The organism is Candidatus Paceibacterota bacterium (genome assembly GCA_028718635.1).
GTDB lineage: Bacteria > Patescibacteriota > Minisyncoccia > Phycocordibacterales > UBA9973 > UBA9973.
Genome location: JAQULK010000001.1, coordinates 1 through 115,343, shown reverse-complemented (window position 1 = coordinate 115,343; position 115,343 = coordinate 1). Strand labels below are relative to the sequence as shown.

Below are 115,343 nucleotides of genomic sequence, written 5' to 3'. Positions count from 1 at the left end.
AAGAATTGGTCTTTAGAAATAAGGCTCGCAGCGCTTTTTCATGATATTGGGAAACCGCGAGCTAGAAGACTTGCAGGGAAACAAGACGGGGAAATAAATTCTGCTTTCTCGGGGTCGCTGTCTGTGCGTGCTCGCACAGCGCTGCCTCTCGGCTCGTCAGCCTGCGAGACACCCCGCGAAAGCAAATTTATTTCCCCGTCTTCGTCTTTAAAAGCTAAAAAGAAATTTACTTTTTACGGGCATGAAGTTGTCGGGGCGCGAATGGCAAAAAAAATAATGGAGAGATTAAAATTTCCTAAAAAAGAAATTGAATTGGTGTCCAAGCTTGTGCGCAATCATATGTTTTTTTCCGATACGGAATTGATCACACTTTCGGCAGTGCGAAGAATTATTACAAAAGTCGGCAAAGAAAATATTTGGCTTTTAATGGATGTCCGTGAGTGCGACAGGGTGGGAATGAAAAAGAAAGAAGCCCCGTATCGGCTTCGAAAATATTTTGCCATGATCGAGGAGGCTTTGAGGGATCCGATTTCTGTCGGACAGCTAAAAATCAACGGAGAATTTATGATAAAAGAACTCGGAATAACTTCCGGACCGCGGATGGGGTGGATTTTGCATGCGTTGCTCGAAGAAGTGCTGGATGCCCCGGAGAAAAATACCGTGGAACATTTGTCTGAATTGGTAAAATCTTTAAATATGCTTGGGGATGCGGAACTCAAAACTCTCGGTCTGCGCGGAAAAGAAAAAAAAGAAGAATTAGAAGAAGAAGAGGTAAAAAAACTACACACGAAACATGGAGTGAAGTAAAAAACAAAACTTGTGAGTTTAGGAGATTAAAATTATAATAAAATATATATGAAATTAGAGGGCATTCCAGTAAGAGAAATATACAAAAATCCAGAAAAGAAATTTGCTTTAATGGAAGCCGTAATGAATGGGTCTCTGGAATCTGTCGACAAGGAATTTGTGCCTACAGCCATTGATTTTCCAGGAATTCCTCCCAGTCTGACAAGAGAAGGCATGCTCGAATGGATTAGAAAAGAAACAGGGATTGATCCAAAAATTATTTTAGACAATGGAAAATCCCCAGAATCTCGCGATAAATATTTTCTTTTAAATTACGCCTTTCAGCAAACTAAGAATTTTTTAAGAGACACATTAAAATATTCTGAAAAAGAATTATTTTTAGGAGTAGATTCTATAAAATCCAAAGAAGATATTTTTAAAATTTTAGAAAAAACAAAGTTGACCGGTGACAAAGAAGGTTTGAGTCAATCAATAAAATATTGCCGTATTGTTAAGACTACGATAGCGACCTATGAGGCGTTAAGAAATGACAGTCAGTTGTTAAAAAAAATCACTGAAGATTTTGAGGGGGCTCTCGTTTCTTCCCCTTCGGAGGGAGAGACCACAATAAACACCCCGCTTGTTTTTTCCGGTAAATATCACAATGAAACGGGTCAAGGGTTCCGCGCAATTAATGACAGTAATCTAGAAGGTTCTATCAACTCACGAGCAAAGGATTTTGAAAAAATAATTCTTAAGTTTCTCACAAGGCCAGATTCAGACGCGAAAGCTGCATTGAAAGATGGCATAGCTTCAAGAATAACCATAGAAAAAGACCAAGCAGTAAAATTATTGCCTGAATTATATGAGTGGCTCACTAAAACAATGAAGGCGACTGATATAAAAATTGAAAACAAGTCTTTTTTTTCAACATCACAAATGAAAAAATTATTTGGGAAAATAAAAATATCAAATGCTCCCAAAGATGAAAAATTTGAAGCAATATTTATAACAGGCAAATTACATTCTTCTTCTCACGGCGGGCAGTTTGAAATGCAACTCGTAGACCCAAGCAATAAAAATGAAGAAGGAGGAATGGATCATAACATATATGATGTAAAGAAATTTGTTAATGCTCGCACTCGCTTAGATGGAGGATGCCCTGAAGATATATTTGAAAAGTTTGTTTTTGATGCACATATAAAATCGGGGATAAGTATAAAGGAAATTAAGCATGAATTAATAGAAGAGACTGATTCCCCCATAATTAGAAAAAGAAAAAAAAATGGAAAATATGTCTATATAACTAAAAAGGTTTACAAACGCTGGGCAAAATTCAGATGGATAAATGAATCTCTTAAAAAAGAATTAGATATTGTTGTATATTAGCAAGTGCCTAGCAGTGAGATTGTTGCCCTCGACGGTATGTCGAGGGCCTTTTTTATTTAATAAATTTCTTGTTGATAGCACCCCGAAGGAAAGCAAAGCTTCCTACGGGGCAGGAGTTTCACTAGTATATTTCTTGTTGATAACATTGTTCGCAATAAACTGTCTCTGGTTTGTTGGGAGAATAGGATGTTTCAAATTCTACTGCGCATTTTTCTGTGCCATGAGTGTGGTTTTTGAGTTCGCACATGCAAGAACGGCGCCAAAGCTCCCGCGGATTGCGCTTTTTCATACGGTCTTTGTGCCGGCATTCGAAATCTTTGTGGGGCAGAGGAATATTCATTCTTTTATAAAAATCCAATTCAGATTTGGTAATCCTAAAATTCTTTTTGCAATCTTGGCATACCAAAATTTCTTTTAAAATTTCATCTGAAACTTCAGAAATAGTTTCCGGCATATTTTCTTCTTTGATTGTTTCTTTATCATAAGTGCCAGTAGTCTGATCTTGCCAATTAAAGCCTCCTGCTTCGGCTTCTTGTTTTGTTATTGGGAAATATTCTTGAGCCAAGGTTTCGTTGTATCCAAAAACACTCATTTGAGGCGAAATAAAATCTCCATAAATGCCTTCCTTTTTCATGTTTTCAATAATCTTTTCTTTTAATTTTTCATATTCTTCTCTTTCGTATTGTTTATTTAAAATACAATATTTTTTCTTTTTTAATCCGGTACAACCAAAGCAACTTTCACAATTGTTTAAACTTTCAGAATATTCTATATTACTGGAATACAATATATAAAAAGAATGTTTAACATTGTAAGTTTGAAGAACTCCCATCATATCTAAGTTGAGTTCTGGTTTATAGTAAGTGTTATTCATGTCCCAACAATCAACAGTGCCTTCTGCATCTGCTATATATTTACAGTTTTTAGTATTTTCAGCATCAAAACCGTATTTAGTGTCATGGGAATTATATAAATAATCTCCAGTAGCGTTTTTACATTTCACTTGATGCGAGTATTTTACAATGGCTTTTTTCTTAAATTTTTCATATTCTTGTTTTGCTTTTTCTAAATTTGAATACGAAGAAAAAATCTCTTTTTTCTGTTTTTCATATTCTTCTTTTGAAACTGGTTGATTGAAAATATGATAATTTTTATGCCTTAAATTCGTAGAAAAAATGCAATTTTGGCAGTCGCGCAAATTGAAACAAAAAAGCAAATCTGTACTTGTTTCACAACTATCTGAGAATAGGCAATGGTAACATTTTCTACAATCTATGCATTCATAACAGAGTTCTGAATCTTGGGTAAAATCACAATCTACCACTAAACGGCTTCTGTATATTAGTCTCCCGTACATTGAATCTTCATTTTTTTGCGCTGCAAATGTTAAATAGCAATTTTTACTATCCTCTATATTATTTCCATATTCGCTATTTATACTATTTATATTTAGAAGAGATATACGCGGAACTTTATTTCGAAGTTCAAGGAATTGGTCAAAAAAAGGTCGGCTAGGATCATAATCTTGTCCATAATCTATTCCATCCCATTCATCACCCCACCAAATATGTTGATCATAAACAGGGAAGGGAGTGTTTTCTGGGTATAAAGAAATAATGGGTTTGCCACTTTTACTACAAGTTCTTTTGTAAAGGGTTCTCTCATTACGAAAACAAAGCCTGCGCATTATTCGGCAAGTCGGACAGTGACTTGGAGCAGGGGACTTCATCTTTTCGTAAAAATTCAAATCGTCCTGTTGTATCTCAAAATCTTTTTTACAAGTTTTACAAACTTTTTGCATTTAACTATAGATTTTTGATAAATTTATCTATAAAGACAGTACTTGTTTGAGAAAAGTTGAAAATCACAGCGAGGGTAAAGAGAACGAGAGATAGATAATTGTTGAAAAAAGAAAGAACAATTGCCAATAAACCGAAAACCACAGGCACAAAGGTTCGGACAGTACCACGGCGTATTTCTTGTCTGCTGACATCGATATTTTTTATATGATCGGAGTTAAACACATAACTGCGAATGGCAAAAAGACAAAAACCCATAATGACGGTATGAATGCCAAAAATAACTATTGAAAATTGATTGTTGCTATACTCTCCGAGCAGAGAAGTGGAAAAAGGAATAAGCGCGAGGAATAAGAAAAAAATCGCATTAAGATTCGTCAGATTGACGTCAATATTTTTCGCATAAACTGAAACAAAGAAATGATGTGCCCGCCAATAAGAAAAAAGCAGAGAAAAACTTAAAAGATAACTAAGGAAAATCGGGAGCATGTGTTTTATCGCGAAGGCAAGTTCTTTGGCATTCGTAGGATCCACCAAAACCGGCGGCCTAATTTGAAAAACCAAGATTGTCATCACGATGGCAAAAATGCCGTCTGCAAGAGTTTCTAATCTAGCTGCTTTCATCCCGTTAGAAGTAGGAAATCTTTAGATTTCCGTTAGTTAATTTATTAATAACGACTATAAAAAATACAAACTTATTATATCACTCTTTGTGACTTTGTTTAACTAGGAGACTTCTAACGGGATTCATTCCTTAATTTCTAGCCAAATCGGGCAGTGATCTGAACCCATGTAATTAGTTAGCATTCCAATAGACTTTATTTTAGATACCATCTTTTCATCAACGAAAAAATAATCTATGCGCCAGCCGACGTTGCGGTCTCGGGCGCGACTTTTGATGTCCCAATACGTGTAAGCACCTATTTTTTCTGGATAAAATTTTCTAAAGATATCGATAAATTTATTCTTTATTACTTTATCTATCCATGCGCGCTCTATGGGCAGGAAACCCGTATTTTCTTCATTTGCTTTCGGGCGAGCGAGGTCTATCTCGGTGTGAGCAGTGTTTATGTCCCCGCAGAAAATTACATTTTCTCCGTCTCTTCGCAGTTTCAAAATAAATTTTAAAAAAGCATCATAAAATTCTAATTTATATTTTAATCTGTGCGGTCCTTGGCCTCCGTTTGGGAAATATACATTTATCAAAGTAAAATCTTTATACTTAACGCCGATCAATCTGCCTTCTTCGTCGAATTTTTCTATTCCCATACCATAGAAGATCTCCAGCGGTTCAACCGCTGAATAGATAGCCACACCGCTATATCCTTTTTTAATTTTTGGATGTGAAAAGTAAGAATAATAATTTTTTACGTTGCGCACTTCTTCTGGAAGCTGGTCCGGTTCGGCTTTTGTCTCTTGCAAGCACAAAATATCAGGCTTATATTTCTCAAAAAGGGGAGCAAGAAATCCCTGTTTTGCCGTCGCCCTCAAACCATTTGTATTCCAGCTGATTATTTTCATTTATTTTCCTGTTTTAAAACCGATTGATTTCCTTTTTAAGTCTGCTTTTGGCTCCATGAGTTTATTGATTACATCTATGATAGCAGAAATTTTTTCACCATCTTTTTTCTGATTTCTTTTTATCTTTTCAATTTCAATCAAAACATCTTTGTGAGATTGCAACATTTCTCGCAATTTTATAAAAGCTCTAATGATCGCGATATTTACTTCAATCGCTTTTTTGCTTTTTAGCACAGAAGATAGCATCGTAACACCATGTTCTGTAAAAGCGTAGGGCAGAGCGCCACCTAAAACTTTTCTCGAAGGTATCACATTTTGTGATACCAAGAAATCAACTTCTTTATTTGTAAGCTGAAACATAAAATCTTTAGGAAATCTTTCTTTGTTTCTTCTTACCTGTTGGCGTAAAGCTATCGGTTTCACTTGATACAAAAAAGCCAAATCTTTATCAAGCATTACTTTTGCATTTCTTATAAGATAAATTTTATTTTCAATAATCTCAATCGGAACAATTGCTAAATTTTTATTTTTCATATTTTTATTTTAGCATAATTTTTAAAAATTAATTTTTTTAAAAAAACTTAGCAGGGATAGCCTTTGCTTAAACCTAAGCCAGAAGTAATTATAAAAGTTTTTTTAATGCGCAATTTGTGATACTATCTTTTTATGGAGCCAGAAACAAAAAATTGCCAAAACTGCAAAAAGGATTTCACGATAGAGCCGGATGATTTCAAGTTTTATGAAAAAATTAATGTCCCTCCGCCGACTTTTTGCCCAGAGTGCAGAACGATAAGAAGAATGTTGTTTAGAAATGAAAGAGCATTATATAAAAAAGAGAACAGTGCTTCAAAGTCAAAAGAAAAAATAATAAGTATGTATTCTTCGGAATCCCCTTATATTATTTATGATAAAGAATATTGGATAAATGAAGCTAACTGGGATTCGAGAGACTATGGAGTAGATTATGATTTTAATAAATCTTTTTTTGAACAATTCCATGCTCTTGATAAAAAAGTTCCCAAATATGCTTTATATAATATTAATCCAGTAAGAAGTAATTATTGTAATATATGCGTAGATATGAAAGACTGCTACTTGGTTTTTGGCAGTTGGTACTCAGAAAATTGCCAGTACGGAGATACTGTATTGGAAAGTAAAAACTGCATTGATAATTCATGGATAAATAAATGTGAACTATCTTCTCAGTTAATAAATTCTGATAATTGTTATCAAACCTTTTTCGCTCAAGATTGTGCAAACTGTATAGATTGTTGGTTTGTGTATGATTGTAAAAATTGCCAGAATTGCCTTTTTTCTTCAAATCTTCGCAATCAACAATTTTGTATTGTAAATAAGGTAGTTTCAAAAGAAGAATTTAATAAAACAAAAGAATCATTATTAAATTCCCTTAAATCACCTGACGGATTAAATGAATTATTTGATAAATATAAAAAAGTAAAAAGCGCAGCTATTCATAAATTTATGATTGGTAAAAATTATGTTAATGCTACCGGTAATTTTATTAACAACTCAAAAAATGTTAAAAAGTCACATTTTACTTCAGAAGTTGATAATGTTAGATACAGCATTAGGTCTGTGAAAGGGCAGAAAGATACTAGTGATGTATATGGTGTTAGTGGAGGAGAATTAGCTTATGAATCTCTAAATGTTGATTTTAGTTCTAATATTTTAAGTGCTTTACATGGATTAAATTTAATTAACGTTTCATATTCTATTGATTGTGATAATTGCAATAATCTTTTTGGCTGCATTGGCTTACACAACAAATCCTACTGCATCCTAAACCACCAATACACCAAAGAACAATACGAAGCCTTGGTCCCCAAAATCATCAAGCACATGAATGATATGCCCTACATAGATAGTAAAGGCAGAATTTACCAATACGGAGAGTTCTTTCCGGTAGAATTAAGTCCTTTCTGTTACAACGAAACCATTGCTCAAGAATACTTTCCTTTAACTAAAGAAGAAGCTATTAAACAAGGTTACAAGTGGAAAGATGCAGAAGAAAGAAACTATACAATAGACATTAAAACAAAAGACATTCCTGATAATATCAAAGAGGTAGATGAATCTATTCTAGGAAAAGTCATTGAATGCGAACATCAAGGCAAATGCAACGAACAATGCACCGAAGCCTTCAAAATCATTGCTCCAGAACTCCAATTCTACCAAAGAATGAATCTACCCTTACCTCATCTCTGTCCTAACTGCAGACATTACCAGAGACTGAAACAAAGAAATCCCTTAAAGCTCTGGCATAGAGCTTGCATGTGTGAGAAGACTACCCATACCCATATAGGTAAATGCCCCACAGAGTTTGAGACTTCTTATGCGCCGGAGAGGAAGGAGATTGTGTATTGTGAGAGGTGTTATCAGGGGGAGGTGTATTAGTGTTGCAATTATAACAGTTTTGTGTTAATATTGTGAAATATGTTAAATACAAAGAAAAAGCAAACAGTTATAAAGAAAAATCAAATTCATGACAAGGATACAGGCTCTTCAGAAGTGCAAGTGGCTATTTTATCTACTCAGATTTCCGAACTGGCAAAACATTTAAAGAAACACAAAAAGGACAATCATTCTCGTCGAGGGTTGATCAAGATGGTAGCCGACAGGCGCACTCATTTAAAATATTTGGAACGCAAAAGCAAACCTCGCTACACAGCTTTGATGAAGAAAATGGATCTAGCGTAGAAGTTTGGAAAATAAGTTTTCTCCGGTACGGAATTTTTGAAGCTTAAAAATTCCTGAAGTTCTCGCGCCGTCGCGCTCGAAACCCCTGCGAAAACTATTTTCCAAACTTCTAACGCCTGCGACAAGTTTCAAAAATTTGCTATACTATATACACCTGTCCCGTACTAAATTTTTATTATATAAAAGTTTAGAAAAATATAACGTCGTACGAGATAAGTCCTTTTTATAATATTATTAATTTTAAAATTTTAGTACTGGGATGACAGTTATAAAACACAAAGAACAGAGAGTAGGAGTTTTTATTGATACCCAAAATTTATATCACAGCGCTCGAAACTTATATCAAGCGCGAGTTAATTTTGGCGCGGTTTTAAAAGACGCAGTGGCGGGGCGAAAGCTTGTGCGGGCAGTGGCTTATGTCATCACCACAGAAGCTGGAGACGAAAAGAATTTTTTTGAAGCATTATCCAAACTCGGTATTGAAACCAAGACCAAAGATTTGCAAATATTTGCCGGCGGCGCAAAGAAAGCGGATTGGGATGTGGGGCTCGCTGTCGATGCAATTAAAATGTCTCCGCGTCTTGATTCTGTTGTGATAGTCTCTGGCGATGGAGATTTTATTCCGCTTGTAGAATATTTGCAAACTATCGGCGTGCAAGTGGAGGTAGTTTCTTTTGGTAAATCAACTTCCAGCAAACTTCGCGAAGTCGTGGATGATTTTGTGGACTTGTCTGAAAACCCTAGAAAATATCTGATGAACGCTAAATAATCCCAGTAGTAGAGCAAAGCTCACTACGGGACAGGTTTTTGCTTTTTTACTTAAAAGTGTTAGGATAAACAAATATTTATTAGTTAATCGGGTTCGCGTTTAGACACAAAGTAGTGTTTCCACTTATCAATTTAAGTTGTGAAACAACACTGTAGTCTGGATACGAACTTAAAATTTAAGATGCAAAAAAAAGAATATAGCGTAGAGATAGGAGGAAGGACATTAACTGCTATTTTTAGTGATTTAGCAGAACAAGCGCATGGTTCGGTAATATTAAAATACGGAGAGACTATCGTCCTAGCCACTGCTTGTATGTCTCATGATAAACAGCAAGGCTTGGGATTTTTTAATTTGACTGTGGACTATGTAGAGAAATTTTATTCAGCCGGCAAAATTTTAGGTTCTCGTTTTGTTCGCCGAGAAGGGAAGCCTTCTGAAGAAGCGATATTGGCCTGCCGAGTGATAGATCGCACCCTGCGGCCTCTCTTTGATCAATCAATGCGTCATGCAGTGCAAATCATTGTGACTGTGCTTTCAGTAGATGATAATGATCCGACAATTTTGGCGGTAAACGCAGCTTCGCTTGCTCTGGCTGTTTCCAATATTCCTTGGAATGGTCCTATCGGTTGTGTGCGTATTGGCAAGTACGATAGCGATAAAGAAAATAACCAGTTGAAAATTAATCCACCCCAGAGTTGGCGTATTGACGAGGACACTCAATACAAATTTGACCTGACCGTTTGCGGTAAAGATGGAAATATAAATATGATTGAAGCCTCTGCTCGACAGAGTAAAGAAGAAGAATTGGAAGAAGCGCTCAAGGTGGCGAGTGCAGAAATAGCAAAACTGGAAGATTTCCAAAAAAATATTGTTAAAGAAATCGGCAAGGAAAAAAGAATAATAGAAAAAGAAAAAATTTCTCCCGAGTCTGTAGCATTATTTAATGAAAATATTTTGCCCAAGATGGAAAGCGCTCTTTTTGCCGGAGCTGGAAAAGAAAAAATAGATGCCCTGCATACTGTTTGGAATAATCTTATACGAGAAAAATTTGGAGATAGAACTGATTTTTCCCTGGAAGATAATCTGTTCGACGATACCGAAAATGAAATTTTGCACAAAAAAGCCATAGAAGAAAACAAACGAGCAGACGGCCGGGCGATGGACGAACTTCGGGACTTGTATGCGCAAGCGGGAGGTCTCTCCAGCATCATTCACGGTTCGGGAATTTTTTATCGCGGAGGAACCCACGTGCTTTCTGTTTTGACTTTAGGCGGACCGGAAGATAGAAATTTAGTTGACGGCCTGCAATTGAAAGTGGAGAAAAGATTTATGCATCATTATAACTTTCCTCCGTATTCTTCGGGAGAAGTAGGGAGAACAGGTTTTACTAATCGCCGAGAAATCGGCCACGGAGCGCTCGCTGAAAAAGCGCTCGCGATGGTATTGCCCCCAGTTTCAGAATTTCCCTACACAATGAGAATTGTTTCTGAATCAATGGCTTCAAATGGTTCTACTTCTCAAGCTTCGATCTGCGCTTCGATTCTCGCATTGATGGATGGCGGAGTGCCGATCTTGGCTCCTGTCGCCGGTATTGCGATGGGATTGATGTATGAATCAGATGCAAAATATAAAATTTTGACTGACATCCAAGGTCCCGAAGATCATCATGGAGATATGGATTTTAAAATTGCGGGATCGAGAGAAGGAGTGACAGCTATTCAGCTCGATGTAAAAGTGGAAGGAGTGCCGATAAAAATATTGGGCGAAGCAATGAGGCAGTCTAAAAAAGCGCGAGTGGCTATCATTGATAGAATTGAAAAAGAAATTCCAAAACCGCGCGCAAATATTTCTCCAAATGCGCCAAAAATTTTGATTATCAAAATTAATCCTGAAAAAATAGGAATGGTTATTGGCGGGGGAGGAAAAACGATCAAAGAAATTAAAGAAAAATCCGGCGCGGAAATAACTATTGAAGATGATGGAACAGTGTATTTGACTGGGAAAAATGGTTCGGCAGAAAAGGCTAAAGAGATTGTCGAAGAAATGACGCATGAATTTAAAGTTGGTGAAATATTGAAAGGCGAAGTTGTAAAGATTGCTGATTTCGGAGCTTTTGTAGCCTTGAATCCTTTTACTGACGGAATGGTGCACATTTCTGAAATGGCTCCATTTCGCGTAGAGCGAGTATCAGATATAATAAAGGAAGGTATGATTGTGCCGGTAAAAATAATAAAAATTGACAACGAGAGAGGCAAGATCAGTTTGTCTATTAAAGAAGCGGATAAAGATTTTTTCAAAAAATCTTAAGAATGGAAAAAAATAAAAAAATAGAAAATAAAATCGTAGAGACTTATGCCGAAGACATGGCGGAGGTGCTTAAGAATGACAGAGAAGGCTTGGTAAAAAAAATGATTCATGGAGAGGAAGAGCACGAAAAGGAGAAAGAAAATTTTTCTCCAGAATCAAAGGAAAATAAGCTTTTTATGCTTGCCAGTTTTTTTCTTATAGTCTTTGCCTTAATAATTTTATTTTTTTTTCTCTTTAGGAAAGAAGACAACACGGTGGTGGTCGAAAAGCAGTTTACCCCGATCGTTTTTAGCGATCAAAGTGTTCCTTTAGAAATTTTTGGATTGAAAAAAGAAGAAATAATACAGGCTGTCCAAAATGAAATTAATACTACAAAGGTAAAAATTGGAGGCATCGAAGGGATTTATCTGACAGAAAATAAACAAATTATCGGACTCAGGAGATTCATTTCCTTGACTGAGAGTAATTTTACCCCAAGCACTAATACACTTTTAGTTGATGATAATTTTTTAATGGGAGTTGTGAATGAACCTGGGAGCGAGACGAGCGAGAGCGGTTCCGCTCCTGCTCCGACGAATAAGGATTTCTTTATCTTGATTAAAATGCGTTCCATTGCTGATATTTTTGATGCCATGCGCGCCTGGGAAGGAAAAATGTTTTCCGATCTGCACGGATTTTTTGGAGTAAATCTTTCAGCTGATACAAACGATCTTTTAACGAAAGATTTTCAAGATGGCATTGTTGACAATAAAAATGCGCGAATTCTTTTCGGCAAAGACGGCCAACCGGCTTTGATGTATGTTTTTGCAGATGACAATTCTGTTGTCATTACCGACTCGCAAAGTGCCGCGCACGAAATCATACTGCGCCTCACATCTAGTCAAAAAAAGCAGTAGTATTTTTAATAAAGTAAAATTATTTTGTTTTTTCAATCCCGTTAGAGGCAGAGGGTCGCTGCGAGCCCTCGCGGCCTCTAACGGGACAAATCTTTTCCCACGGGAGATTTTTTTTACCGAAATGGCCATAGGTAGCGGTTTGCTCATAAATAGGATTTTGAAGACCAAGTTTTTTTATTATGGCAAGCGGTTTGAAATCAAAATGCTCTCGGACTACTTTTGACAAATCTTCACCTTTTTCATTTATGGCTTCTATCATCAAGGGTTCTGCCATTCCGATAGCGTAGGCGACAGACACTAAGGCTTCTTTGCCGTATCCGTTTGCTACGAGATTTTTGGCGACAAAACGCGCCATATAAGCGCCAGAGCGGTCTACTTTGGTGGCATCTTTCCCAGAGAAACATCCGCCTCCGTGCGGAACGAGCCCGCCATAAGTATCTATCATTATTTTTCTTCCAGTTAGACCGGTGTCCGCTTCGAAACCGCCAGCAGTAAATTTACCCGTTGGATTTACTAAAATTTTTATCCCATTAGAGGCAGAGACACACTGCGAGCCCTCGTGGCCTCTAACGGGACAGGCCCTTTTTCTTTCTTCTTTGGAGAGTAAGGGTAATATCACTTTTTTTGTAATTTCCTTTTTTATTTCTTCCAGTTTAATATTTGGAGAATGTTGGGTGCTAACTAGTACAGTATTTAATTTCCCATTGGTATAAGTGACTTGCGTTTTTCCATCGGGCCTGAGCCATTTTATTTTTCCACTTTTTCTCATTTCTTCTAATTGTTTTGCAAGTTTGTGCGCCAACACTATTCCTTTTGGTAGAAACTCAGGCGTTTCATCAGTGGCATATCCATACATGATGCCTTGGTCTCCAGCACCGCCTGTGTCTACTCCTAAAGCAATGTCTGGAGACTGAGTGACTATATTGGCAGAGATTTCAAGCTTGTCTGTGTAGCCAATCTTTTTATAAACATCTCGCGCTATTTGCACATAATTTACTTTTCCTTTTGGCTCGCCCGTAGGACTATGCCCGAGGGATGTTACTTCTCCACCAATAACAAGGCGACCATGTCCGCCAAAGGTTTCTATAGCCACTCGGCTTTTCGGGTCTAACTTTAAATAAGCGTCTAAAATAGCATCTGATATTTGATCACAGATTTTATCCGGGTGGCCGGAGGTCACGCTCTCGACTGTATAATTTTTGCAGTGTTTGTAAAACATCATCTGAGTATAACACTTGCTATGAAATATTAAAATGTTATCATTTGCCTATGATAGACAAGAAAAAAATTAAAGAGAAATTGGAAAAAGAGAGAGACGTTCTGCTTGAGCAAATGAAAGATTTGGGCAAGTTGAATAAAGAAACGGGGGAGTGGGAAGCGACTCCGGAGGAATTGGAATTTCCGGAATCTGATGAGAATGACAAAGCGGATCGGTTTGAGAATTATGAAGCTAGAAGTTCCATGATTAGAACTCTGGAACCCAGATTAAATAGTATTTTAAAATCATTAAAGGGAGTAAATAGAGAGTCTTTTGGTAAGTGCAAAATTTGCGGAAAATATATCGAAATGGCAAGGCTGGAAGTGAACCCCGCCGCTCAAACTTGCAAAAAACATTTAGAAAACTAATATGTCTTTTGCAAAAGTTTACTCGGCACAAGTTAATTTGCTCAAGGGTTCTATCGTGACTATCGAAGTTGACCTTTCAAAAGGGCTTCATTCTTTTAGCCTGGTGGGACTTCCAGACAAAGCCGTAGATGAGTCGAAAGACAGAGTAAGCGGAGCCATAAAAAATTCTGGTTTTAAATCTCCTAAAGCAAAAAATCAAAAAATAATAGTTTCACTTTCGCCTGCCGATTTAAAAAAGGAAGGCCCTTTTTTTGATTTAGGAATTGCTCTTTCATATATGCTCGCCGCCCACGATGTTAAATTCAATCCGGAGAAAAAGATTTTCCTAGGAGAGCTGGGACTCGACGGCGCTTTGCGAAAAATTCGCGGGGCATTGCCTCTCGCGCAAGAGGCCAAAAGGCTTGGTTTTGAAGAAATATATTTACCAAAAGAAAATGCAGTGGAGGCAGCGTTAGTGGAAGGTATAAAAATTTTTGGAGCGAATAGTTTACAAGAAGTGGTGGAACATCTAGATGAAAGAAAAAAAACTATTGAAGAAAAAATAAAAAGAATTACACTTCAATCTCAGACCAGAATAAATTATAAAAAAGAAATATCGCGGATTGATTTTTCTGATATCCGAGGACAAGAAGGCGCCAAGCGAGGTTTGGAGATCGCAGCAGCTGGCGGACACAATATCGCTATGTATGGTCCGCCTGGCACAGGCAAGACGATGCTCGCCAGAGCTTTTTCTCAAATTTTGCCGGACTTGGATCTCGATGAAGTTTTGGAAATTACCGGCATCCATTCGGTAGCTGGGAATACAAATGGGGAGCTCGTATGTTTTCCTCCGTTTCGTTCTCCGCATCACACATCATCTTATGTCTCTATCATTGGCGGGGGAACTTACCCCAAGCCTGGAGAGGTGACCCTCGCCCATAGGGGAGTTTTGTTTTTGGATGAATTTCCAGAATTTGAAAAAAGAGTTATCGAATCTTTGCGTCAACCGCTCGAAGATAACATCGTGTCAATTTCCCGCGCCAAAGGAAATGCTTGTTTCCCCTCAAATTTTATTTTAGTCGCGGCGATGAATCCTTGTCCTTGCGGAAATGCGACTTCGAAACAAAAAGCGTGCATTTGCAAACCGTCTGATTTAGACAGATATAAAAGAAAATTGTCCGGGCCGATTGTAGACCGCATCGATCTTTGGGTTTCAGTCGGGAATGTTGATTATAAAAAATTGGGAGGAGATGGGAGTGGAGAGAAGAGTGAAAAGATAAAAGAAAGAATAATCAGAGCGCGAGAAATTCAAAAAAATAGATTTGAAAAATTCCAGAAAGATATAAAGAAAAAAATAACGACGAATAGCGAAATGAATGTGAAAGATTTAGGCATAATGGTGACTTTGGGTGGCAGGGTGCGGGATCTGCTCGACGACAGCGCCGAACGCTTGAGCTTGTCCGCTCGCGCCTATCATCGAGTGATAAAAATCGCTCGCACCATAGCCGATCTCGAAAATTCTCCCGAGGTTGAAGAGCATCATATTTTGGAAGCAATACAATATAGGCCGAAAGTGAATTCATAAAAATATCTAGCAAAAAATTTCTGCGCCTTCGCCCTCGGAGTCATAAGGGCAGGGAACCCACGACGCTTTAAATTTTTTCTAGATATTTTTATTTTATGAGTTATCCACAGGTGGTTTGTTGACAAGTGAACGCTCGTTCACTTATACTATTTACATGGCCAAGTCGGGGCAAATTTAGTAGAAAATAAAAAATAAATTTTATGTCACAAACACAATATTTAAAAATGTTAGAGAGGGAAATACAAAAGATCAACAAAAAAATTGATTTGAAAATTCTCCAAGGGCAAGATTATAAAAAGGAAGCGAGAAATCATAAATTACTTTTGAAAAAAGTTCGCTATAATTCCCGAGTAAGTTTGACGAACAAATTGGTTACTCTATTTTTTAGAACCAACATCTATGCGTAATTCGTATCAGGAAAAGATTGAATCTTTTTATAAAGATAATAAAAGGATGCCTTCGTATTCAGAAATGATGAAGTTATTCGGTTTTAAATCGAAGAACGCAGTGTTTCGCGTAGTGGAAAAGTTGATTAACACAGGAGTAGTCGCGAAAGATCATTTAGGCAGATTGATCCCTTCTGAAACTTTCACAGAGGATATCTCTAGTGTACCGATGCTTGGCTTTGTCACTGCTGGATTTCCGGCGACGGTAGAGGAAGAGTTGGCTGATAAAGTAAACTTGGATGACTTTTTAATAAAAAATAAACCACTAACGTACATGCTCGAAGTGGATGGGGACTCGATGATCGATGCGCACATAGAGCCGGGGGATATGGTGCTCGTGGAGAAAGCAAATACGGCTCGTGATGGACAAATAATAATTGCTGAAGTGGATGGAGAGTTTACTATGAAATATTTTCGCAAAGCTGGCGCCAAAGTCTGGCTCAAACCAGCCAATAAAAATTACAAACCGATTTATCCGAAACATTCACTAAACATTAATGCGGTAGTGAAAGCGGTAATAAGGAAGTATTAAAAAAGGATTTTTATGAAATTTTTTGTTACAATAAATACATGTCATTAGTATCTATACCAGAAGCATCAAAATGGGCATCCGATTTTCTTGAAAAAGAAATTAAACCAACAAATATTTCTTATCTTGTTCAATATGGAAAAGTAAAAAAATATGGAGAGAATGGATCAACTATGCTTGATTTGAACGATTTGAAAAAATATTATGACTCATATAATGGCAAACGTGAAGAAAGTTGGAAAAAAAATCTAGGTAATGATTTAAATTGGACACTTTCTTTTGATAATTTGCGTGAGAAAGATACGACAAAGCATGTTCATCGATTACACCCCTATAAAGGTAAATACATTCCTCAACTAGTTGAATATTTTTTAGATTCTCATATTGATGATTTTAAAAAAGAAATATATTTCAAGCCTAATGATATTATTCTTGATCCATTTTTGGGTTCTGGGACAACAATTATTCAATCATTAGAGATGGGTATTCATTCCATCGGGATAGATGTTTCAGAGTTTAATTGTATGATTTCAAGTTGTAAAGCAACCAATTATGACTATGAATATTTATCAAAGGTTATAAAGAAATTAATTTCTTCTCTTGATTCTTTTGAGCATGATAATAAAGTTCAGAACTTTGAAAAAGAACTTCTGGTTGAACTTGCTAAATTTAATCTAATAAATTTCCCTGGATATGATTTTAAATATAAAGTTAATCAAGGAAACTTTAATGAAAGTAAATTTGCTATTGAAAAAGAAAAAGAATTTTTACCTATTTATCAAAAATTACTTAAAAAGTATTCAATAAAAATAAAACAAGATAAAAAATCTTCTTTTCTTGATATGTGGTTTGTAGAAAATGTACGTCGTGAGATTGATCATGTTTTTGAAACAATAAAAAAAGAGAAAGATATTAAAACTAGAAAAATTCTTGCACTTATTTTAAGTAGAACAATTAGGTCATGCCGTGCAACTACTCATAGTGATTTAGCAACTCTTAAAGAACCACAACTTACAACTTATTATTGCTATAAGCATAAAAAAATTTGTAAACCTATTTTTTCAATAGCAAGTATGCTTAATCGTTATGCCCTTGATACCTTAAATAGAATTAAGGAATTCAATAAATTACGTAAACCAGTTCACTATTCTGTATTAGCTAACGACTCAAGAACAGTAAATATTTTTGAAAAAGTAGAAAAAAATAATCCAGAATTTTCAAAAATTCTAAAAAAGCAAAAAATAGCAGGAATATTTTGCTCACCACCTTACGTTGGTCAAATTGATTACCACGAACAACATGCTTACGCATATGATTTACTTGGATTTAAACGTAAAGATAATTTAGAAATAGGTCCGCTTTTTAAGGGGCAAGGGATAGAAGCCCGCAAATCTTACGTAGAAGGAATTTCAGCTGTGTTAAATAATTGTAAAAAATATCTTAAAGATAATTTTGATATTTTTCTTGTAGCAAATGATAAATATAATCTTTATCCAGAAATTGCCAAAAAATCAGGTATGAAGATAGTAAATCAATTTAAGAGACCAGTATTAAACCGTACGGAACGTGATCGAAATCCGTATTCAGAAATTATTTTTCATTTTAAATCAATTTAAATTTATGGCTTTATCTAAAGAACAAAAACAAGAAATACAACATTTATTAGAAAAAAAGATAGATAATAAATTAAAGAAATACGCTAGAGAAAGTACATCTATGCCATTTTTATCCCGCCTAATTCAAGATAGTGAAAAAGTTGCTGCTTATTCCTTCGTACATTCAATAGCCACGACTCTAGGTATGTCTATATATGAAGATGTTTCAGTGATTATTGCAAAAAATACAGCCAAGGAATGCTTTAGAAATTATGGTATGGGAGGAGTACTTTCAAAAGATCAAAAATCTATTATTTCAACTATTATTACAGAGCTTAGGAATAAAGAGAGAAAGGCTAATATTAAGCAAGAAATAAGGGAAGTGTTAAAAGCTTCTTCTAATAATGGTAAATACCAAAAAGAGGGGAATATAGTTGATTTTTATATGTTAAGAAGTGGACAAGAGTTTTATTTTGAAATAAAGACAGTGAAGCCTAATATTGATGTTTTTACGAAGTCAAAGACAAAATTGTTGGAATGGATAGCCAGAAAAAGAAAACCGGTAAAAGTATTTTTAGCTTTTCCTTATAATCCGTATGCTCCAGAACCCTATACACGTTTTACAGTTCAAAATATGATGGATTATCAAAATGATTTTCTTATAGGAGAAGAATATTGGGATTTTCTTGGTGGAAAAAACACATATAAAGATTTACTCGCTGTTTTTGATCTTGTAGGAAAAAATTATAGAGAAAAAATTATTAAAAAAATTAAAGAGGTTGCTGAAGTCAAAGTTAAGGAAACTAAAAATTTATAATATTAGTAATTATATGAAAAACAATAACAAAAAAGATGATTGGGAGGATTGTGATGATTGTGCTGTTTGCAGGGCGATGAAAAATGGAGAAGCTAACGACATGGAAGGTTTAATGAAGGCTTTTGCTGAGGCTGAAAAAGACGGCGTGGGTAAAGTAGGTTTTGGAGATAGAGATGAAAATGATGATTCAGTTCCGTCTCCGTATACAAAATAGTTATTACTAAAACAAAAAACACCCATTGGGTGTTTTTTGTTTCCAGTTCTCTCGAGAGAACCCGCCGGAGGCGGGCAGGAATTTAGGCAATAGTATCTTTCAAACCTTTTGCGGGTCGGAATTTTGGAACTTTCTTTGCAGCCACTTTTACTTGCTCTCCAGTTTTTGGATTGCGAGCCATGCGGGCTGCGCGTGACTTTACGGAAAAGATTCCAAAGCCAGCAATTGAAACTTCACCTCCCTTTTTTAAGGTTCCGATGATAGCATCAAATATTGAATCAACTATTTCCTCAGCTTGTACTTTTGTACCGCCAAGCTTTCCATGTACTAATTCAGCTAATGCTTGTTTATTCATATATTTTTTAAGATGATATTTGTAATATTTCGACCTTGCCCGCCTTTGGAGGGCCATTTAACCTATATTTTTAATACCCCTACATTATATATCAAGGGTTTTTTTAGGCAAGTATTTATGTTGTTTCACAAAATTCTTAAAATATAAACTTTTTTCGGTACGGATTTTTTTCTGGTGAAAAAAATCCTGAAGTTCTCGCGCCGTCGCGCTCGAAACCCCTTCAAAAGTTATATTTCTAAGAATTTTTAGCGAGCGTACTCAATAATTCGTGTTTCGCGAATCATTGTGACTTTGATTTCTCCCGGATATTTGAGTTCTTGTTCTATTTTTATAGCAATATCTCGTGCCATAAGTTTTGCTTCAGCATCAGAAATCTTTTCCGGTGTTACAAAGATGCGGATTTCTCGTCCAGCTTGCAAAGCATATGATTTTTCAACCGCTGGAAAAGCATTTACTAATGCTTCTAGTTCTTGAAGTCTCTTTAGATAATTTTCCACTGAATCACGGCGCGCGCCGGGACGTCCGCCAGAGATAGAGTCTGCTGTTTGCACAATGATGGATTCAATAGTTTCATAAGGATAATCTTCGTGATGACTTTTCATCGCAGTAATAATGCGTTCATCTGCTCCGAATTTTTGCAAAATACGCATACCTATTTCGACATGCGTTCCTTGTACTTCGTGATCCAAGGCTTTACCGATGTCGTGCACCAAGGCTCCGGCTTTGGCGATGGCTACATCTGCTCCCAATTCTTCTGCGAGCATTCCAGCGATATGTGCCATTTCGATAGAGTGCTGAAGAACGTTTTGTCCGTAACTTGTACGGAAATATAGTCGGCCAATAATTGCGATGATGCGTGGATCAAAATTAAATATACCGCATTCATAAACCGCCTGTTCTCCTTTTTCTTTTATGATTTTATTTATTTCTTCTTTTGCCTTTTCTACCAATTCTTCGATTTTAGCCGGTTGAATGCGTCCATCTAGTATCAGATTTTCTAAAGCAAGTCGGGCGACTTGTCTTCTGATTGGATCAAATGAAGAAATGACTATTGAGCCAGGCGTATCGTCTACAATAAGCTCAACTCCGGAGGCTCTTTCAAATGCCCGTATATTCCTACCCTCTTTTCCGATTATTTTACCCTTGATTTCGTTGTTTGGAATGGTAACTACGGTTGTCATCAATTCAGAGGCAGTACTAGAAGACAGGCGCTGGATAGAAGTTGCCAAGATGTCTTTGGCTCTTCGGTCCAACTTTTCCTCATTACTATTCTCTAGTTTTTGGATTCTAACTAAAATATCTTCTTCATATTTTTTTTCAACATCTTTTAAAAGTTCATCTTTAGCCTCAATTTCGGTTAATTTTGCCACTCTTTCCAGTTCTACTATTTTTTCTGCTTCTATTTTCAATACTTTTTCTTGAATTTTTTTTATTTCTTCCACCTTCACTTTGATATTTTCCACTTCTTTATTTACCTCGACTTGTCGCGCATCCAAAAACTCGTCTTTTTTGATGAGTCTTTTTTCTGTCTCTTTAAATTCAATTTCTTTCTTTTTTTCTTCTTCTTTCAGATATGCCAGTTGTTCCTCAGACTTCTTTTTTGCTTCTTCGGTGATTTTCTGCGCTTCTTCTTTTGCGCCGACCATCATCTGTTTTATATCTATTTCAATAGACCTTCTTTTTCCTAAGGCGATGATTAGACGAAGATAGTATCCCACGCCCACACCCAACAGGAGTATCAGGGCTCCTATTAGAATTATTATTGTTGTACTCATAAGCTTTGAGCGAGCTTACAAGAAAAAACCATTATATTTTTGGTTTTAGTTTCTTGCTGGAAAACTGGAAAAAACCTTAATAAGAATCTGCCTTGCCCCGCTTGAGCGTGGGAATTTTTTCTTTAAAAACTTCATAATATATGGATATTCTTGTGAACCAACTATAAATTAAACAAAATAAATTTTTAAAATTCAACACATTAAGTATAACAGACTGTCCATATTTTGTCCATCACGTTAGAGATCGCGAGGGATCGCAGCGACCCTCTATCTCTAACGTGATCCATTTGTGTTAGAATGTTAGGATGCAATCTGGAATCCAGTCTTGGAAAAATCTTGTGATATATGCTTTTAATGCTTTTTCGATTCCGCTTCTTTTTAACACACTCTTTTCTCCATGGAAAATGGATAAAGATGCGGGCGACCATGCAGGAATACTTGAGAAATTTGTTTTTTATATTTTTTCTAGAATTTTAGGTTTTGTAGCTCGGGTAATTTTAATAATTATCGGATTAATTTTTACTTTTGTTGTAATTTTAACCTTTCCTATTTTTTTTCTTTTACCAATAAAAATTAGCAAAGAATATTTGCAAAATTTAGACAGTTTTGGTTCCTCGCTTTCTTATGGAGAGACTTATACTCTCAGCAAGCACAGCCGAGATGTAGCGGTGTCTCCTTCTCAAGGTATTTATGGCAGAGAAAAAACACTTCGAATGGTTGAACGCGGACTTTCTAAAAGCAATAGCCACAATGTTCTGTTGGTGGGAGATCCCGGGGTAGGCAAGTCTACCTTGATTTCATATTTAGGGCATTTAGGAAAATCAGGACTTTCTTTTCCTGGTATTCTTCATCACCGAGTAGTGGAATTGCAAGCGGAAGGAATTAGTTTGCAAGATTTTGATAAATGTTTAGAAGAAGCGGCGAGAGCGGGCAATGTCATAATCGTTATTGAGAATATTCACGCCTATGAAAATTTATTTGAACGGTTGATGCCTTATTTGCAATCTTCATCTTTGGGAATCATCACGACGACAGATTTCTCAAATTATGATCAGGTATTAAAAAAATATCCGGAATTTCTTTCGAGATTTGAAAAAGTGGATGTTTTAGAACCAAACAAAGAGGAGACCGTCGCCATCCTCATGAGTCACGCGAGGCAATTAAAGATCTCTATAGAACAAGACGCATTATTCGAGATAGTTCGTTTGGCAGAACGATTGATCGGCAATCAGGCTGAGCCGACTAAATCCCTTTCTATTCTGGAGGAGCTTCAAGCACTTCCTAAAAAGATAGCTATTTCCGACGTAAGACAAATAGTGTCTGACAAAACAAATATTCCGATAGGAGACATGAGTGGGAACGAGATTGAGATATTGTCGAACTTGCAAACACAAATGCGAGCGAAGATAGTGGGGCAGGATGAGGCGGTGAAAGATGTGACCGAGGCCTTAAAGCGCTTGCGCACGGGTATCGCGGACCATTCCAAGCCTGCTGGAAGTTTTTTGTTTTTAGGTCCGACTGGCGTAGGAAAAACTTATACAGCCAAGATTTTAGCCGAAAGTTATTTTGGAAGAAAGAATGCCATGATTCGTTTTGATATGAGTGAATTTTCTCTAGCTGATTCTGTGACGCCTTTTACCGAAAGGCTTGCGAGCGCTATAGAAGAAGCTCCGCTTTCCTTGGTATTTTTTGACGAGTTGGAGAAATCAAATGTCTTGATTCGCAATCTGCTTTTGCAAGTTTTGGATGAAGGACGCTTAACTCGCAGTTCCGGAAGAGAGGCTTCTTTCAAGGAAGCGATAATAATCGCGACTTCTAATGCTGGGAGTGTTGACATCATCGCTAATCCACAAATTGAAAAAAAGACGTTAATAAATAGCTTAATTCAAAAAGGGATATTTGCCCCTGAGTTTTTAAATCGATTTAATGACGTAGTGCTTTTCAAACCATTGGATCAGAGCCAAGTTAGAAAAATAACAACCTTGCTCTTGAATGAATTTTCTGAGAGGCTTTTTGCAGATAAAAAAATACGATTAGAAATCACTGATGCTTTAATAGAGAAAATATCAAGCGCTGGTTTTGATCCAGAATTTGGCGCCCGCCCGATCAAGCGCGCCATGGAGGAGATAGTGGAAAACAAAGTTGCCGAATATATTATGGCTGGAAACATTGGAGGAATGCTCAAAATAATTTAAGATTTTTTCTCTGAACTTTTCTCTGGATTTTTCTCTTGAATTTTTGATTTTGTGATTATCTCGTCAATGATGCCGTATTTTTTGGCTTCATCGGCATCCATAAAGAAATCGCGTTCCACGTCTTTTTCTATTTGAGCGAGAGACTTTCCGGTATTTTTTGCCAAAAGTTTATTTAGATTGTCTCTTGTCTTCAAAATGTGTTTGGCGGTGATAGCTATGTCTGTCGCTTGGCCTTCCACTCCGCCCATCGGCTGATGAATCATGACTTCGGCATTCGGTAAAATAAAACGCTTGCCTTTTTTCCCCGCTGATAGAACTATGGCTGCGCCCGAAGCGGCGAGTCCGACACAAAAAGTGGAAATATCCGGACGTACATGATTCATCGTGTCCACGATAGCCATGGTGGAAGTGACTGATCCACCTGGAGAGTTTATGTAAAGGAAAATATCTTTTTTGGCGTCTTCGGATTCGAGAAATAGGAGCTGAGCAATCACAATATTTGCCACATTGTCATCAATTGGCCCTGCCAAAAAAACAATTCTTTCGCGTAAAAGACGAGAATATATATCATAAGCCCTTTCTCCAAATTGTGATTTTTCTATAACGGTAGGGATTAACATCCTTTGATAATACACTTGTTTTATATTAGAATCAAGATATGCTTCTTACCCCATTCTACGACCCTGAAAAATCTTACGAAGAAAACTATGAAAAAGGACCCTTTGGAGCCTTTGCTGATGGAAAAATTGTTGAAAATAAAGGCGAGCCCAAATATGACTTTCTGGGTTTTAAAGTAAATTCACCTTTTGGAATTCCTGCCGGACCGCTTTTAAATGGAAAGTTTGCGCAAGCGGCTTTAGATAAAGGTTTTGACATTGTCACTTATAAAACGGTCCGCAGTGAGAAATATCCCTGTCATTCTTGGCCGAATGTTGTGTCTATAAAAATAGATGGGGATTTAACTTTAGAAAAAGCACAAGATAAATTAGTGGCAGATAAAAATTATAATGAGCCTCTCTCTATTACAAACTCTTTTGGTGTACCTTCATATGATCCAGAATGTTGGCAAAAAGATTTGAAAAATTTATTAAATAATATAAAACCTGGCCAGATTGTTGTGGGCAGTTTTCAAGGAACAAAAAAGGCAGGGCAGAATGCTGAAGAATATATAAATGATTATCGGATCACAGCTAAACTTCTTAAAGATGTCGGGGTGAAAGTGATGGAGGTAAATTTAAGTTGTCCAAATGAAGGCTCGAACAATTTGCTTTGTTACGATACAGAGCGAAGCGTAAAAGTAGTCGAGGCTATAAAAGAAGTTATCGCAGAAATTCCTTTAATTATTAAAATTGCTTATTTTGAAGACGAAGAAGCTTTAAGAAATTTAGTGCAGGAGGTTGGGGGCATGGTGGATGGTATTTCTGCCATAAACACCATTCCAGCAGAAATTGTGAATGAAAAAGGGGAGCAAGCGCTTCCTGGAGAAGGAAGGCTAAGAAGCGGAGTTTGTGGTCACGCCATTAAATGGGCTGGGTTGGATATGGTTAAAAGGTTAAAAAAGTTGCGAGAAAAGATGAGATATAAATTTACTATTATCGGCGTCGGCGGGGTGACCACTCCGGATGATTTTTTTGAATATCAAAAAGCGGGCGCGGATATCGTGATGTCGGCGACGGGCGCAATGTGGAACCCATATCTTGCGCAAGAGATAAAAGAAAGGCTTGCCCGCCCGTAGCTTTTTTAGCGAAGGAGGGTTAGAATAAAAAATATGCAAGATACAATTGATATTTTAAAAAGCGTCGGAGCCGTAATTACAGATAGTCATCTTGTCGGTACTTCTGGCAGACATATGGAAATATATGTGAATAAAGATAATTTACTACCTCACCCGAAGGAAACATTTGAGATAACAAAAAGACTAGCCGAAATGTGCAAAGATTTGGATGTGGAGGTAGTGGCTGCTCCCGTGGCAGGCGGAGTAATTTTAGGCCATTTGGTTGCTTATCATTTATCTAATTTAAAAGGGAAAGAAATTTTGAGCGCATATGCAGAAAAAACTGACGAAGGACCAATGGTATTTAAGAGAGGTTATGATAATTTAATTAAAAATAAAAAAGTTTTAATTATTGATGATACTGTCGCTACTGGTTTTTCTGTAAATAAAATGTTGGAAGTTGTTCGAAACTTTGGAGGAAATATTGTTGCGATGGGAGTTATCGCAAACAGAATTCCAGAAAAAATAAATAGTAAAACCTTAGGCATTCCTTTTTTATGGCTGTGCGAAATCCCAGCAAAAACTTATGACGAGAAAGATTGCCCATTTTGCAAGGCCGGAGTTCCAATAAATACAAAAGTCGGGCATGGTAAGAAATTTTTAGAATCCAAAAAATAATATTATCAAAATTGACGACCGTGTAAAAGTGATAACAAGCAATATAATGATTATCGATAAATACAATAAAAGAGCTAAAAAGATAGATTCACTTTTGTGTGTCGGGTTGGACACGGATTTTGCAAAAATTCCAAAAAGATTTTTGAAAAATAAATTCCCGCAATTTGAATTTAATAAATGGATTATAGAAGAAACGCACGAATATGCGGCTGCTTATAAGCCCAATAGCGCCTTTTATGAAGCTCGGGGAGATAAAGGAATAAGAGAATTAAAAATGACAATGGATTATTTGATTAAAAATCATCCGGACATTTTTACGATATTAGATGCCAAAAGAGGGGATATTGGGAATACAAATAATGGATATGTGCAATCTATTTTCGATTGGCTTGGCTTTGATGCTTTTACTGTGTACCCATATTTAGGATATGAAGCCGTAAAACCAATTTTGGATAGAAAAGATAAAGGAGTGATTTTACTTTGTCGCACTTCAAATCCTGGAGCAAGAGATTTTCAAGACCTAGAAGTTAAAGATAAAATGGTCAACCTGGCAGGTCGGCCACTTTGGCAGGTTGTGGCAGAGAAAGTATCAAATGAATGGAATAAAAACAAAAATTGCATGCTTGTCGTTGGTGCAACTTATCCTAAAGAAATGAAAAAGATTCGCGAAATTGCTGGCGATATGACATTCTTGGTACCTGGTATTGGAGCTCAAGGCGGAGACTTAAAAGCTACCTTGAAAGCTGGATTAAATAGCAAAGGCTTGGGGCTTATCATAAATTCTTCTCGAGGCATTATGTTTTCTAAAAATCCAAAAATTGAAGCGCAAAAACTCCGAGATGAGATCAGGAAATACAAAGTTTTCTAAAAAGTTTTCCACTTTTGGCTAGGCTTGCATATGTTCTCAGAAATGCTACTATCTCCTCTAATGTATCAACTAGAAAGCAAATCAAATATTTTTCCGAACGACGTCCATAATATTTCTGTTTCTATTATAAAAGCCCCAGTAGGGGTTATTTTTTTGTCCAAAATTTATGCTTAGCGTCGAAGGAATTATCGCAAATATTGGAGAAAAAAAACGTATCGAAATAGACACTCAAACTGGATTAATTTCAAACATCACAGAACCTTCGGGAATAGCCGACGTTGTTTTAAAAGATGAAATTATTTTCCCTGGTTTCATAGATCTGCATGTGCATGCACGGGAAGATGCGAGCCATAAACAAGATTATAAAGAAGATTTTGTTACTGCGGGAGAGGCCGCCATAAATGGCGGAGTAGTAGCGATAGGAGAGATGCCAAATAATCCAGTGCCACCAGTAGATGACGATAGTTTTGAAAAGAAGAATAATTTAGCGAAAAAATCTTCCATCACTGTGGTGCTTTATGCCGGTATTGGTCCTAATACAAAACCTCTTTCCCTCGGCCATAGCCATACAGGCGAGGCTAAAAAAGTTCCTTACAAAGCTTTTATGGGTCCGTCAGTGGGAGATTTGTTTTTTACTTCAAATGAAGAATTGGAAAAAGCATTGGAAAAATACGAAAATCAATGTGTGAGTTTTCATTGCGAAGACCCAAAAATTCTAGAAGAAAATGCAAATAAAAATACCCACGAAGCAAAACGTCCGCCTGAAGCTGAGATTTCTGCCGTAGATTTTGCTTTAAAACTCATTGAGAAATATAATCTTGTAGGAAAAATTTGCCACTGTTCTACAGTTCTCGGAATAAATAAAATTATAGATGCAAAAAAACGTGGAATAAATGTGACAGTAGAAGTCACTCCGCATCATTTGTATTTTTCCGCCGACGCTAAAGCTTTGGCGGACAGGGACGAAACAAATATGTTGCAGGTTAATCCACCGATTCGCCAAAGCAAAGAAAATCGCCTAGGGCTCATAGCATTTTTGAAAAACGGCGACATAGATTATTTGGCGACTGATCATGCCCCTCATACTATAGAGGAAAAAGGAAAAGGAATTTCTGGGCTAACGCACTTGGATACTTATGGCCCGTTTACTGCTTGGTTGATGCAAGAACATAATTTCACAGCAAAAGAGATTGAAAGAGTTTGCAGTTATAATCCTGCGAATTTTATAAATAATTTTATTTCAGATAAATACGGAAAAATAGAAAAGGGGTATGTGGGGTCGCTGACAATTCTCAATTTAAATAAACAAATTACCATTACTAAAGATAAATTGAAAACAAAATGCGGGTGGTCGCCTTTTGAAGGAATTACTTTTCCAGGCAGTGTGGCGATGACAATAATAAAAGGTAAAATTTATGCCAAATAAAAACAGTAAAACTGCAAAATTAATATTTAAAGACGGCTCCGAATTTATTGGTGAAAGTTTTGGAGGAGACGAATCCATTTCTGGAGAGGTTGTTTTTGCTACAGGTATGGTGGGGTATCCAGAAGCGCTGACCGACCCCTCGTTTAAGGGGCAAATTTTGGTTTTGACATATCCAATTATCGGAAATTATGGTGTTCCTAAAAAAGGATTTTGGGAATCGGAAAAAATTCAAGTTTCTGGTTTGGTTGTCTGTAATTATATAGATACTCCATCGCATCACGCAATGCGAATGACATTAGGAGAATGGTTTAAAAAAGAAGGAGTTCCGTTAATTGAAATTAAAGACACGAGAAAGTTGACGCAAAAATTACGAGATGAAGGGGTTTCCTTGGGAAAGATAGTTCTAGCAGGAAAAGATATTTCTTTTAATGATACCAATTTAAATAATTTAGTTTCTGAAGTTAGTACAAAAGAAATTTTATCGTTTGGCACCGGAGAAAAAACTATTGTACTGATAGATTGCGGACAAAAACAAAATATTATTAGAAGACTGATAGCGCGCAAATTTAAAGTGGTGGTTGTTCCTTGGGATACTGATATTACGAAACTGAAATTTCCCTTGGATGCGGTAATTATTTCTAACGGTCCTGGAGACCCTAAAAAAGTAAAAACTACTATAAACAATGTCAAAAAAATTATTGCTCAAAAAATCCCTACATTTGGTATTTGTTTAGGAAATCAGATTTTGACGCTGGCTTTGGGCGGAACTACCTACAAGATGAAATTCGGCCATCGTAGTCAAAATCAACCTGTGGTGGAACAGGGAACAAATAAGTGTTATTTAACGACCCAAAATCATGGTTTTGCAGTTAAAAAAATTCCCAAAGGATTCAAGGAATGGTTTTATAATGCTAATGACAACACCAATGAAGGGATTATTCACGAGAGTTTGCCTTTTATGTCTGTGCAATTTCATCCAGAGAGTTCTCCCGGACCGCTTGATACTGATTGGATATTTGATTTCTTTTTAGAAAAAGCTGGAGTCATAAAATCAAAAATAAAAAATCATAAAAAATAGCAAAGTAAAATTAATGAAAAACAAAAAAGTAAAATTAATGAAAAAAGTATTGGTGCTCGGAAGCGGCGCGCTAAAAATAGGCGAAGCGGGTGAATTTGATTATTCTGGTAGTCAGGCAATTAAGGCTCTGAAAGAAGAAAAAATCAAGGTTATTTTAGTCAATCCGAATATTGCCACCTTCCAAACTTCTAAAACTTTAGCAGATGAAGTTTATTTTTTGCCGGTTGATGATTATTTCGTGGAGAAAGTGATTGAAAAAGAACGGCCTGATGGAATTATGCTTTCCTTCGGCGGACAGACAGCACTCAACTGCGGATTAGCTTTGGAGAAAAAGGGTGTTTTTGAAAAATACAAAGTAAGAGTTTTAGGTACGCCGACTTCATCTATTGAGCTGACAGAAGACAGAGAAAAATTCGCGAAACATTTGAGAAATATGAATATTCCTGTTCCGCCTTCTGGTACTGCCGTAAATCTCAAGGAGGCAAAAAACATTGCGGGAAGAATTGGTTTTCCAGTAATGGTGCGAGCAGCTTTTGCTTTAGGCGGGCAGAAATCCGGCATTGCTAATGATGGAGAAGAGCTAGAAGAAATTGTAAAAGGGGCGCTGGCAGTGTCTTCGCAGGTTTTAATAGAGAAATATCTGCATCATTTTAAAGAAATTGAATACGAAGTCGTGCGCGACAACCTCGGCAATACTATCACAGTCTGCAATATGGAGAATTTTGATCCGCTTGGAATTCATACTGGAGACTCTGTCGTAGTTGCTCCTAGCCAGACCTTGAACAACGACGAATATCACGGGTTGCGAGAAGCCAGCATAAAAATTGTTCAAAGTTTGGGAATAATCGGCGAGTGCAATGTGCAGTACGCTCTCAACCCAAATCCTAAAAACGGCACATTAGACTATTTTGTCATAGAGGTAAATGCTCGGCTTTCTAGATCCAGCGCGCTCGCGAGCAAGGCCACTGGGTATCCTCTGGCATATGTGGCAGCTAAATTATCTCTTGGCAAGAATTTGCTTGAAATAGAAAATAAAATTACAAAAGTCACTCAAAGTTTTTTTGAGCCGGCGCTTGATTATGTGGTGGTAAAAATGCCGCGCTGGGATTTGGAAAAATTTATCGGGGCGCACGAACAGATAGGCAGTGCTATGAAGTCTGTAGGGGAAGTGATGGCTATCGGCCGCAGTTTTGAAGAAGCGTTGCAAAAAGCGGTACGCATGAATTCCGGCTGTGTGGAAAGCGTCACTGACAATGGTTTTAAAAATGGAAAAGAAGTGGAAAAATTTTTAAACACTTCGACGCCAAGGCGGATGTTTGCTATAGCAGCCGGCATAAAAAAGGGAATTAGTTTAGAAAAAATTCACAAAATAACCGGAATTGATTTGTGGTTTTTGCACCGAATAAAAAATATAGTGGAAACTGAGAAAAATTTTCTAAAAAATAAAAAACTCGATAAAGAAAGCGTGTTGCTTTTAAAGCAAAATGGTTTTTCAGATAAAAAAATCGGTGATTTATGCGGGAAAGATGAATTGCATATCCGAAATTTGCGAAAAAGCATGAAAATTATCCCAGCAATATTTTCCATTGATACCTTGGCAGGGGAAGTGCCTGCAAAAACAAATTATCTATATCTTACGTATCACGGAAACCATTATGATGTATCTCCTTTTAATAAAAACGCGGTAGTGGTGCTAGGCAGCGGACCCTATCACATCGGATCTTCTGTGGAGTTTGATTGGTCTTGTGTGAATGCTTCTTTGGCTTTGAAAAAATATCATAAAAAATCTATTATTGTAAATTGCAATCCAGAAACTGTTTCTACGGATTATGATATGTCGGATAGATTGTATTTTGAAGACTTATCTTTTGAGACGGTCGCGGATATTTTTGAATTTGAAAATGCTTTCGGAATAATAATCTCAGTCGGGGGACAAAGACCAAATAATTTGGCCCAGAGCTTGGAGGAAGCCGATTTTCGTATTTTAGGTACGAGCGCGGAAAACATCGATCGGGCGGAGGATCGCAATAAATTCTCGGAACTGCTCGACAGTCTCGATATTTTACAGCCCAAATGGACCAGCTTTACCAGCATGAAAGAAGCTCTCAAGTTCACCGATGAAGAAAGTTTTCCAGTGCTTGTTCGCCCATCCTATGTGCTCTCTGGGGCGGCGATGAGGGTGTGTTATAACGAAAAACAATTATTGGATTTTGTTACGAAAGCAACAGTGTTGTCTCCAAAACATCCGGTCACTATTTCTAAATATGTGGAAAATGCCAGAGAATTAGAATTTGACGGAGTGGCCCAAAAAGGAGAGCTCATGATTTATGGCATATCCGAACATGTAGAAAATGCCGGAGTGCATTCCGGGGATGCCACCATTGTTTTTCCCACTCAGCGCGTATATGCTTCGACTGAGTTTCAAATTCGCGAGATTTCAAAAAAGATTGCGCGCTCTCTCTCTGTGACTGGGCCATTCAATATTCAATTTTTAGTGAAGAACAACAGACCGTTTGTGATAGAGATAAATTTGCGCGCTAGCCGGACTTTTCCACTTTTGTCTAAAGCGATGGATGCTAATTTCCCAGAAATAGCGGTGGACAGTTTTTTCAATAAAGCCAAAATACATGATTTCGTATATCCAAAAAGCGTGGTTGTAAAATCCGCGCAGTTCTCTTTTGCGAGACTGCTCGGCGCGGATCCAGTGTTACGGGTAGAGATGTCTTCTACTGGAGAAGCTGCTTGTTTCGGCAGGGATTACGACGAAGCGCTTTTAAAATCGATTTTAAGTACGAATAAATTTGATTTTAAAAATAAAAATGTCTTTCTTTCCTTGGGTGGAGATTTGAACAAGGTTAAATTTTTTGAGACAGCGAGGATATTGATCTCCTTAGGCTACAAAATTTTTGCGACAGATACTACCGCCAAATTTCTTAAAAACCAAAATATTGAATGCACTGTGGCTCGCAAGGCATATCAGAGGTCGCCGAACATTATCGACATAATTGAAGACAAACAGGTTTCTTTTGTGGTAAATTTAAGCAAGACTGAGGAAATCGAAGTGATGAAAGAAAAAGAAATAAAACGTATGCTCGCCGATGGTTTTCAGGTGCGTCGTGCCACGGTCGACAATCAAATTCCTTTGTTTATCGATCTACACCTAGCGCGCGCATTTATCAAGGCCTTGGCGCGATACTCGATTGATGATTTGGAAATAAAATCTTATAAAGAATATTTAAATAATTAAAAATCCTATGATTAATATAATCTCATCCAATCAGTTAAAAAAAGAAGAAGTTGAGAAAATTTTAGCTCGCGCAGAAAAGATGGAAGAGGATTTGCGCAAGGGAACTGTAGAACAAATATTAAAAGACAAAATTGTAGCTTGTATTTTTTTTGAGCCATCGACTAGAACTCGGTTGTCTTTTGAAACGGCAGCACTTAGGTTAGGAGCAAAAGTTATTTCCTCGGAAAATGCAATGGAAAATTCTTCTGCGTATAAAGGGGAAAAAATTGAAGATACAACCAAGGTACTTTGTTCTTATGCGGATGTTATTGTTATTCGTCATCCTATTGCGGGGACATTGGAAAAAGCAGCTCTTGTTACCACTAAGCCAATTATTAATGCTGGGGATGGCGCGATACTGCATCCAACACAAGGATTGCTTGATGTGTATACTATTAAAAAGGAACATAAAAGAATTGATAATCTTACTATTGGGTTTGGAGGAGATTTATTAAATAGCAGGACGGTGAAATCTTTGGTACCGTTTTTGCGACAATATAACGGAAATAAGTTCTATTTTATTTCACCCAAAGAATTGGAATTGCCGAGAGAATATATTAAAGAATTAAAAGATGCTGGTGTGGTTTTTGAAGAACTGCGAAGTTTAGAAGAAGCTTTGCCAAAATTAGATATACTTTATATGACACGAGTGCAAAAAGAGCGCTTTGCCAATGTCGCCGATTATGAAAAAGTAAAAGATCTATTTATTCTAAGAAAAGACCATCTCAAAAAAATGAAAAATGATGCGATCATTATGCATGCCTTGCCAAAAGTAAATGAAATAGAGTCGGAAGTTGATGCCGACTCTCGCGCAGTTTATTTTCGCCAAGCCCAAAATGGCCTGTATGTCCGCATGGCGCTTCTTTGTTATGCTTTAGGATTGTAGATTTACTGTAACTTTATAAACTTTCTTAATTTTGACAAACTTTATAAAGTTTGATATCATATCCTGCATGGATATAGTAAAAAAATTACAAGTTATTAAACAAGCCACTGGATTAACCCAGACTAAATTAGCTGAACGGATCGGCGTTTCTTTTGTGGCCTTTAATAGCTGGTGGACGGGCAAATCAATTCCTCGACCTAAAATACAGATTTTGATTGATGAGTTATTTTTAGAAGTGACAGGGGAAAAAATAATTCCGATAGATCAGCTGGTGGCTAAAAAACAAATCCTAAATAAAAAGTCTCAAGAACATAAAAACATTATTGCCACCATACTAAACAATCCGGATATTAGAGATACATTTCTATTAAAACTTACATACAATAGCAATAAAATAGAAGGGAGCACCTTAACCGAACCAGATACTGCGTCTATCCTTTTTGATAATGTTTCTTTGCCAAATAAAAGTTTGACTGAACAATTGGAGGCCAAGAACCATCAAACAGCTCTTATTTATCTTTTTGAATATATTTCAAAGGGCGGGAAGTTGGATGAAAAATTAATATTGAGGCTGCACAGTATTTTAATGAATGGCATTCTTTCTGATGCGGGGACATATCGCAACCACGCAGTGAGAATTTTGGGGGTTAATTTGCCGGTTGCCAATTACATGAAAATACCCGATTTAATTCCAAGTATTATTAAAGAAATGAATAAAAAAACTAAAGACATAGTTGCCTTAATCACGGAAGTGCATAGCCGTTTTGAGCAGATTCACCCTTTCTCTGATGGAAATGGGCGTATCGGACGGATTTTAATATCTGCCATGCTCCTGAAGTCTAATCTTGCGCCTGCTATTATCAAGCAAGAAAACAAGAGATTGTATTATACTTATCTTTATAAAGCTCAAACCAAAGAAGATCAAAGCCAGCTGGAGGATTTTCTTTGTGATGCGATTATGGATGGATTTAAAATTTTGGGAAGAAAGGACTGAAATTCTTTGGTGTGAATATAATAAGCGTATAACTTTTTTTTACAATTTCTTGTAGTCTGAAGACAGATTATCGGATTAATTATCCACCAATCCATTTTGAAACAATCTTTTAAGTCTATCGTCATCTCCTAATTCCTGAATCAATTTTTCTATCTTCTCTTTAATTTTTTGTTGTTCCAAATATGAACATTCTGATAATTGTTTTTCCAATTTTTTTATTTCCATTTCAATTTCTTTACGGTCTTTCTTCTCAGGTTTTATACTTAGATCTTCTGGCGATGATTTTTTAAAATTATTACTAGATTCCATAAATTTATAAAATTAATTATTTTACAATATCTTTTGTTGCATAGTTTTTACTGGTTTTCTAGAAACTGAAATATTTTTTCGTTGGTGAGGACGTTTTCGGCGTGCATGCGAGCGCGCTCGGGGTCGGCGTCTTTATAGTGTTCCAAAATAGCTGCGACTTCGTTGGCGACTTGCTCGGGGTCGGCGACTATTTTTTCAACTTTAGCTATCTCATTTAAGATAAGAGCAAGCTTGGCTTTCTTCTCGGCATCCGTTCTGAATTCTTTTCTCAAATCCTCTTTGGTTTTATTTAAATGTTTCAAATAGTCTTCAAATTTCAATCCCATTTGAGTAATGTCGGATTCCATGCGGTATAGAATTTTATCTAGTTCAACTTCAACCAAAATCTCAGGCAAATCCATAACGCTATCCTCGACTATTTTTTCTATAATTTTCAATCTGGTCTTTTCTTTTTGTTGGTTTTCTTTTTCTAGTTTTATATTTTCTTTTAGTTTTGTTTTGAAATCCTCCACATCTTTGAAAGGACCAAGACCTTTTACAAATTCATCATCAAATGCAGGGAGTTCGGGTTCCACCTCATCCCCCGCCTTCTCCGACCCCTCCTCAGTCCTCCCCGAAGGGGAGGAAGAAATTCCCCCCTCCCCTTCGGGGAGGGGTTGGGGAGGGGTTGCCATATGCACCTTGGGTGCGCGAGATTTACGGATGTCCATAATGGTGGCTTCTAAATCTTCATCAGAGACGACGATATTTTTTTCAGCATCAGTAATTTCAGAAGTTATTTTCTTAGAGATATTTTTATAGTCAGGAAGTTTCATCTCCGGCAAGATGGCGGTTTTTATTTTAAATCCTAAAGGATTCTTGCGCGCTAATTTTATAATTGAAATTTCTGGGCGACTTATGGCATCTATTTTTTCACTCTCAATTATTTTAGGATAATGTTCGCTCAAAGCCATCTCTGCCATTTCTTCCAAGATGCTGATTTCTGGAATTTTGGAAAGTAAAATATTTTCCGGCACTTTGCCCTTGCGGAATCCGTCCGTCTCAAAATTCTCGCCGATTTTCTTGAGCGCTTTCTCGTAATAAGATTCAAAAATCTCAGCGTCTATTTCACCTTCGATTTCTACTTCGCTTTTTGGTAATTTGTTTACAGTAATTTTCATCCCGTTAGAGGCAGGTCGCGTTCGCATTGAACTTACATACTGCCTAAATTAAATTAATAATAATTTTCTAATTCTTCTTCCCATATGCGACCGCGGCCTCTAACGGGATTACATCAATAAAATAACTAAAAGCAAGGCAACTATGTTTAGGATTTTTATCATAGGGTTGATGGCAGGGCCGGCTGTGTCTTTGTAAGGATCTCCGACAGTATCACCAGTAACTGCAGCTTTATGAGCCTCACTTCCTTTGCCTCCGTGATTGCCTTGTTCTATGTGTTTTTTAGCATTGTCCCATGCGCCTCCGCCTGAGGTCATCGAAATGGCAACGAAAAGTCCTGTAACGATGGAGCCGACAAGAAGACCGCCTAAAACAACAAACCCTTTTTCTTTTCCAAAAAGAACAATCACTAAAATTGGAGCAAGGACTGGTATAAGGGCGGGCAAGATCATTTGCTTGATAGCGGCACCCGTAATGATTGAAACAGCTTTTGCGTAATCCGGTTTTGCAGTGCCTTCCATAATTCCTTTTATTTCTCTGAATTGTCTTCGGATTTCTTCTACCACTTTTCCGGCAGTTTTTCCCACTGCTTCCATGCAAAGCGCTCCGAAATAGTAGGGAAGAAGTCCTCCTAAAAAGAGTCCCATAATTACAAATGGATTACTTAGATCAAAATTGATACTTTTTCCAGCTTTTATAATTTCTTCTGTATAAGAGGCAAAAAGAACCAGTGCGGCAAGTCCAGCAGAACCGATAGCATAACCTTTTGTAACAGCCTTGGTAGTGTTTCCAACTGCATCTAAAGGATCAGTGATGTTTCGAACTGATTCTGGAAGTTCTGCCATTTCTGCAATACCTCCCGCGTTGTCGGTGATAGGACCATAGGCATCTATCGCCACAATTATCCCTGTCATTGAAAGCATAGACATCGCAGCTACGGCGATTCCATAAAGTCCGCCAAAACTATAACTAATCAATATTCCTAAAACGATTGTGATCAAAGGCAAGGCAGTAGCTTTCATGGAAATAGCCAAACCTTGAATAACATTTGTGCCATGACCGGAAGCCGATGCTTCCGCGATAGATTTTACGGGATAGTATTTTGTAGAAGTGAAATATTCTGTAATGACGACAAGCGCTCCAGTAACAAAGAGACCAACCAAAGAGCAAATGAATAAATCTATTACTGCATATTTTCCATTTCCTGCCATAAGAATATTGGTAACAGGATAAAATAAAACAGCTGCGATGACACCAGAGGCGATGAGGCCTTTGTATAAGGCGCCCATTATATTTTCTTGACCCTCCTTGCTTTTGCCTAAGCGCACAAACCAAGTACCGATAATAGATGCGAATATTGCCATACCGCCTATTACGAGAGGGTAGATGACTGCATTTTCAAAACCGACAAAAAGAAGCGAGCCGAGCAACATCGTAGCGACTGAGGTGACAGCATAAGTTTCAAATAAATCAGCTGCCATGCCAGCGCAATCCCCGACATTGTCCCCGACATTGTCTGCGATAACTCCGGGGTTTCTTGGATCGTCTTCTGGAATGCCTGCTTCAAGCTTGCCTACAAGGTCAGCGCCGACATCGGCTGCTTTTGTAAAAATTCCTCCGCCCAATCTTGCAAAGATTGAAATAAGGGAAGCGCCGAAACCAAGCCCTACAAGCGCAGGGACATCTTTTGTAATTGCATAAAAAGCTGTTACGCCCAAGAGAGCCAAGCCGACTACTAAAAGTCCGGTAACTGTACCGCCCTTAAAGGCCAGGGAAAGCGCTTCATTTATGCCACTCTTAGCAGCTTCGGTCGTGCGGACATTTGCTCTGACAGATACGTTCATACCTATATAGCCTGCAAGACCAGAAAAAATAGCTCCGACTAAAAATCCAAAAGCCATAGTCCATCCGAGTTTTGGCACCAAACCGATGATAAAGAAAAGGATCACCGCAATAATGCTGATAGTTTTATATTGTTTATTTAAATATGCGCTAGCCCCTTCTTGAATTGCTTTCGCAATTTCCTGCATGCGAGTATTTCCAGGACTCTTTTTTAATATTGATTTAGCCAAAAACAAACCGTAAACAATAGCGACAAACGAACTAATGATCGCAAACGATAAAAATTGATTCATCCCGTTAGAGATAGGGAATGCTTTGCATTCCCGTACCATAAATTAACTTATTAATGTCGACTAAATTTATTATAACAAAACATTTTTAATTTTTATATTAACCAACTGATCTCTAACGGGATTCATCCCAATAAAATGACTTCTAACGGGATTCATCTTCCTTAACGTCTTCTTCATTTTTAACAACTTCTTTTTCTGTTTGCGCAGACAAATCATCGCCTTTTATGTCTATCCTCCAGCCGGTCAGTTTGGCGGCGAGGCGCACATTTTGTCCGCCTTTGCCGATGGCGAGCGACAGCTGATCGTTGGCCACTTCCACGATGGCCTTGTGTTCTTTCTCGTCTATAACAATCGAAATAACTTTGGCTGGAGAAAGAGAATTAGAAATGAATTGAGAAGGATCAGAGGACCAAGGAATGATGTCGATTTTTTCTCCGGAAAGTTCGGTGGTGATAGTGTTTACTCTGGTTCCTTTTTGGCCGACGCAAGAGCCGACTGGATCGATGTGCTCGTCGTTTGAATAAACCGCAATTTTTGAACGAGCGCCTGCTTCACGCGCAATAGATTTAATCTCTACTATGCCGTTTTCTATCTCTGGCGCTTCTATGGCAAAAAGTTTTTCTACAAATTTGGGATGAGTTCGAGAAAGGCGCAAGTTGATGCCTCGATGAGTGTCTTCCACGCTATAAAGATAAGCTCGGATTCTTTGTCCGCGAGTCCAATATTCTCCTGGGATTTGTTCTTCGGTAGGCAATATTCCGGTAGCTCTGTTGAAATCGACATAGACGTTTCCTCTTTCTACTTTTTGCACTATGCCGGAAATAACCTCGCCCTCTTTGGTGCCATATTCATCTATAATAGAAGTGCGTTCTGCCTCGCGGATCTTCTGGATGATGACTTGCTTGGCGGTCTGTGCGGCGATGCGTCCATAATTGTCTTTTTGTTCTAGTGGAAAAATTATTTCGTCATTTAGCTCGGCTCCCTTTGTAATTTTTTTTGCGTCTTCGAGAAGAATGTGATGTTCGGAATTAAAATGCACGCGCTCGTCTGCACCCCCTCCTTGCTCCTCCCCCTTATTAAGGGGGAGGTTGGGTAGGGGTCTTTCGTCATCCATAATGGCGATACTTTCGTCTACCACGATTTTTACTTGGAAAAAATCTGTTTTACCAGTTTCCATATCGAACTTTGCTCGGATGATTTGTCCTTTCTTGCCATAATCTTTTTTATAAGCAGCGGCCATCGCTTGCTCTATAGCTTCCAGTATTTTTTCTTTTGGGATTTTCCTCTCTTCCTCCAATTGTTCCAACGCTGACCTGAATGTTTTTATGTCTAACATAAATTTTTTTGCACCAGACAGCACCTTAGGCGCTGTCTGGCTATTAAGTTTTTAAAAATAAAAGCCCTGTTGCGACAGGACTTACACACTAGAATAATATCATAGATGGTATTTTTTTGCAACCTAAAAATTATTTTATTACCGACATATAATTTTTCAGCATGAAGATAGAGTCGGATTTCAAATGATTTCTAATCCACGCTTTTTCTTTTTCACTATCAACAAGTTCCCCCAATCCCTGCAAAATTTGATTGCCCTTTACTTTTTCTATAAATGCTATGCAAGCAGCCAAGTATTCCTTGGTGGTTTTGCCGGTTCTTTCTTTGATAACTTCAGCATTAATATCCCAACTATTTTTGGCAAAAAAGTGAATATCATAAATGTCTCTCATTGCGGTTTCGCTTCTCAAGGTCAAAGCCGAGAGTTTGCTCGCAAACAAATAATCTTTTTTGGCGACAAACATGGAGATGCCAAGATATTCCTTCATCTCATAGTGGTCTTGAATGTTTTCTATCAATTTTCTAACATTAATTTCAACCTTGATATTATGGTCGTCATCACCGTAGGAGAGCAGAGCAAAGACAGTAAATCTCTTGATGTATTGATCTTTGACTTCTCCGTATCTTTTTAAGATAGCAACAATTTTTTCAAATACTATTTTTTGATTTTCGTCATTCACCACCAACAAATCAAAATCCAAGTCCACCGAGAACCTTGGCAGATTATAGAAAAAATAGGCGCAAGTGCCACCCTTGAATCCCAAGAGCGGACTGATCGTAATATCGGTATAGATGTCCTTCAAAATCCGACTCATTATTAATTGATGTTTTTGCCTATTCAACATTTTTTTCTTGATAATTTTTGCGATATTTATTCAATCGTTTTATTAATTCTTTGTTGTTGTAAATTTTTACTAATTCATTGCATTTACCCCAGTCGATCGATTTCAAATTATCAAAGTAATAATTCGGAAATAAATAAATCATATCCAAGAATGCCCTTTCTGCGGTGGCCACGCTGTAGTTATCTTTATTGACAACACCAGTGGAATTAAACAGGATAGCATCTTTCAATTTTCTGAAGGTAAAAGTATTTTTATCTATAGTCATTGTTTTAGGCCATTTAGAAGCTACAAATATTGTATCGTAGTGTTGGAAAATGACACCGGCCTCTCTCAAAACTGTTTCGAAGCTGATATAAGACGGAGTGTAAATACTGGTTGCCAATTCTTTTGGATTGTAATCTTTTTTTTTAGCAAAAACTCCCCGAGTCAATCTGATTAGAGCTTTTTGTTTTACATAGTAGGCAGTTTTGGCGTATAAACTTTCTTCGTTATTTTCCTGCCAAATCAAAGCCAAATCCTTGTTAGATAGGATTGTTTTTGGTGATTGATATAATTTTGCTATTAAACTGTCCATATTGATAATGTTTGACCGAACTGATAATTACTCACAGTTTCATTGTATTTTATTATAAAAAGTTAGTCAACACTCCTTTTTATTTCAAATTAAAGTAATAATGGGCTCCCTTCATGCTGAAGGGAGCCCATTTGAGATCGACCTTAGAGTGGATTGCCACCCAGGTCCCAGACACAAACAGTGTCTGGTTGATTTGCCAGATGGGAGACATAGAATCTCCCGCTGGCAGTGTCTGTTGTTAATAAAGGGCGGTGGTCACCACCACCTCCGCTGATATTAGTTACAATTGGGGTAATTTTGCCAGTAGCTGGGTCTATTTTGATAATAGAATACCCATCTGCCGTCTGGACTATACTGTATAATCCAAAGGGATCATATGACAAGTCGCTTGGCCCGTTGCCATAAGCTAGGCCAGCGTCTATCGTGTTGATACCACCACTAGTGATGTCAACCACAAACAACGCGTTCCTAGTAGGGGGGTCTCCTACAGCTCTTGCCATAAAATTTCCCCTGTCGGTGATAAAAAGTTCTTTTTCATCACCGCTAAGTGTTATACCGCTTAGCTCACCAACATTGATCAAACTCACAATGTTGGTTTTTGCAGACAGGTCTTTCGCATGCCTGTCTACCACGACATCCCATTCACCGGTGTATCTTGATATGTAAACACCGGTTGCCCCGACGGCGATGTTTCCGTCAAAGGGACCGTTTACAAAACCTGACGTTTGGTTGACGTCTGAATTTGCTCTGGCCATCCAGGGCATCGTCGAACCACTGTTATAATCAACCCACATTAAATACAGACTTGATGCGGATGGATCAGCAATGATTGTAAACGGTTCGCCGTTGCTGGCGATTTTTGTTTCCAGTTCAGTTTTTGGTTGACCAGTACTTTGGTCAACGACCTCAACGAATACCCCTGTTCCCTTTTTACAGATAACGTAAGCATTCGTTCCTAGGAGTGCAATGTTACTACGATTGCACCCCATTGACGTTTCCCAAAATGTTTCTCCATTTTTGTCAGACTTTACCAAAGAATCTAGGCCTGACGTTGTGGTGATGATAGTGAACAGGTTGCCTGTCTCGTCAACAGCAGTTCTCTTAGTCTCTCCATCCATTTTGAAAAGTGGCGATGGTGGCGAAGGTGGCGTGCATGACTGTGTTAATACCGGCGCCGTTGACGGCGCACCTGTACAACCAGCTGGCAAGTAGCCAATCGTCGTACGGTTTTGGTGTCCGCTTGGGTCACAAGCAGACCATTCGGTGTACGTGTAATCTGTGCACATCTGAACAGGCGGTGACAGTGGTGGAGGCGGTGGAGGCGGTAATACCTTTACCACCTGAATCTGTGTCGTAGAAGCGACACAGACTTTCCCTACGCATACCAAGAGGTAATATGTACCCTCTTTTGTTTTCTTTGGGATCTTGCGAACAATACCCCCCGACCATGTACTTTCGTCCATGGTCACTTTCTTGCTCCCAATAGATATCTTTTTCTTGCCACTCGTCAAATAAAATTTGACGGTGGCTTTTACTATCTTTGTCTTTGTTCCACTACCCACGATCGTAACAACGATCGTGAAATTACTTCCCGTTTTGGCAATCGACGGTACGTCGATTGCCTGCACTGAAACGGCGGGAACATTTCCCGCATAAACTGTTGTCGTAAAAATAAACGACAACAGTACTACGAGAATAGAAATTGCTTTTTTCATCTTTCTACCTACCTTTCTTTCTTTGCACCGACGCGCTAACTGGCCGTCCGCGTGCATTTTTTCACTTTTATTTTAAACCCAACCCAAAAGGTCAGGTTGACTTTTTTAGTTGTCAGAGAACTGACATTGTTTTCTTTAGGTACCATACCACATTTCTACAGAAATAGCAAGCTGAGTCGCATAGTTATCCACACCTTTCATTTTATCCCCACACCTATCCAAATAGGTTGTGGGGATTTATTTAAGACTTTCGGAAATTCTTCTTTTAAGTTGCCCAAGTGCTTTTCCATCTTTCTTTAGATTATATTCTCTAGTTCGGGCATCACTTTCACTAGCACAAGCTTCATAATATCGAAGCTCAAAAGGACGTCTAGCTTTTGTTGAACGATTAAGTCCGTTATTGTGTTCCGAAAGTCTTCGCTTCAGATCATTGGTTGATCCAACATATAGTTTTCCATCTTTTAAACTCTTAAGAATATAAACATAATACATAATAATTATTATATGACCTCCACACCTTTTGAGCAAAAGTATAGTGAAAGGGTTATCCCCCACACCTTTCTTGGTATTATTCTGCTTTTTCATTAGAAGTACCACTACGATTACAATTTATATTAAAATAAATATTATTATTAACTATTTTTATTAGCAGAAAAAAAGCGATACCAAGAAAGGTGTGGGGGTTATCCACACCCCCTATTTCACATCATCTTTCTTTTGCTTTATAATTGAATCCATGATTAAAAGTCATTTAATTAGATATCAAAAAATAGCGATTGCTATTTTAATTATTATTCTTTTTGGTCTTCTTATTTTTTACTTTATTTCTCGGCCGAAATCTCCCCCGTCTCTTACAGATGAACAGCGGCTAGAAATATTACAAAAACCATCAAATATTCCTCCAGCAAATCCAAACATGACTGATGAAGAGCGACTCAAAATTCTGAGTCAACCATCCGAAGCATCTCCCATTACAAAAATAAAAAATATTAAATTCAATGAAAACTAAAATAATACAAAATATAAAATCCATCGTCTTAGCACTAATATTGGTGATTGGGGGTAGTTATGTTTTTGCTTCTAGTACGTGGGTTGGTCCTACAGCTACTGCTCCTAATAATAACACTGATACACCAATCAACGTTGGAAATATCGGTCAAATCAAACAAGGTAATTTATGGATAAAGGGTCTTACTACTTCCGGGGGTGCTGCTGCTTATGGTCTTATAGTTGAAAATGGCAACGTCGGCATCGGAACAACAAGTCCAACACAGAAATTAGATATATTAGGAGTTACTTATTGGGGAGATGTGAGTGGTAAAGGATTTTTAGGATATAACGGAAATAATGCTGTTGTGGGCGCTGGAGGTGCCGTTGGTGGATCATTAGTATTAAAAGCAAATGGAAAAGAAACTGTATATATCAGTAACGGCAACGTCGGTATTGGCACACCTAACCCTACTCAAAAACTTGATCTTGGCACTACTGGTAATATTACTGCCAATGACTATTGGATAAACAGCGTTGGCAAATGGGCGAGTCAGCTAAATGGTGGTGCATTGTCTTTTGGCGGAATTTATACAATGACAGGACCAAGTAGTAGTGCTGCTTGCGCACTGACGAATCCCGCTACAGGTGCTTGTTCTTGTCCGAATGGATATACATCACAAAGAATTGTTGTGACTCAATGTTCAGTTAATGGCGATTGTACTGGTGGAGATGGATCCAAGGCAACTGCTTATTATTGTTATAAATCATAGAACTAGTAAGAACAGTTCTTACTAGGGGATTACTTAAAATAGTTTCATACTTGCTATTTTAGGTATGTATATTGTATACTATATCTATGAATTATGTTAGAACAATATATGATACTTTGATAAAAAACTTAGGCAAAAAGCCTATAATAATACTCTACGGAGCAAGGCAGGTTGGGAAAACCACTCTTATCAAGGTAATATTGAAGAATTTTACAAAAACACTTTACTTGCAGGGAGATGATCCAAAAGATGCTCTCCTCTTGGAACATAGGTCATCAGACGAGCTTTCTCAGTTAGTGTCAGGGTATGATCTTGTGGTCATTGATGAAGCCCAGAGAATAAAAGACATCGGTATATCACTCAAATTGATTGCCGACAATGTTGAAGGCGCAAAAGTGATAGCCTCTGGTTCTTCCTCTTTCGAGTTAGCCAACAAACTGAATGAACCTCTGACCGGCAGGAATAGAAAATTTTATCTTTATCCTTTATCAATAAAAGAATTGGTTTCAGCGCACGGGAAAATAAAAATACAAAAAGAACTTGAGACGTATATGACATTCGGCATGTACCCAAAGATAGTTTCCGTCGAATCAAGAGAAGAAAAGGCGCTTCTGGTAAAAGAATTGGCTGGAGATTATTTGTTCAAGGATTTATTTATGTTTGGAGATATTAGAAATTCTTTTGCTTTTGAAAAGCTAATAAAGCTTTTAGCTTTGCGCATTGGAAGCGAGATATCTTATTCAGAACTGGCCAAGGAAGCCGGCATAACTAGGAGCACGGTCTTAAACTATGTGAATTTGCTTGAACAAGCGTTTATTGTCTTTCGACTTACTCCCTTTTATACAAATAAAAATAAGGAAATAAACAAAAGCCACAAAATTTATTTTTATGATATAGGTATTAGAAACGCTATTATCAACAACAACGATCCCATAGAATTTCGATTGGACAAAGGAGCAATCTTTGAAAATTTTTTTATTGCGGAAAAGATAAAACAACGAGAATATTCAGGGAGAACAAGTGAAATTCATTTTTGGAAAAACAGAAATGGGGCGGAAGTGGATTTTATAGAAATTTCAGATGGTCAAGTTGAAGCTTTTGAATGTAAATGGAAAGAAAAAGCAAGCGCGCCAAAGGCCTGGTTGGAAACATATCCAAAATCGATTTTTATGTCTGTAAATACTGAGAATATTATAGACTATTTCTAGCAAGAACAGTTCTTGCTAGGATGTAAGGTTGTATTTCTGTGTTTCTGTGGATAACTCATTGTGTATTTTTTATAGCGTAGGGAGTATAATAATAAAATTATGAAAATTTATTTCCCAAAGTTTCCCTCGAAGTTTTTTCCGAATTTTTTTTCGGAATCTTTCTTAAAAGTTATTTTTGTTTTAGTGTTTGGAGTTTTTTGTTTTTTACCTTTTTTAGCCTCAGCAAGCACTACGGACAATATTTCCGGTTATGCTTGGTCATCAAATATCGGTTGGATTAGTTTCAACTGCACGAACACTGGTAATAATTGCGCGACTTCGAGCTATGGCGTCAATAAAGATGCGAGCGGTTATCTTACAGGTTACGCTTGGTCACCCAATATCGGATGGATAAAGTTCGGCGGACTTTCTGGTTGGCCGACTGGTAGTGGAACCACCGCTGATAACGCGAAAATTACAGGTAGTAATTTAACTGGTTGGGCAAAAGCAGTTTCTGGAGGAGATGGCAGTAGTGGTTGGGATGGTTGGATTGCTCTTTCTGGTACAGGATATGGGGTAACTTTGGATAGTACTAGTTCTACACCATCTAGCTGTCCTTCGACTGAATGTGGTTGGGGGAGTGAAGTCGTGGGTTGGATTGATTTTAGTGGTGTTGCTGTTTCAGCGGCTCCTACCCCTACCCTTGTCGTCACCCCTTCTTCTGCTACCAAGAATGTCGGAGAAACTCAGCAGTTCGTAGCTACTTACGATCCAGACGGTTCCGGTCCTCAAGCTAGTCAGACTGTGACTAGCTCAGCTACCTGGTCTTCACTCAATACTGCTATTGCCACTGTTAACTCTTCTGGTTTAGCCACTGCAGTAAGTGGTGGTTCTACTTCTATTCGAGCTACATACAGTGGTCTGACTGCCTCTGCTACCTTCACAGTAGCAAGCACAGGCATGTATGGCACCTTAACTGCTTCTAATTGTACTATTGCATCCGGAGCAAGTAGTTGCATTACAAACCTAGCTTGGACTACAACTAATCCTGAGTGGACTTCTTCTTCAGTCACAACTCCTACAAATATCATTGTGGCAACTGGATTGTCAGGTTCAGCAACTTATTCTGTAACCGGTGGCTCTCCAAAAGGCACCAGAAATTTTTATCTTTATAATAATTCAAAATTACTTGCCACTACTACAGCTACTGCAACTTGCGCAGGAGGAACCGGTTGGGATGGGGCGAAATGTGCAGTGATACTTACTCCTGTTGATGGTGGGTGGAGCGATTGGAGTACTTGTGATGCTTCTTGTAACCAATCTCGTTCTTGTACAAATCCAAGCCCAGCAAATGGCGGAGCTAATTGTTTGGGAAATTCTTCTCAATCATGTACTGGTGGATCTTGTATTTCTGGTGGCTGTAATATTCTTCCAATGAAACATTACAAATGTGACGGTGATCCTGCTGTTTGTCCTCTTGGTTCGGCTGATCATACTTGTGATTCTGGTACAAATAGAATAAGTAGTCCCACTAAGTGGACTTGGACTTGTGGATCTGATTCTTGTTCACAAAAGAAAATTCCAGGGTATATAGAAGAATAACAAATTCAACCCCTCCTGACCCCCTCCCAACCCCTCCTGCCCTCCCCTTGTCAGGGGAGGAATTCACCTCTCCCCAGCCCCTCTCCTTATTAAGGAGAGGGGGAAAGCAAGGGGTGAGGTAGTCCCCCTGACAAGGGGGATTTAGGGGGTTGTATAAATTTTTGCTATACTATATCTACATGCAAATCGACGAAGAACAGTTGAAGAAATTTATTTTAGATGAGGGACTGGTGTCTAAAGCAGATCTTGACGATGCGTTTAAAAAAGCCGAAACTAAAAAACAAAAAGTAGGCGACATTTTACTTTCTGAAGGAAAAATATCCGAAACAGATTTAAAACGAATAGAAGCTTTTGTTTTAGGAATACCATTCGTTAATTTAAATGATCAAAAAATAGATTTCTCGGTACTTTCTTTTGTTCCTGAACCGATTGCGCGCAATTATAATATTGTTGCCTATAAAAAAAGCGAGAATGGCTTGGAGGTGGCAATGCTTGATGTGGATGACCTTCCGGTTATTGATTTTATTAAAAAACGTTCGGGGTTAAAAATCTTGCCTAGACTCACTGACACGACTTCTATAAAATCTGTCTTGGTTCAATATCGGCAGAGTTTGAAATCCGAGTTTCAAGATATCATCCAAAAAGAAACTGCTAACTTGAATGCTTCAGTAGGAGAGGATAGTGAAAATTTTACAGAAAAAACCGGCGAAAAGTCTGAATTGGAATTGAAAGAAATGGCGGAGGACTTACCAGTGGTTAAGATAGTGGATTCCCTGATTTTTCACGCAATCTTGCAAAATGCTTCTGATATTCATATTGAGCCCGGAGAGAGCGAGCTTACCGTGCGTTATCGAATAGACGGCATCCTGCATGACGCGATGGTCTTGGAAAAAAACGCCGGCTCCGGGATAACTGCGCGCATCAAAGTATTGTCCAATTTAAAATTGGATGAAAAAAGATTACCTCAAGACGGCAGATTTAAAATAGAGCAAAATGGAGAAAAAATTTCTTTCCGTGTTTCCACTTTACCGACTTTCTTTGGAGAAAAGACGGTGATTAGAATTTTAAAAGAAAATGCGCACGGTTTTTCTTTGGAGGTGCTAGGTTTCCACGGCGAGGGATTGGAACGAATCCATAATTCATTGAAACAAAAAACCGGGATGGTGCTCGCCACTGGCCCGACTGGAAGCGGAAAGACTACTACTCTGTATACCATGCTTGATCTTTTAAATAGACCGGAAGTTAATATTTCTACAGTGGAAGATCCTATCGAATATCAAATGCCGAGAGTAAATCAAACACAAGTCAAACCGGAGATCGGCTTAACTTTTGCAAATGGGCTTCGTTCGCTGTTGCGTCAAGATCCGGACATTGTGATGGTGGGAGAAATTCGCGATGGAGAGACGGCAGGATTGGCCGTCAATGCTTCCCTTACTGGACACTTGGTTCTTTCTACGATTCATACCAATTCTGCCTCTGGCGCGATTCCAAGACTTATAGATATGGGAGTGGAGCCTTTTTTAATAACTGCCACCGTAAAGACAATCATTGCTCAAAGACTAGTGCGCAGGCTTACGTCGAATAAAGAAAAATATTTTTTGTCTCCTGATGAGATAAAAAATCTGGGAAAGATAGTTGATTTAGATAGGGTGCTAGATTTTTTAAAAAATGAAAATATTATAAAGGAAAAAGATACTTGGGATGAAATTCCTTTTTATAAAGCAGTAAAGAGCGCTGAATTTGAAGATGGATATTCAGATCGTATCGGAATGCATGAAGTGCTAAAAGTAACTCCTACCATCAGGGAAATGATCCTCAAGGGAGGTTCTCAGGATGACATTGAAGCGCAAGCCAAAAAAGAGGGAATGATGACCATGATCGAGGATGGAGTCTTTCAGGCGGTCTTGGGTATTACTTCTCTAGAAGAAGTGTTTCGAGTGGTTTCGGAGTAATCCCAGAGTAATCCCGTTAGAAGCCGCGATCGCAATTTAAAACTAAATAAAAATATGAAATTAAATATTAGAAATATTTGTAACAAAAAAAGTCAGACGCGTGAATTGATCGCGATCTGCTTCTAACGGGATGCTTTTTTCTTACAGCGCAAAATCAAAAACAGGGGAAATTTTGGAAAGTATTTTAGACGCCACTGATCGCTATGCTCTTGCTCGTGAATTGCGTTCGCGCGGATACATTCCGTTATCAATTACAGAAAAAAAAGAAAATTTTGTTAATAAATTCTTGGCATTATCCGGTGTTTTTACAAAAATAAAAATCGGAGAACAGATTATCTTTACTAAAAATTTAAGCGGAATGATAAAAGCGGGCCTTTCGCTTTCCAGAGCTTTATCGGTTTTAAAAAAGCAAACAAAAAATCCTAAACTTAGTAGAATTTTAACATCTTTGGTAAATGATATAGATTCCGGAGAAACTTTTTCTTCCGCTCTTGCAAAATTTCCTGATGTTTTTTCAAAACTTTTCGTTTCAATGGTTCGCGCCGGGGAAGAATCTGGGAATCTTGCCGGAGCGCTCTCTGATATTGGATTAAATCTTGAAAAATCAAGTTCCTTGACTAAAAAAATAAAAGGTGCGCTCATTTATCCTAGCGTTATTATGTCGGCGATGGTTATTATCGGTGTTTTAATGTTTGCTTTCGTGGTTCCCACTTTAGCAGGCACCTTTAAAGAACTCGGAGTGAAATTGCCTCTTTCCACTCAAATACTTGTTTTTGTTGGTAATTTTTTTTCCAATAATTTGATATTGACCTTTGTAATTATTTTTGGGGCAGCTTTTGGCATTTTTTCTCTTTTTCGAGCCAAATTTATGGCTCCATATATTGATTTTATTGTTTTAAAGATCCCAATTGTTAATAATTTAACAAGAGAATTAAACACTGCGCGTACTGCACGTACTGTTTCTTCTCTTTTGTCTTCTGGTGTTTCTATCACAAGAGCAATTGAAATCACGCAAGACGTGGTGCAAAATATTTATTATAAAAAAGTTTTAAATGAAGCAAAATTAGCGATAGAAAAGGGAGAACCTTTTTCTAAAGCCTTTGAGGCTCACCAGAATTTATATCCTGTAATGATGTCAGAAATGATTCAAGTCGGAGAAGAGACAGGAAAATTATCTGATATGCTGCTCGAGATTGCTTTGTTTTATGAAGAAGAGGTTGAAAATAAAACCAAAAATCTCTCCACAATTATTGAGCCATTACTAATGATCGTTATCGGGGCTGGAGTCGGTTTTTTTGCAATCTCGATGATTTCCCCGCTTTATTCAATTTTAGGAAGCATAAATTAAGTTACTTATTCACATCAGTTTGTTTGTGTATCTTAAGCAAAGTTATATAATTACCTTAATGATTAAAATAAAACACTGGTGTAATTTTGTACTAGTCTCGCTTGTTATTTTTTCGTTTTTTTCTTTGGTTAGTGTCACTTCCGCACAAATCGTGACTCTTCCAACAGACACTAAGGTTGATTATCCAGTAGGGGATTATCCCATTGGAGTTGCTTTTGATAAAATAACCAATTCAATGTGGGTTGCAAATTATCATTCTAACACTGTCAGTAAGGTAGATATTTACACTGGCGCAAAAATTGATTATGCGGTTGGAATAAACCCTCGGGCGGTAGCGTTCGACAATGTGACCAATTCTGTGTGGGTAACAAATTATAGTTCTAATACTATTAGCAAAGTAGATATTTACACTGGCGCAAAAATTGATTATGCGGTTGCGACAAAACCATATGATATCGCCTTTGAGGGTGTCACAAATTCTGTGTGGGTAACCACTGACGAGACTACCGGTATACTTAGCAAAGTAAATATCTTTACTGGTGCTAGAACAGATTATTTTGACTGGTATTATCCTCGAGGTATTGTTTTCGATAATGTTACAAACTCTATATGGATAGGAAATTATTCTCCCTTCATTAGTAAAGTAAACATTTATACGGGAGTAAGAACTGATTATTCAACAGGATTGGGCAATGAGCAATTATATGGCCTTGCATTTGATAATATCACCAACTCTGTCTGGGCGGTAAGTTACCTTGCTGACACCATCATTAAAGTAAATATCTTTACTGGTGCTATGGCCGATTATGCGGTGGGGGCGGATTCATTTAATGCTACTTTTGACAACACAACCAATTCAATATGGGTAACAAATTATAGTTCTAATACTATTAGCAAAGTAGATATTTACACTGGCGCAAAAATTGATTATGCGGTTGCGACAAAACCATATGATATCGCCTTTGAGGGTGTCACAAATTCTGTGTGGGTAACTAATCCTAATTCTAATATTATCAGTAAAATTTCAATTGGTGAACCTGTGCAGCATCCGTGTTGTTCAAGTGTTCTTTTTCTACCAGGAATTAAAGGAAGTGTTTTGAAAACTGGTTCAGATACACTTTGGCCACCGACAATATTTAGTTTTAACGATGTATCCCAACTAGCGCTTACAACTAGCGGTGAAAGTGTGAATGATGTTCATACTGATGGTGTTTTGAATACATTTTACGGCACTCCAATATATGCTCCCTTTTCAAATTTCATGAATGGTTTGGTTGCCAATGGAACAATGAAGGAATGGATACCATTTGCGTATGATTGGAGATTCTCGCCGGAAACAATACTTCAAAATGGTGTAAAAACAGCCAATGGAACAGTTGATGTCATGCAAGAAATAGAAACCCTTGCATCGCAATCAAAAACAGGAAAAGTTACAATCATTGCTCATTCTATGGGGGGTTTTCTAGGAAAGACAATAATAAAAAAACTTCAAGACGAAGGGAAAGATAATATAATTGATTCTTTTGTGATGGTAGGTACACCCCAGCTTGGAACACCGCAAGCGGTAGCTTCGATACTTCATGGAGACGATGAAGGAATTGTGGCTGGGTTAATAACTAACCCTATAGGTATACGTAGAATAGCTCAAAATATGCCTAGTGCCTATAATTTACTTCCTTCTCCTCAATATTTTACTAAGATATCGAATCCAGTTATCACATTCAATACAGATGCTCCATTTACTCAAGTATGGAGAGATTTCTGGGGAACAGCTATCAATACCTACTCTGGTTTTCTATCATTTGTGACTGGGACAGGAATAATACGCACCAAACCAATAGAACAAAACCTACAGGACCCGGAAGTACTGCGACCTGAGTTTATGACAAATGCTGCCAATTTTCATAGTACATACGACAATTATCAATTTCCAGATCATATTCGCGTTGTTCAGGTTGCAGGTTGGGGTAGTCCGACAACAAAATCTATTGAATATAAAATGGATCATGGATATCCAAACTATGATACAAAATTTACTATCGAGGGTGATGGAACGGTTGTTTTTCCAAGTGCAGTTTCGTTGGTTGCTGATGAAACATATTTTTTCAACATTATAGATTACAACAAAGCGTTTAATTCTAATGCTCAACATCGAGACTTACTCAGCACAAATACATTACAGAACTTAATACAATCAGTAACTAAAAAAGAAGATATTACAAATATAGATTTTCTATCAACCACGAAACCACTAGTAGCAAACCTTAGTGACCAACTTATTGTCAGTACTCACTCTCCCGTCATTCTTGGTGTATATGATCAACTTGGAAATTTTACTGGTATTGATCCAAATCAAGACCTTTCTGCTAATGTACTCTCTATTAAAGAAAATATTCCAGGAAGCACGTTTCTTTACACGAGTGGAAGTCAAAATATATTTCTACCCAAGGTGGGTAATTACAACTTCATCTACAAAGGAGATGGCAATGGACCAACCACTGTTGCGATTGAAAATTTTACTGCCGATGTGGCAACGCCAATAGTTTCATATACAGATATTCCAACAACAAGTTCGACTGCTGCGACTTTCACTGTGCAAAGTGCTACACCAGAAAATACGACCATAAAACTTGATGTGAATGGAGAAGGAGTAATTAAAATAATTCCCCCAGACGAAGGTCTTTCTCTTAATGGACTTATTGCGCTTCTTAAAGAAGAAATATCTATGATAGTTATTAGCGACAAGTTCAAACAAAGTCTCTTGAGAAAAATATCCAATCTTGAAAAAAAGAGAACGTTAGTTAGAGTCCCATCTAATTTAGCAAGCAGTATATTGAGAGAAGCTGGGAAAGATAAAATATCTGATACTGATGCGCAGACACTTATTAATCTTTTGAGTCAGATTGAAAATCTTATAAAATAAAAAAATATGAATACAAAAAAAATTACTTTTGGTTTACTATTACTTTCTTTGTTTGGTTTGGGGATAGGTTTTTTTTTATTGAAGTTTTATGAATGCGGGTATAGTATTTTCTGCTACAACTTAATAAATACATCCAAGGCGCTTTTCTATGGCATGTCTGCACTAGCACTTGTATTCTTTATACTAATTTTTGCACAGCAAGCCTTTTCCGCCTGGAAAAAGTTTGCCATTTGGTTTATTCCTCTTGCCACCCTGCTTTTTATTTTTTACCCAAACCCTAGTTCCGGTGATTATTTTTCTCCATACCCTGAACAGATATTCAAATGGGTAAGTATTATGTATGTTGTAATCAGTATTCTAATTATTGCTTTAAAACAATCAGACAAAGAGACAAGAAGGTTAACCTAAAAGAATAATAATGAAAAATTTATACAAAAAAGGAATAACAATTATAGAGTTATTGGTAGTATTAGCAGTGCTCGGTATTATTTTTTCAGTTGTTATTCCGCAATTTTCTAAAATGAGAGAGAATCAAGTGTTGAAAAGCGGAGTTTCCGATACGTTATCGTCTATAGATAAAGCGCGCGGGGAAACGCTTGCATCTTTGAATTCTTCTTCTTATGGAGTGCATTTCCAATCTGACAAAGTTATAATTTTTAAAGGCACAGATTTTTCCACTCGGGATACAACAAAAGATGAAACAATAAGTATTGCAACACCTGCTATTATATCTAGTGGTACACTTACCCTACCCGTGGATATTTATTTTAATCGTCTTTCTGGAAGTCCGAGTAAGACTGGCACAATAACTATTTCCACTCCTGTCTATTCAAAAATTATTACAATTTCTGCTACGGGAGTGGCTAGTGTGGATTAAAAAATGACTAAAATATTTCAAAATAGAGGGTTCATGGTGGTTGAAGTACTTGTAGCCGTTTCCATTATTACTGTTTCTATTTTAGCTGCGATGACGGTCGCTCAAAAATCAATATATGTTTCTCGCCAAGCTTTTCATATGACTCAAGCGTCATTCTTGTTGGAGGAAGGAGCGGAAAATGCGCGAATCGCCCGAGATAATGCTTGGAGCAATGTGTCCACCCTCAGTACTTCGGAGCAAGTAGGTATTTTCAACAGAACAGTCGTCGCTTCGGATGTGAACCGAGACAACGACACTAAAAACATAGTCGGTTCCGGAGGCACTCTTGATCCTGGAACAAAATTAATTACAGTCACAGTTTCTTGGCCGGAGGGAGGCGCCACTCTTACTAAGACATTGCAATTTTATATAACAGATATTTTTTCATAAAACATACAAAAATTATGCGAACACTGCGAAAAACTGCGAAAACAAAACCAGACAGCGCCTTAGGCGCTCAGACAGCGCCTAAGGCGCTGTCTGGTGGATATGGTGTTTTAGAACTTCTCTTTTATATTGCCTTTTTTTCGGTTCTTTCTTCATTGGTGATCAATGCCATGATAACAATGGCAAGATCGTTTAAGGAAACTACTATACAGGCAGAACTAGTACAAAGTGGAAGTATCATGGAAAGGATGTCGAGAGAAATCAGGCAAGCGAACGGAATCATCTCCATCGGCACAAATGATTTAGTGCTTGATGCTGGAAGTGGCAAAACCACTGAATTTAAATTTATTAGTCCGAATATTCAACTTTGGGATACCGGTAGTAATATTGGAAACCTAAATTCACCCAATACTACAGTGACCGCTCTCGCTTTTACTCAAATAAATACGACCAAAGGAAAAGCAGTTAAAATAGTTTTAACTCTTAAGTCTGCCAATGATACATCAGGCAATACTCAAGATTTTTATGATACGATTGTTTTAAGAGGGAGTTATTAAATACAAAAATTATGCGAAGACTGCGAAAAAATACAAAAAGAAATTCACAATCCGGAGCAGCGATGCTGATATCGGTTATCTTTTTTCTTTTTATTTCTTTGGCGATAATTGCTGGGCTTGTGGGTCCAACTGTACAGGAATTTAAAATATCTAGTGATCTAGTTAAATCTAAGCAAAGTTTATTTTTATCTGAGTCAGGAATAGAGGACGCTTATTTTAGATTAAAAAATTCAACAACAATTAATTCTCCAATTTCTATAAATTTAGGTGGAAATACTTCGGTAACGACAATAACTGACTCAGGTTATAATGAAAAAACTATTATTTCTCTCGGAGATGTTTCTTCTAGGCAAAGAAACAGTGAAATGGTTTTATTGGCAGGTGATGGAGTCTCTTTCAGTTATGGTATTCAATCCGGAGTAGGTGGATTTGTTATTGGAAATGCAATCGTGCATGGAAATGTTTATTCAAATGGAAATATAACCGGAGCAAATGGTGCTAGGATTACTGGTTCAGCATTTGCTGCAGGGGCATCTGGGGTTATCGATAATATTGATGTTGGGGAAAATGGTGAGGGAGATGCTAGGGCGCATACTGTGAACAATTCCACTGTTTTGGGCAATCTCTATTGCCAAAGCGGATCGCATAATAATAAATCTTGCAATATCTCCGAGCCGGATCCAGTAGCTGTGGATATGCCGATAACAGAAGTGATGATAAGTAAATGGAAACAAGATGCTGAGGCAGAAAATAATATTATTATCGGTGATTTAACTATTACATCCTCTCAAAATTTGGGACCGGTAAAAATTACCGGAAATTTGGCGATTAATGCTGATATTACTGTTACTGGGACTATTTATGTTATGGGTAATATAACTACTAATAATGGCGCTCACATTACCTTGAGCAGCTCTTATGGTTCCACCGGGGGAATTATTGTTACTGACGGTCGAGTTACGTTGTCAAATAATGTAAAGTTTTTTGGATCAGGAGGCCCCAACACATATGTTTTGTTAGTCACAACCAGTGCTTGTCCTTTAGGATGTTCTGGATTGAATGCCATTGAAATTTTAAATAATGTGGGGGCGATACTTGTGAATGCTCAAAATGGCACAGTACATCTTAATAATGGCGTAGAGCTGAATGAGGTGGTAGGAAAAACTATTGACATAGACAACAGCGCGGAGATTTGGTACCTTTCAGGTTTGGCAAATCAAAATTTTACTTCCGGACCGACCGGCGGTTGGGACATTAAAAATTGGAAAGAAGTTCAATAATTTTTTTTAAATATGATACAATTTCTCTATGCTGAAAAAGATCACAAAGAAAATAATATGCGGTAATTGGAAAATGAATCCGCGCACTCTGAAAGAAGCGGAGAAATTATTTTCTGATGTGGTAAAAGAAGTTTCTGAAGCCAAGAAGACGGAAATCGTGATCTGCCCGCCTAGCATTTATTTAGAAAGATTAAAAAAAATTAGAACCAATAAAATAAAACTTGGAGCGCAAAATGCTTTTTATGGCGACCTCGGAGCTTTTACGGGAGAAGTGTCCGGAGAAATGTTTTCCAATATCGGCGTGAAGTATGCAATTTTGGGACATTCTGAAAGACGAGCTCTCGGAGAAAACAATAGTGAAATAAATAAAAAAATAAAATCATCCCTTTCGGCTGGTCTAGTACCGATACTTTGCGTGGGTGAAAATGTTCGCGATGAAAGCCATAGTTATTTTAATTTAGTCAAAACACAAATCGAAGAATGTCTGGCGGGAGTTTCTAAAAATTCAATTTCAAAAATAATTATAGCTTATGAACCAGTCTGGGCACTCTCTAGCACGCTTAATCGTCGAGATGCGACAGCAGATGACTCCAGAGAAATGGCTATTTTTATACGTAAAATACTTTCTGATAAATTCGGTAAAGATGCATCTGGTGCCAGGATTATTTATGGCGGTTCTGCTAATGAAAAAGATGCAGAAGATTTTCTTAAAAACGGAGGAGTGGACGGATTGCTTCCCGGCCGTGCTAGTTTGAATGCAAAAAAGTTTTCAGAGATTGTAAAAATATGCGAAGCATTAGAGAAAAAAAAAATTTAAAAGGGAAAACAGCGCTCGTGCGAGTAGATTTTAATGTGCCCATTAAAAATGGCAAAGTCGAAGATGATTTTCGCATAAAAAAAGCTTTACCAACTATTAAGTTTTTAATTAAAAAAGGAGCAAAAATAATTTTAATTACTCATCTCGGAGAAGGGGGAGAGACGCTTGTGCCTATTGCTAAAGCTTTAAATAAATTTATTAAAGTGAAATTTATTCCTGAAATTATTGGCTCAAAAGTTTCTAAGGCATGTTTCGAAATGAAAAATGGGGAAATTATTTTATTAGAAAACTTAAGAAACAACAAAGGCGAACAGCTATGTAATAAAAATTTCGCCGAAAACTTGGCAAAATTTTCAGATATTTATGTAAATGAGGCATTCCCTGAATCTCATCGAAAAGTTTCTTCGATTGTTCTATTGCCCAAGCTATTGCCTGCTTATGCCGGTTTCCAATTAGAAGCTGAAATAAAAAACTTAGCTCATGCTTTCAAAAATCCCAAGCATCCATTTTTGTTTATTTTAGGCGGGGCTAAGTTTTCTACCAAAATGCCTCTTATTAAAAAATACTTAAAATTGGCAGATTATGTATTCGTTGGTGGGGCGTTGGCTCATAATTTTTTAAAGGCAAAAGGCTGTGAAGTCGGTAGATCTCTAATTGATAACAACAATTATGGAATTGAAAAATTGCTAAAAAATAAAAAATTAATTTTACCCGTCGATTTTGTCATGAAGGATGGAATTATTGTAGACATAGGAGAAGAAACAATAAAAAATTTAGCGCCACTGATAAAGAAATCAAAGCTTATACTTTGGAATGGTCCGCTTGGTAGATATGAAGACGGCGGAGCAGAAGCTACTAAAAAAGTATTTAAATTAGTTGCAAGCTCTAAAGCCGAAAGTGTCATTGGCGGAGGAGACACGGTAGCCCTAATAAGAGAACTGAATATGGAAAATAAATTTTCTTTTGTATCTACCGGTGGCGGTGCCATGCTTGATTTTTTAGCAAATGGAACCTTGCCGGGAATCAAAGCGCTGCGATAATTTTTTCAGCAGCTTCGGCTGATTCTTTGTCTTTGTAGATTTTTGTTCGAAACATTGGCAAATTGTCATTAAGAAATCTAGGGATTAAATGTATATGAAAATGGGGGACATCTTTACCGACTATGGAAAGCTGCACATAATCGCACCCGATTCCTTTTTTGATAGCGAGCATTAATTTTTTAGCTAATTTAAAAATTCCGCAGATTGTTTCATCATCTGCGTCTTGCATCCAGACCATGTGCTTTTTGGGAATTAATAAAAGATGCCCATCCGCGACCGGCTGAATATCTAAAAATGCTAAGAAGTTTTCATCTTCATAAACTTTTGTGCAAGGAATTTCTCCCTTAATTATTTTATCAAAAATGCAGTTCTCCATATTTATATATTCTATACCATCTGTGTTAAAATTCAATTCATGCAAAAGTATAGCGAATTATTGAGGACGCTTCTGGAAAAAAGAGGAGTTGCCGATGCGGAGCAAGCAGAAATTTTTCTAAATCCAAGTTATGAGCGCGATTTTTATGATCCTTTTTTAATGCGGGATATGGAGAAGGCTTGCGTAAGGCTATATGAGGCCATAGAGAATAAGGAAAAAATAATCATTTATGCAGATTATGATTGTGATGGAATTCCAGGGGCGGTAATTTTTAACGACTTATTTAAACTGGTTGGATATGAAAATTATGAAATTTATATACCCCTGAGAAATTCTGAAGGGTATGGGCTCAACCTCGTTGCCATAAAACAATTTTCAGAAAACGGAGTGAAATTGTTGATTACGGTCGATCTTGGAATCACTGCGGTGGCTGAAGTGGCTCAGGCGGAAGCAGACGGCATCGATGTAATAATCATTGATCACCACTTGCCAAAACAAAAAATTCAGCCCATAAAAAATTCTCCCGCCTTCGCCCTCGGAGTCGAAAAGACAGGGGACCCACGACTCCTTAATTTTTTACAGTCTGAATTTTTACTGCCTCGCGCCTATGCAATTTTGAATCCAAAAGTGGATGAGTATCCGGAAAAAATGCTTTGCGGAGCAGGCGTTGTTTTTAAATTTATGCAAGGTTTTATTCATAAATACGGCAAAGAGAATGAGAATTTTGGGATAAAAAATGGTCAGGAAAAATGGATGTTGGATATGGCAGGTTTGGCGACCCTTTCTGACATGGTTCCCCTTACCGGTGAAAACAGAGCTATCGCTTATTTCGGAATGAAAGTTCTGAAGAAATCTGCCCGACCGGGTTTGCAGAAACTTTTAGCGAAAATGAAAATCGAGCAAGGATATTTATCAGTGGACGATATTGGTTTTATGGTAACGCCCAGATTAAACGCAGCCTCGAGAATGGATGACCCTATGCGAGCTTATGAAATTCTTTCCACAAGAGATGAGGCGAAAGCAGGTCTGCTCTCAGATCATTTGTCGAAGATAAATGATGAAAGGAAAAACATAGTAAAAAATATTATGCGTGATGTAAATAAGCATATTGATAAAAAATTCGAGAATGGAATAGAAACGGACGTGATAGTGATAGGTAACCCAGAGTGGAAAGTGGGAGTTTTAGGATTAGTGGCAGGGAAAATATCAGATAAATATAAAAAATCTGTTTTTGTGTGGGCGAAAGATGAAAATAATTGCATTAAAGGTTCTTGTCGGAGCGATGGGTCGGTCTCTGTTGTGGAGCTTATGAGCGAGAACAGCGAATCATTTGTGGACTTTGGCGGACACGAACTCGCAGGAGGATTTACCGTTTGTGATGATAAAATTCATTTTTTAGAGGAAGCGCTGTCTGTTTCTTTTAAAAAAATTACCACCCCGCTCCGATCTGAATCGGAGCACCCCTCCTTAATTAAGGAGGGGAAAAACATCAAAGATATGAAATTATCTCTTTCTGACGTCAACATGAAAAATTGGAAAGAACTGGAAAAGCTCGCACCTTTTGGAATAGGAAATCCTAAACCCGTTTTCCTTTTTCCTGACATCAAGATAGAAAAAATAAAAAAATTTGGTAAAAATGGATCTGGAGAACATTTGGAAATTGTTTTTTCTGACTTATCCGGCAAAGCCACGGCTATTTCATTTTTCTCTGATTATGATTCTTTTGATATACCTATTGCGGAGAACAAAACAGTCAATCTTCTAGCCACTTTTGATTTATCTAGATTTAGAGGGAGAGTTGAGTTAAGATTAAGGGTAGAGAATATATTATAAAAATGCAAAAAGAATATAGTATGAAAATTTATACGGATGGAGCGGCGAAAGGGAACCCGGGGAAAGCTGGCTGGGGGGCTGTTTTTATAATTCACCCCTACCCAACCTCCCCCTTGTTAAGGGGGAGGAGTGAGGAGGGGGTCTTTGAAATCGGGGGAGGAGTGGAACACGCGACAAACAATCAAATGGAATTGACTGCGCCAATTGAAGCGTTGAAGTTTTTATTTAAGCAAGGCTTGGTTGGGGATGATGTGGAAATTGTTTCTGATTCTAAATATGTGATTTTGGGAATTACGGAATGGATTTTTAATTGGCAAAAGAATGGATGGCGTAATGCCAAAAAAGAGCCAGTTTTAAATCGCGCTCTTTGGGAAGAACTACATAAACTTACTGAAGAGTTTGCAAAATTGCCAAACAGGGAGAAAATAAAATGGACTTATGTGAAAGGACACAATGGAGACAAGCATAACGAAAGAGCGGACGAAATAGCGACTAGTTTTGCGGAAGAGGCGCCGATAAAATTGAAAAAATAAGATTGGTCAACCTGGCAGGTTGACCAATCTGGGAAAAGGTTTATACTTTAAACATGATTGGTGACTTAGCACATATATGCAATAGGGGAGTTGAAAAAAGAAAAATTTTTATTGATGAATCTGATTATCTTAGATTTGTGCAAAACTTACTTTTTTTAAATAACCAAGATGGGAAAATTAGAATACGCAGAAAGGATCCGCTTTATGATATTAAAGAAATTTTGTTTGGAAGAAAAAAGTTAGTGGAGATTTTAAAATGGAGTTTGTTGCCAAATCATTATCATCTTTTACTTTACGAAGTTTCAGAAGGAGGAATTCTTGAATTTACGAAACGTTTAGGTAATGCATATACAAAATATTTTAATACTAAAAATAAAGGGAGAAGAGGGTATCTTTTTCAGAATAGCGCAAAAATAATTCCTATTTTGAAAAATAATCATTTTTTATATATGCCAATTTATATTGACCTTAATTGTTCCGATCTTATATGTCCAAATTGGAAAAATACCCCCAAAAATGATTCAAAGAAAATTCTAAATTTTTTGAAATCATATCGTTGGTCAAGTTTTAGAGATTGTTTTACAAAAAGTGAATTTGAAAATGTTTCTAATGTGGATCTTTTCTATGATTTATTTGATACTAACGCGAGAGAGTACATGAAAGAATTAGAAGATTTTCTTGAAAATCCATTGGCTGACGTGGCAGGTTGGTCAATTTGATAGTGGGTGTATGTTTAACGGATACTTTTTGATATCATAAACTTATGGAAGAAAATCCTTTAAAGAATAAAGAAAAATTAGCTTTAAAAATAGAAATAGCTACAGAAAAAGATTGGGAGGAATATAAAAAAATTAGATGTGAAGCTATTGATACAGACCCCGAAGGCTCTGGTAAATATTTTAAAGATGAAGCTCGGGTGGAAAGAAATCAAACTGATAATGAATGGAAAGAAGATTTAGGAAAATCTATTATAGTTTTGGCAAGAAATGGGTCAGAGGTAATAGGAATTATAAAAGGAGTAAAAAGTCCGAATTCAGATGAGCTTCGGGTATGGAGAATAAATTCTGTTTTCCTTAAACCAAATTTTAGGAAAAGTGTTATTGGGGAAAACATTGCAGAAAGAATGCTCAAAACAATATTAGACGAGGAAAAAAGGAAAGGCGCTGAAAAAGTTAGACTTTGGGTGTTAGTTAGCAGAGGAGCAGCGATTAAACTTTATGAAAAATTCGGTTTTGAAAAACTTGATGAAGAGAGGGCGTTGCCAATTATTGGAAATGACCCGAAGTATCTTTCTGAATACCAAATAATGGAATTGGATTTAATTAACAAAGAACACAATGGCTGACCTGGCAGGTTGGCCAATTATTTTATGCGGGATAGAGTTTTTTATACAACTTGTTTTGGGTTTTTATTTGGAGTGCTGTTGCGCTCTTTCTTTTTGGTAGATTTTTATTTGGTAATTTTATTCGGCTTAATTGCTCTCGCTTTGTTTTTGTTTTTTACTTTAATTTCCCTCGGCCATAGCCCTACGGGCGAGGCAAAAAACAAGTGGGGTATATTAGCTTCGATTTTTCTTCTGACTTTTTGTTTTGGAATTTTTAGATTTAACATGGTAGATGTTTTAGCACCAAATATTTTTGAGTCGCAAGTAGGGCAAAAAGTAACTCTCGATGGAGTTATAACTGATGAACCTAGTATAAAAGAAAATAACCAGCAATTGACGGTGCTTGTAACTTCTAGAGGTTGGACATCGGGTCCCCCTGATGTCCAACCTCTTCCCACCACTAAAATTTTATTGTCTACCAGTCTAGATACAGATTATAAATATGGAGACAAAATAAATTTTTTTGGGAAATTAGAAAAGCCGGAGAATTTTATTACCGACCAAGGTAAAGTTTTTGACTATGTAAATTATTTGCGCAAAGACGGGATTTTGTATGTGATGGGTTATCCCAGAATTGAAATTGTCTCCCTTGGCCGTAGCCAGACGGGCGAGGCCCGCGGAAATGGCAATGTAATTCAAAGTGCTCTTTTCCAAATTAAAGATAAATTTTTAGAAAAAATAAATTTTGCTATTAATGCTCCTGAGAATCTGCTTTTGGGTGGGCTTATTTTGGGTGAAAAATCTTCTTTTAGTCAAGATTTAAGACAGAGTTTTGTGAATACCGGTACGATCCATATCGTGGCGCTGTCAGGATACAATGTGACGATTGTGGCTGAATGGATTATGAAATTTTTGGCGAAAGTACCTTATGCTCCCAAAAATTTTGGTATTGGAATGGGAATATTAACAGTAATTCTATTTATCATAATGACTGGCGGGAGTTCGACTGCAGTCCGAGCGGGGATAATGGCGACTCTGGCATTGGTAGCCCGCGCGACCGGCCGCAATTATGATGTCGCGCGGGCGTTATTGTTGGCTGGAGTGTTGATGATTCTACTCAATCCTTTTCTTCTAGTTTTTGATGTTTCTTTTCAGCTTTCATTTTTGGCGACGGTCGCGGTGATTTTTCTCGCTCCGAGAATTGAAAAATATTTTTTATGGGTACCAAAAACTTTCGAATTGCGAGACATTGTGTCCGTCACCTGTGCTGCTTATGTTTTTGTTTTTCCTTTTATTCTTTATAAAATGGGCAATTTTTCTCTGGTGGCTCTGCCAGCCAATGTTTTAATTTTACCTTTTATTCCTTTTACAATGATGCTCGGTTTCATCACTGGTTTTCTTGGGCTTATTTATTATGTGCTGGCAATACCGGCAGGTTTTCTTTCGTATTTATTTCTGCATTACGAGCTTGGAGTAATAAATTTTTTTTCAAACCTGCCATTTTCAGCTTTTACTTTTCCAGATTTTCCATTTTTACTTACGCTGATTATTTATGCCTATTTTATTTATAAACTTTTTGGCAGAAATATAAATAAATTCTTTACTGAGCCTTTTTGAAATTTTCTTCTATGACCTCCCAATTTAAATTTTCAAAGAATGCTTCCACGTATTTTTTCTTTTCGGAGGTCGGATAATCATAAACGAAAGCATGTTCCCACATATCAATACCAAGAATCCACTGAAGTCCATTTAATTGTCCCAAGTGGTGCTCGTCTACCCAAGCAGATATGAGATTTTTTGTTTGTTTGTCGTAGTAAAGCACTGCCCAGCCGACTCCGCGGGTCATCGCCAGATTTTTAAAATCCCTGAGCCATAGATCAAACGATTGTCCTTGTTTTTCAATCGTAATTTTTAATTGAAAATTTTCAGGTAGGGGTTTGGCTTCGCCTTCTAGAGACTTGAAATAATATTCGTGGTTTCTCATTCCATTGAATTCAAAGCCGAATCTTCTATGTAGTTCTCCCACTAAATAAACAACTTCCGGGGCTAGCTCTCTGGTTTCAGATATTTTTTCGTATTCTTCAAGTTTTTCAATAATTAAATTTGTGTTTTTTACATACCCAGCATAAAGCTTCAAATGTTCCTCAATATTTTTACTAGAGATGCCTTTAAAACTTCCTAGGTTAAATTTTATTTCCTCAAATTTCATATGTTAGTATTGTAACATGTATAAAAATATCAAACAGTGCTGGATGTTGATTCTTGTACTTCTCCTTTTATTTACAACATTTTTTCTATTTTATTTAGATTGGCAAAATTCCAACCAGGGTCTTACTTTTGCAATGCTAGATGTCGGGCAGGGAGACGCTCTTTTTATAGAATCTCCGACAGGTACCCAAGTCATGTTTGATGGTGGTCCACCGCGTAAAGTTTTGGGTCCACTTCAAAGAGTAATTTCTCCATTTGATAAAACTATTGATGCCCTAATAATTACCAACCCGGACGCAGATCACATCGGCGGACTTTTGGATATTTTAAAGAATTACAAAGTGGGTATGGTTCTCGAATCTGGCGTCTTAACAGATTCTAAAACTTATCAAAACTTGAGAGAAGAAATGAAAAAACAAAACGTACCGGATATTTTAGCTAAAAGAGGAATGAAGTTAGACATGGGAAGCGGAGCAGTAATCGATATTTTATTTCCCGATAGAGATGTTTCCGAGTGGGCGACGAATGATGGCTCAGTAGTAGCACGGCTTTCTTATGGAAATACTTCTATAATGCTAACTGGTGATGCAGGAACAAAAACAGAACAAATAATTCTCTCAGAAAATTCCCAAATGCGGTTAAAAAGCACTATTTTAAAGGTTGGGCATCATGGCTCGCGGACTTCTTCGTCTCCAAGTTATGTAAAAGCCGTCTCTCCGGAATATGCGCTCATCTCAGACGGCAAAGATAATAATTACGGTCATCCTCATCCAGAGACCTTGGAAACACTCACTAAATTTGGAGCAAAAATTTTCCGGACTGATTTGTTGGGTACGATAATCGTGAAATCCGACGGTCAAAATGAGATTTTTTCATTCCACAGGTAGATAAAAATTAATGTGATATAATCGTTTTATGAAAGATAAAAAAATTGAGAGTCTTATTAAGAATGAAACAAGGAGGCAGAAGAGCGTAATCAATCTTATCCCCTCGGAGAACTATGTTTCCAAAGATGTTTTGACGGCGCTTGGTTCTATTTTTGACAATAAATATGCAGAGGGGTATCCTCATGCTCGATATTATGGGGGGCAGAGGTATACAGATGAGCTTGAGATTCTTTGCCAAGACCGAGCTCGAAAACTTTTTAAATTAAAAAAAGATTTATGGCATGTAAATGTCCAGCCGCTTTCAGGGTCTCCTGCGAACTTGGCTGTGTATCTAGCGCTGGTGCCAAAAGGCGGGAAGGTGATGGGGTTGCCTCTTTCTTCCGGCGGGCATTTGACTCATGGTCAGAAAGTTTCCATCACTGGCAAGGTGTGGGAACAAGTGCCCATCGGCATAGATTTAAAAACCGAACTCATTGATTATAAAAAAATGAAAGAGGATGCAATAAGAGAAAAGCCGAATCTAATCATTGTAGGATTTACGGCTTACCCTAGAATTGTTGATTTTAAAAAGTGTCGCGAAGTAGCTGATGCTTGCGGTGCATATCTCATGGTTGATATGTCACACTTTGCCGGACTAGTAGCAGGAGAAGCTTATCCAACACCTTTTAAATATGCAGATGTGGTTACGACCACCACTCACAAGACTTTACGTGGTCCAAGAGGAGCAATTATTTTCTCTAGAAAAGATAAAAAACTTGGCGACAAAGATATATCATCTTTGATTGATAAAGCGATCTTTCCAGGTTTACAAGGAGGTCCGCACATGGGTCAGATTGCCGGCATTGCTGTTGCTTTAAAGGAAGACGATTCGCCAGCTTTTAAAAAATATGCGAAACAAGTCATCAAGAATGCAAAAGTATTAGCCAATGAACTCGTCCGCTTAGGTTGGAGAGTAGTTTCTGGTGGTACAGAATCGCATCTTATTTTGGTGGATGTTTGGATGAATGGAAAAGGTATCTCTGGAAAGGAGGCTGAAGCGAAACTCGAAAAAGCAGGAATCATTTGCAATAAAAATACTATTCCGGGTGAAACTCGTTCACCATTTGATCCTTCTGGAATCCGCATCGGTACACCGGCGGAGACTACTTTGGGCAAGAAAGAAAAAGACATGATTGCTATCGCTAGAAAAATAGACAAGGTTTTAAAGGGGAAGAAATAAAGTTTATGAAGTCAGGTAAAAAAGTAATTGTGATAACAGGCGGAAACAGCGGGTTAGGAAAAGCTACCGCTAAAATTTTAGTTCGTGAAAATGAGGTCGTGATTCTAGGGAAAAATGCGAAAGAAGTGAAGGAAACTTCCAAGGAGCTGGAATGCGACGGCATTATTTGCGATGTCACAAACGCGGAACAAATTAAAGATGCATTTTCGCAAGTTGTAAAAAAATATAAAAAAATTGACTGCTTGATAAATTGCGCGGGAGTTTGGATAGAAGGTCCGATTGAAGAAAATAATCCTGAAGAAATAAAAAATGCGGTTTTGATAAATACTGTCGGAACCATGCTCGTGGTAAATGCTTTAGTGCCTCAGCTTAAAAAACAAAAGTACGGGAGAATTATAAATATTAGTTCTAGGGCGGGTCTGAATCCAAAAGCAGAACGTTCTGTTTATAATGCTTCAAAATGGGCGGTGACCGGCTTTACGAAATCTCTTCAGCTGGAACTCGCTCCTTTTAACATTAGCGTGGTGGGATTTTATCCTGGATTTATTCATACTGGTCTTTTTGAAAAAGTGGGGATTCATAAAAATTTTGGAATGGCGATGCCAGTTGAAAAACCAGCCAAGGCTTTAGCGTATTTAGTGGATGTCGATGATGATTTATTGATAAACTCATTTGAGATGGAATCATTGAGAGAAGCTAAATAATATGGCAAAAAAAGGCAAACTCATTGTAGTGGACGGCACGGATGGAAGCGGAAAAGCTACGCAAGTGAAGCTCTTGCGCGCGCGATTGGTGAGAGAAGGGTACACCGTGAAACTTCTAGATTTTCCAGAATACTATAAAAATTTCTTTGGAAAATTCATCGGGCATTGTTTGTCTGAGCAGTATTATAATTGGATAAATATTCATCCCAAAATTGCTTCCATCGCTTATGCGGCGGACAGATGGGAATCATCCGAGAAAATACGGGATTGGCTCAAAAAAGGATATATTGTTTTATCAAATAGATATGTCAGCGCCAATCAAATTCATCAAGGCGGGAAAATTAAAGACACCAAAAGGCGGAATAATTTTATAAAATGGCTCGATGAGATGGAATACAAAGTTTTTAAAATTCCCAAACCCGATGCGGTGTTTTATTTGAATGTTCCGATGAGCATCATTTTGAAATTAATAAAAGAACGCAATAAAAAAACTTCACGCAAATATACTGGCAAGAGGAAAGATATCGTGGAAGGGAATATCCCATATCTAACCAATTCTAATAAAACGGCTTTATGGCTCTCTAAAACTCAAAAGGGTTGGATTAAAATTGAATGCGCAGAAAATGGAATTTTGGAAAGCCGTGAAATAATCCATGAAAAAATTTATGAAAAAATTAAAAAAGTTTTACGTTAATTTTTATGCAAATTAAAGTTAAAAAACTTAGGGAAGATGCGAAGTTGCCGACCCATGGACATCCCGGGGATGCGGGGATTGATTTTTATTGCGTAGAAGATGTCCGTTTTCTGCCCGGCAAACAAGAGACAGTTCGCACTGGCGTGGCTATTGAAATTCCAGAAGGTCATGTGGGTCTTATTTGGGACAAATCGAGCATCTCTTTTAACTTAGGGTTAAAAGTCATGGGCGGAGTGATAGATGCTGGTTTTAGAGGCGAAATTACCATGAATTTTTTGAATGTTTCAAATAAAGAAGTTTTAATGACAAAAGATCACAAGATCGCCCAGATGCTAATTCAAAAATTCGAATATTGTGATATTGTAGAGACTGAAGAGCTTTCAGAAACTGTGCGAGGCGAAGGGAGGGAAGGGAGTACAGGACGTAAATAAACAAAATGTTCTAATCAAAAATTTTTGAAACTGCGCCCTCGGAGTCATAAGGACAGGGGACCCACACGTTTCTTAAAATTTTTATTAGAACATTTATACAAAACATTATGGAACAAAAAATAAAAAACTGGATAAAGGAAATTTTAAAGATTGAAGGCGATTTTGTCTTGACGCATCCCAAAGATCTCAAAAATGGAGATTACACTTTTATTTCATCTTTAGAAAATGCAAAAGAATCTTTGGAAAAATTAGAAAAAAATAAATTGCCAGAAATAGAAAAGATAGAAATGGTTGGCAGATTTATAAATTTCCATTTATCGAGGAAGTTTTTCGCAAATAGAGTCGAAGAAATTTTAAATAATCCGGAAGATTTTGGGAAAAATAATTCATTGGAAGGAAAAAAAATAATGGTTGAATATACGGACCCGAATCCTTTCAAGCCTTTTCACATTGGACATTTGATGAGCAATGCTATCGGGGAATCAATCTCGCGTTTAGTTGAATTCTCCGGAGCCAAGATTGCACGGGCTAATTTCCAAGGAGACCTCGGCCTGCATGTAGCTAAAGCTATTTATGGGCTTATGGATAACGAAAAATTGCAAAGCAAAGCGGGGTCAAATGCTCTGCAGGCGTCAAACATAGGGAAAGCTTACGCCAGAGGCGCGGAACTTTATGAAATTGATGAGGAAATAAAGAAAGAGATAGATGAAATAAATAAAAAACTTTATATAAAAGAGGACGACAAAAAAGACAAAAAAATAACGGAAATATATGAATGGGGTTTCAGGGTGACGATGGAAACCTTCGAAGATCTATATAAAATGCTAGGCACGAAGTTCGATTTTTATTTTCTAGAAAGCGTGATGGCGGATATTGGGCGAGAAATTGTGAATGCAAATATGGGAATTTTTGAAGAATCTGATGGAGCGATTGTCTTCAAAGCAGAGAAATACGACTCTAAGTTGCACACCAGAGTTTTCATTACTTCTGCTGGATTGCCCACTTATGAAACCAAAGATCTCGGGTTGGCGGAAGAAAAATTCAAAACTTTTCCAGATATGGATTTGTCTATTATGGTTACTGCCAACGAGCAGAAGGATTATATGCGCGTTGTTATGAAAGCTATTTCCTTGATCAACAAAGAACATGCGGAAAAGATGAAACATATTACTCACGGCATGATGCGCCTTCCTACCGGCAAGATGGGGTCTAGGAAGGGGAATGTGATAACTGGCGAATCGCTTTTGAACGATGCTCGCGACGCTATTTTGGAAAAAATGACAAATAGGGATTTTTCTCCGCAGGAAGAAGAAAAAGTGGCAAATGATGTGAGCGTTTCTGCCTTGAAATATTCCATCCTTAAGCAAGGAATCGGCGGGGATATCATTTACGATTTCGAAAAATCAATTTCTTTTGAAGGGGATTCTGGGCCGTATCTGCAATATGCTTATGCCCGGGCAAATTCAATTTTAGAAAAAGCCCAAAAAGAAAATATCTTGCCGGACCCGCATGCTTTCGGAGAGGAAATTTTTGAAGTAGAAAAATTATTATATAAATTTCCGGAAATTGTTTTCCGTTCCGCGAAAGAATACGAACCGCACTATATTGCGAATTATTTAATAGAAGTCGCCCGTGCCTTTAATAGCTTTTATGGAAATACGGTAATAGTAAATAAAGAAGATTCTAGTTCTGGATATAAAATTTCTCTGACGTACGCGTTTTCTTTTGTGATGAAAAACGGTCTGTACCTCCTCGGCATTACGGCTCCGAAGAAAATGTAGTAGAATAGAGCGTGACTCAAAATGAAGCTTTGAATATTTTAAAAACCGGTGTAAATGTTTTTTTGACGGGCGAGCCGGGGGCGGGAAAGACGCACACTATAAATAATTTTGTGAATTATTTGCGCACTCGCGATATAACTCCTGCGATCACCGCTTCCACGGGGATCGCCGCGACGCATATCGGCGGGATGACGATTCATTCTTGGAGCGGTATCGGCATCAGGACAAAATTAGACAAATATGATTTGGATAAAATTGCGAGCAGTGAATATGTCTGCAAGCGCGTAAGGCGAACGCGGATTTTGATCATTGATGAGGTTTCTATGCTCTCCTCCAATATGCTTGATATGGTGGATATGGTTTGCCGAGAAATAAAACAAAATGATGAACCGTTCGGTGGCATCCAAATAATTTTCGTGGGCGATTTTTTTCAATTGCCTCCGATTATAAGAAAAGATGACAAAGAAAATAATCTGAATAAAAACAAGCAGAGCTCACTTATTTCAGCGGTTCAACCGCTGGGGATTTTTGCTTATGAATCTAGTGCTTGGGAGAGGGCAGGATTGGTCGTGTGTTATTTGACAGAACAGCATCGCCAAGACGATAAAGACTTTCTTTCGGTGCTCTCCGGCATCCGCGCTAATGATTTTTCACAAATGCGTAGAAAATTTATAACTGCTCGGCAGATTGATCATGATGATATGCCCAAAGAAGCCCTGAATATTACCAAACTTTTTTCACACAATATAGATGTGGATCGGGTAAACAATATAGAGCTTGCAAAATTAGAGGAGGATGTAAAATTATTTAAAATGTCCGGGAGCGGAAACGACAAAGTGGTAGAGGCTCTTAAGAAAGGGTGCCTGTCGCCGGAAAATTTGGAGCTTAAAATCGGCGCAGTGGTAATGTGCACAAAAAATAATCAAAAAGAAAAATTTGTAAATGGCACGCTTGGCGTGGTGAGAGGTTTCGAAGAATTCAGCGGGTACCCGATTATTAAAACTAAAAATGGAAGGAAAATAACCATTCCGCCCTCGGATTGGATAGTGGAAGAAAATGGAAAAGTTCGCGCGCAAATAACTCAGATTCCGCTTCGGCTGGCTTGGGCTATTACAGTGCACAAGAGCCAGGGGATGAGCATGGATGCCGCAGTGATGGATTTGTCGCAAGTGTTTGAATTTGGGCAAGGCTATGTGGCGCTTTCTCGAGTGCGCAGGCTCTCAGGTCTTTTTCTGCTTGGCATCAATGAGCATGCGTTTAAAGTGCATCCGGAGGTTTTAGAAAAAGATATTTCTTTTAAGAAAAAGTCGAGAGAGGCGGTCAAAGTTTTCGGGAAACTCAAAGAAAATGATCTAAAAAAGATGCATAATGATTTTGTGGTTGCTTGTGGTGGAAAATTGAAAGAGAAGAAAAAATAGTTATGCACACTTTCTTTACTATATCTTTTAATCTTGTGAGATAATGAATTTATATAAATAATTTTAAATTAAATGCGCTTACGAAAATCGATTATTTTATTTTCGTTTTTATTTTTTCTTAGCGCTTTTTTTATTTTTACTCCAAGGGTTTTTGCTTCTGATTTAAATAGCAATGGAATTCAAGATGTGGATGAAGCTGAAGTTATTGTGAATTCAAATGTGTCATTGCCTGCCGGCGAATATGTTTTTAATAATCTGACCATCACTAATAATGCAGTATTGACCCTCGAAGGTGATCCTCTTTCATCAAATGATTTCAAAGGAGTAAAAATTAATGCTGTAAACATAACTATTGATGCTGGTTCATCTATTTCTGCTGACGGGAAAGGTTACGGCGCCAATCAAGGGCCTGGAGCTGGAAAAGATGTGAATGGTTATTCAAACCCTGGCGCGAGTTACGGCGGAATTAGCTCTGGTAATTCTGATTCAACTTATGGTTCGGCTACCAAACCCATTGATCTTGGCAGTGGTGGTACGACTAATGGCGGAGGAGCTGTCAGATTAATAATTTCTGATAATTTTACCAATAATGGAATTGTCACGGCAAATGGAAATGTATCAAGTAGCGGCGGCAGTATTTATGTAACTGCAAAAAACATCACAGGCGGTGGAAAATTTACTGCAAATGGCAGTAATATTAAAAACTAGCGAGGATGACCTTAATGTGTCGTATTAAGGTTTTTAATATATTTTTAAATAAATTATGAATAAATTTTTAGAGTGGTTTACATTAAAGAAATTATTGGTTTTTAGTTTAGTTGGAACTATTGGATTTTCAATTTTAGTACCAAGAAAAGTTTTTTATGCCATATATGACTCTCGTTGTTTTTTATGTATTGATATTGCTCAATATGCTGTATTGTTATTTTTAGTTGGAGTTACAATTTTAATTCCTATCATAATAATGTCTTTTGTCAAAAGACAGCATATGTTTGAAACTTGGAAAAAAACTTTATTTGTTTATTTATTTGTTTATTTGTTAAATATAATATTTATGCCTTGGTATTGGGGAGATGAATTTTTTAATTTTGAAAAAGATATTATAGCTTTTGGAATTTCTATTGCATATTTTGTATTTTCTCTTATTCTAATTATTTATAAATCTCTTAGTAAAGAAAGTAAATGATGAACATTCTTTTTTATATAAAAGAAAAGTTTCTAAGTTTTAAACCAAGGAATATAGCTTTAGTTTCTATTATTTCTGCAATTCTTGGGTTGTTTACATATTTTTTAGAACATTCTTTTTTTTTATAGGTATATATGTAGCGAAAAACTTTTCTTTTCAACTTTTAGTAGTTGTATTGCCCCTTACCAAAAATGGGGCTTGGTTTTAACGATATTTTTTTCAAGTATTTCATTTCTTTTATCTGTTTTTTTACTATTTAGAGACAAAGCAAAGCGTCATCTTTATATTAAAATCTTAATAATAATTGCTTCCATCGGAATTTTTTTAATGTTACTAACTTGGGATGACTCTAGTGGATTCTTTTTCAATGTCAACTTCGGTTTGTTGTTCTTAGCCATAACACCCATAGTCCTTGTTGCCATTATCAGTTTCATTGCTTGGAGTTATTTATTTAAAAAATAGAAATATGGGTGCAAATAAAGGTGATACGAGCTGGTGTAAACTTATTTCTAATTCTTACCAAAAAAGTCTTTGCTATGGTAATTAGGTTTTCGCCAAAGCAAGGCTTTGATAAAGGCAATTTAAACAGGAACGGCTCAATTCCCGCAACTTGAGCCGTTGAGGTGGTTTATGCTACACTTTTTATAAGTTTTTTAATAAAAATCGTGGTAAAAATTTATGAAAAATTTCGGACAAAACATAGAAAGTAGCGGACATATTGGAAAATCAAAAAATCCAGAGTTTAATCTTGGCGGACAAAGAAATCTTGATCGTTCTCCTGAAAAATCATTACATAAAGAAATGCTCGAGAATAGCACAGAAAAATCTAAAATGATGGGATTTTTAGATGAAATGGTTGGAAAATTAAGTCTTCCAGAAAATTATAAAATAATAGATGAAGCTGTCGGCGAAGATGGAGCTAGTGTTAGTCTTGCTAATAAAATATGGGCGTATACAGAAAAATTAGGAAGTAAAAAAATAATACCAAATAGTAGCGTAAAAGATATTTTGTTTAGTCAAGACGTGACAATTTTAGGTCGGGTAGAGAGGGTGAAGAGGAGAAAGGAACTGACGGATTCAGATAAAGAAATTATTAAAACCGAGTTTAATTTTTTGTGTAGATATATCGATCTTTTAAGTAAAAACATAACCTTTGAAACAGAGGAATTAAGTCATAAGCTAGGGTTTTTGGAAGGGAAAATAAATCCGGAGCGATTGGAACTTCTAAGAAAAAAAGATAAAAAAGAATTTCTTGAAATAAATGAAGAATTGCTTTAAATTTTTGTATTTTATGTTATATTGTAATAGTAAGCGTTGAAGAGGGTATCGCCTCGGAGCTTTGGGAAGAAATATTGCTAGGCAAGACCTAGCAATAAAGTAGAACCCTTTAAATGAGAAGCCCCGCCAAAGGCGGGTAAAAAGCAAGGTGGTACCACGGCGAAGCCCGTCCTTGTGCAATTATTTTTATTTGCATGAGGACGGGTTTTATTTTTTAAAATACAAAATTATGGAAGAAAAAAATATACAAAATAAAAAAAGCGAATCAGCTTTGCGCGAAGAGAAGATTTTGGAGTTTTGGAAAGAAAATAAAACTTTTGAGAAATCTCTGGCAAAAAAGTCGCCTCAAGGAGAATTTGTTTTTTTTGAAGGTCCGCCGACGGCCAATGGCAAGCCAGGCATTCATCATCTGGAAGCTAGAGCATTCAAGGACGCAATTCCCAGATACAAAACTATGCAAGGTTTTCATGTGCGGAGAAAAGGCGGATGGGACACCCACGGGTTGCCAGTAGAACTTCAAGTAGAAAAAAAACTTGGGTTGAATTCTAAGAAAGCGATTGAAGAATATGGAGTTGCCAAATTCAATCAAGAATGCAAAGAAAGCGTTTGGGAATATTTGGATGTTTGGAATAAATTTACTCATCGCATCGGATATTGGGTGGATCAAGAGCATCCATATGTGACGTATCACAATGAATATATCGAATCTGTTTGGAATGTTGTTAAAGAAATAAATAAACAGAATTTACTTTATAAAGATTATAAAGTTGTGCCTTGGTGTCCGCGTTGTGGAACAGCTTTGTCTTCGCACGAGCTGGCGCAGGGATATGAAGATGTAAAAGATTTATCGGTGTATGTGAAGTTTAGAGTGTTAAGCGGAAACATTACTTCTGCAGGGTCGCTGTCTCCGTCTGCTGACGGAGCGCTGCCTCTCGGCTCGTCAGCCTGCGAGACACCCCGCAAAAGTAACATTTCCGCCAACACCTACATTCTCGCTTGGACCACTACTCCATGGACTTTGCCGGGGAATGTGGCTTTGGCTGTGGGGGAAGATATTGATTATGTAAAAATAGAAATAGAAAAAGAATTTTTAATTTTGGCCAAAGAAAGACTTTCCGTAATAGATGGAGAATACAAGATACTCAAGGAGATAAAAGGTAAAGATTTAATTGGTCTTGAATATGAGTCATTATATCCATATTTAAAGGACACAATTTCTGAAAATGAAAAACCTAAATTAGAAAAAGCCTTTAAGGTTTACGGAGCGGATTTTGTGACGACCGCAGACGGTACTGGAGTAGTGCATACGGCAGTGATGTATGGGCAGGATGATTTTGAACTTGGCACGAAGGTTGGTTTGCCGAAGCACCATCTCGTCGGTCTAGACGGAAAATTTTTACCGGGTACAGGAATATTTGAAGGCAGATTTGTACGCGACGAAGATGTGGCTGTGGATGTGATAAAAGATTTAGCGCATCGTGGGCTTTTATTAAAAAAAGAAAAATATGAACATTCCTATCCGCATTGTTGGCGCTGCCATACGGCGCTTATTTATTATGCCCGGGATTCTTGGTATATAAAAGTCTCTGATCCAAAAATAAAAGAAAAAATGATAGCTGAGAATAAAGAAATAAACTGGGAACCGGCGCATATTCGGGATGGTCGTTTTGGAGAATGGCTTCGTGAAATTAAAGATTGGGCGATCTCTCGCGAGCGGTATTGGGGAACACCCCTGCCAGTTTGGATTTGCGAATCCTGTAAAAGAGTGGATGTCATCGGAAGCATTGAAGACTTAAAAAATAAAACCAAAAAGTCTGGGAATAAATATTTTGTGATGCGGCATGGTGGAACTGAAGCTAACTTGGCTGGTCTCGTAAGTTTCAAGAACCAAATTGATGACAGTTTGAGTCCAGAAGGTCAGAAACAAGTAACAGAGGTTGCTAAAAAAATTCTTAGTGAAAAAATTGATTTAATTATTTCGTCTCCTTTTACTCGCACAAGACAAACAGTAAATATTTTGAACGAAAAACTTCATCTCAAGGATGAACAAATAATTTTTGATGATAGATTGCAGGAATTTAACCCTGGGGATTTTGATGGAAAGTTATGGAGTGAATATCATAAATATGTTCTTTCGATTAGCAATGGATGGTTCCATCATAAAATTCCAAATGGGGAATCTTTTGCGGAGGTAGCGTGTCGTACTGGAGCAGTATTATGCGAGCTTGAAAATAAATACAAAAATAAAAATATCATAATTGTGACACATGGTGGACCCGCATGGCTTTTATTTGTAAACGCCGGATTGTTTACTCCTGATGACAAGCCTTATCATTTTCCAAACACAGAAGCATTTGTGAAAGAATTTAGGCAATTTAATAATGCCGAAGTTCGCGAGCTGCCATTTGTTCCATTTCCTCACAATGCAGACTTTGAACTTGATTTACACAAGCCATATATTGATGAAGTAAATTTAATTTGTGCCCATCGGGTGGGCTCAGGGCAAGCATGTGGTGGCAAACTGATACGCACTCGCGAGGTGATGGATGTCTGGTTTGATTCCGGATGTATGCCATTTGCGCAAGATAATTACCCATTTAAGGAGACCAAGATTTTATACCCCGCAGATTTTATTTCAGAAGCGATAGACCAGACTCGCGGATGGTTTTATACTTTACACGCTGTTGGTATCCTTATGGGGAGAGGAAAGGCATACAAAAATGTAATTTGTCTCGGACATTTGATGGATGCTGTTGGTAAAAAAATGTCTAAATCCCTCGGTAATATTGTTGATCCTTGGGAAATGATAGAAAAATACGGAGTGGACACCTTGCGTCTTTGGATGTATTCAGTAAACCAGCCAGGGGAATCAAAAAACTTTGATGAGAAGACAGTTGCCCTGCTTTACAGCCAGGTTTTTGGGTTGCTTTACAATGTGCTGGCGTTTTATGAACTGTATAGAGATAAAGACTTAGAGACAATTCACCTCTCCCCAACCCCTCTCCTTAATAAGGAGAGGGGCGAGGGGGTGAGGTCTAACGTTCTTGATATTTGGATTTTGGCGCGGTTGGATGAATTGATTAGTGAATCTACAAAAAAGATGGACGATTACAAATTGCTCGAACCAGTGAGAGCAATTAAAGATTTTATCGGAGATCTTTCTACTTGGTACTTGCGTCGTTCACGAGAAAGAATTAAGAATGGAGACAAAGAGGCAAGGCAAACTTTGTATTATATATTAGAAACTCTTGTTAAAATTTTAGCACCTTTTGCGCCATTCACAGCCGAAGATATTTGGTTGAAATTAAAAACAGAAGGCGATGGAGGAAGCGTGCATTTGGCAGAGTGGCCTGTTGTTTCTGAACTTAGTTTTCAACCCGAAGTTGTAAAAAATATGCAAATTACAAGAAGAATTGTAACTCAAGGTCTGGAGGCGAGACAAAAAGCAGGGATAAAAGTTCGTCAACCGCTTAGCAAATTAGAAATTAAAGATTTTAATTTAGACCAAGAATATGTTGAACTTATAAAGGATGAATTAAATGTAAAAGAAGTTATAGAAAATAAAAATATAGAGAACGAAGTAGAGCTTGATATAAACATCACTTCAGAGTTGAAACAAGAGGGGGATTATCGAGAGCTTGTGCGAGCAATTCAAGATTTTAGAAAGAAGAAAGGATTAACTCCTAGTGAATTTATCAGGCTTATTGTTCAAACTTCAGATATTGGTAAAAAATTCATCCAAAATTTTGAGGAAAAGTTGAAAAAAGCTGTAATTGCAAAGGAAATTCAGTTAAAAGAAAATGACGGGGAAGAGGTAAAAATCGATGAATTGTATTTTAAGGTAAGAATTGATAAAATAAATAAATGAAAATCAAAAAACTTGGGCATTGTTGCTTGGTGGTAGAGACGAATGGCAAAAAGATAATGACTGATCCGGGTTTTTATACCGAAAAAGAGCACATGCAAGAGAAAAATGTAGATTTAATTTTAATAACTCACGAACATGGAGATCACATCCATGTTGAATCATTGAAAGAAATTATAAAAAATAATCCAAATGTTATTATTATTACAAATGACGGAGTTGGAAAATTATTGAAAAAAGCGGGAATTAAATATGAAGTCTTGAAAGATAAAACCTTAAAAGATTTTTCCGGGGTAGAAATAGAAGCTTGCGATTGCAAACACGAAGAGATTTATCAGGATTTTGGGCAGGTATTAAATACGGGATATTTTATTGATAAAAGATTCTTTTATCCCGGAGATTCTTTTTGCAATCCTGGCAAACCGGTTGAGATTTTGGCATTGCCTGTGGCGGGCCCTTGGGCTAATATCAAGAATGCCGTTAATTATGCTTTAAGCATAAATCCAAAAGTATGTTTTCCTGTGCACGACGGGATGCTAAACCATTTTGGCAGTTCACACAGAGTTCCAGAAATATATTTAATAAGCGTAGCCAATATAGCATTCAAAAATTTTGAAAAAAATAACGAAGAGGAATTTTAATGCATCACATTTATCACACGGAGGGGATAATATTAGGTAGCAAAAATTCTGGCGAAGCGGGGAGGTATTATTATATTTTTACTCGCGATCTAGGCATGATATATGCCACGGCTCAAGGCGTGAGGAAAATATCTTCCAAACTACGTTTCGTTTTGCAAGATTTTGCTTATGTAAAAATTGACCTTGTGCAAGGGTTGAATTTCTGGAGAGTCACCAGCGCTTCAAAAACAAATGCCTTAGAACACCTTACCAAAAATCCTAAAACTTTTGAAGTTTTTTCCAATATTGCTTCCTTATTAAGAAGATTGCTTGCCGGCATCGAGCCCAATGAAGCTTTGTTTGCCGATTTGATAAATGGACTTTCTGTTTTAGAAAAAGCAGGAACTAATGACCTAAGAAACCTCGAAGCTATTATTGTTTTGCGCATCCTCAACAATTTGGGATACATCGGAGAAAATGAAGTGTTGCAAAACCTTATCAAATCTCCATTTGAAGAAAATTTAGTGTTTGAAATTTCCAAATCAAGACCTGAGGTATTGCATCAAATAAACAAAGCTCTCAAGGAGACTCATTTGTAAAAAAATGTTACAATCCAATATATGCCATTAGATGACATGAAAAAGCTCAATAAGATTGAAGACTTAAAAAGCAAGCTTTTTAGCAAGAATTATCAGACTAAAATAGAGCATCGAGATGTGTTTTCCAACTTATATAAAAATGAAGCGTCAGATTCTTGGGAAACAAAAGAAGAAATTGAATCTGAAGACGAAAATAAGTTTTTTATGAAAACATCCAGATTTAAGAAATTTTTTATTTTTTCAATAGTTTTTTTTGTTTTAACCTTGGGTTATGCCGGTTATGTATTTTTTGTTGGGGGGAACACCGTTTCCAACAACAATATAGATATTTCCATTCTAGGAAATAATTTTACAGCCGGGGGTGAAGAACTTTCTCTAGTTGTAGGAATTGTAAACAGAAACACTACTGCACTAGAATTAGCAGATCTTGTTATGGAATATCCCAAAGGAGGAGACATTGATCTGTCTTCTGATGCCGAGCATTTTCGCACTTCGCTCGGAGAGATTCCAGCTGGAGCGGCTCGCAATGAAAATGTAAAATTAGTTCTTTTTGGAGAACAGGGAAGCATTCGCCCGATAAAAATAAGTCTTGAGTATAGAGTAGCGGGCTCCAATGCCATTTTTGTAAAAGAAAAAGATTTCAAAGTGAATATAACTTCCACTCCGATAAATCTGGGAGTAGATGCTCCTCTTTCGATCAGCCCCAATCAAGACATTACACTGAATGTCAAAGCTACGCTAAACGCTACTAAAACAATTTCTAATATACTCGTTAAAGCTGATTATCCTTTCGGATTTGTTTTTGGAAATTCTACGCCCGCACCCTCTTTTGGCAACAATGTTTGGGACTTGGGTGATCTTGCGCCCGGAGCAGAGCACGATATTACTATCACTGGGAAAATGGTCGGCGTTTTCGACGGGGAAGAGAAAACTTTTAATATTTCAAGCGGTTCGCAATCCAGTACAGACAAATCTGTCATTGATGTTGTTTTAAATTCTATAAAGAATATTGTGATGATTAAGAAACCCTTTATTGAAGCGAATATTTTTATTAATGGCGTATCCCAGACAGAATATGCGGTAGATACAAAGACGCCAATCAAGGCAGAAATTCGTTATTTAAATAATTTAGATACAAAAGTGAATGACTTGCAAATAAAAGCAAAGATTTCTGGAAATGCTTTTAATCGCAGCACTGTAAATACGCAGCGAGGTTTTTATGATTCATCTAAAGATACTATTACTTGGGATAAAAATTCTCAAAGTCAATTAAAGGAATTGAACCCGGGAGATTCTGGTTCTGTCTCCTTTTCTATTTCTCCGCTTTCTTTGTTTTCTGCATCTAATGGAATATTAGCAAATCCAACTATTAACATAGATATAAGCATCTCCGGCAATCAAGCCACCGAAGGTTCTGCCGTAAATGAACTTGATAATTCGAGCGGAGCGGTTGTGCACATTATTTCGGATGTAGGTTTTTCCGGAAAAGCGCTTTATTATTCGGGACCTTTTACCAACACTGGTCCGATACCTCCGAAAGCCGAACAGTCTACTACTTACACTGTCGTTTGGACGCTTTCCAATACCGCTAATAGTATTTCAAAAGCGCAGGTAAAAGCCACCCTGCCTTCATGGACGACTTTTGTTGGACCAATTTCTCCAACTGGAGAGGATCTGACATACAATGATTCTACAAGAGAAATTACTTGGAACGTAGATAGAATACCTAAAGGTTCTGGAATTACAGAACCTGCCCGCAGCGTCTCTTTCCAAGTTTCTTTTAAACCCTCGCTTTCTCAAGTCGATACAATTCCACTCATTATAAATGAAGCAGTTTTGACGGGTCATGATGATTTTGCTAATGTAGATATTAAAGTAAGCAAAGCCGGCCTTAACACCCGACTCGATAATGATGTGGCCTTTCCCGCAGGCGGGGGGGTCGTCGTAAAGTAATAAATCGAATATATGAAAGAAGAAAACAAAAAAGACCTGCCTGCCGGCAGGCAGGAAGAAAAGAATAATCTGATGGAAAAAATAGTCTCGCTCTGTAAAAGACGAGGGTTTATTTTTCAGGGTTCAGAAATTTATGGCGGTCTAGGAGGCACTTGGGACTTCGGGCATTTTGGAGTGGCTTTGAAAAATAATATTACCCAAAATTGGTGGAAAAAATTTGTGGATTCTCGCCGTGATATGTACGGCATTGATGCATCCATCTTGATGCGTCAAGAAGTCTGGCAAGCCTCTGGCCACGTGGCGGGTTTTGCGGACCCGATGGTGGAGTGCGAGAAATGCCGAAAAAAATTCCGAGCCGATCAAATTGAAGACAAAATAAAATGTGCCGAATGTAAGGGAAAATTAGGAGAAGAAAAAAAATTCAATATGATGTTTCAGACGAAAGTCGGCGCGGCTGATGATTCTTCCTCAATTTCCTATCTTCGACCGGAGACAGCGCAAGGAATGTTTGTAAATTTCAAAAATACCGTGGATGCTTTCCATCCCAAACTTCCTTTTGGTACGGCGCAAATAGGCAAAGCATTCAGAAATGAAATTAATCCCCGCGATTTTATCTTCCGAGTCCGTGAATTTGAACAAATGGAGATAGAATATTTTATTAGGAGTGAAGATTGGGAAAAATATTTTGAATATTGGAAAGATGAAATGCTTGATTGGATGGAAGAGGTGGGGATCGATATGAACAAAGTCCACGAATTGGAAGTGTCCAAAAAAGACAGAGCGCATTACTCCAGCCGGACGATTGATTTTGAATTTGATTTTCCTTTCGGGAGAAGCGAGCTTTTCGGGCTTGCATATAGGACAGATTTTGATTTAAAAAACCACAAGCTTGATTATTTGGATGAAGAAAAAGGCGCCAAAATTATTCCTCATGTCATAGAGCCGACTTTCGGAGTGGGGCGCGCGCTCTTGGCATTGCTCGTCTCGGCTTACACAGAAGACCCCGAAGGAAAGCAAGAAGCTTCCGACGGGGCAAGTGAGAAAGACGTCAGAGTATTTTTGAAGCTTAAACCAAGTATTGCGCCAGTTATTTGTGCTGTTTCGCCATTATTAAAAAATAAGCCAGAGCTTGTGGAATATGCGAATACAAAAGTTTATGCATTACTTAAAGAAGAATTTGGAAGAGTAGCTTGGGATGACAATGGCAACATCGGGAAGCGATACAGAAGACAAGACGAAATCGGCACGCCATTTTGTATTGTGGTTGATTTTGATACTTTGGAAGACGACACTGTGACTGTCCGCGATCGAGATACAGCAAAACAAGAGAGAATAAAAGTGGTAGATTTAAAAAATTATATTAAAGAGAAAATTAATTAATCTAATAATGCAATTCTCCAAAAAAGTTTTAAAGAATGGTCTGCGGGTTATTACAGTACCAATGAAAGACAACCCGACGGCGACCGTGCTCGTGCTTGTGGAGGCAGGAAGCAAGTATGAGACAAAAAAGGTGAATGGAATTTCACACTTTTTGGAACATATGTGTTTTAAAGGCACAAGCAAAAGACCTAAAGCCATAGACATATCCAAAGAACTCGACAGCCTCGGCAGCCAGTATAATGCTTTTACCGCGCAGGAATACACGGGGTATTATGCAAAATCGGATGCGAAACATTTTAGCCAGATTTTTGATATCGTGTCGGATATATACTTAAATTCCACTTTTCCAGAAGTTGAAATGGAGAGGGAGAAGGGCGTGATCATAGAAGAAATAAATATGTATGAAGATATACCCCAAAAGCATGTGCAAGATCTAGTGATGCAATTGCTTTACGGCGATCAGCCAGCGGGTTGGAATATCGCTGGCGAGAAAAAAAATATTTTGGAAATGAAAAGGGATAATTTTGTAAAATACAAAAAAGAGCATTATCTTCCAGAGGCCACAGTTTTAGTCGTGTCCGGAGCAGTGACAGAGAAGCAGGTAATGGGTGAAGTTAAAAAAGTTTTTGCAGGGATGCCACGAGGCAAGAAAATAAATAAAATAAAAGTAAAAGAAAAACAAGCAAAACCGAAGGTGCTGGTCTCTTTTAAAAAGACGGATCAGACGCATTTTGTTTTAGGGGTGCGGAGCTTAAATTTATTTAACAAGAAAAATCCTGTTATTTCAGTGCTCGGCGGGGTGCTCGGCGGGGGAATGAGCTCCAGACTTTTTCAGAAACTTCGCGAGGAGATGGGCGTGGGTTATTATGTCCGAGCTTTTAACGACTCTTACACGGACCATGGATTTTTCCAAATTTCCGCCGGGGTAGACAATAAAAGAATAGAAGAAGTGATCAAGGCAGTTTTGGATGAATGCAAGAAACTCAAAGAAGAAAAAGTAAGCGAAGAAGAATTAAATAAAGTGAAAGAGTGCCTGATAGGGAATATGAAGCTTTCCCTAGAATCGAGCGATGATATTGCGAATTTTCATGGCGGACAAGAACTTTTAAAACGTGAAATAATTTCAGCAGAAGAACGAGCCAAAGAAATCCGCAAAGTCACTGCCGACCAAATCCAATCCTTAGCCAAGGATATTTTCCAAAACAATAAACTCAACCTAGCGCTCATTGGCCCTTTTAAAGATAAAGCAAAATTTTCTAAAGTGTTGAAATTCTAACTTTTTGGTTTAGCGTTTTCTGTGTTATTATATTTTTATGCAAGAAAAAGGTGATTTTACGCGTATTTCTATATCTACCAGCACTATCGTGAAATTTTTTTTAGTGCCTCTTTTTATATTTTTATTATATATCTTGAGGGATCTGGTTTTGGTGGTTTTGACAGCAATTGTGATTGCTTCTTTTATCGATTCTTCTGTTCCGCATTTGAAAAAAATCGGAATTAAAAACAGAGTTTTCGGGATTGTTATTTTTTACACTATTTCCATTCTAATTTTAGCTGGATTGTTTTACCTTTTTGCTCCGCTTTTGATAACAGAAATTTACAATTTCTCCACTTTTATTTCTACCTATATGCCCAATGTTTCTTTTTTTGATTTCTTCAGGAATGAAGCATTTTCTGGCGCTAAAGACATTGTCGGATCTCTCTCGGGGCATTTTTCGATCACAACGCTTTTGTCTATATCAAAAGCTTTTGTTCTAAATCTCTCCGGAGGGTTTGTTCAAGTTCTTTTCATTGCTTTTGGAGGCCTTTTCAATTTTGTATTGATTGTTCTTCTTTCTTTTTATCTTTCAGTCCAAGAAAAAGGGATAGAAAATTTTCTCTATATTATCGTTCCTGCTAAATACGACAAATATATTGTAGATTTATGGACACGTTCCAGCCGTAAAATAGGTCTTTGGGTCAGAGGACAAATGCTTTTAGGTTTCGTCGTCGGGGTTCTCGTTTATTTGATACTTTCTCTTTTGGGCATAGAATATGCTTTACTTTTGGCTATCATTACTGGAATAATGGAAATGGTTCCTTATGGTATTCTAGTAGCGATGATTCCAGTCTTTGCCTTTTCTTATCTTTCAAACGGCTTAGGCAGTGCCTTTATGGTGGCAGGAGCTTATGTAATTGTGCATGAATTTGATGTGTTTCTCTTTACTCCGCTTATAATAAAAAAGATCGTCGGACTTTCGCCGATCGTTATTATCCTAGCTGTGGTTGTTGGTTTTGAATTAGGAGGAATTTGGGGAGCGATTCTGGCTATTCCACTTGCAGTGATTTTGATGGAATTTTTAAATGACGTTGAAAAAGATAAAATCTTAGCAAAAACAAATAATGAGTCCCGTTAGAAGCCGCGGTCGCAGTTTAAAATAAAAATATAAAATGAAATATAAAAAATTTATTAGCATAATTAAGCATAGCGGTGATGTAGTGACCGCGACCTGCTTCTAACGGGATGAGCAAAAATAGTTTTTACATCACGACGACAATACCTTACGTAAATGCCGATCCGCATATCGGTTTTGCACTTGAGCTCGTGCAGGCGGATGCTCTTGCCCGATATCAACGGCTAGCAGGCAGAGACGTTTTTTTTAGTACTGGCACGGATGAACATGGTCAAAAAATTTTAGAAGCAAGCCAAAAGCAGGGTAAAGATGTACAAGATTACGTTGATTTTTATGCGCAGAAGTTCCTAGATTTAAAGGGCGTGCTAAATCTTTCCTACGATAATTTTATTCGAACCACGAGCGAAAAACACATCAAGGCGGCACAAGAGATGTGGCGTCTTTGTGAAGCAAAGGGCGATATTTATAAAAAGAAATATAAAGGACTTTATTGTGTTGGGTGCGAGAAATTTATTACTGAAAAAGATTTAGTAAATGGCAGGTGTCAACTTCATCCAAACTTGGAACCCGAGATAGTTGAAGAAGAAAATTATTTTTTTAGATTGGGGAATTATAAAAAACAGCTTTTGGAATATTTATCGAATGAAAAATCAATAATTCCAGAGTGGCGGAGGGCTGAAGCTATTGATTTTGTTAAAAATGGCATGGAGGATTTTTCTATTTCTCGCAATAAAGAGCGTTTTTCTTGGGGGATTGAAATACCAGGAGACGATACGCAAGTCATGTATGTGTGGTTTGATGCTTTAGTAAATTATATTTCTACACTAGGATGGCCTAATGATAAAGAAAAATTCGAAAGATTTTGGCGCGATGGCATAAATATTCAAATGGCTGGCAAAGACATGGTAAAATTTCAATCAGTAATGTGGCAAGGGATGCTCATGTCGGCAGGACTGCCTAATACAGATACTATTGTTTATCATGGCTTTATTACCGGCGAAGGCGGAATTAAAATGTCTAAATCTTTAGGCAATGTGATTAATCCGAATGATATTGTAAAAGAATATGGCATTGATGCTTTGCGTTATTTTCTTTTACGCGAGATTTCTTCTTTTGAAGATAGTCCTTTTACAATAGAAAGATTCAAAGAAGCTTATAATGCAGGGCTGGCGAATGGATTGGGGAATTTAGTGAGTAGAATAATGAAAATGGCTGAAACAAATTTTGAAAGTTCTCCTGTTTTTTTAAATAATATTAAAATTGAGGATGATACTATCTATCCAAGTATTATTACTGCCCTAGAAGTTTTCAATATTAAAGAAGCAATGGATTTAATCTGGGAGAAAATCTCAGGTCTTGATAAATATATACAAAAAGAACAACCATTCAAATTAGTTAAATCAAATCCAGAAGAAGGGAAAAATATGATTCGTGAAAATTTAATAAAGGAATTATACAGAATTTCTCTTTTACTTGAACCTTTTATACCTGAGACATCTAAGAAAATACAAAAATGTATTATAGAAAATAAAATGCCAGAAGAACCATTATTCCTACGCAGGGATTAAGAACCTCACCCCAGCCCTCTCCTTATTAAGGAGAGGGGGATACAAATACCACAATATATTTTATGACGGTTTTCTATAATAAATCAAAGAATTTAACTAAGCGCATCTTATTAAGACGTTCCCAAACTCCCCAAGAAGTGATTCTTTGGAATAAAGTAAGAAATAATCAACTAGGTTTTAAAGTAAAAAGACAATATTCTGTTGGCCCATATGTTTTGGATTTTTATTGTCCTTTTAAAAAATTGGCGATTGAGATAGATGGATCACAACATATTGAAAATAAAGAATATGATGCAGAGAGGTCAGATTATTTGTCTGTGTTTGGTATAAAAGTAATTCGTTTTTGGAATAATGAAATAAATGTTAACATTGATGGAGTAATTTTAAAAATTATTACTGAACTTGATTCTAAACCCTCTCCTTAATAAGGAGAGGGCAGGGTGAGGTTCTTGAATTTATCAATTATATTTTATGACCCCTAAATACATCGACATTCATTCACATATAAATTTTAAGGCTTTTGAGTCTGATAAGGACGAGGTTATAAAACGTGCTTTAGAAAATGACACATGGGTGATAAATGTGGGAAGCCAATTTAGCACTTCAAAAAGGGCTGTTGAAATTGCTAATGAATATCAAGAAGGAGTTTTTGCAATAGTTGGTTTGCATCCTATTCACCTTGAAGAATCCTATCACGATGATGAAGAGGTTGGCGGTCTCGGCTTCAAAACCAAAGTCGAAAAATTTGATAGAGATGCTTACAAAGAATTTTTAAAAGATCCAAAGGTGGTAGCGATAGGAGAATGTGGTTTAGATTATTTTCATTGCAGTTTGGAGATAATAGAAAAACAGAAAAAAACTTTTAGAGAACATGTTTCCTTATCGCAAGAATCTCGGAAGCCACTTATGTTACACATTAGGAATAATCCAAAAGATCCTAGTGTAAATGCGTACCAAGATGTTTTAGAGATTTTGAAAGAATTTCCTGGAGTAAAAGGCAATGTGCACTTTTTTGCTGGAACTCTAAAAGAGGCCAATGCATTTCTGGATTTTGGTTTTACTCTGTCTTTTACTGGAGTTATTACTTTTACTCATGATTATGATGAAGTTATTAGAAACATACCACTTGATATGATTATGTCGGAGACTGATTCTCCTTATGTAGCGCCGGTACCGCACAGAGGTAAACGCAATGAGCCTGTCTATGTGAAAGAAATCGTGAAAAAAATTGCTGAAATAAAAAATCTACCAGAACCGGAAGTGGCGAAGGCTATTGTCGCAAATGCCAAGCGAGTCTTTGGGATTTAAGAGTCTTCACCCCCACACTTATATATAAGTGTGGGGGTTTACTTTTTAAAGAGTTTTTGATAGTATGAAACCTATGCAATCCCGTTAGAAGTCACCTTTCGGGATTATATTATAAATTAACTTAAAGTTTTCTAATTATATTTAAGGTTTAATAAAATTGGTATGACTTCTAACGGGATGCAAGAAGTGGAAAATGATATATCAACAGAAGCAAATTCTAGAGTTTATGAACTTGGCTATCTTTTAGTGCCTACACTTTCTGAAGAAGAAATTCCAGCTACTTTTGGTAACCTGAAGGAACTTGTTTTGTCGTTTGGCGGTGTTTCCATTTCTGATGAAATGCCAAAAATGATGACGCTTGCTTATCCGATGACTAAAGTCATAGCCAACGTGCGTAATAAATTCAAAACAGGATATTTTGGTTGGATTAAGTTTACGATGGATTCGGGTGAAGTTCTAAAATTGAAAAAGAAGCTCGACCTCGATCCAAATCTCGTCCGATTTTTAATAATAAAAACGGTTAAAGAAAATACCTTCAACACGAAAAGATTTACCCGCGGAGAATTTATAAACCGAAGAGCCAAGATAGACAAGAGTAAAAGTGACGAAGTGGTTGTTCCTATAAACAAAGAAGAAATAGATAAAGAAATAGATGCACTGGTTGCAGCTTAATTAAAAAAATATGTATCCCGAACGAAATCGCGGACGCAGAAAGTAAAAAATATTATGAAAAAGATAAAAATTATTACTAATAACAAAAAGGATCTACGTAGTGTAAGCGTACGCGTCCTATTTCGTACGGGATGTATTTAAATAAAGCAATATTAATAGGAAATCTTACACGCGATCCAGAACTTCGTTCATTGCCTTCCGGCATAAAAGTTTGTACATTTTCTATTGCCACTAACCGTGTTTGGAAAGATAAAAATGGCACACGCCAAGAGTCAGCTGATTATCACAACATTGTGGTTTTTGGCCGCCAAGCAGAGACGGTCTCTCAATATATGAAAAAAGGAAGCTCGATATTGATCGAGGGAAGAATGCAGACAAGGAGTTGGGAAGATAAAACAACCGGAGAGAAAAAATATCGTACGGAAGTAGTCGCTGATCGCACTCAGTTCGGACCCAAAGGAGGAAATGGGGGCGGAAGTATGAGTACCACAAGCACAGGCTCAAAAGCTCCAGCGAGCGAAGGAGGAGGAGAAGTTGATTCTATAGAATACCCAGAAGAAGACATTAACCCAGAAGACATACCGTTTTAAAAATGAAATCCCGTTAGAAGTCGCGGTCGTAGTAAATAACGGGAAATAAAATAAATTATTATCAAACATAAAAATAGTAGGTAAGAGTTTTACAAAAATTAAGACCACGACCTACTTCTAACGGGATGAAACAAGATTATTTTTCAACTAACAATATAAAATACATAGATTACAAGGATATTGAAATTCTAAAGAAATTTTTGAATCCCAATGGTAAAATCATGAGCCATAAACGCACTGGAGTTACCGCTAAAAATCAACGAGAACTTTCAACAGCCATCAAGCGCGCTAGATTTATGGGCTTGCTTCCGTTTGTGGTAAAATAAAAAAACAAAATTTTTGTCGGTACGGAATTTTTGAAGCTTAAAAATTCCTGAAATTTGCTCGCCGTCGCTCGCAAAACCCCTTAAAAACTTTGTTTTTTATTTTACCTAGACTCTTTCTACATATTCTCCTGTTTCGGTATTTATTCTGACAGTGTCTCCTTCGTTGATAAACATTGGAGCGTTTAGAGTCGTGCCGTTTTCGAGAGTGATGACTTTATTGCCTCCTTTTGAGGTGTCACCCCTGACGGCAGGCGGAGCTTCTTTAACCTTGAATTCCATCTTGATAGGTAAAGTTATTTTTATGATTATTTCTTCTTCGTCATTGTCCCAGACAAGCGCAGTGACGTTTCCGTTTTGTTTGAAGAATTTAGCAGCAGTTCCGATAAGGTTTTCATCCAGTTTGAATCTTTTACTTTTATCATTTAGCTCACAGAACCAATACTCTCCTTTGTTATGATAAAGAAAAGTAATGTCTCTTTTGATGATGTCCGCCTCATCGGCAGTTTCGGCTGCATGAAAAGTAGCAGGGAAGACCTTGCCGGATATCAAGCTTCTCAATTTGACCTGATTTTGCGGTTTGCGTTGTTGGGTGCGGGCGACGTGGGATTCTATCACTTCACAAGGCTCATCATCGTGTATAATTATTTTCTTCTCGCGAATGTCGCTATATTCTAATTTAGCCATAGGTAATATACTATCAGATTAATTGATAAAATCAAATTACAGGCGTAAAGATATCTTTTTCCGGTACGGATTTTTTGAAGCATAAAAAATCCTGAAGTTCTCGCGCCGTCGCGCTCGAAACCCCTTCAAAAGATATCTTTACGCCTCTTCAGTAAACTTCTTCTTAATTTCTTTTAAAATTTGTTCGGAAATTTTCTTTTCCTCTTTTAAGAATTTTCGAGTGGAATCATAACCCACGCCAAGCTTTATTTTCTCATGACTCCCTCTCCCTTCGGGAGAGGGTTGGGGTGAGGGTAAATAGAAATATGAATTTCCACTTTTTTCTATAATTTTAAATTTCTCTCCGAGCGCCATTATTTCACCTTCTTTAGAAATTCCTTCATTGTAAATGATGTCAAATTCAGTTTGTTTGAAAGGAGCGGCCACTTTATTTTTAACCACTTTGACTCGAGTACGGGAACCTACGACTTCTTCTCCTTTTTTTATTTGGGCGATTTTTCGAATATCAAGCCGGATGGAAGTATAAAATTTCAATGCTTTTCCTCCGGGAGTAGTTTCTGGGTTGCCGAACATCACTCCGATTTGCATGCGGATTTGATTTATAAAGATGACAACGGTCTTGGACCTAGAAACAATAGCGGTCAATTTACGAAGCGCTTGCGACATCAGGCGCGCTTGCTTGCCTACATGATATGCCCCCATATCTCCTTCGATTTCATCTTTGGGAGTAAGTGCGGCGACAGAGTCTACCACGATGACATCGATCTTTCCTGTGCGTACCAAGCTCTCTACTATTTCGAGCGCTTGTTCACCATTGTCTGGTTGGGAAATCAATAAGTCATTTATGTTTACCCCGAGCTTCTTGGTGTAATCAGGATCCATAGCGTGTTCGGCATCTATGTAGGCGCAAACCCCGCCTTTCTTTTGAGCTTCGGCGACGATGTGAAGGGAAAGGGTGGTCTTACCTGAAGATTCTGGACCAAAAATTTCTATAATTCGTCCGCGCGGTATTCCGCCAACCCCGAGCGCCATATCGAGGCCAATGGAGCCGGTCGGGATGACATTGATGTCCACCTTTGGGGAATTGCCAAATTTCATTATCGAACCTTCTCCGAATTTTGTTTGGATAGCTTTTAAAGTGTCCTCCAATACTGCTTCTCCTACAGTCTTGTCTTCTTTTTTTTCTTTTTTCTTTTGCATCCCGTTAGAAGCAGGTCGCGGTCTTATATATTTTTATAAAACCCTTCCTACTAAATTAAATTTAATAATATTTTTTTTGTTTCCCGTACTTACCGTGACCGCGGCTTCTAACGGGATTGCATAATCTTTACTTCATAAGATACATTAATTTATAATTTTTTTCATCAATATAATTAAATTTATCTTCTGCTTTGATATTGATTATATTATATCCTGAAAGAAGCGCAATTGTTTCATTAAAGTTTCCTTGTTCATCTATTGAAATCTTTCGTCCATTTAGAGTTAAATCTATTGCATTTTTTGCATTACCAGTGATTTTCACTATATTGTCTGCAATTGTAGCACTAGATTGAGCAGGCAGGCCATTTAGATTCACATTTTTAATCTTTACACCAAATATTAAATCTTTAGATCCCCAAATTGCATAAATAATAATTAAAATAAAAAAAACAGAAAATCCTCCTATTCTCACTATTTTTTTTGTATTATGATCCATTAAATTACGTTATTTCCATCGGTATCATGAGTAATCTTCTCCAACACTTCTCTTGGTTTGGCGCCATCTCCGGGACCGATAACTCCGCGTTCTTCCAATTTATCCATGAGCCGTGCCGCTCGCGCATAGCCTAGTTTTAATTTTCTTTGAAGATAAGAAGTCGAAGCTTTGCCGGCTTCCATTACACAAATACGAGCCTCCTCATACATTTCATCATCATCGCCCTCATCTTCAAGAGAGCTTTCAAAAATGCTTTTGTCAGCTGAAACAGATGCGGCGGTTAGGGTTATTTCTTCGGGGATTTCATCTTTATACGCATCAGCCAGGTATTTTACCACTTTTTTGACTTCACTTTCGGAAATAAAGGCGCTTTGCAATCTCTCTGGTTGAGCTTCACCCGAGGAATACAGCATATCTCCTGCGCCCAAGAGTTTTTCCGCTCCACCAGCATCGAGGATTGTACGTGAATCTATTTGAGAAGAGACTTTCAAGGCTACGCGGGCAGGGATGTTTGCCTTGATTAATCCAGTGATAACATTTACCTCAGGACGCTGAGTAGAGAGTATCAGGTGGATTCCTACCGCTCTGGACATTTGCGCTAAACGCACGATAGCAGCTTCGAGCTCTCTAGGGTAAGTACTCATTATGTCTGCTAACTCGTCTATTATAATGACAATATAAGGCAAGCGATCGCCACTCTCTGTTCCTTTTGGTTTCTTCTCCCAAACATTCTTATGATAAGATCCTATGTCTCGCACAGACTCTGTTTCTAGAATGTCGTAACGACGATCCATTTCTTTGGCAGCCCATTTCAAAGCTAGGATTGTTTTCTTGGCTTCAGTGATTACTGGTGTTAGTAAGTGTGGAATATTATTATAAAGAGTGAGCTCTACGCGTTTGGGGTCTATCAAGATGAGTTTCAAATCATCTGGCCCGTTTCTATATAAGAGGGAAGTGATCATGGAGTGAATCGTGACAGATTTTCCAGAGCCTGTTGTTCCAGCTACGAGGAGGTGTGGCATTTTTGCCAAATTACCGAAGACTGCTTTGCCGGAAATATTACGGCCGAGAGCGGTGGTCAATGGCTTAGGAGAATTTTGGAATTTTTCATCAGAGAGGAGAGTCGCCAGCCCGACGATTGATTTTGATTTATTTGGAATTTCAATACCAACCAGAGATTTGCCTGGGATCGGCGCTTCGATGCGGATCGGGTGCGCAGCGAGCGAAAGAGCGAGATCATTTTGGAGGCCCACGATGCGGGAAAGTTTTACGCCTTCGGCTGGCTTCAAGGCATAACGCGTTACTGTCGGTCCGATGGTTATTTCATCCATCTCAACTTCAATGCCGAAGTTTGCGAGGGTGCGTTTGATAATGTTCGCGTTTGCTTTTATGTCGCCGGTGTTTGGTTTTCCTTTATCCTCTTCGAGGAGAGAGAGTGGGGGAGGGACGTAAGATCCCAATCCGCTTTTTATTTTTTTAATAGGCATTTCTTCCTCATTATCTTCTCCTCCTTTTGAAGGAGGAGTGCCCTTTTGGGCGAGGTGGTTCTTTTTTGAATTACCACCCCCAGCCCCCTCTTCATCAAGGAGGGGAGTAGAAACTTTTTCCACTTCTTTTATTTCATTTTCATTTAGCGCATCTTCGGTATTTTCGAGAGATTTTTTCTTTGAAAAGAAAGACCAAATTTTTGCAAACAATGGAGCAAGATTTGGTTTTACATCAAGCATCATCAGAATTGAAATTATTAAAATTGCTCCGAGCAAAACAAGACTCGCATATATGTCAAAAAGAGAGATGAATGGCGTCGATAATATTTCTCCGAATAATCCGCCTGCGTTATTGTTAACACCTCCAGCTATATTTATTATTCCGAGACCTGAAAGTAGAAACAAAATTCCGCTCACTGTGCGGGTCCATCCTATGTCCGGCACTTCTGATTTTATGAATGAGTATCCGAGCAGGACAAATAAAATCGGCAAAAGAAAATAACCGATAGTGCCGAGAAGCATTTTAAAAATATCAAAAACAAAAACGCCGGCCTTGCCCGCAATATTGGCATAAGCCATTAAAAAAAATAATGCCAGAACAAAAAAAATAATTGCTATGATTCCGTGCTTGGTGTGAGTTTGTAGTCCTGTTGTTGAAGAAACTTTTTTAATACCATTTCCATTTTTACCATTCTTTTTTCCGTTTCCATTTTTCGCCATTTAAGTATTTTAACACAAAAAAATTTAATATTATAAATTTTTTTTCTCCCCCCTCTCCTTACTAAGGAGAGGGTTGGGGTGAGGTGAATTAATTAAGAACCTCCCCTCATTCCCCTCCTTGTTAAGGAGGGGAGGAATAAAATCCACCTTGCATTTTTTGATGTCTTATACCCCCACACCTATTGACATAAAGGACTTGCAAATAGGTGTGGGGGTATATATAATGGACAAATGTTAAGAGAGGAAAAAAATCTCAAGGACCCCGAACGAAAGCTTCCAGCTTCGTACGGGGCAGGCTCCTCAAATATGTCCGTTACTGTGATGTCCTATACAAAAACGAATAAACTTGTTACTGCGCTCTATATGGTAACGGACATCATAGATGCGGATGAACCACTAAGAAATAAATTAAGGACATTAGGTACAGAAATAATATCGGACATAAATTCTGCACCTTCAAATATCATCGGAAAAATATCTGAAATAATGTCCTTTTTGGATATCGCCTCTGCTGTAAATATTATCTCTCCTATGAATTGTAATATTTTAAAAAAGGAATTTTTAGAACTAGATCAATCAATCAAAGAATCTGTCGGTGAAGTTAAAAATTTAAATAAGCAAATAGATTTGTCGGAGTTCTTTCAGGATTCCTCCTCCCCTTTCAGGGGAGGATTTGAGGAGAGGTTTCTAAAAAATTCACCTCACCCCAACCCTCTCCTTGTAAAGGAGAGGGGGAATTTAATTCCTAAAGGACACACCAGTATCGGTGTTCAGAGAGGTGGCACTTTATTAAAAGCCATAAAGGACATGTCTAATAAGATGCCTGCCCCGTACGAAGCCGAAGGCTTTCGTTCGGGGTCCGATAAAACTCGATTCATGTCCAATAACGATTTTGATAAATTAAAAAATCAAAGACGTGATGATATATTAAATATTATAAAAACTATCGGCGGAAATGCGACTATAAAGGACATCAAGGACACAGCCAAAAATTCTCCCAACAAATCAAACTCACTTCTTTCTTGCGGAGAAAAGACACTCCAAAGAGAACTCGTTTCTATGGTAAAAGACGGTGTCCTTAACAAGACAGGAGAGAAAAGGTGGAGCAGGTATTTTTTAGTTGCCCCCTCTCCTTAATAAGGAGAGGGTCGGGGTGAGGTGAATTAATTAAGAACCTCCCCTCATTCCCCTCCTTGTTAAGGAGGGGAGGAATTCCCTATAACCCATTTCACACTTCTTGCTTTTTCTCCAAAAATATTATAAGATGAACGCATGGATATTGGCTCAAAAAACCAAGTTATCCACATAGTATATTGCTATATTTTTTAGAGATATATTATAATGTTGTTATGTTTATGTGAGTACGCATTTGCGTATTTATATATTCATAAAATTTTTGTATTTGTTTTCACTTCTTGTTTGCGATTTCGTCGAAAAAATCTCAAATAAAATAGAGTGAAAATAAATGGAAAGGTCATTGAAAATAAAATAAGTTGTTTTGTTTTCAATGTTAAAGTTTCTCTGTTCATTATTTATTTAGTCGCCCCATTATTAGCAATTATTAATTTATTGGCGGGTAAAAAATAATGATAAGAAAAATACGCTTTTAGTTTTGTCGAAACTAATTAATGGCGTAAAATCCTGTAGTGAATTTTTTTTAAATTCTACTACGGGATAAAAAATTAGAAAAAATTTATGAGTAAATTATTTAAATCAAAATTTCTTCTTGGAGTTATGATTGTTGCAGTTATAGCTGTAGTAGGTGTTGTTTCTAACGGAACACAAGCTGCTGCATCAGATTGTTCAACAGGCACGACTACATTAAGAGTAGGTTCAAGAGGTGCTGCAGTTACTTGTCTTCAATCATCTTTGGATGCAGGTATTGCTGCTGACGGAGTATTCGGTCCTTTAACAAAAGCTAGAGTTATGTCTTGGCAGGCAGACAATGGTTTAGTTGCTGACGGAGTATTCGGTCCTAAATCAAGAGCTGTATTTGAAGCTGGTACTGTTGTTCATCCTGGTCTTCCAGCAGGCTGTACTTCAACTTCAGGATATAGTGCAACAACAGGTATGCCATGTTCAGGGGGAACTACTTTCCCAGCAGGTTGTACTTCAGCTACAGGATTTAGCACTACAACTGGTCTTCCATGTTCAACAGGAACAACTCTTCCAGCAGGTTGTACTTCAACCGCAGGATATAGTCCTACAACTGGAGTTTCTTGTGCAACTGGTGCTGTCGTAGGTGCAACAGGTCAGGGTTCAGCAACTCTTGACTATGAGCCTATCCCAGCAGCTGGTGTATCTATTTACACCGGAGCATCTAAAACAGCAGGTGTTACTTTCAAAGTTAGAGCTACAGGTTCTGCTATGACTGTTAGTAGTTTAGCTTTGGATGTTAATGATCGTATTTGGTTGGAAGCAAGCAACGCTTACTTGATGCAAGGATCAACAGTTCTAGCAACTGTTCCTCTTTCTGCTTCTACAGTAACCGAAGTCACAGCAGGTTCTCTTTGGAGAGTTATGTTCAGTGGCTTTAGTGTTGTAGCTCCAGCCGGAGTAGACACAGATTTGACAGTCGCATTTGATCGTCCAACTGTTACTCAAAACAACAATACTGTAACTATTCAGACTTCAACTTACATAAGAGCAACTGATGGTACTGGCTTTACAACAAATGTAAGCCCTACCACAACCCGCACTATGAGCTTCTCAGCGGCTGCAGCATCAGCTGGAACGTTGACAACTTCATTAAGTGCAACTTCACCATTAGCTCAGTCAGTTTCTGGTCTTAGTACTACAGCAAGTGTTTTGACCCCAGTTAAATTGATGGATTTTGATCTTAAAGGAAAAAATTCAGCAATTACTGTGACAACACTTTACGGTACAGCTACTGCATCAACAGGTACTATTGCAAACGAAGTTGCTTCATTCGAACTACGTGATGGATCAACAGTTCTTTCTTCAGTAACTGGTGGCGCTACAGCAACATTCTCTAGCTTGAATGTTCAAGTTCCAAAAGACGGAACAAAAACATTGTCAGTCTGGGCACAAATGAACCCTATTGGTACTCCAGGTGCTGGATACACCTCTAGTGGTGCTGGAATCACATTTACTGTAGTTCCTCTTGCTCACTCTCTTGCTTATGATGCTAACTTCAATACAGTTACAGACACAACAGCAAGTGTTGCAGGAAACACACAGTACATGTTCCAATACGCTCCTTCGATTACAATGGGAACAACTGCAGCAACCACTACAACAAATGGTGCTTCAATTGCTGCTGACTTCACATTACCATTCACAGTTACAGCTCCTTCCGGACAAGCTATTTATGTCAACAAGACAGTTTCAGCTACCGAAGGAGATGCTAATGTGGTTGTAGAAAAGACAGTTACAGGAAATGGAGGAACAGTTGCTAGTTCCATGGTTGCATCTTCAACTAGTGGAACAGACGCTACTTCTTACTACATAGTTCCTGCTGGCCAATCTAGAACCTTTACTGTGTACTCACACGTACCAGTAGGTGGAAGTGCTGGATACACTGGAACAAAACTTTACAAGGTTTACTGGGATACAGATGGCGACACAGCTGCCGCTCCTGTTGCTCAGACTTGGGGTCTCCAGAATTTCAACACCGCCTCAGTATACGTAACAGCTTCATAATTTGAAGTTCAACTCTCTGGTTTAATACGCCTTAAAAAGTATTCAAAAACCACCCTTTATTGGGTGGTTTTTTGTTTATGGTAGTTATCCACAGTTTTACTTTTTCTTTTTTAAGAATCTTTTTTTATCTGCTATAATATAAACGTTAATTCTAGTCGGATTTTTGTTTTTGTTTTTTATTATTAACGTCGAATTTTATTATTTCAGCCATAGGCTGATCCGCCTCAGGCGGAAATTATTATTAAGTGAGTAAAATTTATTATGAAATTAAATTTAAAAAATGTTTTGTTTTCAGTCGGAATTTTTGTTTTTGCTTTTGTAATGTTTACAGGAAAAGCAGATGCCGCAGCCATAACTGCTGCTCAAACAGGTGCTTGGGCTGATACTGCTACCTGGACAGGAGGCGTTGTTCCAGTTGCAGGGGATACTGTTACTATCCCAACTGGTATGACTGTTACTGTGGGTGCTACAGCCGCTGCAGCTTCTGTAGATGTTACGGGAACTTTAGCTGTAGGAGCATTTACCTTGACGACTACTACTGGAGTAACTGTTCAAAGTGGAGGTGTGTTAACGATAGCTACTGGTGGTGGTACGCTTATTTCTCCGACAACTTCTATCATAGGAACAGCTACAAATAACGGAACCTTGACTGTTTCTACTGCACTTTCTGGAGCTGGTTCTCTTACAAACAGTGCTACTGGTACATTAAATATTGGTTTTGCAACAGCGCCAACTATCACAACTTTGACTGCGACAGCAACAGGAAACGTTGTAAATTACACAGCAGCTGCGCCAAATTGTAAGGTTACAACTTATGATACTTTAGGTTTTACTGGCAGTGGAGCTGTGACTTGTGCTGTAACTACAGTAACAGATGAAATTATTTTAAGTGGAACTGTTACTTGGACAACTACTTCTAGTATTACAACTGCTATCTTAACCATTGGTTCAGGAACTTCTATGACCAATGCCGCTGCTTATACTTTAACTCCTGCATCCTTAGCGGTAACAAGTACAGGTGCATTAACAAATGCTGGAACTGTGGCTATCGCTAGTATAGCAACAAGTACTGGTTCAATTGTAAACTCTGGTACGATGACTATCACTACCTTTGGTGGTACATTAACAGCGCTTACAAACACCGGAACATTAAATCTTGCTGGAACAGGAGCTGCCGCTGCTAACATTACAACATTGACAGCAGGCTCTGCTGGTACAATTAATTACAGCACAGGTGCTCAGACTATTCATGCAGGACCTTATTACAACCTTGCGGTAGCTGGCACTGGTATAAAAACATTTCCAGCCAGTCTTGTTATTAATAACAATTTGACTATTAATGGTGGTGGTACAGCTACGGTTACATTAGTTGACAACCTCGCTACTGCCTACAATCTATACTTTGGAACAACTCTTCAAGGTGCCGGTAAGTGGGGAGCAGTTGGAACCACAGGAGCAAATTATGTATCTGATACCTATTTTACTTCTGGAGTAAATCATTACATAACCGTAACAGATAGTTCTTCTTCTACAGGTCCTACTATTACGACAACTGGAGGATCAACCACTTCAACCGTTGCGCAGAGTCCTGTACCTGTAGCAATTCAAATTACTCCAGAAATTACTGAAACTACGATGTCTCCAGGTTGCTCTGGTGGAAATAAATACAACACATCTACAGGTGAACTTTGCCAGAATACTGTTGTTGCTGAAGCAAAAGTTACTTACAACTTCGGAAATAAAACCTTGAAGAATGGAAGTAGAGGGGAAGCTGTTATGGAACTTCAGAGATTCTTGAATGCTACATTGAATCTTGGCTTAGTAGTAGATGGCAAATTAGGTCCAAAGACTATTAAAGTGATCAAGCAATGGCAAAAAGAGCATGATCTAGTAGCAGATGGTCTCATCGGAGCAAAAACAAAAGCAAAGATGAACGCTGAGGCTAACTAATTTAACTTAATTTAAAAAGTTTATTAACAAAAAACCCGCTAAAAGCGGGTTTTTTGTGTGTTGCGTAAAAAATACTGTTTGATATAATCTAAATATGTTAAATGATCAAGATATAAACAAGCTCACTTCTGTCCTTGCATCAAAAAAAGATGTTGAGGAAATTAGAAGTGATTTAGGAGATTTAAAAGAACTTGTTCAGGGTATTATTATTTCTAATGATTCTATTGCAAAATCAATAGGAGATTTAACATTAGAGTATGCTGCTATAAAACATCAAATAAATAGGCACGAAGAATGGATAAAACAAATTGCTGAAAAAGTTGGACTTAAATTAGCTTCTGATTAAAGGTTTCTTAAAATTTTAGTATGTTTGAACTTCTTTTTAAAATTTGGTGGATGATAGCTATTTTACCAGTTCTGATCTTTTTTGAAATCAATAAGAAGTTTTCTAGTTTTTTAAAAAAAAGAGATATATATCATCACTGGGATTCTTGGCATGGTGGTGTCATCGTCCTAATCATTTTAATTATTTTCCTCCTCATAAACGGGTATCATTAAAAAAATATGTCTGATGAAATAGTACAAACAAAAGATTTACCAAAAGACGAAAAAAAGCAGACCACTACAATAAATTTGGAACAAACAAATAATCCTCCCGAAATTCTTAACCCTGTTTCTATCCCGAACCCTGTTTCTATTCCGACAGAAGAAACAAAATCATCAGAAGTTATAGAAGCCAAACCACAAGAGGCTGCCCCTTCTGTTGCTGAAGTAAATTCGATAGAAAATAAAACGGAGCCTATTGATGAAAATATTACTGTTTCGGATTCTAAACAAACAGATATTCCTTCTGAAATTATTGATCCCATTTCTATTCCAGTAGAAGAAATTAAAACAACAGAATCTCCAGAAACTAAACCACAAGAGATCACTTCTCTTTCTGTAGAAGTAGAACCCACAGAGAATAAAACTGAACCTATCTCAAACGTTGTCGTTCCAGCTCCTGTAGAAATAAAAAATGAGCCAATTATACAAGTAGAAACTCCTATCAATACAAAAAATGAAATAAAAATACAACCTGAAAAACCTACTCAAATAGAAAATAATTCCACAATACAGGCAGAAATTCCAAAGGCAGATAATATTCCTACTCCTAAAGATATTTTATTGATTGAATCTTTTAAAGCCAACATGTTAAAAGCAAAAGAACTTCTTATCAAGGCACGATTTGCGATACAAACAAAAAAGAAAAAGAAAATGGAGAAAATTATGACACTTTTTATAAAAAATAAAAAAATAACAAATGATGATGTTAGAGAGATTTTAAGTGTTTCACGATCTGTAGCACTTGATTATTTAAATGCATTAAAAAAAGAAAATAAAATAAAACAAAATGGAAAAGGAAGAGGAATTTTCTATACCAAATTGTAATAATATCCCCTTATGGGGGATTGTAAAATTAATTATTTTGTGGTAAAATAGTAAGACAAATGGAACAAAATAATTCCAACCAAAAATCTTGGTATAAGAAAAAAAGATATTTAATACCGCTTGCTATTTTTGGGTTAATTCTAGTTATAGGATCAAATAATAATTTTAATAGTCAGACAAAATCCGAATCAACAACTATCCCTTCCTATGGGTTTGATGCCCCTGCATATCAATCAACAAATTCGTTAAATAATTTAAGTGTTCCTCAATTAAAAACTCAAACCACAACCAGTACTGACTCCAACCCACTTTCAAATAATAACTACTATACAAATGTAAATGGAAATACTGTTCACTCGCCAGCATATCCAACAAATTCCAATTCTGTTCCAGTGGGGGCTTCTGCTCAATGTCGTGACGGCACATATAGTTTTAGCCAAAATCGTAGAGGAACTTGTTCACACCATGGGGGTGTTGCTCAGTGGTTGTAATAAAATATACCAATACAAAAAACCTACTAAACACCATGATAATTTGAGTTAATATAAATCATTTTATGATTAAGGAGAAAATCATTGAGTATGCAAAGAGATCAAAAAAAGAGAATAAATTTCTAGACTTTAAATCTGGGTTGGATGTTACTTCTACACGAGATTGGTGCGAACTCACCAAAGACGTTATTGCAATGGCAAACACTGGCGGAGGAATAATTGTATTTGGTGTAGATGATGGAGGATCTTCAAATGGTTTTAATAAAGATATAATTCTCAAACTAGACCCAGCCTTTATTAGTGAGAAAATTTCTAAGTATGTCGATGTTGATTTTACAGAGTTTGAAGTAATCGAACTCAAAAGATGGAATAAAATAGTTGCAGGAATATATATTTACGGTACCTCAATTCCTTATGTTTTTTCTAAAAATGGTGTTCAGATAAATGATGGTAAAAAATTTAAATCTGTTTTTGCTGAAGGAACTGTATATTTTAGGAGAGGCGCAAAAAGTAGACCTGGTAATACTTTAAATATTAAGAATTCATTTGATAATGCTCTTACAGAAGTACGCAAAGAATGGTTTAAAGGGATGCGACAAATTTCTGAATTGGGTATTAACCAAGAAGTAAATGTGGAAGTAAAAAATCAAAGTCAATCCTCGGCAAATTTAATTGGTCTTATTAAACTTTCCGAAAAAGGTAAACTTGTTAAATTTACCAATAGCGATGTTAACGAATTAAAGAAACAGTATCCTTTTACTTATTGGGAAATTGTTTCTAAATGTAAAGAAAAGAAAAAAACAAAACAAGAGTATCTAAATACTTATATTAAAAAATGTAAACTAGATAATTCTTTATCTTTTAATTGGAGGTCTGTAGCTAAAAATTTAGAGATTCCGACAACTATACCAGAAAAATTTACCTACAGCCCTCTTGTGGTTAAGAATTTTAAATAATACTCCTCTAATTAGTCAGTGATAGGGGAAACTGCCTGGAGTTGACTTTGAAAAAAAACGCCTTAGGGGTATAATTGACCTATGGTTACCAAGCATTTTTTTAAGGTTTTGACGATTTTTGCATCAATGATAATTCTTGGGATTATTGTCCTTTTGGCTACGGATTATTTTGGCGAACAGGCAGTGCAGGCGACGGACACGGACGATCAAGTTCAGGTTGCAAAATAAAAGCTATATGGTATATTGATGATATCCCCACACTTAAATATAAGTGTTTGGGTAAACCGCAGAGAAAACAGGCGAACAATAAGTCCTGTTTAGTGGGTCGATAGTCCTTCAACCTAAATGGGTTTCAGGATAAATCTTGCGGCCAAAAGCCGTTTTTTTAATTTATAAAAAACAATGTTACAAAAAACAAAAAAAGAGGAAATGATCAAGGATTTGGAAGGAGTAATAAAAAACTCTGAATCCTTAGTCTTTGTCAATTTCCATGGTTTGAAAGTGAGCGATGAAACGATGCTTCGAAAGAGCCTCCGAGATCAAGGAGTAAATTACAAAGTTTCTAGAAAAACGTTGCTCGCTCGCGCACTCAAAGGCAAAGCGGAAGGAGAGATCCCAGAGCTTGCCGGAGAAGTCGCTATCGCTTACTCCAAGGATGCTATTTCCTCACCGCGTGAAGTATATAATTTTCAAAAAACTCACAAAGGAGCAGTTAGTATTTTGGGAGGTATTTTTGGAGGTAAATTTGTCGATAGTTCCTACATGATGGAACTTGCCACGATACCTAGCAGGGAAGTCTTACTTTCCAAGATTGCATTCTTGCTCAAATCTCCTATGCAACGCTTGGCTCTGGCTGTGAACGAAGTAGCGAAGAAAAGATAGTATTATTAATTTATTAATTAAAACTTTTAAAACATATGTCAAAATTTGATTCATTTATGAAAGATCTCGAGAGCGCATCAGTCTTGGAACTCAATGACTTGGTGAAGGCAATCGAGGAAAAGTTTGGAGTATCAGCTGCAGCTGTCGCAGTCGCTGGTCCTGCTGCTGCCGCAGAAGCAGTCGAAGAGAAAGACTCATTCAGCGTTGTTCTTGCCTCCGCTGGTGAACAGAAAATTGCTGTGATGAAAGTCGTCAAAGAAGCATTGGGTCTCGGACTTAAAGACGCTAAAGATTTGGTAGATGCTGCTCCTTCAAACTTGAAAGATGGAATGAAGAAAGCGGAAGCTGAAGATCTAAAGAAAAAGATTGAAGACGCAGGAGGAAAAGTCGAGCTTAAATAAAAATACTCGACTTTTCGGCCGGAAGCGCGACGGCGCTGAGGCGGGGGCTGCACAAAATTCTAGCAAGAATTTATGTGTGGCCAAAGTCGAGCTTAAATAGTCTCAAAATAATATCTAGGCAAGGTCTAGCACTAAAAAAGGAAGCAAGGCTTCCTTTTTTTAGTGCCTGCAGGGTAGTGAGCTGTGCTCTACTACCTTGTGGATAAATTAATAGTAAATTAATGTCAGAAGCTTTATAATCAGAAATATGAAGAAATATACATTATATTTATCTATATTTACTTTATTCCTAATTTTAATAGGTCTTTTAAGTTTTAATACTAAATTGGCGGACGCTTATGATTCTGGCTGTATTGGGAATGCTCTATATAGTATAACGACAGGACAGCTTTGCAGTGTATCTTCGTATGATTATTCCAACTACGGTTATGGCTGTACTTCAGCTGGGCCATACAATATCATTACCGGACAGCTTTGTTCTGGTTCGCAGTATGGTTATTCTAATTATAGTTATGGTTGCACTTCGGACGGTCCATTCAATATTATTACTGGGCAGCTTTGCTCTGGTGCAACATCTCAATATCCTTACACTTATCCTTATTACAATCAGGTTCCGGTTATCTCTGGAATTAGTGGACCACAATCATTAAATGTAAATCAAATGGGAACTTGGACAGTAAGAGTTTCTAATTCTAATTTATATAGTGGAAATCTTACTTACTCAGTCAATTGGGGAGATCAGCCGATTTATGTATATGGAGTAAATAGTTCTTATATTTATCCTCCTCAGCAAAGTGCGACATTTACCCATACTTATATGCAGGCAGGAACATATAATCCGACATTTACTGTAACAAACAGCAGTGGACAAAGTGCTAGTTCTAGTTTGAGTGTTGTAGTGGGTGGATATACAAGTTCTACTCCTCCTTTTATTTCTTCAATTTCAACTTCTTCTGGGCGAGTCGGAACTCAAGTCACGATATATGGCACAGGTTTTAATAATAATTATGCTTCCAATAATGCGATTAATTTCGGTATGAGCATAATTCCAAATGCGTATTCTTCCAATAATACCAGCATGACCTTCACCGTTCCCACGTATACGAATTCAGCTTGTCTTTATTCTACTCCAGCCTGTGTTATCCCTCAGTATCAAATTATTCCTGGTACTTATCCTATTTTTGTCACTAATACAAATGGAATTTCGAACGTGGTTTATTTCACAGTGACTTACTAAATTAGAAAATAAGTAAAAATAAGGAAAGTTTTTAAAAATTGCTAGGTCTTGCCTAGCAATTTTTTGCTTGTTTTTTATTAAAAAAGTATTAAAATATCTAGATGGAAATTCTAGCAAAGATATTAGGCAGTTCGGCACGCGTGAAAATAATGCGGCTTTTTTTACTAAATAGGAGCAAGGGTTTCAGCAATAAAGAGGTGGCAAAAAGAAGCAGAGTAGGCCAAAGTGTTGCTCGCAAGGAACTCAGGCTTCTCTCCTCGGTTGGTTTTATTAAAAAACGTTCCGCTACTTCTCCGGAGTGGTATTTCAATACTCAATTTAAATATGGTGAAGAGTTTAAAAATTTATTGCTTAATTTAGATACTTTAAACAAGCAAACCATTTTAAATAATTTTAAAAAAGTTGGTAAAACCAAACTTATAATCATTTCCGGGATTTTTATAAAAAATGACGACAGCCGGGTAGACATACTTATCGTCGGAGATAAGATGAAAAGAAGCAAAATAGAAGAGGGAATTAAGAAAATTGAAGCAGAAATAGGAACCGAGCTCGTTTATGCTCTCTTTGACACAAAAGAGTTTATTTATAGGCTGAATATGTATGATAAATTGATTCGGGATATTTTAGACTACCCTCACGAGGTGGTTTTGCAGGCAAAAGAGTTATCTCCCACACTTATCTTAAAGACGTTGTAAACAAAGCTCCTTCGGAGCATCTTTAAGATAAGTGTGGGAGTTATCCACACAGTTGATTTGCAAGGCTTAATGAAAAATTTAAAACTGTTATAATATTGAGTAGGACTTTAATAAGGTCGAAACTTAATAAAGCATTATTATTAGTAATTTCAGCAATAAAAAGCTGATCCACTTTAGTGGAAATTATAAATTTATGAGTAACATTTGGCTTTCATGGGGTGATGTTTTTAATGCATCCCTTCAAGGTTTATGGTTTGGTTTCGTACAGTTTGCTCCTAGACTTGTGGTCGCAATTGTGTTTTTTGTAATAGGTTGGTTTTTGGGTTCTTTGATTGCAAAAGCTATCGAACAAGTATTTAGCAGTCTAAAGATAGATAGTCTTTTTAAGACTATTGGAGCAGATAATTTCTTAAAAAAAGCTGGAGTAAATCTTAATTCCGGATATTTTATAGGACAAGTAGTAAGATGGTTTGTAATAATCGTTTTCCTTCTTCCTTCCCTTAATCTAGTTGGCTTGAGTGACGTCTCTTCTTTCTTAGGGGGTACTGTGCTTGGATTCTTGCCTCAGGTTGTAATTGCCGCTTTTGTTTTGATTATTGCTGCAGTTGTTTCTGAAGGTCTTTCAAAGGCAGTGTTGGCTACAGCAAAAGCTATGGGTTTGAAAGCAGCTAATATGTTCGCTACTGTTGCGAAGTATGCTGTCTGGGTATTTGCTATCATTATCGCGCTTGGCAAACTAGGACTCGGAGACTATATGAGTATCCTTTTCTCAGGAATAATCGCAATGTTGGCTTTGGGTGGTGCCTTGGCTTTCGGTTTGGGTGGCAAGGATGCAGCTGCACGATTCATCAACAAGCTTGGTGAGGAAGTTCGCAGTTAATTCATAAAGATTTTAAGAATAGTTTAACCAAAAAGATGCTCTAAACAAACGGGCATCTTTTTGGTTGTTCCTAAACATAAACTTTGTTTGAGAGTATTGCCAACTTTGATTCTACATACTATAGTTAGTATATATGTTTATATTTATTCTGCTTGTAGTAGTTGGATTATTCGTAGTTTTTGCCTATTTTAAAAGAAAATATTTTAATAAGATTAATCGCATTTTTAATGTCAAAAATGCTGAGTAAAAAAATATTTCAATTTCTTTTTGTTTTTATTCTCATTGTGGGATGGGTTTTTTCTGGTTGGTCGCCGATTTGGCAGAATCCCCGAGTGCCGCCGCAAACAGAACAAGCAGAAGCCGCTGGAGCTAAAATGCTTCTTTTTTGGGATGGAGCAGACGCTCCTAGCGGATGGAGCGTGGTAACTACTTTTGATGGAAAATTTCCTCGTGGAGAAGCGGTGGCTAATTTTGGCGTGAGTGGTGGGAATAGCTCTCATACTCCCACAGTATCTAATGTTACCTATAGTACTCCTTCTACTGGACAGGCTACGGCTTTGTTTAGTACTTGTTCTACTTATGGCCATAGCCACGCGTCTCTTTCGGTAACTGTTGGTTCTGCCGATAACCTTCCGGCTTTTTATAGTTATAAACTCATTCAATATGATGCGGGTATTCCTGTTTCTATTCCTGCTGGCGCGATTGCTATTTTTGACGGGGCTCTTCCGGCTGGTTGGACTGATCAATCAAGCGCGGTTAATAATAAAATGATAAGAATTAATTCTACTGCTGGCGCGGGCGGTTCGGATAGCCACACACATTCTCTTACTTGGAGCTCACTTATAACTTCAAGCGGTAGTAGCAGTAGTTGCGGCGTGGCTAGCAATGCCGATGCTAATGTAAATCATACCCATACAGCTCCGGCGCAAACCGCAACAGCGGGTGTGAATGCTTTGCCACCCTATATTCAGGTTATAATCGCAAAAGCTGATGCCAACACAGCTTCCTTGCCAAATGGTTTAATAGCTATGTTTGATGGCGATCCGGGTTCAAGCTGGACAGTAAAGTCGGCTAGCGGCGGTCCGTTTTATCAGCAATTTATTAGAGGATATACGAGTTATAATGGGACGTCGCAAGGGGCGACGACTCATAATCACGCGAATGAAACAAGTGGATCTTCGGGTGCGGCTAGCGCTACATCTGGTGGAAGTGTCACAAGTGGAACTTCGGCTGCCGGATCTTCCCATACACATACACTTACAGCATCTTTTAATAGCGGAACAGACAATATGCCGCAGTATTTTAATGTGGTATATGCCAAGAAAAACACAAATATAGCTCCGAATGTGCCATCACAAGAATTACCGAACAATAATGCTACGGGCGTCTCAACCACTCCGACTTTTACAATGACCGCGACTGATCCTGATCCAGATCATCTTAGCTATAAAGTAACGATTTATTCTAACAGTGGCTGCACTTCTATTGTTGGGAGTGCGCATGACCAATCTACGAATTCCACCGGCTGGACAGACACGGATGCCAATTGCACCAGTAACCCAACTTCCTGTTATAATTCCGGCACACAAGGAAGCTTTGCTTTGCAGTCGGCCGATGCCTTGTCTTACAGTACCCAATATTGGTGGAAAGTGTCAGCTAAAGACCCTGACGGATTAGGCACTTTTACTGATTCATCGACCTGCAATACTTTTACTACCTTAGCAGCAGTTGTTTCTGTTACAATCTCTAGCAACGGAACGATTAGTTATGGCGCTCTGCCGGCTGGCACCAGCAAAAGTACAATCCAGCTTGGCACTACCCCAGTTGCCAAAAATGATGGCAATGTAACGGAAACTTTCAATATAAAAGGACAAAACACCGCTTGCCCGTGGACACTTGCCACCAGCACTGGTTCTGAGCAGTATAAGCACGAATTTTCCACTAATGGCGGCACAGGTTGGACGGCACTTACAACAAGCTACCAAACCTTAGTTACGGGTGTTGTAGCTAATAGCACACAAAATACTGATTTGCGTATTACAGTACCAACGGCGACGAACTGTTACACCTCGCAATCTGCCGATGTAATTATTCAGGCCACACAATAATAGATTTGTGGATACCACTTGATTATGTGATATACTATGAATAGGTCGAACCAGAATTAATTAAAATCAATTAATATTTATCATTGGGTATGACAACCAAAATTAACATAAGGAAATTCATTACTACAAGCGGCATCTTGAGTTTAGCGGGTATGCTTGTCGCATATTCGGTGGCTTTTGCATCCACAACGGCGACAGTTGCGGCTACGGTGACAGTGCAGAATATTTCGGTTTCTGTTTCTGATGGTAGTGTCGCTTATGGGACACTTGGGCAGAATACCACACAGGATACCTGTACCGGACAGTTGAACGACCTGCAAACTGTTACCAATAATGGCAACGTAAACGAAGACTTTGCTATCAAGGGGCAGGATTCCAGTAATTGGACACTGGCAGCCACAGCGGGCAGCGATCAATATGTGCAAAAGTTCAAGAATGGCGCTTGCGCTACTTTTTCGGATGGCACTGCACTCACGACTTCCAATCAAAGCCTTGCCACTGGCATAGCGTCGAGCGAGACAGCGAGCTTGAATTTGCAGATTAATACCCCGAATCCTTCGACCGTATTTACCCAGCAAAGCGTTGACGTGACCATTACAGCCACTGCCTCATAATTCTGTTAGAAGTCTAATGATAAAACGAATAAGTCGTATAGTGTTTTGCTTCTAACGAGACAGGGCTGGGTGATTTTTATCAATTACAAATTTTATGGCGGGTATTAAATCTACAACAAAGTTTTTTATTTTTCTCGCGCTGATCTTGATTCTTCCAATGGCAGTTTTTGCAAAAATTGGCGTCGGGGTTGGATTGGGAAAAATTCATTTAGACGAGCCGCTCAGAGCCGGCGGGATTTATAATTTGCCTTCGCTTCCGGTTTTAAATACCGGCGATGAACCATCGGATTATGCGGTTGGGGTTGACTACTTTCAAGATCAAGAAACGCGGTCAGATATGGGACTACGACCGGCTGCAGAGTGGTTTCATTTTGAGCCGCAGTCGTTTCATCTTGAGCCTGGCAATGTCCAGATGGTAAAAATTACTTTAACTCTCCCTACAAAAGATATTAAGCCCGTAAATTATTTTGCTTATCTTGAAGCTCATCCGGTGAAAAAATCTGAAGCCGGTGTAACGGCGGTAAATATTGCCGCCGCGACTAAACTTTGGTTTACGGTAGCTCCATCAAATATCTTTCAAGGAATTTATTACAGATTTATAACTTTATATTCGCACTATCATCCATGGGATACTATTGTTTTGGCGGTAATTTTTGTCGCGGCCTTACTTCGGTTTGTTTCAAAAAAGTTTAAATTTCAAATAGCGAGGAAGTGAAATTTTAGAGATGAATGAAAAACAATCAATCAATTATTTATTTTTTATTTTTCATCCTCGTTTTTGGAGGTATATTTTTTATTTCTCATAAATTTAGTTTTGCCGCTGGCGATGCCACGATTGATGCGACAGTTAAAATCGCAGTTTGTGGCAATAATATTCGAGAAGATTACGAAGAGTGCGATGGTTCCAATCTAAACAACCAGAGTTGTGTCACTAAGGGATTTTCCGGTGGCACTTTAAGTTGCAAGGCCGATTGTGTTTTTAATACTTCTGCCTGCACTAGCGCGTCGCCTCCTTCCAGTGGCGGTAGTGGCGGGTACAGAGAGAGAGTGTCACAAACCGCCGTCAATTTTAGTGGTAGAGCGTATCCTAAAAGCACAGTGACTATTCTTAAAGATGCTCAGATTGCCGCAATGACCATTGCTGATGCCAACGCTAATTTTTCTGTTACCATAAGTGAACTTTCCGTTGGTAATTATATTTTCAGTGTTTATTCCGAAGATGATAAAGGTAATCGATCCCCTCTTTTAACATTTCCAGTGAGTGTTACCTCTAGAGTTACAACCAATATTAGTAGTATCTTTATCGCTCCATCCATCGCAGTTGATAAAAGTGAAGTAAAAAGGGGTGAAAATGTTGCGATTTTTGGCCAAACAGTGCCGCAGGCGGATATTACTATCACAATTAATTCAGATGAAGAATATTACGGAAAAACACTTGCCGATGCCAGTGGCGCCTATTTGTATAATTTTGACACATCTCAGCTTGACATGGGACAGCATTACGCGAAATCTAAAGCCGCACTTTCCGGCACCTTTAGTCCTTTTAGCAAAGTATTGGGTTTTACCGTTGGTACAAAAACGGTTTTAGTGAAACCGACAAAAGCGCTAAAAGGCGATATGAGTGGCGACGGACGCGTGAATCTTGTTGATTTTTCTATTGCCGCTTATTGGCACAAACGAGCTAATCCACCCGCCTCGGTCGATCTTAATGGCGACGGTAAAGTTGACCTAATTGATTTCAGCATTATGGCGTTTTATTGGACAGGATAAAAATATGATCAAAATTCAAAAAAAAATTATTATTTTACTTTCCACCTTCTCTTTTCTATTTTCCGGGCCTTTTGTTTTTGCCGCCGAAATTTCTTTTAACACGAAAGTTCAAGAAGTGGCGGTTGGTCAGCAATTCCAGATGGAGATGCTGTTAAATACCGACAATGAGGCAATCAATGCCATTGAAGGGGAAATAACATTTCCAATCGATCTTCTGGAATTGGAAGAAGTACGAGACGCAAACTCAATAGTTAACTTTTGGGTTGATAAACCGAAAATTGAATCTGATGGTCAGATCGCTTTTTCTGGAATAATCCCGGGCGGTTATCAGGGCCCGCGGGGATTACTGTTTACCTTGATATTTGTTTCAAAAAAAGAAGGTCAAGCCACGATTGAACTTCATGAAGCGAAAACTTTGCTCAATGACGGCAAAGGCACCGAAGCATTACTTTCAATTTCTCCTTACCAATTTACTATTTCTCAAGCGGCAAGAGTATCATCGGTTTCTTCAATTATTGACAAAGAACCGCCCGAATCATTTGCGCCAGCGATTGCGCAGAATCCTGCAATAGCCAACGGAAAATGGTTTTTGGTATTCGCCACTCAAGACAAAAGATTGGGAATTGACCACTATGAGATAAAAGAAACACAGCAGAGATTTTTGGATATATTTTCAAAATGGATCTCTAGAGAATCTCCTTATATTTTACAAGATCAAGAATTGAGAAGTTATGTTTTTGTGAAAGCGGTTGATAAAGCGGGCAACGAAAGAATAGTGAAAATCAATCCGCGAAATCCACTTGGATGGTACGAAAATTACGAGAATTGGCTTATAATCATATTAGGACTTGCCATTGCCTATACGATTAAAAAATTTTTATGGAGGAGATATTTAAAAAAATAAAAAGTTTATTAATTGGCAACGCATTGCTATTCGTAATTTCTAGTATTTTGCCCGCGACTACTCAGGCGACAAGTTGAAATAGTTTAACCGAAAAAGATGTCAACATAGAAAGTTGTTCAGTTAACCTTCAAGGGTGACACTGTGGATAAATAATAATTCAGTTTCTCGACCGGAACCATGCCATTTAAATATTTTCCTAAATGGATTCTTTCGTGATTGTAAAAGTGCAGATACTCTTCGAGCGTTTTCCAAGTTCTTCTAGGATTAAGATAATGTTCTTGATCAATCACTCCATGGGCTCTCTCCACTGCTCCATCCCAAGTAGGAGATGATTTTGGAATGAAATAATGAGCGATGCCTTTTTCCACCAAATATTTGTGAAAATCTCCTCGATTTTCACTGCCATTGTCGCTTTGAATTCCGAGAATCTTAAATGGAAAATTTTGTTCAGCCAAAAAGGAAAGCGTTAATGGTATCTTCGGCAGTCATGGTAGTCGTTACCACTGCGAATTGCATTCCAGTATAAATATCAATGAATGTGCGCTGGTATTGACGCATATTGTCTTCCCAAACATATTTGGCATCCATTTGCACTACATCTCCCGGAACCCTTGGAATCACAGCATCTTTGATTGGTGCATACCATTGTAATTTCTTTTGAGGACGAAAGATGAGATTTTTCTTTTTGTAGAATTTGTAAATAGCAGTAGTTGAAATATTTACGTTAAATCTTCTTTTAATTAGAAGTTTCATTTTAAGTGGTCCATAATTAATTTTCATTTTTTGTTCTGAAATGAATATTTTAATCTCTCCTTTGATTTTTGTTTCCGGATGTTCTTTTTTTGAAGTATGGGCTCTGCTTCCCAGATCTTTTTCTCTCCACTTGTAATATGTCTTCCGTGAAATGAAATACAAATCACAAACCTCATCTACTGTCTTGCCTGTTTTCTCTACCAAGAAATACCACTTTTGCCTTACTTTTGTTTCATACGCACACTTTTGATTTTTGTTGGCCATAGATGCTTTTCAGCTTTCGCCCTTTAAAATATTAATAGTTAACCTTTGTCACCCCAATCTATCATATTTGTCACCTCATATGGTTAACTGTACAGTTTTTTGACATTTTTTAAGCAGGGTTTATAATGGATTTAATGAAAAAGAAGATAGCTAAAAAAGAAGAAGTTACAAACACAGATTTGGGTCGCATGATGCAAGGGTTGGGCTCAGGCATAAAGAGTCTTGATTTGCGAATATCAAGAATGGAAAGTTATATGAAAGAAGGTTTTACTTCTTTAGATAATAAAGTTGACCATATTGATGCCCGACTCTCAAACCAAATAGAGGGTCTTGGTCGCCGTATGGATGATTTCGCTGATAATAAAGTTTCCAGAATTACTTATAAAGAACTCGAGCACCGCGTGATAACCTTAGAATCAAAAGTTTTACCGAAAGCAAAAAAGTAATTATAAACTAGTCTAAATTATTAAAATTAAAATATAAAAATTTTTTATGAAAAAATATAAATTTGCGTTGTTTGTTTTTGTTTTTACTTTATTATTTACTTTTAGTTTAAAATCTGTTAGTGCTGTTACAGTTTCTTCTAATTGCACAATTAATAGTACTCTGCGAATTGGCTCAACTGGCGATGAGGTCGCTTGTTTACAGTTGCATTTAGGTTTAATTTCTGACGGAAAATTTGGAACTAGAACTCAAATAATAGTTAAGGCTTTTCAAGCTAATGCAGGATTAAAGGCTGACGGAGTAGTGGGTCCTAGATCAATAAAAGCTTTAGAGGTTTCTAATTCCGTCATTTCAACACCAGTAACTTCAAATTCAACATCTTCAACTTGCGTAAATGGGTATGATTCATCAACATTTTTTAAATGTGGTTGCACTTCAACTTCAGGATTTAGTTCAATAAGTGGTGAGCCTTGTTCAGTTTCTCCCATAATTATTACTAGTTTATCTCTATTACCAAATGCAAAAGTCGGAACCAAGTACGTATTTACTCCAATAGCAGTAGGTGGACTAAAAGATCTTGCGTGGAATAATTACGTTTGGTCAGTATCTTCTGGGAATTTACCCACTGGTTTAATAATGGCTGAGGGGTTGAGTATCTTGGGTACACCAACAACTAAAGGAACTTATAACTTTTCTTTAACTGCTTCAAACGGTTCGATTTCTGCTACAAAACAATTTACTTTAACAGTAGACTCGGCTACTACTTCAACTTGCTCAATTGGAGGTTTTGATTCAAATACTGGTTTTCGTTGCGGATGCACTTCGGCTACGGGGTTCAATTCAATTGATGGCTTACCTTGTTTCCCAACTCCCACACCAACACCTGTTCCAGTTTCAACTTGTTCAGTTGGTGGATTTGACTCAAACACTGGTTTTCGTTGTGGATGCACTTCAGTTTCTGGCTATAGTTCTGTAGATGGTGGTCCTTGTGGTAATGCTTCAAATTTCCGATCAGGTTGTACTTCCTACTCTGGTTTCAGTAGTGTTGATGGTTCGTCTTGTGCGGTTAATTAAGATTGAAAATAACATATTTTTTGCATAAAAGGCACCCTCTCGGGTGTCTTTTATGCTATCCACATGTTTATTAACATAATCCTTTTATATAAGTATTTGACATAATAAAGCTCTTAGTATAGACTAGTTTAATCAGTATGATAAACACAAGAAACAGTTTAAAAAGGCGGCGCTAATTGCAGACTTTCTTTTGTCTGTTGGCCGCCCGAAAGGCGGTTTTTTTGTCCCCGAACGAAAGCATGGCTTCGTACGGGGCAGGTGAAAAATCAGGACGAATGACACTTTGAAAATTTAATTTCTGTCCCAACGTTAGAGGGGTCTTTTTTGTTGGAGGCAGAAAAAAGCCAAAAAATATTTTAGTAGCGAGCGGTCGTGAAAGAATATTCTGTTAAACTTTGGCTTTGTTTTTCCGCTGAGATAAAAATCAGCGGTTTGTGATTTTCAAATTTCTTAACAGGAAATTTAAGGGCGTACGGTGGATGCCTAGACTTTAAGAGGCGATGAAGGACGTGGCGTTGCTGCGATAAGCTTCGGGGAGGTGCTTAGCAACCTTTGATCCGGAGATTTCCGAATGGGGAAACCCTATCAAGTAAACCTTGATAATTTTTATCTTTATGATAAAAGAGCATACCCTGGGAAGTGAAACATCTCAGTACCAGGAGGAAAAGAAAAAAATTTTATTTCCTTAGTAGCGGCGAGCGAAAAGGAAGAAGCCCAAACCTCTGTAGCAATACAGGGGGGTTGTAAGATGACAATATTTATTTATTTAAAGAGGAGTCAAAAAATAAGTTATTAGCTTAAGTTGCTGGAAAGCAACACCATAGGAGGTGATAGTCCCATGAGCGAAAATAATTTATCTCTTTTATTGTTATTCTTGAGTACCCCAGGACATGAGTGGCCGGGGGGAATCTAGCGGAACTAACCGCTAAGGCTAAATACTCTTAAAGATCGATAGTGAACTAGTACCGTGAGGGAAAGGTGAAAAGCAGCCCGATTAGGGCGGTGAAATAGACCTGAAACCG

Annotated in this window: 110 protein-coding genes, 1 rRNA gene and 1 pseudogene (1 of these 112 running past the window's edge); 88 read left to right on the top strand and 24 right to left on the bottom strand. The window is 37.5% G+C overall.

The genetic code is table 11. The annotated features are described in order from the left end of the window. Both PHT16_00560 and PHT16_00555 read left to right on the top strand, forming a co-directional pair. A protein-coding gene (locus PHT16_00560) for an HD domain-containing protein (GenBank protein MDD5720931.1) crosses the window boundary here: on the top strand, positions 1–807 show its end. The gene continues 876 nt to the left of window position 1, outside the view; the window shows 807 of its 1,683 coding nt (coding positions 877–1,683); the start codon falls outside the window, past its left edge; the stop codon is at positions 805–807. Between the two features lie 48 nt (positions 808–855). Continuing rightward, on the top strand, positions 856–2,175 hold the full coding sequence (locus PHT16_00555) for a hypothetical protein (GenBank protein MDD5720930.1): 1,320 nt from the start codon (positions 856–858) through the stop codon (positions 2,173–2,175). 121 nt (positions 2,176–2,296) lie between these two features. Here PHT16_00555 and PHT16_00550 read toward each other — a convergent pair whose 3' ends face one another. The 4 genes from PHT16_00550 to PHT16_00535 all read right to left on the bottom strand — a co-directional run bounded on the left by PHT16_00550 (position 2,297) and on the right by PHT16_00535 (position 6,029). Continuing rightward, positions 2,297–3,976, bottom strand: coding sequence for a hypothetical protein (locus tag PHT16_00550; GenBank protein ID MDD5720929.1), 1,680 nt, complete (start codon positions 3,974–3,976; stop codon positions 2,297–2,299). A gap of 4 nt (positions 3,977–3,980) precedes the next feature. Beyond that, positions 3,981–4,598, bottom strand: a complete 618-nt coding sequence (locus PHT16_00545; GenBank protein MDD5720928.1) for a TMEM175 family protein — start codon at positions 4,596–4,598, stop codon at positions 3,981–3,983. A 123-nt stretch (positions 4,599–4,721) separates the two neighbouring features. Then, positions 4,722–5,495 (bottom strand): exodeoxyribonuclease III, encoded by a 774-nt coding sequence (locus tag PHT16_00540; protein ID MDD5720927.1) that lies wholly within the window; start codon positions 5,493–5,495, stop codon positions 4,722–4,724. Continuing rightward, entirely contained in the window at positions 5,496–6,029 is a 534-nt protein-coding gene (locus PHT16_00535) for an ORF6N domain-containing protein (GenBank protein ID MDD5720926.1), read from the bottom strand. A 132-nt stretch (positions 6,030–6,161) separates the two neighbouring features. On the opposite strand from PHT16_00535, the gene PHT16_00530 reads away from it, so the two are divergent. The 5 genes from PHT16_00530 (at position 6,162) to PHT16_00510 (ending at position 12,185) form a co-directional block, all read left to right on the top strand. Continuing rightward, positions 6,162–7,910: a hypothetical protein gene (locus PHT16_00530; protein MDD5720925.1), complete on the top strand. Its 1,749-nt coding sequence runs from the start codon at positions 6,162–6,164 to the stop codon at positions 7,908–7,910. A 39-nt stretch (positions 7,911–7,949) separates the two neighbouring features. After that, on the top strand, positions 7,950–8,213 hold the full coding sequence (rpsO, locus tag PHT16_00525; GenBank protein ID MDD5720924.1) for a 30S ribosomal protein S15: 264 nt from the start codon (positions 7,950–7,952) through the stop codon (positions 8,211–8,213). Between the two features lie 259 nt (positions 8,214–8,472). Next, positions 8,473–8,982 (top strand): NYN domain-containing protein, encoded by a 510-nt coding sequence (locus PHT16_00520; GenBank protein MDD5720923.1) that lies wholly within the window; start codon positions 8,473–8,475, stop codon positions 8,980–8,982. A 180-nt stretch (positions 8,983–9,162) separates the two neighbouring features. Then, complete coding sequence (locus PHT16_00515; GenBank protein MDD5720922.1) at positions 9,163–11,289, top strand: polyribonucleotide nucleotidyltransferase; 2,127 nt, start codon at positions 9,163–9,165, stop codon at positions 11,287–11,289. Positions 11,290–11,291: 2 nt separating this feature from the next. Next, positions 11,292–12,185, top strand: coding sequence for a hypothetical protein (locus PHT16_00510; protein MDD5720921.1), 894 nt, complete (start codon positions 11,292–11,294; stop codon positions 12,183–12,185). A gap of 19 nt (positions 12,186–12,204) precedes the next feature. On the opposite strand, the gene metK is transcribed toward PHT16_00510, so the two are convergent. Then, positions 12,205–13,404: a methionine adenosyltransferase gene (gene metK, locus PHT16_00505; GenBank protein ID MDD5720920.1), complete on the bottom strand. Its 1,200-nt coding sequence runs from the start codon at positions 13,402–13,404 to the stop codon at positions 12,205–12,207. A 50-nt stretch (positions 13,405–13,454) separates the two neighbouring features. On the opposite strand from metK, the gene PHT16_00500 reads away from it, so the two are divergent. The 7 genes from PHT16_00500 (at position 13,455) to PHT16_00470 (ending at position 18,976) form a co-directional block, all read left to right on the top strand. Continuing rightward, positions 13,455–13,811 (top strand): hypothetical protein, encoded by a 357-nt coding sequence (locus PHT16_00500; GenBank protein MDD5720919.1) that lies wholly within the window; start codon positions 13,455–13,457, stop codon positions 13,809–13,811. A gap of 1 nt (position 13,812) precedes the next feature. Then, positions 13,813–15,375 (top strand): YifB family Mg chelatase-like AAA ATPase, encoded by a 1,563-nt coding sequence (locus PHT16_00495; GenBank protein MDD5720918.1) that lies wholly within the window; start codon positions 13,813–13,815, stop codon positions 15,373–15,375. Positions 15,376–15,575: 200 nt separating this feature from the next. Then, the gene (locus PHT16_00490; protein ID MDD5720917.1) at positions 15,576–15,782 is read left to right on the top strand and encodes a hypothetical protein; all 207 of its coding nucleotides are present in this window, start codon (positions 15,576–15,578) and stop codon (positions 15,780–15,782) included. After that, on the top strand, positions 15,775–16,353 hold the full coding sequence (lexA, locus tag PHT16_00485; GenBank protein MDD5720916.1) for a transcriptional repressor LexA: 579 nt from the start codon (positions 15,775–15,777) through the stop codon (positions 16,351–16,353). Before PHT16_00490 ends, lexA begins: the two co-directional genes overlap by 8 nt. Before the next feature lie 38 nt (positions 16,354–16,391). After that, positions 16,392–17,966, top strand: coding sequence for a DNA methyltransferase (locus PHT16_00480; protein MDD5720915.1), 1,575 nt, complete (start codon positions 16,392–16,394; stop codon positions 17,964–17,966). Between the two features lie 4 nt (positions 17,967–17,970). After that, a complete protein-coding gene (locus PHT16_00475) occupies positions 17,971–18,762 on the top strand; it encodes a TdeIII family type II restriction endonuclease (protein MDD5720914.1) in 792 nt (263 codons plus the stop codon). 13 nt (positions 18,763–18,775) lie between these two features. Next, positions 18,776–18,976: a hypothetical protein gene (locus PHT16_00470; GenBank protein ID MDD5720913.1), complete on the top strand. Its 201-nt coding sequence runs from the start codon at positions 18,776–18,778 to the stop codon at positions 18,974–18,976. Between the two features lie 82 nt (positions 18,977–19,058). Here PHT16_00470 and PHT16_00465 read toward each other — a convergent pair whose 3' ends face one another. Then, positions 19,059–19,388, bottom strand: coding sequence for an HU family DNA-binding protein (locus PHT16_00465; protein ID MDD5720912.1), 330 nt, complete (start codon positions 19,386–19,388; stop codon positions 19,059–19,061). 188 nt (positions 19,389–19,576) lie between these two features. Next, on the bottom strand, positions 19,577–21,106 hold the full coding sequence (gene rny / locus PHT16_00460; GenBank protein MDD5720911.1) for a ribonuclease Y: 1,530 nt from the start codon (positions 21,104–21,106) through the stop codon (positions 19,577–19,579). 305 nt (positions 21,107–21,411) lie between these two features. Between rny and PHT16_00455 the strand changes: the two genes are divergently transcribed. Further along, positions 21,412–23,301, top strand: coding sequence for an AAA family ATPase (locus tag PHT16_00455; GenBank protein MDD5720910.1), 1,890 nt, complete (start codon positions 21,412–21,414; stop codon positions 23,299–23,301). On the opposite strand, the gene PHT16_00450 is transcribed toward PHT16_00455, so the two are convergent. Beyond that, entirely contained in the window at positions 23,298–23,921 is a 624-nt protein-coding gene (locus PHT16_00450) for an ATP-dependent Clp protease proteolytic subunit (GenBank protein MDD5720909.1), read from the bottom strand. The genes PHT16_00455 and PHT16_00450 overlap by 4 nt on opposite strands. Positions 23,922–23,959: 38 nt before the next feature. On the opposite strand from PHT16_00450, the gene PHT16_00445 reads away from it, so the two are divergent. From PHT16_00445 to PHT16_00410, 8 genes are all read left to right on the top strand, one after another. Then, positions 23,960–25,036 (top strand): dihydroorotate oxidase, encoded by a 1,077-nt coding sequence (locus PHT16_00445; protein ID MDD5720908.1) that lies wholly within the window; start codon positions 23,960–23,962, stop codon positions 25,034–25,036. 33 nt (positions 25,037–25,069) lie between these two features. Then, entirely contained in the window at positions 25,070–25,693 is a 624-nt protein-coding gene (locus PHT16_00440) for a phosphoribosyltransferase family protein (GenBank protein ID MDD5720907.1), read from the top strand. 46 nt (positions 25,694–25,739) lie between these two features. Continuing rightward, positions 25,740–26,561 (top strand): orotidine-5'-phosphate decarboxylase, encoded by an 822-nt coding sequence (pyrF, locus tag PHT16_00435; GenBank protein ID MDD5720906.1) that lies wholly within the window; start codon positions 25,740–25,742, stop codon positions 26,559–26,561. A 166-nt stretch (positions 26,562–26,727) separates the two neighbouring features. After that, a complete protein-coding gene (locus tag PHT16_00430; protein MDD5720905.1) occupies positions 26,728–27,987 on the top strand; it encodes an amidohydrolase family protein in 1,260 nt (419 codons plus the stop codon). Then, a complete protein-coding gene (carA, locus tag PHT16_00425) occupies positions 27,977–29,065 on the top strand; it encodes a glutamine-hydrolyzing carbamoyl-phosphate synthase small subunit (protein ID MDD5720904.1) in 1,089 nt (362 codons plus the stop codon). Before PHT16_00430 ends, carA begins: the two co-directional genes overlap by 11 nt. 13 nt (positions 29,066–29,078) lie before the next feature. Then, a complete protein-coding gene (gene carB, locus PHT16_00420) occupies positions 29,079–32,312 on the top strand; it encodes a carbamoyl-phosphate synthase (glutamine-hydrolyzing) large subunit (GenBank protein MDD5720903.1) in 3,234 nt (1,077 codons plus the stop codon). Between the two features lie 7 nt (positions 32,313–32,319). Continuing rightward, complete coding sequence (pyrB, locus tag PHT16_00415; protein MDD5720902.1) at positions 32,320–33,237, top strand: aspartate carbamoyltransferase; 918 nt, start codon at positions 32,320–32,322, stop codon at positions 33,235–33,237. Between the two features lie 67 nt (positions 33,238–33,304). Beyond that, positions 33,305–34,231 carry a Fic family protein gene (locus PHT16_00410; protein ID MDD5720901.1) on the top strand — a complete coding sequence of 309 codons (927 nt, stop codon included), beginning with the start codon at positions 33,305–33,307 and terminating at the stop codon, positions 34,229–34,231. Positions 34,232–34,306: 75 nt separating this feature from the next. Here PHT16_00410 and PHT16_00405 read toward each other — a convergent pair whose 3' ends face one another. The 8 genes from PHT16_00405 to PHT16_00370 form a co-directional block, all read right to left on the bottom strand. Beyond that, complete coding sequence (locus tag PHT16_00405; GenBank protein ID MDD5720900.1) at positions 34,307–34,540, bottom strand: hypothetical protein; 234 nt, start codon at positions 34,538–34,540, stop codon at positions 34,307–34,309. Between the two features lie 47 nt (positions 34,541–34,587). Further along, positions 34,588–35,700, bottom strand: coding sequence for a trigger factor (locus tag PHT16_00400; protein MDD5720899.1), 1,113 nt, complete (start codon positions 35,698–35,700; stop codon positions 34,588–34,590). 108 nt (positions 35,701–35,808) lie between these two features. After that, positions 35,809–37,833, bottom strand: a complete 2,025-nt coding sequence (locus PHT16_00395; protein MDD5720898.1) for a sodium-translocating pyrophosphatase — start codon at positions 37,831–37,833, stop codon at positions 35,809–35,811. Between the two features lie 142 nt (positions 37,834–37,975). Further along, the gene (nusA, locus tag PHT16_00390) at positions 37,976–39,169 is read right to left on the bottom strand and encodes a transcription termination factor NusA (GenBank protein ID MDD5720897.1); all 1,194 of its coding nucleotides are present in this window, start codon (positions 39,167–39,169) and stop codon (positions 37,976–37,978) included. 130 nt (positions 39,170–39,299) lie between these two features. Continuing rightward, positions 39,300–40,013, bottom strand: coding sequence for a nucleotidyl transferase AbiEii/AbiGii toxin family protein (locus PHT16_00385; protein ID MDD5720896.1), 714 nt, complete (start codon positions 40,011–40,013; stop codon positions 39,300–39,302). Next, positions 40,003–40,587 carry a hypothetical protein gene (locus PHT16_00380; protein MDD5720895.1) on the bottom strand — a complete coding sequence of 195 codons (585 nt, stop codon included), beginning with the start codon at positions 40,585–40,587 and terminating at the stop codon, positions 40,003–40,005. Before PHT16_00380 ends, PHT16_00385 begins: the two co-directional genes overlap by 11 nt. Before the next feature lie 143 nt (positions 40,588–40,730). After that, complete coding sequence (locus tag PHT16_00375) at positions 40,731–42,302, bottom strand: beta-propeller fold lactonase family protein (GenBank protein ID MDD5720894.1); 1,572 nt, start codon at positions 42,300–42,302, stop codon at positions 40,731–40,733. 237 nt (positions 42,303–42,539) lie between these two features. Continuing rightward, complete coding sequence (locus PHT16_00370; GenBank protein MDD5720893.1) at positions 42,540–42,887, bottom strand: GIY-YIG nuclease family protein; 348 nt, start codon at positions 42,885–42,887, stop codon at positions 42,540–42,542. Between the two features lie 151 nt (positions 42,888–43,038). Between PHT16_00370 and PHT16_00365 the strand changes: the two genes are divergently transcribed. The 14 genes from PHT16_00365 to pgk all read left to right on the top strand — a co-directional run bounded on the left by PHT16_00365 (position 43,039) and on the right by pgk (position 58,071). Further along, positions 43,039–43,311 (top strand): hypothetical protein, encoded by a 273-nt coding sequence (locus PHT16_00365; protein MDD5720892.1) that lies wholly within the window; start codon positions 43,039–43,041, stop codon positions 43,309–43,311. Next, a complete protein-coding gene (locus PHT16_00360; protein MDD5720891.1) occupies positions 43,301–44,062 on the top strand; it encodes a hypothetical protein in 762 nt (253 codons plus the stop codon). The genes PHT16_00365 and PHT16_00360 overlap by 11 nt, the downstream gene beginning before the upstream one ends. 86 nt (positions 44,063–44,148) lie before the next feature. After that, a complete protein-coding gene (locus PHT16_00355) occupies positions 44,149–45,270 on the top strand; it encodes an ATP-binding protein (GenBank protein ID MDD5720890.1) in 1,122 nt (373 codons plus the stop codon). Between the two features lie 99 nt (positions 45,271–45,369). Continuing rightward, entirely contained in the window at positions 45,370–46,851 is a 1,482-nt protein-coding gene (locus PHT16_00350) for an Ig-like domain-containing protein (protein MDD5720889.1), read from the top strand. A gap of 179 nt (positions 46,852–47,030) precedes the next feature. Next, positions 47,031–48,803: an ATPase, T2SS/T4P/T4SS family gene (locus PHT16_00345; protein MDD5720888.1), complete on the top strand. Its 1,773-nt coding sequence runs from the start codon at positions 47,031–47,033 to the stop codon at positions 48,801–48,803. A gap of 130 nt (positions 48,804–48,933) precedes the next feature. Beyond that, entirely contained in the window at positions 48,934–50,151 is a 1,218-nt protein-coding gene (locus tag PHT16_00340; GenBank protein MDD5720887.1) for a type II secretion system F family protein, read from the top strand. Between the two features lie 58 nt (positions 50,152–50,209). Next, positions 50,210–53,074 carry a hypothetical protein gene (locus PHT16_00335; GenBank protein MDD5720886.1) on the top strand — a complete coding sequence of 955 codons (2,865 nt, stop codon included), beginning with the start codon at positions 50,210–50,212 and terminating at the stop codon, positions 53,072–53,074. Between the two features lie 6 nt (positions 53,075–53,080). Continuing rightward, positions 53,081–53,482, top strand: a complete 402-nt coding sequence (locus PHT16_00330; protein MDD5720885.1) for a hypothetical protein — start codon at positions 53,081–53,083, stop codon at positions 53,480–53,482. 10 nt (positions 53,483–53,492) lie between these two features. Continuing rightward, positions 53,493–53,951 carry a type II secretion system protein gene (locus PHT16_00325; GenBank protein MDD5720884.1) on the top strand — a complete coding sequence of 153 codons (459 nt, stop codon included), beginning with the start codon at positions 53,493–53,495 and terminating at the stop codon, positions 53,949–53,951. Between the two features lie 3 nt (positions 53,952–53,954). After that, entirely contained in the window at positions 53,955–54,380 is a 426-nt protein-coding gene (locus tag PHT16_00320; GenBank protein ID MDD5720883.1) for a hypothetical protein, read from the top strand. Positions 54,381–54,394: 14 nt separating this feature from the next. Next, a complete protein-coding gene (locus PHT16_00315) occupies positions 54,395–54,934 on the top strand; it encodes a hypothetical protein (protein MDD5720882.1) in 540 nt (179 codons plus the stop codon). An 11-nt stretch (positions 54,935–54,945) separates the two neighbouring features. Continuing rightward, a complete protein-coding gene (locus tag PHT16_00310) occupies positions 54,946–56,214 on the top strand; it encodes a hypothetical protein (protein MDD5720881.1) in 1,269 nt (422 codons plus the stop codon). A gap of 28 nt (positions 56,215–56,242) precedes the next feature. After that, positions 56,243–57,031 (top strand): triose-phosphate isomerase, encoded by a 789-nt coding sequence (gene tpiA / locus PHT16_00305; GenBank protein MDD5720880.1) that lies wholly within the window; start codon positions 56,243–56,245, stop codon positions 57,029–57,031. Continuing rightward, positions 57,001–58,071 (top strand): phosphoglycerate kinase, encoded by a 1,071-nt coding sequence (gene pgk, locus PHT16_00300; protein ID MDD5720879.1) that lies wholly within the window; start codon positions 57,001–57,003, stop codon positions 58,069–58,071. The genes tpiA and pgk overlap by 31 nt, the downstream gene beginning before the upstream one ends. Here the strand turns inward: pgk and PHT16_00295 are convergent. After that, complete coding sequence (locus tag PHT16_00295; GenBank protein MDD5720878.1) at positions 58,055–58,447, bottom strand: HIT domain-containing protein; 393 nt, start codon at positions 58,445–58,447, stop codon at positions 58,055–58,057. The two genes, pgk and PHT16_00295, sit on opposite strands and share 17 nt — an antisense overlap. Before the next feature lie 39 nt (positions 58,448–58,486). On the opposite strand from PHT16_00295, the gene PHT16_00290 reads away from it, so the two are divergent. Genes PHT16_00290 through PHT16_00270 form a run of 5 tightly spaced genes read left to right on the top strand, consistent with a single transcriptional unit; the run spans position 58,487 to position 63,754 of the window. After that, complete coding sequence (locus tag PHT16_00290; protein ID MDD5720877.1) at positions 58,487–60,280, top strand: DHHA1 domain-containing protein; 1,794 nt, start codon at positions 58,487–58,489, stop codon at positions 60,278–60,280. A gap of 2 nt (positions 60,281–60,282) precedes the next feature. Further along, positions 60,283–60,813, top strand: coding sequence for a ribonuclease HI (locus PHT16_00285; protein MDD5720876.1), 531 nt, complete (start codon positions 60,283–60,285; stop codon positions 60,811–60,813). Between the two features lie 53 nt (positions 60,814–60,866). Beyond that, positions 60,867–61,532, top strand: a complete 666-nt coding sequence (locus PHT16_00280) for a hypothetical protein (GenBank protein MDD5720875.1) — start codon at positions 60,867–60,869, stop codon at positions 61,530–61,532. Between the two features lie 44 nt (positions 61,533–61,576). Then, positions 61,577–62,158, top strand: a complete 582-nt coding sequence (locus PHT16_00275; protein MDD5720874.1) for a GNAT family N-acetyltransferase — start codon at positions 61,577–61,579, stop codon at positions 62,156–62,158. Between the two features lie 24 nt (positions 62,159–62,182). Next, the gene (locus PHT16_00270) at positions 62,183–63,754 is read left to right on the top strand and encodes a ComEC/Rec2 family competence protein (protein ID MDD5720873.1); all 1,572 of its coding nucleotides are present in this window, start codon (positions 62,183–62,185) and stop codon (positions 63,752–63,754) included. Here the strand turns inward: PHT16_00270 and PHT16_00265 are convergent. Further along, on the bottom strand, positions 63,738–64,346 hold the full coding sequence (locus PHT16_00265; GenBank protein MDD5720872.1) for a Fe-Mn family superoxide dismutase: 609 nt from the start codon (positions 64,344–64,346) through the stop codon (positions 63,738–63,740). The genes PHT16_00270 and PHT16_00265 overlap by 17 nt on opposite strands. A gap of 16 nt (positions 64,347–64,362) precedes the next feature. On the opposite strand from PHT16_00265, the gene PHT16_00260 reads away from it, so the two are divergent. The 23 genes from PHT16_00260 (at position 64,363) to rpsR (ending at position 89,217) form a co-directional block, all read left to right on the top strand. Then, a complete protein-coding gene (locus PHT16_00260; GenBank protein MDD5720871.1) occupies positions 64,363–65,232 on the top strand; it encodes a ComEC/Rec2 family competence protein in 870 nt (289 codons plus the stop codon). Between the two features lie 28 nt (positions 65,233–65,260). Continuing rightward, the gene (locus tag PHT16_00255) at positions 65,261–66,451 is read left to right on the top strand and encodes a serine hydroxymethyltransferase (protein ID MDD5720870.1); all 1,191 of its coding nucleotides are present in this window, start codon (positions 65,261–65,263) and stop codon (positions 66,449–66,451) included. A gap of 5 nt (positions 66,452–66,456) precedes the next feature. Then, complete coding sequence (locus PHT16_00250; GenBank protein ID MDD5720869.1) at positions 66,457–67,155, top strand: SDR family NAD(P)-dependent oxidoreductase; 699 nt, start codon at positions 66,457–66,459, stop codon at positions 67,153–67,155. Between the two features lies 1 nt (position 67,156). Beyond that, positions 67,157–67,849, top strand: a complete 693-nt coding sequence (locus PHT16_00245) for a deoxynucleoside kinase (protein MDD5720868.1) — start codon at positions 67,157–67,159, stop codon at positions 67,847–67,849. 5 nt (positions 67,850–67,854) lie between these two features. Beyond that, positions 67,855–68,280 (top strand): dUTP diphosphatase, encoded by a 426-nt coding sequence (dut, locus tag PHT16_00240; protein MDD5720867.1) that lies wholly within the window; start codon positions 67,855–67,857, stop codon positions 68,278–68,280. Between the two features lie 107 nt (positions 68,281–68,387). Further along, entirely contained in the window at positions 68,388–70,061 is a 1,674-nt protein-coding gene (gene argS / locus PHT16_00235; protein MDD5720866.1) for an arginine--tRNA ligase, read from the top strand. A gap of 11 nt (positions 70,062–70,072) precedes the next feature. Further along, positions 70,073–71,479: a PIF1 family DEAD/DEAH box helicase gene (locus tag PHT16_00230; protein MDD5720865.1), complete on the top strand. Its 1,407-nt coding sequence runs from the start codon at positions 70,073–70,075 to the stop codon at positions 71,477–71,479. Positions 71,480–71,551: 72 nt separating this feature from the next. After that, positions 71,552–72,187 (top strand): hypothetical protein, encoded by a 636-nt coding sequence (locus PHT16_00225; protein ID MDD5720864.1) that lies wholly within the window; start codon positions 71,552–71,554, stop codon positions 72,185–72,187. 55 nt (positions 72,188–72,242) lie between these two features. Beyond that, a complete protein-coding gene (locus PHT16_00220) occupies positions 72,243–72,665 on the top strand; it encodes a hypothetical protein (protein ID MDD5720863.1) in 423 nt (140 codons plus the stop codon). A gap of 678 nt (positions 72,666–73,343) precedes the next feature. Further along, complete coding sequence (locus tag PHT16_00215; protein ID MDD5720862.1) at positions 73,344–73,943, top strand: hypothetical protein; 600 nt, start codon at positions 73,344–73,346, stop codon at positions 73,941–73,943. Positions 73,944–74,172: 229 nt separating this feature from the next. Next, positions 74,173–77,811 carry a class I tRNA ligase family protein gene (locus tag PHT16_00210; GenBank protein ID MDD5720861.1) on the top strand — a complete coding sequence of 1,213 codons (3,639 nt, stop codon included), beginning with the start codon at positions 74,173–74,175 and terminating at the stop codon, positions 77,809–77,811. After that, the gene (locus PHT16_00205) at positions 77,808–78,449 is read left to right on the top strand and encodes an MBL fold metallo-hydrolase (protein MDD5720860.1); all 642 of its coding nucleotides are present in this window, start codon (positions 77,808–77,810) and stop codon (positions 78,447–78,449) included. The genes PHT16_00210 and PHT16_00205 overlap by 4 nt, the downstream gene beginning before the upstream one ends. Next, positions 78,449–79,027 carry a DNA repair protein RecO gene (recO, locus tag PHT16_00200; protein MDD5720859.1) on the top strand — a complete coding sequence of 193 codons (579 nt, stop codon included), beginning with the start codon at positions 78,449–78,451 and terminating at the stop codon, positions 79,025–79,027. Before PHT16_00205 ends, recO begins: the two co-directional genes overlap by 1 nt. 21 nt (positions 79,028–79,048) lie before the next feature. Then, on the top strand, positions 79,049–80,980 hold the full coding sequence (locus PHT16_00195; GenBank protein ID MDD5720858.1) for a hypothetical protein: 1,932 nt from the start codon (positions 79,049–79,051) through the stop codon (positions 80,978–80,980). A 12-nt stretch (positions 80,981–80,992) separates the two neighbouring features. Continuing rightward, a complete protein-coding gene (locus PHT16_00190; GenBank protein ID MDD5720857.1) occupies positions 80,993–82,360 on the top strand; it encodes a glycine--tRNA ligase in 1,368 nt (455 codons plus the stop codon). Between the two features lie 7 nt (positions 82,361–82,367). Further along, positions 82,368–83,636 carry a pitrilysin family protein gene (locus tag PHT16_00185; protein ID MDD5720856.1) on the top strand — a complete coding sequence of 423 codons (1,269 nt, stop codon included), beginning with the start codon at positions 82,368–82,370 and terminating at the stop codon, positions 83,634–83,636. A 37-nt stretch (positions 83,637–83,673) separates the two neighbouring features. After that, positions 83,674–84,756, top strand: a complete 1,083-nt coding sequence (locus PHT16_00180; GenBank protein ID MDD5720855.1) for an AI-2E family transporter — start codon at positions 83,674–83,676, stop codon at positions 84,754–84,756. Positions 84,757–84,863: 107 nt separating this feature from the next. Beyond that, positions 84,864–86,321 carry a methionine--tRNA ligase gene (locus tag PHT16_00175; protein ID MDD5720854.1) on the top strand — a complete coding sequence of 486 codons (1,458 nt, stop codon included), beginning with the start codon at positions 84,864–84,866 and terminating at the stop codon, positions 86,319–86,321. A 62-nt stretch (positions 86,322–86,383) separates the two neighbouring features. After that, positions 86,384–86,746: a DUF559 domain-containing protein gene (locus PHT16_00170; GenBank protein ID MDD5720853.1), complete on the top strand. Its 363-nt coding sequence runs from the start codon at positions 86,384–86,386 to the stop codon at positions 86,744–86,746. A 46-nt stretch (positions 86,747–86,792) separates the two neighbouring features. Next, positions 86,793–87,629, top strand: a complete 837-nt coding sequence (locus PHT16_00165) for a TatD family hydrolase (GenBank protein MDD5720852.1) — start codon at positions 86,793–86,795, stop codon at positions 87,627–87,629. Between the two features lie 177 nt (positions 87,630–87,806). After that, a complete protein-coding gene (locus PHT16_00160; GenBank protein MDD5720851.1) occupies positions 87,807–88,301 on the top strand; it encodes a 30S ribosomal protein S6 in 495 nt (164 codons plus the stop codon). A 131-nt stretch (positions 88,302–88,432) separates the two neighbouring features. Continuing rightward, positions 88,433–88,891, top strand: a complete 459-nt coding sequence (gene ssb, locus PHT16_00155; GenBank protein MDD5720850.1) for a single-stranded DNA-binding protein — start codon at positions 88,433–88,435, stop codon at positions 88,889–88,891. A gap of 125 nt (positions 88,892–89,016) precedes the next feature. Further along, positions 89,017–89,217, top strand: a complete 201-nt coding sequence (gene rpsR, locus PHT16_00150) for a 30S ribosomal protein S18 (protein ID MDD5720849.1) — start codon at positions 89,017–89,019, stop codon at positions 89,215–89,217. A gap of 105 nt (positions 89,218–89,322) precedes the next feature. Here the strand turns inward: rpsR and PHT16_00145 are convergent, their stop codons facing one another. From PHT16_00145 to PHT16_00130, 4 genes are all read right to left on the bottom strand, one after another. Then, positions 89,323–89,901: a hypothetical protein gene (locus tag PHT16_00145; GenBank protein MDD5720848.1), complete on the bottom strand. Its 579-nt coding sequence runs from the start codon at positions 89,899–89,901 to the stop codon at positions 89,323–89,325. A 138-nt stretch (positions 89,902–90,039) separates the two neighbouring features. Then, the gene (gene recA / locus PHT16_00140) at positions 90,040–91,101 is read right to left on the bottom strand and encodes a recombinase RecA (GenBank protein ID MDD5720847.1); all 1,062 of its coding nucleotides are present in this window, start codon (positions 91,099–91,101) and stop codon (positions 90,040–90,042) included. 127 nt (positions 91,102–91,228) lie between these two features. Next, a complete protein-coding gene (locus PHT16_00135) occupies positions 91,229–91,597 on the bottom strand; it encodes a hypothetical protein (GenBank protein MDD5720846.1) in 369 nt (122 codons plus the stop codon). Next, on the bottom strand, positions 91,597–93,804 hold the full coding sequence (locus tag PHT16_00130; protein ID MDD5720845.1) for a DNA translocase FtsK 4TM domain-containing protein: 2,208 nt from the start codon (positions 93,802–93,804) through the stop codon (positions 91,597–91,599). Before PHT16_00130 ends, PHT16_00135 begins: the two co-directional genes overlap by 1 nt. A 231-nt stretch (positions 93,805–94,035) precedes the next feature. Here PHT16_00130 and PHT16_00125 point away from each other — a divergent pair, with 231 nt between their 5' ends. The 20 genes and pseudogenes from PHT16_00125 (at position 94,036) to PHT16_00030 (ending at position 111,786) form a co-directional block, all read left to right on the top strand. After that, positions 94,036–94,941, top strand: coding sequence for a hypothetical protein (locus tag PHT16_00125; protein ID MDD5720844.1), 906 nt, complete (start codon positions 94,036–94,038; stop codon positions 94,939–94,941). 597 nt (positions 94,942–95,538) lie between these two features. After that, positions 95,539–95,772: pseudogene (locus PHT16_00120) on the top strand (peptidoglycan-binding domain-containing protein). 102 nt (positions 95,773–95,874) lie between these two features. Further along, positions 95,875–97,467: a hypothetical protein gene (locus PHT16_00115; GenBank protein MDD5720843.1), complete on the top strand. Its 1,593-nt coding sequence runs from the start codon at positions 95,875–95,877 to the stop codon at positions 97,465–97,467. Between the two features lie 261 nt (positions 97,468–97,728). After that, the gene (locus tag PHT16_00110; protein ID MDD5720842.1) at positions 97,729–99,417 is read left to right on the top strand and encodes a peptidoglycan-binding domain-containing protein; all 1,689 of its coding nucleotides are present in this window, start codon (positions 97,729–97,731) and stop codon (positions 99,415–99,417) included. A 94-nt stretch (positions 99,418–99,511) separates the two neighbouring features. Then, entirely contained in the window at positions 99,512–99,763 is a 252-nt protein-coding gene (locus PHT16_00105) for a hypothetical protein (GenBank protein ID MDD5720841.1), read from the top strand. Between the two features lie 20 nt (positions 99,764–99,783). Continuing rightward, on the top strand, positions 99,784–99,975 hold the full coding sequence (locus PHT16_00100) for a hypothetical protein (protein MDD5720840.1): 192 nt from the start codon (positions 99,784–99,786) through the stop codon (positions 99,973–99,975). A gap of 6 nt (positions 99,976–99,981) precedes the next feature. Further along, on the top strand, positions 99,982–100,848 hold the full coding sequence (locus tag PHT16_00095; GenBank protein MDD5720839.1) for a hypothetical protein: 867 nt from the start codon (positions 99,982–99,984) through the stop codon (positions 100,846–100,848). 59 nt (positions 100,849–100,907) lie between these two features. Beyond that, positions 100,908–101,339, top strand: coding sequence for a DUF3761 domain-containing protein (locus PHT16_00090; GenBank protein MDD5720838.1), 432 nt, complete (start codon positions 100,908–100,910; stop codon positions 101,337–101,339). A gap of 65 nt (positions 101,340–101,404) precedes the next feature. Beyond that, entirely contained in the window at positions 101,405–102,295 is an 891-nt protein-coding gene (locus tag PHT16_00085; GenBank protein MDD5720837.1) for an ATP-binding protein, read from the top strand. 81 nt (positions 102,296–102,376) lie between these two features. Further along, entirely contained in the window at positions 102,377–102,523 is a 147-nt protein-coding gene (locus tag PHT16_00080; protein MDD5720836.1) for a hypothetical protein, read from the top strand. Between the two features lie 174 nt (positions 102,524–102,697). Then, the gene (rplJ, locus tag PHT16_00075) at positions 102,698–103,177 is read left to right on the top strand and encodes a 50S ribosomal protein L10 (GenBank protein MDD5720835.1); all 480 of its coding nucleotides are present in this window, start codon (positions 102,698–102,700) and stop codon (positions 103,175–103,177) included. A gap of 35 nt (positions 103,178–103,212) precedes the next feature. Then, positions 103,213–103,578: a 50S ribosomal protein L7/L12 gene (gene rplL / locus PHT16_00070; GenBank protein ID MDD5720834.1), complete on the top strand. Its 366-nt coding sequence runs from the start codon at positions 103,213–103,215 to the stop codon at positions 103,576–103,578. A gap of 247 nt (positions 103,579–103,825) precedes the next feature. Beyond that, entirely contained in the window at positions 103,826–104,815 is a 990-nt protein-coding gene (locus tag PHT16_00065; protein MDD5720833.1) for an IPT/TIG domain-containing protein, read from the top strand. Positions 104,816–104,916: 101 nt separating this feature from the next. Further along, entirely contained in the window at positions 104,917–105,510 is a 594-nt protein-coding gene (locus PHT16_00060; protein ID MDD5720832.1) for a hypothetical protein, read from the top strand. Positions 105,511–105,703: 193 nt separating this feature from the next. Next, the gene (locus tag PHT16_00055; GenBank protein MDD5720831.1) at positions 105,704–106,390 is read left to right on the top strand and encodes a hypothetical protein; all 687 of its coding nucleotides are present in this window, start codon (positions 105,704–105,706) and stop codon (positions 106,388–106,390) included. Between the two features lie 227 nt (positions 106,391–106,617). Beyond that, complete coding sequence (locus tag PHT16_00050; GenBank protein ID MDD5720830.1) at positions 106,618–108,498, top strand: hypothetical protein; 1,881 nt, start codon at positions 106,618–106,620, stop codon at positions 108,496–108,498. Between the two features lie 89 nt (positions 108,499–108,587). Then, the gene (locus tag PHT16_00045; protein ID MDD5720829.1) at positions 108,588–109,112 is read left to right on the top strand and encodes a hypothetical protein; all 525 of its coding nucleotides are present in this window, start codon (positions 108,588–108,590) and stop codon (positions 109,110–109,112) included. 94 nt (positions 109,113–109,206) lie between these two features. Beyond that, positions 109,207–109,827, top strand: a complete 621-nt coding sequence (locus tag PHT16_00040; protein ID MDD5720828.1) for a hypothetical protein — start codon at positions 109,207–109,209, stop codon at positions 109,825–109,827. A gap of 14 nt (positions 109,828–109,841) precedes the next feature. Beyond that, the gene (locus PHT16_00035; protein MDD5720827.1) at positions 109,842–110,882 is read left to right on the top strand and encodes an Ig-like domain-containing protein; all 1,041 of its coding nucleotides are present in this window, start codon (positions 109,842–109,844) and stop codon (positions 110,880–110,882) included. A gap of 4 nt (positions 110,883–110,886) precedes the next feature. Beyond that, positions 110,887–111,786 (top strand): cohesin domain-containing protein, encoded by a 900-nt coding sequence (locus PHT16_00030; GenBank protein ID MDD5720826.1) that lies wholly within the window; start codon positions 110,887–110,889, stop codon positions 111,784–111,786. 116 nt (positions 111,787–111,902) lie between these two features. On the opposite strand, the gene PHT16_00025 is transcribed toward PHT16_00030, so the two are convergent. Next, a complete protein-coding gene (locus PHT16_00025) occupies positions 111,903–112,241 on the bottom strand; it encodes a hypothetical protein (protein ID MDD5720825.1) in 339 nt (112 codons plus the stop codon). Continuing rightward, on the bottom strand, positions 112,234–112,803 hold the full coding sequence (locus PHT16_00020; protein ID MDD5720824.1) for a hypothetical protein: 570 nt from the start codon (positions 112,801–112,803) through the stop codon (positions 112,234–112,236). The genes PHT16_00025 and PHT16_00020 overlap by 8 nt, the downstream gene beginning before the upstream one ends. Before the next feature lie 134 nt (positions 112,804–112,937). Here PHT16_00020 and PHT16_00015 point away from each other — a divergent pair, with 134 nt between their 5' ends. The 3 genes from PHT16_00015 to PHT16_00005 form a co-directional block, all read left to right on the top strand. Next, positions 112,938–113,249 (top strand): hypothetical protein, encoded by a 312-nt coding sequence (locus tag PHT16_00015; protein MDD5720823.1) that lies wholly within the window; start codon positions 112,938–112,940, stop codon positions 113,247–113,249. 46 nt (positions 113,250–113,295) lie between these two features. Continuing rightward, complete coding sequence (locus PHT16_00010; protein ID MDD5720822.1) at positions 113,296–114,321, top strand: peptidoglycan-binding domain-containing protein; 1,026 nt, start codon at positions 113,296–113,298, stop codon at positions 114,319–114,321. A gap of 451 nt (positions 114,322–114,772) precedes the next feature. After that, positions 114,773–115,343: ribosomal RNA gene (locus tag PHT16_00005) — 23S ribosomal RNA — on the top strand; the annotation flags it as partial.

Coding starts and splice junctions, on each gene's coding strand:
- PHT16_00555 (MDD5720930.1), top strand. CDS start 856: ATGAAATTAGAGGGCATTCCAGTAAGAGAAATATACAAAAATCCAGAA.
- PHT16_00550 (MDD5720929.1), bottom strand. CDS start 3,976: ATGCAAAAAGTTTGTAAAACTTGTAAAAAAGATTTTGAGATACAACAG.
- PHT16_00545 (MDD5720928.1), bottom strand. CDS start 4,598: ATGAAAGCAGCTAGATTAGAAACTCTTGCAGACGGCATTTTTGCCATC.
- PHT16_00540 (MDD5720927.1), bottom strand. CDS start 5,495: ATGAAAATAATCAGCTGGAATACAAATGGTTTGAGGGCGACGGCAAAA.
- PHT16_00535 (MDD5720926.1), bottom strand. CDS start 6,029: ATGAAAAATAAAAATTTAGCAATTGTTCCGATTGAGATTATTGAAAAT.
- PHT16_00530 (MDD5720925.1), top strand. CDS start 6,162: ATGGAGCCAGAAACAAAAAATTGCCAAAACTGCAAAAAGGATTTCACG.
- rpsO (MDD5720924.1), top strand. CDS start 7,950: ATGTTAAATACAAAGAAAAAGCAAACAGTTATAAAGAAAAATCAAATT.
- PHT16_00520 (MDD5720923.1), top strand. CDS start 8,473: ATGACAGTTATAAAACACAAAGAACAGAGAGTAGGAGTTTTTATTGAT.
- PHT16_00515 (MDD5720922.1), top strand. CDS start 9,163: ATGCAAAAAAAAGAATATAGCGTAGAGATAGGAGGAAGGACATTAACT.
- PHT16_00510 (MDD5720921.1), top strand. CDS start 11,292: ATGGAAAAAAATAAAAAAATAGAAAATAAAATCGTAGAGACTTATGCC.
- metK (MDD5720920.1), bottom strand. CDS start 13,404: ATGTTTTACAAACACTGCAAAAATTATACAGTCGAGAGCGTGACCTCC.
- PHT16_00500 (MDD5720919.1), top strand. CDS start 13,455: ATGATAGACAAGAAAAAAATTAAAGAGAAATTGGAAAAAGAGAGAGAC.
- PHT16_00495 (MDD5720918.1), top strand. CDS start 13,813: ATGTCTTTTGCAAAAGTTTACTCGGCACAAGTTAATTTGCTCAAGGGT.
- PHT16_00490 (MDD5720917.1), top strand. CDS start 15,576: ATGTCACAAACACAATATTTAAAAATGTTAGAGAGGGAAATACAAAAG.
- lexA (MDD5720916.1), top strand. CDS start 15,775: ATGCGTAATTCGTATCAGGAAAAGATTGAATCTTTTTATAAAGATAAT.
- PHT16_00480 (MDD5720915.1), top strand. CDS start 16,392: ATGTCATTAGTATCTATACCAGAAGCATCAAAATGGGCATCCGATTTT.
- PHT16_00475 (MDD5720914.1), top strand. CDS start 17,971: ATGGCTTTATCTAAAGAACAAAAACAAGAAATACAACATTTATTAGAA.
- PHT16_00470 (MDD5720913.1), top strand. CDS start 18,776: ATGAAAAACAATAACAAAAAAGATGATTGGGAGGATTGTGATGATTGT.
- PHT16_00465 (MDD5720912.1), bottom strand. CDS start 19,388: ATGGCCCTCCAAAGGCGGGCAAGGTCGAAATATTACAAATATCATCTT.
- rny (MDD5720911.1), bottom strand. CDS start 21,106: ATGAGTACAACAATAATAATTCTAATAGGAGCCCTGATACTCCTGTTG.
- PHT16_00455 (MDD5720910.1), top strand. CDS start 21,412: ATGCAATCTGGAATCCAGTCTTGGAAAAATCTTGTGATATATGCTTTT.
- PHT16_00450 (MDD5720909.1), bottom strand. CDS start 23,921: ATGTTAATCCCTACCGTTATAGAAAAATCACAATTTGGAGAAAGGGCT.
- PHT16_00445 (MDD5720908.1), top strand. CDS start 23,960: ATGCTTCTTACCCCATTCTACGACCCTGAAAAATCTTACGAAGAAAAC.
- PHT16_00440 (MDD5720907.1), top strand. CDS start 25,070: ATGCAAGATACAATTGATATTTTAAAAAGCGTCGGAGCCGTAATTACA.
- pyrF (MDD5720906.1), top strand. CDS start 25,740: ATGATTATCGATAAATACAATAAAAGAGCTAAAAAGATAGATTCACTT.
- PHT16_00430 (MDD5720905.1), top strand. CDS start 26,728: ATGCTTAGCGTCGAAGGAATTATCGCAAATATTGGAGAAAAAAAACGT.
- carA (MDD5720904.1), top strand. CDS start 27,977: ATGCCAAATAAAAACAGTAAAACTGCAAAATTAATATTTAAAGACGGC.
- carB (MDD5720903.1), top strand. CDS start 29,079: ATGAAAAACAAAAAAGTAAAATTAATGAAAAAAGTATTGGTGCTCGGA.
- pyrB (MDD5720902.1), top strand. CDS start 32,320: ATGATTAATATAATCTCATCCAATCAGTTAAAAAAAGAAGAAGTTGAG.
- PHT16_00410 (MDD5720901.1), top strand. CDS start 33,305: ATGGATATAGTAAAAAAATTACAAGTTATTAAACAAGCCACTGGATTA.
- PHT16_00405 (MDD5720900.1), bottom strand. CDS start 34,540: ATGGAATCTAGTAATAATTTTAAAAAATCATCGCCAGAAGATCTAAGT.
- PHT16_00400 (MDD5720899.1), bottom strand. CDS start 35,700: ATGAAAATTACTGTAAACAAATTACCAAAAAGCGAAGTAGAAATCGAA.
- PHT16_00395 (MDD5720898.1), bottom strand. CDS start 37,833: ATGAATCAATTTTTATCGTTTGCGATCATTAGTTCGTTTGTCGCTATT.
- nusA (MDD5720897.1), bottom strand. CDS start 39,169: ATGTTAGACATAAAAACATTCAGGTCAGCGTTGGAACAATTGGAGGAA.
- PHT16_00385 (MDD5720896.1), bottom strand. CDS start 40,013: ATGTTGAATAGGCAAAAACATCAATTAATAATGAGTCGGATTTTGAAG.
- PHT16_00380 (MDD5720895.1), bottom strand. CDS start 40,587: ATGGACAGTTTAATAGCAAAATTATATCAATCACCAAAAACAATCCTA.
- PHT16_00375 (MDD5720894.1), bottom strand. CDS start 42,302: ATGAAAAAAGCAATTTCTATTCTCGTAGTACTGTTGTCGTTTATTTTT.
- PHT16_00370 (MDD5720893.1), bottom strand. CDS start 42,887: ATGAAAAAGCAGAATAATACCAAGAAAGGTGTGGGGGATAACCCTTTC.
- PHT16_00365 (MDD5720892.1), top strand. CDS start 43,039: ATGATTAAAAGTCATTTAATTAGATATCAAAAAATAGCGATTGCTATT.
- PHT16_00360 (MDD5720891.1), top strand. CDS start 43,301: ATGAAAACTAAAATAATACAAAATATAAAATCCATCGTCTTAGCACTA.
- PHT16_00355 (MDD5720890.1), top strand. CDS start 44,149: ATGAATTATGTTAGAACAATATATGATACTTTGATAAAAAACTTAGGC.
- PHT16_00350 (MDD5720889.1), top strand. CDS start 45,370: ATGAAAATTTATTTCCCAAAGTTTCCCTCGAAGTTTTTTCCGAATTTT.
- PHT16_00345 (MDD5720888.1), top strand. CDS start 47,031: ATGCAAATCGACGAAGAACAGTTGAAGAAATTTATTTTAGATGAGGGA.
- PHT16_00340 (MDD5720887.1), top strand. CDS start 48,934: ATGCTTTTTTCTTACAGCGCAAAATCAAAAACAGGGGAAATTTTGGAA.
- PHT16_00335 (MDD5720886.1), top strand. CDS start 50,210: ATGATTAAAATAAAACACTGGTGTAATTTTGTACTAGTCTCGCTTGTT.
- PHT16_00330 (MDD5720885.1), top strand. CDS start 53,081: ATGAATACAAAAAAAATTACTTTTGGTTTACTATTACTTTCTTTGTTT.
- PHT16_00325 (MDD5720884.1), top strand. CDS start 53,493: ATGAAAAATTTATACAAAAAAGGAATAACAATTATAGAGTTATTGGTA.
- PHT16_00320 (MDD5720883.1), top strand. CDS start 53,955: ATGACTAAAATATTTCAAAATAGAGGGTTCATGGTGGTTGAAGTACTT.
- PHT16_00315 (MDD5720882.1), top strand. CDS start 54,395: ATGCGAACACTGCGAAAAACTGCGAAAACAAAACCAGACAGCGCCTTA.
- PHT16_00310 (MDD5720881.1), top strand. CDS start 54,946: ATGCGAAGACTGCGAAAAAATACAAAAAGAAATTCACAATCCGGAGCA.
- tpiA (MDD5720880.1), top strand. CDS start 56,243: ATGCTGAAAAAGATCACAAAGAAAATAATATGCGGTAATTGGAAAATG.
- pgk (MDD5720879.1), top strand. CDS start 57,001: ATGCGAAGCATTAGAGAAAAAAAAAATTTAAAAGGGAAAACAGCGCTC.
- PHT16_00295 (MDD5720878.1), bottom strand. CDS start 58,447: ATGGAGAACTGCATTTTTGATAAAATAATTAAGGGAGAAATTCCTTGC.
- PHT16_00290 (MDD5720877.1), top strand. CDS start 58,487: ATGCAAAAGTATAGCGAATTATTGAGGACGCTTCTGGAAAAAAGAGGA.
- PHT16_00285 (MDD5720876.1), top strand. CDS start 60,283: ATGCAAAAAGAATATAGTATGAAAATTTATACGGATGGAGCGGCGAAA.
- PHT16_00280 (MDD5720875.1), top strand. CDS start 60,867: ATGATTGGTGACTTAGCACATATATGCAATAGGGGAGTTGAAAAAAGA.
- PHT16_00275 (MDD5720874.1), top strand. CDS start 61,577: ATGGAAGAAAATCCTTTAAAGAATAAAGAAAAATTAGCTTTAAAAATA.
- PHT16_00270 (MDD5720873.1), top strand. CDS start 62,183: ATGCGGGATAGAGTTTTTTATACAACTTGTTTTGGGTTTTTATTTGGA.
- PHT16_00265 (MDD5720872.1), bottom strand. CDS start 64,346: ATGAAATTTGAGGAAATAAAATTTAACCTAGGAAGTTTTAAAGGCATC.
- PHT16_00260 (MDD5720871.1), top strand. CDS start 64,363: ATGTATAAAAATATCAAACAGTGCTGGATGTTGATTCTTGTACTTCTC.
- PHT16_00255 (MDD5720870.1), top strand. CDS start 65,261: ATGAAAGATAAAAAAATTGAGAGTCTTATTAAGAATGAAACAAGGAGG.
- PHT16_00250 (MDD5720869.1), top strand. CDS start 66,457: ATGAAGTCAGGTAAAAAAGTAATTGTGATAACAGGCGGAAACAGCGGG.
- PHT16_00245 (MDD5720868.1), top strand. CDS start 67,157: ATGGCAAAAAAAGGCAAACTCATTGTAGTGGACGGCACGGATGGAAGC.
- dut (MDD5720867.1), top strand. CDS start 67,855: ATGCAAATTAAAGTTAAAAAACTTAGGGAAGATGCGAAGTTGCCGACC.
- argS (MDD5720866.1), top strand. CDS start 68,388: ATGGAACAAAAAATAAAAAACTGGATAAAGGAAATTTTAAAGATTGAA.
- PHT16_00225 (MDD5720864.1), top strand. CDS start 71,552: ATGCGCTTACGAAAATCGATTATTTTATTTTCGTTTTTATTTTTTCTT.
- PHT16_00220 (MDD5720863.1), top strand. CDS start 72,243: ATGAATAAATTTTTAGAGTGGTTTACATTAAAGAAATTATTGGTTTTT.
- PHT16_00215 (MDD5720862.1), top strand. CDS start 73,344: ATGAAAAATTTCGGACAAAACATAGAAAGTAGCGGACATATTGGAAAA.
- PHT16_00210 (MDD5720861.1), top strand. CDS start 74,173: ATGGAAGAAAAAAATATACAAAATAAAAAAAGCGAATCAGCTTTGCGC.
- PHT16_00205 (MDD5720860.1), top strand. CDS start 77,808: ATGAAAATCAAAAAACTTGGGCATTGTTGCTTGGTGGTAGAGACGAAT.
- recO (MDD5720859.1), top strand. CDS start 78,449: ATGCATCACATTTATCACACGGAGGGGATAATATTAGGTAGCAAAAAT.
- PHT16_00195 (MDD5720858.1), top strand. CDS start 79,049: ATGCCATTAGATGACATGAAAAAGCTCAATAAGATTGAAGACTTAAAA.
- PHT16_00190 (MDD5720857.1), top strand. CDS start 80,993: ATGAAAGAAGAAAACAAAAAAGACCTGCCTGCCGGCAGGCAGGAAGAA.
- PHT16_00185 (MDD5720856.1), top strand. CDS start 82,368: ATGCAATTCTCCAAAAAAGTTTTAAAGAATGGTCTGCGGGTTATTACA.
- PHT16_00180 (MDD5720855.1), top strand. CDS start 83,674: ATGCAAGAAAAAGGTGATTTTACGCGTATTTCTATATCTACCAGCACT.
- PHT16_00175 (MDD5720854.1), top strand. CDS start 84,864: ATGAGCAAAAATAGTTTTTACATCACGACGACAATACCTTACGTAAAT.
- PHT16_00170 (MDD5720853.1), top strand. CDS start 86,384: ATGACGGTTTTCTATAATAAATCAAAGAATTTAACTAAGCGCATCTTA.
- PHT16_00165 (MDD5720852.1), top strand. CDS start 86,793: ATGACCCCTAAATACATCGACATTCATTCACATATAAATTTTAAGGCT.
- PHT16_00160 (MDD5720851.1), top strand. CDS start 87,807: ATGCAAGAAGTGGAAAATGATATATCAACAGAAGCAAATTCTAGAGTT.
- ssb (MDD5720850.1), top strand. CDS start 88,433: ATGTATTTAAATAAAGCAATATTAATAGGAAATCTTACACGCGATCCA.
- rpsR (MDD5720849.1), top strand. CDS start 89,017: ATGAAACAAGATTATTTTTCAACTAACAATATAAAATACATAGATTAC.
- PHT16_00145 (MDD5720848.1), bottom strand. CDS start 89,901: ATGGCTAAATTAGAATATAGCGACATTCGCGAGAAGAAAATAATTATA.
- recA (MDD5720847.1), bottom strand. CDS start 91,101: ATGCAAAAGAAAAAAGAAAAAAAAGAAGACAAGACTGTAGGAGAAGCA.
- PHT16_00135 (MDD5720846.1), bottom strand. CDS start 91,597: ATGGATCATAATACAAAAAAAATAGTGAGAATAGGAGGATTTTCTGTT.
- PHT16_00130 (MDD5720845.1), bottom strand. CDS start 93,804: ATGGCGAAAAATGGAAACGGAAAAAAGAATGGTAAAAATGGAAATGGT.
- PHT16_00125 (MDD5720844.1), top strand. CDS start 94,036: ATGTTAAGAGAGGAAAAAAATCTCAAGGACCCCGAACGAAAGCTTCCA.
- PHT16_00115 (MDD5720843.1), top strand. CDS start 95,875: ATGCCATGTTCAGGGGGAACTACTTTCCCAGCAGGTTGTACTTCAGCT.
- PHT16_00110 (MDD5720842.1), top strand. CDS start 97,729: ATGAAATTAAATTTAAAAAATGTTTTGTTTTCAGTCGGAATTTTTGTT.
- PHT16_00105 (MDD5720841.1), top strand. CDS start 99,512: ATGTTAAATGATCAAGATATAAACAAGCTCACTTCTGTCCTTGCATCA.
- PHT16_00100 (MDD5720840.1), top strand. CDS start 99,784: ATGTTTGAACTTCTTTTTAAAATTTGGTGGATGATAGCTATTTTACCA.
- PHT16_00095 (MDD5720839.1), top strand. CDS start 99,982: ATGTCTGATGAAATAGTACAAACAAAAGATTTACCAAAAGACGAAAAA.
- PHT16_00090 (MDD5720838.1), top strand. CDS start 100,908: ATGGAACAAAATAATTCCAACCAAAAATCTTGGTATAAGAAAAAAAGA.
- PHT16_00085 (MDD5720837.1), top strand. CDS start 101,405: ATGATTAAGGAGAAAATCATTGAGTATGCAAAGAGATCAAAAAAAGAG.
- PHT16_00080 (MDD5720836.1), top strand. CDS start 102,377: ATGGTTACCAAGCATTTTTTTAAGGTTTTGACGATTTTTGCATCAATG.
- rplJ (MDD5720835.1), top strand. CDS start 102,698: ATGTTACAAAAAACAAAAAAAGAGGAAATGATCAAGGATTTGGAAGGA.
- rplL (MDD5720834.1), top strand. CDS start 103,213: ATGTCAAAATTTGATTCATTTATGAAAGATCTCGAGAGCGCATCAGTC.
- PHT16_00065 (MDD5720833.1), top strand. CDS start 103,826: ATGAAGAAATATACATTATATTTATCTATATTTACTTTATTCCTAATT.
- PHT16_00060 (MDD5720832.1), top strand. CDS start 104,917: ATGGAAATTCTAGCAAAGATATTAGGCAGTTCGGCACGCGTGAAAATA.
- PHT16_00055 (MDD5720831.1), top strand. CDS start 105,704: ATGAGTAACATTTGGCTTTCATGGGGTGATGTTTTTAATGCATCCCTT.
- PHT16_00050 (MDD5720830.1), top strand. CDS start 106,618: ATGTCAAAAATGCTGAGTAAAAAAATATTTCAATTTCTTTTTGTTTTT.
- PHT16_00045 (MDD5720829.1), top strand. CDS start 108,588: ATGACAACCAAAATTAACATAAGGAAATTCATTACTACAAGCGGCATC.
- PHT16_00040 (MDD5720828.1), top strand. CDS start 109,207: ATGGCGGGTATTAAATCTACAACAAAGTTTTTTATTTTTCTCGCGCTG.
- PHT16_00035 (MDD5720827.1), top strand. CDS start 109,842: ATGAAAAACAATCAATCAATTATTTATTTTTTATTTTTCATCCTCGTT.
- PHT16_00030 (MDD5720826.1), top strand. CDS start 110,887: ATGATCAAAATTCAAAAAAAAATTATTATTTTACTTTCCACCTTCTCT.
- PHT16_00020 (MDD5720824.1), bottom strand. CDS start 112,803: ATGGCCAACAAAAATCAAAAGTGTGCGTATGAAACAAAAGTAAGGCAA.
- PHT16_00015 (MDD5720823.1), top strand. CDS start 112,938: ATGAAAAAGAAGATAGCTAAAAAAGAAGAAGTTACAAACACAGATTTG.
- PHT16_00010 (MDD5720822.1), top strand. CDS start 113,296: ATGAAAAAATATAAATTTGCGTTGTTTGTTTTTGTTTTTACTTTATTA.